The sequence below is a fragment of the Halorubrum sodomense genome, assembly GCF_900111935.1.
Classification (GTDB): Archaea; Halobacteriota; Halobacteria; order Halobacteriales; family Haloferacaceae; genus Halorubrum; species Halorubrum sodomense.
Map to the genome: position 1 here is coordinate 166564 of NZ_FOYN01000001.1, position 111495 is coordinate 278058.

General features: G+C 67.4%; 111 protein-coding genes, 3 tRNA genes and 2 pseudogenes (2 of these 116 cut by a window edge). 57 read left to right on the top strand and 59 right to left on the bottom strand.

Annotated elements, in window-relative coordinates; all coding sequences use genetic code 11:
• Window positions 1-143, top strand: the final stretch of a protein-coding gene (locus BM286_RS00825; RefSeq protein ID WP_092919500.1) for a ribonucleotide-diphosphate reductase subunit beta. Its footprint begins 886 nt before the window's first position; 143 of the gene's 1029 nt are visible here — the last part of the coding sequence; the start codon falls outside the window, past its left edge; its stop codon occupies window positions 141-143.
• 2 nt (window positions 144-145) lie between these two features.
• Window positions 146-1834, top strand: a complete 1689-nt coding sequence (locus BM286_RS00830) for a ribonucleoside-diphosphate reductase subunit alpha (protein WP_092919502.1) — start codon at window positions 146-148, stop codon at window positions 1832-1834.
• 219 nt (window positions 1835-2053) lie between these two features.
• On the opposite strand, the gene BM286_RS00835 is transcribed toward BM286_RS00830, so the two are convergent.
• Window positions 2054-3265, bottom strand: a complete 1212-nt coding sequence (locus BM286_RS00835) for an SPFH domain-containing protein (RefSeq protein ID WP_092919504.1) — start codon at window positions 3263-3265, stop codon at window positions 2054-2056.
• A 114-nt stretch (window positions 3266-3379) separates the two neighbouring features.
• Between BM286_RS00835 and BM286_RS00840 the strand changes: the two genes are divergently transcribed.
• The 3 genes from BM286_RS00840 to BM286_RS00850 all read left to right on the top strand — a co-directional run bounded on the left by BM286_RS00840 (window position 3380) and on the right by BM286_RS00850 (window position 6825).
• A complete protein-coding gene (locus BM286_RS00840) occupies window positions 3380-4681 on the top strand; it encodes an O-acetylhomoserine aminocarboxypropyltransferase/cysteine synthase family protein (RefSeq protein ID WP_092919506.1) in 1302 nt (433 codons plus the stop codon).
• Between the two features lie 253 nt (window positions 4682-4934).
• Window positions 4935-6407 carry an amidohydrolase family protein gene (locus tag BM286_RS00845; RefSeq protein ID WP_092919508.1) on the top strand — a complete coding sequence of 491 codons (1473 nt, stop codon included), beginning with the start codon at window positions 4935-4937 and terminating at the stop codon, window positions 6405-6407.
• Between the two features lie 142 nt (window positions 6408-6549).
• Window positions 6550-6825 carry a hypothetical protein gene (locus BM286_RS00850; protein ID WP_092919510.1) on the top strand — a complete coding sequence of 92 codons (276 nt, stop codon included), beginning with the start codon at window positions 6550-6552 and terminating at the stop codon, window positions 6823-6825.
• A 140-nt stretch (window positions 6826-6965) separates the two neighbouring features.
• Here the strand turns inward: BM286_RS00850 and BM286_RS00855 are convergent, their stop codons facing one another.
• Window positions 6966-8105 (bottom strand): aminopeptidase, encoded by a 1140-nt coding sequence (locus BM286_RS00855; RefSeq protein WP_092919512.1) that lies wholly within the window; start codon window positions 8103-8105, stop codon window positions 6966-6968.
• A gap of 142 nt (window positions 8106-8247) precedes the next feature.
• Between BM286_RS00855 and BM286_RS00860 the strand changes: the two genes are divergently transcribed.
• Together BM286_RS00860 and BM286_RS00865 are read left to right on the top strand one after the other, a co-directional pair.
• Window positions 8248-8589, top strand: a complete 342-nt coding sequence (locus BM286_RS00860) for an ArsR/SmtB family transcription factor (protein WP_174548973.1) — start codon at window positions 8248-8250, stop codon at window positions 8587-8589.
• 1 nt (window position 8590) lies between these two features.
• A complete protein-coding gene (locus BM286_RS00865) occupies window positions 8591-8908 on the top strand; it encodes a DUF7521 family protein (protein WP_092919516.1) in 318 nt (105 codons plus the stop codon).
• Window positions 8909-9041: 133 nt separating this feature from the next.
• On the opposite strand, the gene BM286_RS00870 is transcribed toward BM286_RS00865, so the two are convergent.
• From BM286_RS00870 to BM286_RS00905, 7 genes are all read right to left on the bottom strand, one after another.
• Window positions 9042-9950 carry a CPBP family intramembrane glutamic endopeptidase gene (locus tag BM286_RS00870; RefSeq protein WP_092919518.1) on the bottom strand — a complete coding sequence of 303 codons (909 nt, stop codon included), beginning with the start codon at window positions 9948-9950 and terminating at the stop codon, window positions 9042-9044.
• A gap of 181 nt (window positions 9951-10131) precedes the next feature.
• Window positions 10132-10608 (bottom strand): hypothetical protein, encoded by a 477-nt coding sequence (locus BM286_RS00880; RefSeq protein WP_092919522.1) that lies wholly within the window; start codon window positions 10606-10608, stop codon window positions 10132-10134.
• 58 nt (window positions 10609-10666) lie between these two features.
• A complete protein-coding gene (gene pepF / locus BM286_RS00885) occupies window positions 10667-12466 on the bottom strand; it encodes an oligoendopeptidase F (protein ID WP_092919524.1) in 1800 nt (599 codons plus the stop codon).
• 90 nt (window positions 12467-12556) lie between these two features.
• A complete protein-coding gene (gene rimI, locus BM286_RS00890; RefSeq protein ID WP_092919526.1) occupies window positions 12557-13063 on the bottom strand; it encodes a ribosomal protein S18-alanine N-acetyltransferase in 507 nt (168 codons plus the stop codon).
• Window positions 13064-13156: 93 nt separating this feature from the next.
• Window positions 13157-14860 carry a PAS domain-containing sensor histidine kinase gene (locus tag BM286_RS00895; protein WP_092919528.1) on the bottom strand — a complete coding sequence of 568 codons (1704 nt, stop codon included), beginning with the start codon at window positions 14858-14860 and terminating at the stop codon, window positions 13157-13159.
• A 210-nt stretch (window positions 14861-15070) separates the two neighbouring features.
• Window positions 15071-15823: a TrmB family transcriptional regulator gene (locus BM286_RS00900; protein WP_092919530.1), complete on the bottom strand. Its 753-nt coding sequence runs from the start codon at window positions 15821-15823 to the stop codon at window positions 15071-15073.
• Window positions 15823-19368, bottom strand: coding sequence for an MMPL family transporter (locus tag BM286_RS00905; RefSeq protein ID WP_092919532.1), 3546 nt, complete (start codon window positions 19366-19368; stop codon window positions 15823-15825). The genes BM286_RS00900 and BM286_RS00905 overlap by 1 nt, the downstream gene beginning before the upstream one ends.
• A 288-nt stretch (window positions 19369-19656) precedes the next feature.
• Between BM286_RS00905 and BM286_RS00910 the strand changes: the two genes are divergently transcribed.
• The 7 genes from BM286_RS00910 to BM286_RS00940 all read left to right on the top strand — a co-directional run bounded on the left by BM286_RS00910 (window position 19657) and on the right by BM286_RS00940 (window position 23998).
• Window positions 19657-19729: transfer RNA gene (locus BM286_RS00910), tRNA-Arg, on the top strand.
• Window positions 19730-19909: 180 nt separating this feature from the next.
• Window positions 19910-20152: a DUF7563 family protein gene (locus BM286_RS00915; protein ID WP_092920467.1), complete on the top strand. Its 243-nt coding sequence runs from the start codon at window positions 19910-19912 to the stop codon at window positions 20150-20152.
• A gap of 112 nt (window positions 20153-20264) precedes the next feature.
• Complete coding sequence (locus BM286_RS00920) at window positions 20265-20570, top strand: hypothetical protein (RefSeq protein ID WP_092919534.1); 306 nt, start codon at window positions 20265-20267, stop codon at window positions 20568-20570.
• The gene (locus tag BM286_RS00925) at window positions 20567-21043 is read left to right on the top strand and encodes a hypothetical protein (RefSeq protein WP_092919536.1); all 477 of its coding nucleotides are present in this window, start codon (window positions 20567-20569) and stop codon (window positions 21041-21043) included. The genes BM286_RS00920 and BM286_RS00925 overlap by 4 nt, the downstream gene beginning before the upstream one ends.
• Complete coding sequence (locus BM286_RS00930; RefSeq protein WP_092919538.1) at window positions 21040-21402, top strand: hypothetical protein; 363 nt, start codon at window positions 21040-21042, stop codon at window positions 21400-21402. The genes BM286_RS00925 and BM286_RS00930 overlap by 4 nt, the downstream gene beginning before the upstream one ends.
• The gene (locus tag BM286_RS00935) at window positions 21399-23012 is read left to right on the top strand and encodes a DUF7845 domain-containing protein (RefSeq protein WP_092919540.1); all 1614 of its coding nucleotides are present in this window, start codon (window positions 21399-21401) and stop codon (window positions 23010-23012) included. Before BM286_RS00930 ends, BM286_RS00935 begins: the two co-directional genes overlap by 4 nt.
• A 293-nt stretch (window positions 23013-23305) precedes the next feature.
• The gene (locus tag BM286_RS00940; RefSeq protein ID WP_092919542.1) at window positions 23306-23998 is read left to right on the top strand and encodes a DUF4145 domain-containing protein; all 693 of its coding nucleotides are present in this window, start codon (window positions 23306-23308) and stop codon (window positions 23996-23998) included.
• A 22-nt stretch (window positions 23999-24020) separates the two neighbouring features.
• Here BM286_RS00940 and BM286_RS00945 read toward each other — a convergent pair whose 3' ends face one another.
• The 9 genes from BM286_RS00945 to BM286_RS00985 all read right to left on the bottom strand — a co-directional run bounded on the left by BM286_RS00945 (window position 24021) and on the right by BM286_RS00985 (window position 30187).
• The gene (locus BM286_RS00945; protein ID WP_092919544.1) at window positions 24021-24416 is read right to left on the bottom strand and encodes a hypothetical protein; all 396 of its coding nucleotides are present in this window, start codon (window positions 24414-24416) and stop codon (window positions 24021-24023) included.
• A 189-nt stretch (window positions 24417-24605) separates the two neighbouring features.
• On the bottom strand, window positions 24606-25697 hold the full coding sequence (locus BM286_RS00950; protein WP_092919546.1) for a hypothetical protein: 1092 nt from the start codon (window positions 25695-25697) through the stop codon (window positions 24606-24608).
• The gene (locus BM286_RS00955) at window positions 25687-26457 is read right to left on the bottom strand and encodes a hypothetical protein (RefSeq protein WP_092919548.1); all 771 of its coding nucleotides are present in this window, start codon (window positions 26455-26457) and stop codon (window positions 25687-25689) included. The genes BM286_RS00950 and BM286_RS00955 overlap by 11 nt, the downstream gene beginning before the upstream one ends.
• On the bottom strand, window positions 26454-27023 hold the full coding sequence (locus BM286_RS00960) for a hypothetical protein (protein ID WP_245779313.1): 570 nt from the start codon (window positions 27021-27023) through the stop codon (window positions 26454-26456). The genes BM286_RS00955 and BM286_RS00960 overlap by 4 nt, the downstream gene beginning before the upstream one ends.
• A gap of 2 nt (window positions 27024-27025) precedes the next feature.
• Window positions 27026-27205 carry a hypothetical protein gene (locus tag BM286_RS00965; protein WP_092919550.1) on the bottom strand — a complete coding sequence of 60 codons (180 nt, stop codon included), beginning with the start codon at window positions 27203-27205 and terminating at the stop codon, window positions 27026-27028.
• Window positions 27205-28950 carry a hypothetical protein gene (locus BM286_RS00970; RefSeq protein WP_174548974.1) on the bottom strand — a complete coding sequence of 582 codons (1746 nt, stop codon included), beginning with the start codon at window positions 28948-28950 and terminating at the stop codon, window positions 27205-27207. The genes BM286_RS00965 and BM286_RS00970 overlap by 1 nt, the downstream gene beginning before the upstream one ends.
• A gap of 51 nt (window positions 28951-29001) precedes the next feature.
• Complete coding sequence (locus BM286_RS00975; protein WP_092919552.1) at window positions 29002-29517, bottom strand: hypothetical protein; 516 nt, start codon at window positions 29515-29517, stop codon at window positions 29002-29004.
• Window positions 29517-29780 (bottom strand): DUF378 domain-containing protein, encoded by a 264-nt coding sequence (locus BM286_RS00980; protein ID WP_092919554.1) that lies wholly within the window; start codon window positions 29778-29780, stop codon window positions 29517-29519. Before BM286_RS00980 ends, BM286_RS00975 begins: the two co-directional genes overlap by 1 nt.
• Window positions 29777-30187 carry a hypothetical protein gene (locus BM286_RS00985; RefSeq protein ID WP_167603285.1) on the bottom strand — a complete coding sequence of 137 codons (411 nt, stop codon included), beginning with the start codon at window positions 30185-30187 and terminating at the stop codon, window positions 29777-29779. The genes BM286_RS00980 and BM286_RS00985 overlap by 4 nt, the downstream gene beginning before the upstream one ends.
• 113 nt (window positions 30188-30300) lie before the next feature.
• Here BM286_RS00985 and BM286_RS00990 point away from each other — a divergent pair, with 113 nt between their 5' ends.
• Window positions 30301-30510, top strand: coding sequence for a hypothetical protein (locus BM286_RS00990; RefSeq protein WP_092562559.1), 210 nt, complete (start codon window positions 30301-30303; stop codon window positions 30508-30510).
• Between the two features lie 239 nt (window positions 30511-30749).
• Window positions 30750-31007: a DUF7386 family protein gene (locus BM286_RS00995; RefSeq protein ID WP_092919556.1), complete on the top strand. Its 258-nt coding sequence runs from the start codon at window positions 30750-30752 to the stop codon at window positions 31005-31007.
• A gap of 50 nt (window positions 31008-31057) precedes the next feature.
• Here the strand turns inward: BM286_RS00995 and BM286_RS15880 are convergent, their stop codons facing one another.
• A complete protein-coding gene (locus BM286_RS15880; protein ID WP_394327268.1) occupies window positions 31058-31360 on the bottom strand; it encodes a type IV pilin in 303 nt (100 codons plus the stop codon).
• Window positions 31361-31600: 240 nt separating this feature from the next.
• Between BM286_RS15880 and BM286_RS01005 the strand changes: the two genes are divergently transcribed.
• On the top strand, window positions 31601-32377 hold the full coding sequence (locus BM286_RS01005; protein WP_092919560.1) for a hypothetical protein: 777 nt from the start codon (window positions 31601-31603) through the stop codon (window positions 32375-32377).
• Here BM286_RS01005 and BM286_RS01010 read toward each other — a convergent pair whose 3' ends face one another.
• A complete protein-coding gene (locus tag BM286_RS01010; protein WP_092919562.1) occupies window positions 32378-32629 on the bottom strand; it encodes a helix-turn-helix domain-containing protein in 252 nt (83 codons plus the stop codon). It lies immediately after the preceding gene.
• A gap of 382 nt (window positions 32630-33011) precedes the next feature.
• Here BM286_RS01010 and BM286_RS15955 point away from each other — a divergent pair, with 382 nt between their 5' ends.
• From BM286_RS15955 to BM286_RS01030, 4 genes are all read left to right on the top strand, one after another.
• Window positions 33012-33272, top strand: coding sequence for a hypothetical protein (locus tag BM286_RS15955; protein ID WP_092919564.1), 261 nt, complete (start codon window positions 33012-33014; stop codon window positions 33270-33272).
• A gap of 99 nt (window positions 33273-33371) precedes the next feature.
• A complete protein-coding gene (locus BM286_RS01020) occupies window positions 33372-34415 on the top strand; it encodes a tyrosine-type recombinase/integrase (protein ID WP_092919566.1) in 1044 nt (347 codons plus the stop codon).
• 385 nt (window positions 34416-34800) lie between these two features.
• Complete coding sequence (locus BM286_RS01025) at window positions 34801-35823, top strand: hypothetical protein (RefSeq protein WP_092919568.1); 1023 nt, start codon at window positions 34801-34803, stop codon at window positions 35821-35823.
• 71 nt (window positions 35824-35894) lie between these two features.
• On the top strand, window positions 35895-36932 hold the full coding sequence (locus BM286_RS01030) for a restriction endonuclease (RefSeq protein ID WP_092919570.1): 1038 nt from the start codon (window positions 35895-35897) through the stop codon (window positions 36930-36932).
• A gap of 15 nt (window positions 36933-36947) precedes the next feature.
• Here the strand turns inward: BM286_RS01030 and BM286_RS01035 are convergent, their stop codons facing one another.
• Window positions 36948-37817 carry a DNA adenine methylase gene (locus tag BM286_RS01035; RefSeq protein WP_092919572.1) on the bottom strand — a complete coding sequence of 290 codons (870 nt, stop codon included), beginning with the start codon at window positions 37815-37817 and terminating at the stop codon, window positions 36948-36950.
• 97 nt (window positions 37818-37914) lie between these two features.
• The gene (locus BM286_RS01040) at window positions 37915-39183 is read right to left on the bottom strand and encodes a Cdc6/Cdc18 family protein (RefSeq protein ID WP_092919576.1); all 1269 of its coding nucleotides are present in this window, start codon (window positions 39181-39183) and stop codon (window positions 37915-37917) included.
• 366 nt (window positions 39184-39549) lie between these two features.
• Between BM286_RS01040 and BM286_RS01045 the strand changes: the two genes are divergently transcribed.
• Window positions 39550-40503 (top strand): DUF4268 domain-containing protein, encoded by a 954-nt coding sequence (locus tag BM286_RS01045; RefSeq protein WP_092919578.1) that lies wholly within the window; start codon window positions 39550-39552, stop codon window positions 40501-40503.
• 219 nt (window positions 40504-40722) lie between these two features.
• Here the strand turns inward: BM286_RS01045 and BM286_RS01050 are convergent, their stop codons facing one another.
• Window positions 40723-41580, bottom strand: a complete 858-nt coding sequence (locus tag BM286_RS01050; protein ID WP_092919580.1) for a hypothetical protein — start codon at window positions 41578-41580, stop codon at window positions 40723-40725.
• 497 nt (window positions 41581-42077) lie between these two features.
• On the bottom strand, window positions 42078-42908 hold the full coding sequence (locus BM286_RS01055; protein WP_092919582.1) for an IS5 family transposase: 831 nt from the start codon (window positions 42906-42908) through the stop codon (window positions 42078-42080).
• A gap of 375 nt (window positions 42909-43283) precedes the next feature.
• Here BM286_RS01055 and BM286_RS01060 point away from each other — a divergent pair, with 375 nt between their 5' ends.
• Together BM286_RS01060 and BM286_RS01065 are read left to right on the top strand one after the other, a co-directional pair.
• Window positions 43284-43541, top strand: coding sequence for a hypothetical protein (locus BM286_RS01060; RefSeq protein ID WP_245779314.1), 258 nt, complete (start codon window positions 43284-43286; stop codon window positions 43539-43541).
• Window positions 43542-43731: 190 nt separating this feature from the next.
• A complete protein-coding gene (locus BM286_RS01065) occupies window positions 43732-43989 on the top strand; it encodes a DUF7386 family protein (protein ID WP_092919584.1) in 258 nt (85 codons plus the stop codon).
• Between the two features lie 16 nt (window positions 43990-44005).
• Here the strand turns inward: BM286_RS01065 and BM286_RS01070 are convergent, their stop codons facing one another.
• A complete protein-coding gene (locus tag BM286_RS01070; protein ID WP_092919586.1) occupies window positions 44006-44422 on the bottom strand; it encodes a type IV pilin in 417 nt (138 codons plus the stop codon).
• A 941-nt stretch (window positions 44423-45363) separates the two neighbouring features.
• Here BM286_RS01070 and BM286_RS01075 point away from each other — a divergent pair.
• Entirely contained in the window at window positions 45364-46485 is a 1122-nt protein-coding gene (locus BM286_RS01075; protein WP_092919589.1) for an FAD-dependent oxidoreductase, read from the top strand.
• A gap of 423 nt (window positions 46486-46908) precedes the next feature.
• Here BM286_RS01075 and BM286_RS15960 read toward each other — a convergent pair.
• Window positions 46909-47274 (bottom strand): annotated as a pseudogene (locus BM286_RS15960) (type II toxin-antitoxin system death-on-curing family toxin); the annotation flags it as partial.
• Window positions 47275-47557: 283 nt separating this feature from the next.
• On the opposite strand from BM286_RS15960, the gene BM286_RS01085 reads away from it, so the two are divergent.
• Window positions 47558-48379 carry an SWIM zinc finger family protein gene (locus BM286_RS01085; protein WP_092919591.1) on the top strand — a complete coding sequence of 274 codons (822 nt, stop codon included), beginning with the start codon at window positions 47558-47560 and terminating at the stop codon, window positions 48377-48379.
• A gap of 395 nt (window positions 48380-48774) precedes the next feature.
• Here BM286_RS01085 and BM286_RS01095 read toward each other — a convergent pair whose 3' ends face one another.
• Complete coding sequence (locus tag BM286_RS01095; protein ID WP_092919593.1) at window positions 48775-49665, bottom strand: DMT family transporter; 891 nt, start codon at window positions 49663-49665, stop codon at window positions 48775-48777.
• A 241-nt stretch (window positions 49666-49906) separates the two neighbouring features.
• Between BM286_RS01095 and BM286_RS01100 the strand changes: the two genes are divergently transcribed.
• The 3 genes from BM286_RS01100 to BM286_RS01110 all read left to right on the top strand — a co-directional run bounded on the left by BM286_RS01100 (window position 49907) and on the right by BM286_RS01110 (window position 51834).
• Window positions 49907-50530, top strand: a complete 624-nt coding sequence (locus BM286_RS01100) for a hypothetical protein (RefSeq protein WP_092919595.1) — start codon at window positions 49907-49909, stop codon at window positions 50528-50530.
• A 140-nt stretch (window positions 50531-50670) separates the two neighbouring features.
• A complete protein-coding gene (locus BM286_RS01105; protein WP_092920469.1) occupies window positions 50671-51282 on the top strand; it encodes a peptide-methionine (S)-S-oxide reductase MsrA in 612 nt (203 codons plus the stop codon).
• An 81-nt stretch (window positions 51283-51363) separates the two neighbouring features.
• Window positions 51364-51834 carry an FKBP-type peptidyl-prolyl cis-trans isomerase gene (locus tag BM286_RS01110; RefSeq protein WP_092919597.1) on the top strand — a complete coding sequence of 157 codons (471 nt, stop codon included), beginning with the start codon at window positions 51364-51366 and terminating at the stop codon, window positions 51832-51834.
• A 33-nt stretch (window positions 51835-51867) separates the two neighbouring features.
• On the opposite strand, the gene BM286_RS01115 is transcribed toward BM286_RS01110, so the two are convergent.
• Window positions 51868-52245: a YccF domain-containing protein gene (locus BM286_RS01115; protein ID WP_092919599.1), complete on the bottom strand. Its 378-nt coding sequence runs from the start codon at window positions 52243-52245 to the stop codon at window positions 51868-51870.
• A gap of 198 nt (window positions 52246-52443) precedes the next feature.
• Here BM286_RS01115 and BM286_RS01120 point away from each other — a divergent pair, with 198 nt between their 5' ends.
• A complete protein-coding gene (locus BM286_RS01120; RefSeq protein ID WP_092919601.1) occupies window positions 52444-53121 on the top strand; it encodes an MBL fold metallo-hydrolase in 678 nt (225 codons plus the stop codon).
• Between the two features lie 85 nt (window positions 53122-53206).
• Complete coding sequence (locus tag BM286_RS01125; protein WP_092919603.1) at window positions 53207-54211, top strand: Gfo/Idh/MocA family protein; 1005 nt, start codon at window positions 53207-53209, stop codon at window positions 54209-54211.
• A 63-nt stretch (window positions 54212-54274) separates the two neighbouring features.
• On the opposite strand, the gene kdgK1 is transcribed toward BM286_RS01125, so the two are convergent.
• The 3 genes from kdgK1 to dgoD all read right to left on the bottom strand — a co-directional run bounded on the left by kdgK1 (window position 54275) and on the right by dgoD (window position 57559).
• Window positions 54275-55231, bottom strand: coding sequence for a bifunctional 2-dehydro-3-deoxygluconokinase/2-dehydro-3-deoxygalactonokinase (gene kdgK1 / locus BM286_RS01130; RefSeq protein WP_092920470.1), 957 nt, complete (start codon window positions 55229-55231; stop codon window positions 54275-54277).
• A 233-nt stretch (window positions 55232-55464) separates the two neighbouring features.
• Complete coding sequence (locus tag BM286_RS01135) at window positions 55465-56316, bottom strand: SDR family NAD(P)-dependent oxidoreductase (protein WP_092919605.1); 852 nt, start codon at window positions 56314-56316, stop codon at window positions 55465-55467.
• Between the two features lie 91 nt (window positions 56317-56407).
• A complete protein-coding gene (gene dgoD, locus BM286_RS01140) occupies window positions 56408-57559 on the bottom strand; it encodes a galactonate dehydratase (protein ID WP_092919607.1) in 1152 nt (383 codons plus the stop codon).
• A 207-nt stretch (window positions 57560-57766) separates the two neighbouring features.
• Between dgoD and BM286_RS01145 the strand changes: the two genes are divergently transcribed.
• Window positions 57767-58405 (top strand): bifunctional 4-hydroxy-2-oxoglutarate aldolase/2-dehydro-3-deoxy-phosphogluconate aldolase, encoded by a 639-nt coding sequence (locus BM286_RS01145; RefSeq protein WP_092919609.1) that lies wholly within the window; start codon window positions 57767-57769, stop codon window positions 58403-58405.
• 79 nt (window positions 58406-58484) lie between these two features.
• On the opposite strand, the gene BM286_RS15385 is transcribed toward BM286_RS01145, so the two are convergent.
• The 3 genes from BM286_RS15385 to pheS form a co-directional block, all read right to left on the bottom strand.
• Window positions 58485-58640 (bottom strand): hypothetical protein, encoded by a 156-nt coding sequence (locus tag BM286_RS15385; protein ID WP_158293701.1) that lies wholly within the window; start codon window positions 58638-58640, stop codon window positions 58485-58487.
• Between the two features lie 125 nt (window positions 58641-58765).
• Window positions 58766-60547 (bottom strand): phenylalanine--tRNA ligase subunit beta, encoded by a 1782-nt coding sequence (gene pheT, locus BM286_RS01150; RefSeq protein WP_092919611.1) that lies wholly within the window; start codon window positions 60545-60547, stop codon window positions 58766-58768.
• Window positions 60547-62082 carry a phenylalanine--tRNA ligase subunit alpha gene (gene pheS, locus BM286_RS01155; RefSeq protein ID WP_092919613.1) on the bottom strand — a complete coding sequence of 512 codons (1536 nt, stop codon included), beginning with the start codon at window positions 62080-62082 and terminating at the stop codon, window positions 60547-60549. Before pheS ends, pheT begins: the two co-directional genes overlap by 1 nt.
• Before the next feature lie 123 nt (window positions 62083-62205).
• Here pheS and BM286_RS01160 point away from each other — a divergent pair, with 123 nt between their 5' ends.
• Window positions 62206-62511, top strand: a complete 306-nt coding sequence (locus BM286_RS01160; RefSeq protein WP_092919615.1) for a HalOD1 output domain-containing protein — start codon at window positions 62206-62208, stop codon at window positions 62509-62511.
• A 37-nt stretch (window positions 62512-62548) separates the two neighbouring features.
• Here BM286_RS01160 and BM286_RS01165 read toward each other — a convergent pair whose 3' ends face one another.
• From BM286_RS01165 to BM286_RS01200, 8 genes are all read right to left on the bottom strand, one after another.
• Complete coding sequence (locus BM286_RS01165; protein ID WP_092919617.1) at window positions 62549-63250, bottom strand: peptidase; 702 nt, start codon at window positions 63248-63250, stop codon at window positions 62549-62551.
• Between the two features lie 115 nt (window positions 63251-63365).
• The gene (locus BM286_RS01170) at window positions 63366-64016 is read right to left on the bottom strand and encodes a MinD/ParA family ATP-binding protein (RefSeq protein WP_092919619.1); all 651 of its coding nucleotides are present in this window, start codon (window positions 64014-64016) and stop codon (window positions 63366-63368) included.
• Window positions 64013-64858, bottom strand: a complete 846-nt coding sequence (locus BM286_RS01175; protein WP_092919621.1) for a DUF7857 domain-containing protein — start codon at window positions 64856-64858, stop codon at window positions 64013-64015. The genes BM286_RS01170 and BM286_RS01175 overlap by 4 nt, the downstream gene beginning before the upstream one ends.
• A 60-nt stretch (window positions 64859-64918) precedes the next feature.
• Window positions 64919-65740: a DUF7856 family protein gene (locus tag BM286_RS01180; RefSeq protein ID WP_245779316.1), complete on the bottom strand. Its 822-nt coding sequence runs from the start codon at window positions 65738-65740 to the stop codon at window positions 64919-64921.
• Entirely contained in the window at window positions 65737-66075 is a 339-nt protein-coding gene (locus BM286_RS01185) for a DUF7855 family protein (protein WP_092919623.1), read from the bottom strand. The genes BM286_RS01180 and BM286_RS01185 overlap by 4 nt, the downstream gene beginning before the upstream one ends.
• A gap of 106 nt (window positions 66076-66181) precedes the next feature.
• Entirely contained in the window at window positions 66182-66526 is a 345-nt protein-coding gene (locus BM286_RS01190; protein WP_092919625.1) for a DUF7854 family protein, read from the bottom strand.
• Window positions 66527-72001, bottom strand: a complete 5475-nt coding sequence (locus tag BM286_RS01195) for an LAGLIDADG family homing endonuclease (RefSeq protein ID WP_092919627.1) — start codon at window positions 71999-72001, stop codon at window positions 66527-66529. It abuts the gene before it with no gap.
• Between the two features lie 148 nt (window positions 72002-72149).
• Window positions 72150-72512 (bottom strand): TRAM domain-containing protein, encoded by a 363-nt coding sequence (locus tag BM286_RS01200; RefSeq protein ID WP_092919629.1) that lies wholly within the window; start codon window positions 72510-72512, stop codon window positions 72150-72152.
• 233 nt (window positions 72513-72745) lie between these two features.
• On the opposite strand from BM286_RS01200, the gene BM286_RS01205 reads away from it, so the two are divergent.
• A complete protein-coding gene (locus BM286_RS01205; RefSeq protein ID WP_092919631.1) occupies window positions 72746-75088 on the top strand; it encodes a DEAD/DEAH box helicase in 2343 nt (780 codons plus the stop codon).
• Window positions 75089-75560: 472 nt separating this feature from the next.
• Entirely contained in the window at window positions 75561-76343 is a 783-nt protein-coding gene (locus BM286_RS01210) for an endonuclease NucS domain-containing protein (protein WP_092919633.1), read from the top strand.
• Between the two features lie 18 nt (window positions 76344-76361).
• Here the strand turns inward: BM286_RS01210 and BM286_RS01215 are convergent, their stop codons facing one another.
• The 3 genes from BM286_RS01215 to BM286_RS01225 form a co-directional block, all read right to left on the bottom strand.
• Window positions 76362-77348 carry a tyrosine--tRNA ligase gene (locus BM286_RS01215; protein ID WP_092919635.1) on the bottom strand — a complete coding sequence of 329 codons (987 nt, stop codon included), beginning with the start codon at window positions 77346-77348 and terminating at the stop codon, window positions 76362-76364.
• 76 nt (window positions 77349-77424) lie between these two features.
• Window positions 77425-79482: a DUF460 domain-containing protein gene (locus tag BM286_RS01220; protein WP_092919637.1), complete on the bottom strand. Its 2058-nt coding sequence runs from the start codon at window positions 79480-79482 to the stop codon at window positions 77425-77427.
• 76 nt (window positions 79483-79558) lie between these two features.
• A complete protein-coding gene (locus BM286_RS01225; protein ID WP_092919639.1) occupies window positions 79559-80740 on the bottom strand; it encodes a CBS domain-containing protein in 1182 nt (393 codons plus the stop codon).
• Window positions 80741-80823: 83 nt separating this feature from the next.
• On the opposite strand from BM286_RS01225, the gene BM286_RS01230 reads away from it, so the two are divergent.
• Complete coding sequence (locus BM286_RS01230; RefSeq protein ID WP_092919641.1) at window positions 80824-81204, top strand: cupin domain-containing protein; 381 nt, start codon at window positions 80824-80826, stop codon at window positions 81202-81204.
• Between the two features lie 40 nt (window positions 81205-81244).
• Here BM286_RS01230 and BM286_RS01235 read toward each other — a convergent pair whose 3' ends face one another.
• Window positions 81245-82048 carry a M14 family metallopeptidase gene (locus BM286_RS01235; RefSeq protein ID WP_092919643.1) on the bottom strand — a complete coding sequence of 268 codons (804 nt, stop codon included), beginning with the start codon at window positions 82046-82048 and terminating at the stop codon, window positions 81245-81247.
• 52 nt (window positions 82049-82100) lie between these two features.
• On the bottom strand, window positions 82101-82667 hold the full coding sequence (locus BM286_RS01240) for a DUF309 domain-containing protein (protein ID WP_092919645.1): 567 nt from the start codon (window positions 82665-82667) through the stop codon (window positions 82101-82103).
• Between the two features lie 137 nt (window positions 82668-82804).
• Here BM286_RS01240 and BM286_RS01245 point away from each other — a divergent pair, with 137 nt between their 5' ends.
• The 7 genes from BM286_RS01245 (at window position 82805) to BM286_RS15885 (ending at window position 88447) form a co-directional block, all read left to right on the top strand.
• A complete protein-coding gene (locus tag BM286_RS01245) occupies window positions 82805-83686 on the top strand; it encodes an EamA family transporter (protein WP_092919647.1) in 882 nt (293 codons plus the stop codon).
• A 115-nt stretch (window positions 83687-83801) separates the two neighbouring features.
• Window positions 83802-84854 (top strand): sensor histidine kinase, encoded by a 1053-nt coding sequence (locus BM286_RS01250; RefSeq protein WP_092919649.1) that lies wholly within the window; start codon window positions 83802-83804, stop codon window positions 84852-84854.
• Window positions 84855-84884: 30 nt separating this feature from the next.
• Window positions 84885-84968: transfer RNA gene (locus tag BM286_RS01255), tRNA-Leu, on the top strand.
• Between the two features lie 178 nt (window positions 84969-85146).
• Window positions 85147-86802: a CTP synthase gene (locus tag BM286_RS01260; protein ID WP_092919651.1), complete on the top strand. Its 1656-nt coding sequence runs from the start codon at window positions 85147-85149 to the stop codon at window positions 86800-86802.
• The gene (gene guaA, locus BM286_RS01265) at window positions 86803-87720 is read left to right on the top strand and encodes a glutamine-hydrolyzing GMP synthase (protein ID WP_092919653.1); all 918 of its coding nucleotides are present in this window, start codon (window positions 86803-86805) and stop codon (window positions 87718-87720) included. It begins immediately after the preceding gene.
• A complete protein-coding gene (locus tag BM286_RS01270; RefSeq protein ID WP_092919655.1) occupies window positions 87720-88085 on the top strand; it encodes a DUF7126 family protein in 366 nt (121 codons plus the stop codon). Before guaA ends, BM286_RS01270 begins: the two co-directional genes overlap by 1 nt.
• A complete protein-coding gene (locus BM286_RS15885) occupies window positions 88082-88447 on the top strand; it encodes a glutaredoxin family protein (protein ID WP_092919657.1) in 366 nt (121 codons plus the stop codon). The genes BM286_RS01270 and BM286_RS15885 overlap by 4 nt, the downstream gene beginning before the upstream one ends.
• A 42-nt stretch (window positions 88448-88489) precedes the next feature.
• Here BM286_RS15885 and BM286_RS01280 read toward each other — a convergent pair.
• Window positions 88490-88663 (bottom strand): annotated as a pseudogene (locus BM286_RS01280) (YegP family protein); the annotation flags it as partial.
• 114 nt (window positions 88664-88777) lie between these two features.
• On the opposite strand from BM286_RS01280, the gene BM286_RS01285 reads away from it, so the two are divergent.
• From BM286_RS01285 to BM286_RS01300, 4 genes are all read left to right on the top strand, one after another.
• Complete coding sequence (locus BM286_RS01285) at window positions 88778-89965, top strand: metal-dependent hydrolase family protein (protein WP_174548975.1); 1188 nt, start codon at window positions 88778-88780, stop codon at window positions 89963-89965.
• A gap of 550 nt (window positions 89966-90515) precedes the next feature.
• On the top strand, window positions 90516-92696 hold the full coding sequence (gene ligA / locus BM286_RS01290; protein ID WP_092919659.1) for an NAD-dependent DNA ligase LigA: 2181 nt from the start codon (window positions 90516-90518) through the stop codon (window positions 92694-92696).
• Window positions 92697-92766: 70 nt separating this feature from the next.
• Window positions 92767-93810 carry an ABC transporter ATP-binding protein gene (locus BM286_RS01295; RefSeq protein ID WP_092919661.1) on the top strand — a complete coding sequence of 348 codons (1044 nt, stop codon included), beginning with the start codon at window positions 92767-92769 and terminating at the stop codon, window positions 93808-93810.
• On the top strand, window positions 93807-94622 hold the full coding sequence (locus tag BM286_RS01300; RefSeq protein ID WP_092919662.1) for an ABC transporter permease: 816 nt from the start codon (window positions 93807-93809) through the stop codon (window positions 94620-94622). The genes BM286_RS01295 and BM286_RS01300 overlap by 4 nt, the downstream gene beginning before the upstream one ends.
• 408 nt (window positions 94623-95030) lie before the next feature.
• On the opposite strand, the gene BM286_RS01305 is transcribed toward BM286_RS01300, so the two are convergent.
• Window positions 95031-95104 (bottom strand) — tRNA-Val (locus tag BM286_RS01305).
• Between the two features lie 61 nt (window positions 95105-95165).
• Here BM286_RS01305 and BM286_RS01310 point away from each other — a divergent pair.
• From BM286_RS01310 to BM286_RS01320, 3 genes are all read left to right on the top strand, one after another.
• Window positions 95166-95645, top strand: coding sequence for a DUF192 domain-containing protein (locus tag BM286_RS01310; RefSeq protein ID WP_092919664.1), 480 nt, complete (start codon window positions 95166-95168; stop codon window positions 95643-95645).
• A gap of 71 nt (window positions 95646-95716) precedes the next feature.
• Window positions 95717-96133 carry an SHOCT domain-containing protein gene (locus BM286_RS01315; RefSeq protein WP_092919666.1) on the top strand — a complete coding sequence of 139 codons (417 nt, stop codon included), beginning with the start codon at window positions 95717-95719 and terminating at the stop codon, window positions 96131-96133.
• Between the two features lie 31 nt (window positions 96134-96164).
• Entirely contained in the window at window positions 96165-96845 is a 681-nt protein-coding gene (locus tag BM286_RS01320; RefSeq protein ID WP_092919668.1) for a DUF4013 domain-containing protein, read from the top strand.
• Between the two features lie 50 nt (window positions 96846-96895).
• Here the strand turns inward: BM286_RS01320 and BM286_RS01325 are convergent, their stop codons facing one another.
• From BM286_RS01325 to BM286_RS01340, 4 genes are all read right to left on the bottom strand, one after another.
• On the bottom strand, window positions 96896-98041 hold the full coding sequence (locus tag BM286_RS01325; protein WP_092919670.1) for an ABC transporter ATP-binding protein: 1146 nt from the start codon (window positions 98039-98041) through the stop codon (window positions 96896-96898).
• A gap of 96 nt (window positions 98042-98137) precedes the next feature.
• Complete coding sequence (locus BM286_RS01330) at window positions 98138-99082, bottom strand: carbohydrate ABC transporter permease (RefSeq protein WP_092919672.1); 945 nt, start codon at window positions 99080-99082, stop codon at window positions 98138-98140.
• Window positions 99079-100119 carry a carbohydrate ABC transporter permease gene (locus BM286_RS01335; RefSeq protein WP_092919674.1) on the bottom strand — a complete coding sequence of 347 codons (1041 nt, stop codon included), beginning with the start codon at window positions 100117-100119 and terminating at the stop codon, window positions 99079-99081. Before BM286_RS01335 ends, BM286_RS01330 begins: the two co-directional genes overlap by 4 nt.
• Window positions 100120-100150: 31 nt before the next feature.
• Complete coding sequence (locus BM286_RS01340) at window positions 100151-101308, bottom strand: ABC transporter substrate-binding protein (protein ID WP_174548991.1); 1158 nt, start codon at window positions 101306-101308, stop codon at window positions 100151-100153.
• Window positions 101309-101777: 469 nt separating this feature from the next.
• Here BM286_RS01340 and BM286_RS01345 point away from each other — a divergent pair, with 469 nt between their 5' ends.
• The 4 genes from BM286_RS01345 to BM286_RS01360 all read left to right on the top strand — a co-directional run bounded on the left by BM286_RS01345 (window position 101778) and on the right by BM286_RS01360 (window position 105525).
• Window positions 101778-102827, top strand: a complete 1050-nt coding sequence (locus BM286_RS01345; RefSeq protein ID WP_092919679.1) for an AAA family ATPase — start codon at window positions 101778-101780, stop codon at window positions 102825-102827.
• Window positions 102824-103465 (top strand): protein sorting system archaetidylserine decarboxylase, encoded by a 642-nt coding sequence (locus BM286_RS01350; protein WP_092919681.1) that lies wholly within the window; start codon window positions 102824-102826, stop codon window positions 103463-103465. The genes BM286_RS01345 and BM286_RS01350 overlap by 4 nt, the downstream gene beginning before the upstream one ends.
• A 105-nt stretch (window positions 103466-103570) precedes the next feature.
• Window positions 103571-104221, top strand: a complete 651-nt coding sequence (locus BM286_RS01355; protein ID WP_092919683.1) for an HVO_2922 family protein — start codon at window positions 103571-103573, stop codon at window positions 104219-104221.
• A gap of 74 nt (window positions 104222-104295) precedes the next feature.
• Window positions 104296-105525 carry a DNA primase gene (locus BM286_RS01360; RefSeq protein WP_092919685.1) on the top strand — a complete coding sequence of 410 codons (1230 nt, stop codon included), beginning with the start codon at window positions 104296-104298 and terminating at the stop codon, window positions 105523-105525.
• A gap of 54 nt (window positions 105526-105579) precedes the next feature.
• Here the strand turns inward: BM286_RS01360 and BM286_RS01365 are convergent, their stop codons facing one another.
• The 5 genes from BM286_RS01365 to BM286_RS01385 all read right to left on the bottom strand — a co-directional run bounded on the left by BM286_RS01365 (window position 105580) and on the right by BM286_RS01385 (window position 108223).
• Window positions 105580-105795 carry a DUF7472 family protein gene (locus tag BM286_RS01365; RefSeq protein ID WP_092919687.1) on the bottom strand — a complete coding sequence of 72 codons (216 nt, stop codon included), beginning with the start codon at window positions 105793-105795 and terminating at the stop codon, window positions 105580-105582.
• A gap of 60 nt (window positions 105796-105855) precedes the next feature.
• Complete coding sequence (locus BM286_RS01370; protein ID WP_092919689.1) at window positions 105856-106047, bottom strand: hypothetical protein; 192 nt, start codon at window positions 106045-106047, stop codon at window positions 105856-105858.
• Between the two features lie 127 nt (window positions 106048-106174).
• The gene (gene rpl12p / locus BM286_RS01375; protein ID WP_092919691.1) at window positions 106175-106525 is read right to left on the bottom strand and encodes a 50S ribosomal protein P1; all 351 of its coding nucleotides are present in this window, start codon (window positions 106523-106525) and stop codon (window positions 106175-106177) included.
• A 16-nt stretch (window positions 106526-106541) separates the two neighbouring features.
• A complete protein-coding gene (locus tag BM286_RS01380; protein WP_092919693.1) occupies window positions 106542-107588 on the bottom strand; it encodes a 50S ribosomal protein L10 in 1047 nt (348 codons plus the stop codon).
• A complete protein-coding gene (locus BM286_RS01385) occupies window positions 107585-108223 on the bottom strand; it encodes a 50S ribosomal protein L1 (RefSeq protein ID WP_092919695.1) in 639 nt (212 codons plus the stop codon). Before BM286_RS01385 ends, BM286_RS01380 begins: the two co-directional genes overlap by 4 nt.
• A 283-nt stretch (window positions 108224-108506) precedes the next feature.
• On the opposite strand from BM286_RS01385, the gene BM286_RS01390 reads away from it, so the two are divergent.
• Both BM286_RS01390 and BM286_RS01395 read left to right on the top strand, forming a co-directional pair.
• Entirely contained in the window at window positions 108507-110051 is a 1545-nt protein-coding gene (locus tag BM286_RS01390; protein ID WP_092919697.1) for an acyl-CoA carboxylase subunit beta, read from the top strand.
• The gene (locus BM286_RS01395) at window positions 110051-110392 is read left to right on the top strand and encodes a hypothetical protein (protein WP_241988364.1); all 342 of its coding nucleotides are present in this window, start codon (window positions 110051-110053) and stop codon (window positions 110390-110392) included. The genes BM286_RS01390 and BM286_RS01395 overlap by 1 nt, the downstream gene beginning before the upstream one ends.
• Window positions 110393-110619: 227 nt before the next feature.
• On the opposite strand, the gene BM286_RS01400 is transcribed toward BM286_RS01395, so the two are convergent.
• On the bottom strand, window positions 110620-110889 hold the full coding sequence (locus BM286_RS01400; protein ID WP_092919699.1) for a hypothetical protein: 270 nt from the start codon (window positions 110887-110889) through the stop codon (window positions 110620-110622).
• Between the two features lie 86 nt (window positions 110890-110975).
• On the opposite strand from BM286_RS01400, the gene BM286_RS01405 reads away from it, so the two are divergent.
• Window positions 110976-111495 carry the 5' end (the start) of an ATP-binding protein gene (locus BM286_RS01405; RefSeq protein WP_092919701.1) on the top strand. It continues 1391 nt past the right edge of the window, so only the first 520 of its 1911 coding nucleotides appear in the window; it begins with the start codon at window positions 110976-110978; the stop codon falls past the right edge of the window.

Consider the following 111495-nt stretch of genomic DNA (forward strand, 5'->3'; position numbering starts at 1 on the left):
TCGAGACGGACGACGACCTGCTCGAAGAGACGCGCTGGTTCGACGAGGACATCATGATGACGAAGGATAACGACTTCTTCAGCAAGCGGTCGACCACGTACAACAAACACACGCAGAGCGTTACCGCGGAGGACATGTTCTAACGATGGCACAAACAGCACTCGACGGCGTTGCGGAACAGCATAATGAACCGTTTTACTGGCTGAACGAGGACAGCAGGGAGTTCCTCAGAGAGGGATACCTGATCGAGGGTGTCGAAGCGGAAGAGCGAGTCAGACAGATAGCGGAGCGCGCCGAAGAGATCCTCGGCGAAGAGGGCTTCGCGGACAGGTTCTACGAGTACATGAGCCGCGGCTTCTACAGTCTCGCCAGCCCGGTGTGGGCCAACTTCGGACTGGACAGAGGCCTCCCTATCAGCTGTTTCGGCAGCTACATGGAGGACAACATCGAGAGTATCCTCTACACCCAAGCCGAGGTGGGTGAGATGACCAAGCAGGGCGGCGGCACGAGCGGGTACTTCGGCGAGCTGCGGCCGCGGGGCAGTCAGATAACGAACAACGGCAAGAGCAACGGGAGTTACAGCTTCACGGAGCTGTTCGACACGATCATTAACGTCATTAGTCAGGGCGAAACCCGGCGCGGGCAGTTCGCCGGCTACATCGACGTCGAACACGACGACCTGGAGGAGTGGCTCAACATCAAAACCGAGGGGGACCCGGTACAGGACATCTACTACGGCGTCATCGTCGGCGACGACTGGTTTCAGGCGATGATCGACGGCGACGAGGAGAAGCGGGAGACCTGGGCGGACATCATCGAGACCCGGATCAACGTCGGCGTTCCGTACATCATCTTCCGGGGGAACATGAACGAGGGGAAGCCGCAGGTGTACAAGAACAAGGACTACCAGATAAACGCGTCCAACCTCTGTACCGAGATCGCGCTGCCGGCCACCGCGGACGAGAGCTTCGTCTGCTGTCTCTCGAGCATGAACGCGCTCCACTACGACGAGTGGAAGGACACCGACGCGGTGGAGACGCTGACCCGGTTCCTCGACGCGGTGATGGAGGAGTTCATCCAGCGCACGGAGGGAGTCCGGTTCATGGAGCGGGCCGTGCGGTTCGCGAAGCGGCACAGAGCGATCGGGATCGGCGTCCTCGGGTGGCACAGCTACCTCCAGAGCGAGATGATCCCCTTCGACAGCATGGAGGCGATGGAGAAGAACGAGGAGATATTCCGGACGATCAGAGAACGGAGCTACGAGGCGAGCGAAGCGCTTGCCGACGAGTTCGGAGAGCCGGAGGTTCTCGAAGGGTACGGTAGGCGGAACACGACGACGATGAGCGTGGCCCCGACGAAATCGAGCAGCGTCATTCTGGGTCAGGTCAGCCCGAGCATCGAGCCGCTGAAATCGAACTACTTCGTGCGAGACGGTGCGAAGCTGAAGTCGACGCAGAAGAACAGATTCCTTCAAGCGATACTGGCCGAGCGGGGCAAGGACACCCGCGAGGTCTGGGACAGCATCGCGAATAAAGACGGGAGCGTCCAGCATCTCGACTGTCTGACGGACAGAGAGAAAGAGGTGTTCAAGACCTTCGCCGAGATACCGCAGATGGCGATAATCAACCAGGCGGCACAGAGGCAGAAACACATCGACCAATCACAGAGCGTGAACGTCTCGATCGACCCGAGCGAAGTGAGCGTCAAGGAGATCAATCAGCTCTACATAGAGGCTTGGAAGAAAGGGGTCAAGAGCCTCTACTATCAGCACAGTGTGAACGCCGCGCAGAAGTTCAGCCGAGACATTCTCGAGTGTCGGGCCTGTGAGAGCTGATCGCTACTCGTAATCGGTTCGCATACCGTCCCGGTCTCCGTCTTCGACTCCAGGTCGACATCCCGATCCGCCTCGTGGTCGACATCTTTGGATCCGGAAACGTCGGCAACTCGGGCGATGTCGGCGGCGCGGCCGCCGTCGGGCCGCTCTGAGTCGTCGATCCCGACCGCTGGCGGTTGTAGCCTCGTCGCGTTCGGGTGGTCGCCGCGCGACGAGCGCTCAGTCGCTCGGCCGCTCCGTCTCCGTCTCGAGGTCGATGTCGGCCTCGTCGACCTCGAACTCCTCTACCTCGGCGTCCGGGACCTCCTCCCCGTCCCGGCTCGTCGAGAGGTTCCCGTCGGAGTAGCTGTCGAGCTCCTCCAACGCGGACTCGATGTCCTCCAAGCCGAGCAGCTTCTCCGTCTCCTCGTCGAACTCCAGACTCTCTAACCCCTCCATCTGCTGGACGTCGGAGCCGGAGAGCGCCTTGCCGTAGCGGCCGACGAGGCTGGTGAGCTCCTGCGGGAGGACGAAGGTGGTGGACTCGCCTTTCCCGATCTCTTCGAGGGTCTCCATGCCGCGCTCGATGATGGCGCGCTCGCCCATCGACTCGGCGGAGCGCGCGCGCAGCACGGTCGAGATCGCGTCCCCCTGCGCTTCGAGGATCTGGCTCTGCTTCTCGCCCTGCGCGCGGATGATGTTCGACTGCTTGTCACCCTCCGCCTGCTCGACCGCGGAGCGGCGTTCCCCCTGCGCTTCGAGGATCATCGCGCGGCGGCGGCGCTCGGCGCCGGTCTGCTGCTCCATCGCGCGCTGGACCTCCTGGGAGGGGCTCACCTCGCGGACCTCGACGGCCTCGACGCGGATCCCCCACTCGTCGGTGGGCTCGTCTAACTCCTCGTTGATCCGGTCGTTGATGAGCTCCCGCTGCGAGAGCGTGTCGTCGAGCTCCATGTCACCGATGACGGCGCGGAGGGTGGTCTGCGCGAGGTTCGAGACGGCGTTCTTGTAGTTGTCGACCTCGAGGAACGCCTTCTTGGCGTCCATCACCTTGATGTAGACGACCGCGTCGGCGGTCACGGGCGAGTTGTCCCGCGTGATCGCCGACTGGCTCGGCACGTCGATCGTCTGCGTCCGCATGTCGAACGCGTACGTCCGCGAGACGAACGGCGGGATGACGTGGACGCCCGGCTCGAGCAGTTCCCGGTACTCGCCGAAGACGGTGAGGGCCTCCTTGTCGTAGGCGTCGACGATCTCGACGGCGCTGACGACCGTGACGACCGCCAGAAGCACCGCGAGCGCCGCGACGCCGAAGACGAGGCTCTGCCCCAGGAGGGCGACGCCGACGAGGAGGGCGACGCCGAGCGCGAGGTACTGCCAGACCCCGTCCGGGATCTCCGCCAGCAGATCCTCCATCTCGGCGGACTCGCCGCGCGGACCTTGTGTTCCCATACCCGAAGTTGCGGCCCGACGCTGTTAACGGTTGGCACGAGACCGTCTCCGAGATACCGGAAACGCCGGCACGGGCCGGCCGGCTTTAACTGCGCAGCGCCGGAAGGTCGGTCCATGCCATCCGACGAGGACGACGACCGCCAGTTCGACACCCGAAGCGTCCACGCCGGCTCCGACCCGGACCCGACGACCGGGGCCCGCGCGACGCCCATCTACCAGACGACCGCCTACCAGTTCGACGACGCCGACCACGCCGCGGATCTCTTCGCCTTAGAGGAGGCCGGAAACGTCTACTCCCGGCTGATGAACCCGACCAACGCCGCCCTCGAAGAGCGGATCGCCTCGCTGGAGGGCGGCGTCGGCGCGGTCGCGACCGCCTCGGGCATGGCCGCGCTCGACCTGACGACGTTCCTGCTCGCTTCCGCTGGGGACAACGTCGTCACCTCGTCGGCGCTGTACGGCGGCACCTACACCTACCTCACCCACTCCGTCGAGCGCCGCGGCGTCTCCACGCGCTTCGTCGACCCGCTCGACTACGAGGGGTACGCCGAGGCGATCGACGAGGACACCGCCTACGTCCACCTCGAAACGATCGGGAACCCCGCCCTCGTCACGCCCGACATCCAGCGGATCGCCGATATCGCCCACGACCGCGGGGTCCCGCTGTTCGTCGACAACACGTTCGCGACGCCGTACCTCTGCCGGCCGCTCGAACACGGCGCGGACCTCGTCTGGGAGTCGACGACGAAGTGGCTGACGGGCAACGGCACCACGGTCGGCGGGGTCGTCGTCGACGGCGGCTCGTTCCCGTGGGCCGACCACGCCGAGAAGTACCCGGAGATCGCGCAGGACAACCCCGCGTACCACGGGATCAACTTCGCCGAACGGTTCGGCGACGCCGCCTTCACCTTCGCGGCGGTCACCCGCGGGCTGCGCGACCTGGGCGACCAGCAGTCGCCGTTCGACGCGTGGAACACGCTCCAGCAGACGGAGTCGCTCCCGCTACGCATGGACCGGCACTGCGAGAACGCCGGGGTCGTCGCGGAGTACCTCGACGACCACGACGATATCGCGTGGGTGAACTACCCCGGCCTGGAGAGCCACGAGACCCACGAGGAGGCGAGCGAGTACCTCGACGGTGGGTACGGCGGGATGCTCACCTTCGGGCTGGAGGCCGGCTACGAGGCCGCGCGGGCGACCGTCGAGGAGGCGGACCTCGCCTCCCTAGTCGCGAACGTCGGTGACTCGAAGACGCTCGTCATCCACCCGGCGTCGACCACGCACCAGCAGCTGACGGACGAGGAGAAGGAGGCCGCGGGCGTCACCGACGACATGGTGCGCCTGTCGGTCGGCATCGAGGACCCCGCCGACATCGTCGCCGACCTGGAGGCTGCCATCGAGGCGGCGACGGCGTAAGCGCGGTCCGCCCGCCTCCGACGGTTGGTTCCGTTGAAATTCTCGGGGACTGACACACCCTGTGCGAGATACAGGGGATCTAGTCAGCAGGTGAAAGGCCTTCTTTTCTCTATCCACGTCTTGAATCAGCCGGTGAAATGCGCCTGCGAACTGAACGAGGTGAGGAGGGGCTATCGAACTAAGGCGAGAGACGCGGGTTGTCTACCCACCACTTTCCCAGCTTTGAATACAGAATGATTAGGAGAATGATTAGATGCCCTCTGACATAGTCATCCACGATGCGTACGTTCTCACGGTTAATGATTCGAACCAACTCTACGAACGCGGGACGCTCCGCATCGACGATGGGCGCATCACGGACGTTCGAACAACCGAGAACGAGGACGCTATCGCTGACGCTGACCACGTGATCGACGGTGACGGGATGGTAGCGATGCCGGGTCTGGTCAACACTCATACGCATCTCGAACTGACGCCGTTGATCGGCGCGTTCAGCGACCTTGGTTTGCTGGAGATGATGGGTGGGATGACCGCCATCTACGGCCATATCGCGGACGGTGAGTACGATTACCTCACCGAGGCTGGATACAAACTTGCCGCACTCAATTTCCTCAACGGTGGCGTCACTACCGTCAATTCGATGGACGTGCGACCGAGCTACGGGGCTGAGACGTTCGGTGACGCCGGACTCCGTGGATTCTTCGGGGTGGCGGTCTCGGATCTGTTCTGGGACGTCCCGACTGACGAACAGTTTGAGCGGGCCCGTGCGTTCATCGACGAGCACCACAATACGTACGATGGGCGTATCCGAGCGACGATCTGCCCGCACGACGACTGGTCGTGTACCCGCGACGTATGGGAGCGGACGGCCACCCTTACCACCGAGTACCCCGATCTTCCGGTTCACACGCACTTGCTGGAGTTAGAGGAGAGCAATACGATGGCGCGGTCGAACGGTGCGTCGGACTCGCTAGATCTCCTTGATGAAGTCGGATTGCTCAACGAGCAGTTAGTGGCTGCCCATTTCCGCCTCGCTGACGACGACGACATCCAGCGAACCGCCAATGCGAACGCGTCTGTCGCACACTGCCCGTCAGTCTTCGCGTACTGGAACCCGGACGGGGACATACAGTGGACACCCGTGCCGGAACTCCGCGACGCAGGCGTCGATGTCGGGATCGGCATTGACGACCACTACTGGCACGACTCCTACAGCATGTTCGGTGAAGCACGGCAGGCACGGCTGGCGGCGAACCTCAAACGTTCTACTGGACAGTATAACTCGATGGAACTCGTTCGGATGCTCACCATCGAGGGAGCACGTACGCTCGGTATCGGCGACGAAATCGGGAGTCTTGAACCCGAGAAGCGAGCTGACGTCATTCTACTGAACGTGGAGAAACCGAAATTCACGCCGCTCACGAACATCCCCGCACACATCGTGAACAACGCGGCACCTGCTGACGTAGAGGCGGTTATCGTGGACGGTGAGATCGTAATGCAGGACAACGTCGTCAAAACGATGGATGCTGACGGTGTACGTGAGGCCGTTGAAACTGCGGTTGAACGTTTCGACGCAGAGACAGACTGGGACCTCGGACTCGGCGGAAGCACTCCGCCAAGCGAACTGGAGATCACTCGTGACCTCCCGAAGCGAGGTCCAGCACAACTACTCGGCCGCCTTGCGTTTCAATCCGTCAAAGACCAGTTCCCGTTCTCAATCTAACCACCGTACTGAGGACATCATAGAACGGTTGGTGTACCTGTATTGCCCCGCCGCGGTAATCGCTCAACACAGACTCTGTACTGACCACTGTCCGCGGAACGGCACCGCCACTGTTTTCAGACGCCCGTTGGATACTCGATCGATGCCCTCCAACAAAGCGACAGCCGCGGCCCCGATAGCAACTGGCGTCCTTCTCGCCGGGACGGCTACACGAGGAGTCGCACAGCACGGACTGGAACTCTGGACGACGCTGGCGCTCGCCGGTGGCCTCTCCGCGGTTGCTGTCGGCCTCGGCGTTCTGACCGGTCGTGGGTTCGACTCCGACGACCGCGACGGACACCACGACCGGACGACAGTCGCGCTCGTCGGCCTCGCACTGACGAGTCTCGCCGTCGGGGCGGGGATTGCGCTGGCGTAGGCGACGCCAACCGACCCGCGTTACGTCCGATACGCGCTCACCGTCTACATTCAGCACGCCTCCAAGAGCATATCACGAGTTGAGAATTCCAACGGAGCCGACAGTCTCCCCTTCTCCCACCGAGTTATCGTCCTCCCGACTTACTCCTCGAACCCCTCCTCCCACCGGAACGTCCCGTTCCGCTGGACGACCTCGCTGTCGACCTCCATCCGGGAACGCTCGCTCACGTCGGAGATCATGTCGACGTGGACCGCGCTGTCGTTGCCGGACTCCCCGTCGGGCAGGCAGGCGTCGTAGGCGCGGCCGACCGCGAGGTGGACGGTGTCGCCCATTTTCTCGTCGAAGAGTATCGAGTCGGTGAATCGGTCGATACCGCGGTTCATCCCGATCCCCAGCTCCCCCAGCCGCCGGGCGCCCTCGTCGGTGTCGAGGATCTCCGCGAGCGCGTCCTCGCCGGCCTCCGCCGAGAAGTCGACGACCTCGCCGCCCTCGAAGACGAGGTGGACGTTCCGAACGCGGGTCGCGTCGATGGTCATCGGCACGTCGAAGAACGCCTCGCCCTCGGTGTCGTACGGCGCGGTGAACACCTCGCCCGAGGGGAGGTTGTGGGAGTCGTACGCGACGGAGGCCGCGGAGTTCACCGCGGTGCGGTCCGCGATCGACATCGCCACGTCGGTGTCGGGCGCGCCGTCGCGCTCGGTGACGATCCGGACCTCCTCGCCCGCGTCGAGGATCTCCTTCATCTGCGCCATCTCCTCCGCGAGCGACTCCCAGTCGCGGAGGACCGCGTCGTAGACGAACTCCTGATACTCCTCGTAGGCCATCCCCGCCTGCTGGGCGAGGGAGCGGGTCGGGTGGACCGTCGACACCCAGTCGGTGTCCATCCGCGCCTCGCGGACGCCCTTGCGGGCCTTCGCGTACGCCTGCCGCGTGGAGCGGTCGACGTCCGCGGTCGCGGTGGTGTTGCGCCCGCCCCCGATCCGGAGGTAAGCGTCGGCCGCCTCGAACAGCGCGCGCTCGACCGCGGGGTCCGCGTCGAAGTCGTCGGCCTCGACGTCGCCCTCCGTTCCGGCCTCGACGCCCTTCAGGTAGGCGCGGGAGACCTCGCTCGACCCGTACAGGGTCGTGACGTTCGCCCCGCGCTCGCCGAGCGCCTCGGCGACCGCGACGCCCAGCTCGTGGGCGTCCTCCGCGACGCTGACGACGACGTCGTCGCCGGCCTCCACCCGCGCGCTCCAGTCGACGAGCACTTCGGCGTGCTCGCGTACGCGTTCGTCCATGAGTACTCGTGTCTCGGGGGAGCCGTAAATCGGTGCCGACGCGGGACGAGCGGGCGGCTCACTCGTCGTTCGCTTCCAGCGCCGACCGAACGAGGGCTGGGCCGTAACGCATAATGCCAGACCGGCAGACGTGGGACACACCGTGTCCGACGTGCGAGACCCCGAAGCGCTCGCAGACCTCCTCGGCGACGAGTGCGCGCGGACGATCCTGATCGAGGCCAAAAAGGAGCCCCGCTCGGCGGCCGAGCTCAGCGACCGCGCCGGCGTCTCGGAGCCGACGGTGTATCGCCGGCTGGACCGACTCAGCGAGTACGGCCTGGTCGCCGGCGACATCCAGCCCGTGACGGACGGGAAAAACTACAAGCTGTACCGCACGCGGCTGGAGGGGATCGAACTCGACCTCCGCGAGGACGGCTTCGAGATCACGGTGTCGCGCCGCGATCGGATGGCCGACCGCTTCGCCCGGTTCGTGGAGGGGAGCTGAGATGGCCGACCCCGCCACCGGCGCGGTCGACATCGAGACGGTCCGCCTCCTCCGGCGGGCGAGCGAGGCGCTGATCGTCGTTCTCGGGCTGGCCATCAGCTACGTCGCCTACCGGGCGTACCGACGGCACCGGAGCCGTCCGATGCTGTTCGTCGCGGCCGGATTCGTGCTCACGCTGTTCGTTCCCGGCGTGCTGGCCGGGGTCCTGTTCTTCCTGCTCGACGTCCCCGCCCCGGTCGTCAACGGCGTCAACCAGATCAGCGAGATCGCCGGGCTCGGGCTGATCCTCTACGGGCTGTGGACGCCGCGCCGGGAGTGATCGACGGGGCCCCTCGCGCACGCCGGCCGTCGGATCGGACGCGACTCGACCCCCGGGCCGGCCCTGCCCCGGACGGGATCCGTCCCCGTCTCGGTCGCGAGCCGAACGCCGGCGCGGGAGCGGTCCCGGGGAACTACTCCGGAGAGTCCGTTCCCACCGAGACGCTTCGGTCGGGTTCGGACGCGGCTCGGTCAGCCGAGGCGACGGCCGACCCGCCGCGGGCGACCGCGCCGCCGCGAGCCAGGGTTTCGGCCCCGTACCGGGCGACGATCAGCCCGGCGACGACGGCGAAGACGCCGGTCAGCACCGCCGCGTACGGAATCGGCAGCGCGTCGACGCCGCCGACGGCCTGACCGGGAATGTTCACCGCGGCGTTGAGCGTCCCGTGGAGGAGCATCGCTCCGGGGACGCAGCCGTCGGAGGCGTTGTAGTACCACGTGAGTACGACGGAGAAACAGCAGACGCTCGCGGCGTACAGCACCGGCGACAGCCGGTACACCCCGAAGGCGAACATCGGCGCGTGCCAGACCGCCCAGATCGCGCCGACGACGAGCGCGGCGGTGAGCGCGCTGTACCGCCGCTGGAGCCGGGGGAGCGCGAACCCGCGCCAGCCGAGCTCCTCGTTGCCGCCGGTGAAAAGCGTCGCGAGGATCAGGTTCACCCCGAACAGCGGCGCCAGCCGCGCGATCGAGGCGGCGTCCGGAACGTCAGCGAGCGCGAACACGACGGCGGCCACCCCGACGGTCGCGACCGCCGGGACCGCGAGGGCCAGCCCGTACCAGCGCAGCTTCCGGCGCCAGTCGAGCGTCGCCGTCAGCCACGACCGGACGGATTCCCCGCGGAGCCGCGTCACGATCGCTCCGGCGGCTGCGGGCCCGAACGCCCCGAGAGCGCCCCCGACGAGTCCGAGACCGGACCGGGGCGCGACGACCGAGTACGTCCCGACCCACGCCGTCCAGGAGAGCCCGATCGCGAACGCGGCGAACGCGGCGACCGGCCGGGCGTCGACGATACGTGCGAGCTGCGAGCGGTGTGTCTGCATCACGCTCGACCGATCGGACGGGAGACATATCGATGGTACCGTCCGGTTTCAGTCGCTGAAGCCACCGGTCGACCCGACCGACTCGACCACTTCAGGTCGAAGAGCGTCGCGACCTCGTCGAGGTAGCCGTCGTCGACGGCGACGGCGTCGATCGGGCGGTCGCGTCTTCCGGCCGCGGTCGTCACCCGGTGTCTCGGTGGACGGCCGCGAAGAGCCCGACCGCGAGCAGTCCGACGCCGACGAGCCCGCTTCCGAGCCTCGCCAGCCCGGCCGCCGGGGTCCGGTCCAAGCGCTCTCGCGAGTACTCTCCGAGGACCCTGTACGACTCCCCGTCGACGCGCAGGTCGTCGAGGCCGGCGAGCCGGTCCGCGCAGTTCGCGTCGCCGAGGACCCACTCACCGGAGGTCGAGGCGCGTTCGAACAGGAGGTCGATCGATCCGGGCGCGACCCGATACCCGCGGATCGAGACGGTGCGGCCGTCCGCGAGCGCGACCGCGGCGTCGGCGCACCGCGCGGGGAGGTCGCTGGCGTTCACGGCCGAGTGCTGGTCGAGCCCCGCGCCCGCCCGAAACGTCGCCTCCCAGCCGACGACGCTCACGTCCGCGATCAGGACGAGCAGGAGGAGGGCGCCCGGGACGGCGAGGAGCCTGCGGTCCATCGCGCCGGGCGGATAGCCCCGAGCGAACTATATGCTTTGTGTGGGCCGGGCGGCGCCGTTACTCTAGGTCGAGCAGCGCCGCGATCTCGTCGAGGTAGTCGTCGTAGATCCCGACGGCGGACTCGATCGGGTCGGGCGAGGCCATGTCGATGCCGGCGAGTTCGACCACGTCGAGCGGGTATTCCGAGCCGCCCGCCTTCAGCATCTCGCGGTAGTCGGCGGCGGCGTCTTCCCCCTCGTCGAGGATCCGCTCGACGATGGCGGCCGCGGCGGAGATGCCGGTCGCGTACTGGTAGACGTAGAAGTCATAATAGAAATGAGGAATACGCTGCCACTCGCGCTCGATGCCGCCCGTCAGCTCGACGGGCGCGTAGTAGTCGCCCTTCAGGTCGCCGTACATCTCGTCGAACGCGTCGGGGGTGAGCGCGTCACCCGCCTCCACGCGCTCGTGGATCTCCTGTTCGAACGTCGCGAACATCGTCTGGCGGAAGAGGGTGGAGCGGAAGCGTTCGAGGTACTCGTCGAGCACGTGGGTGCGGAGCTCGTCGTCCTCGACGGTGTCGAGCAGGTGGTGGGTGAGCAGCGTCTCGTTGACGGTGGAGGCGATCTCCGCGACGAAGATCTCGTAGCTGGCGTCGTGCCACGGCTGGGCGTCGCCCGCCAGCTCCGAGTGCATCGAGTGGCCGAGCTCGTGGGCCAGCGTGTACATCGAGGCGATGTCGTCCTGGTAGTTCATCATGATGTACGGCTGGGTGTCGTACGTGCCGGAGGAGAACGCGCCCGAGCGCTTCCCGCGGTTCTCGTACACGTCGACCCACCGCGAGTCGAGCCCCTCGGCCAGCCGCTCCTGGTAGGCGTCGCCCAGCGGCGCGACCGCCTCGATCACCCACTCGCGGGCCTGCTCGTACTCCACGTCGGGCCCCTGGTCGCCCGTCAGCGACATGTAGAGGTCGTGACTCCGGAGCTGGTCGACGCCGAGCGCCGCCTCCTTCAGCTCGGCGTGCCGGTGGAGCACGTCGAGGTTGTCGTCGACCGACTCGACGAGCGTGTCGTACACCTCGACGGGGACGTTCGAGTCGTCGAGGGCGGCGGCGCGCGCGGAGTCGTAGTCGCGGATCTCGGCGCTCGTGACGTGCTCGCGGACGGCCTTCTCCAGCGACGTGCCGACCGTGTTGCGCACGTCCGCCCACTCGTCGTAGAACGTTTCGTGGACGCGCTCGCGGAACTCGCGGTCCGGGTTCGTCTGGAGCTTCGTGAAGTTCGCCTGCGTGATCTCCACGTCCTCGCCGTCGGGGTCCTCGACGACGCCGTAGGTCATGTCGGCGTTCGTCAGCATCGAGTAGATCTCGCTCGGCGCGTCGGTGACCTCCGAGAGGTCCGCCAGCACCTCCTCGACCTCGCTCGACCGCGTGTGCGGCTTCTTCCGGAGGACGTCGTCGAGATAGTGCTCGTACTCGGCGAGGGCCGGCTCGTCGTCGACGAGGGCCGCGACGTCGGACTCCGTGAGCGACTGGATCTCCGGTTCGAGGTAGGATATCGCGCTCGACGCCTCGGAGCCCAGCGACGACGCCTTCGCGGACATCGCCTGGTACTCCTGGTTTCGCGTGTCCTCCGCGCTGCGCAGGCGAGCGTAGGTCATCACCTGCCGGAGCTCGCGGAAGATCTCCTCGCGCAGTTCGAGCAGTTCGAGGAGCGTGGCGGCGCCCTCGACCGCGCGCCCCTCGTAGGCGGCCAGCTCGTCGATCCGGTCGGATACCTCCTCGTAGGCCGACTCCCACGCCTCGTCGTCGGCGTAGATGCCGTCGAGGTCCCACTTGTACTCGGCGTCGATCTCGGACCGCTCGGGAACCGAACTCATACCCTTCGGGTCGGCCTCCCCCACACTAAGCCTTGGCAAACCCCGCGCGGCGGGCCGATATGCGTGAGAACGGGCGCCACTCGCGGCGTGTCAACGTGGCTCATCGCTTCCGTGGCCGCCCCCGTCCTCCCCCTCGGCCCAGGCCGCGAGGTCGACGACGAGCACGAGCGCGTCCTCGCCGTCGCGGTAGTAGCCGCCCACCCGCCGGATCGGCTCGAACCCCTCGTCGGCGTACAGCGACCGGGCGGGGTCGTTCCCCTCGCGCACTTCCAGCCGAGCGACCGCCACGCCGGTCGCACGGAGCCGGACCAGCGCCGACCGGAGGAGGGTCCGACCGATCCCCTCGCCGCGGGCGTCGGGGTGGACGGCCAGGTCCTTGATATGGCCGATGTCGTGCCCGTGGTTCGGCGTCCGGTCGCCGATCACGAACCCCACGACTGCTCCCGCCCGCTCCGCCACGAGGAACGCCGGCTCGTCCAGCAGCCGCTCGAAGGCGTCGCGCGGCCACGGGTCCGAGAAGCAGGCCCGCTCGATCCGGACCACCGCGAGGAGGTCGGCGGGGTCGGCCCCTCGGACCGTCACGTCGGCGGCGCTCACGGGTCGGCTTGCGGCCCGCGGGGAATAAACGCGCCGGGTCGACGGGGGTGACAGCGGCGACGGGAGCCGCGGCGGCGACGCGCCGCCCCCCCCTCACGCGTCGATCCAGGGCTCCTCCGGGTCGGCGTCCGCCGGATCGGGGGCGCACACCTCGAAACACGCGCCGTCCGGGAGTCGGAGCCGCCGTCCGTCGGGGAGATTCACGGGGCCGTCCGCGGGCGCTCGAAGTTCGACGGTCCACCCGTGCGACTCGACGACCTCGCGGACGATGTCGAGGCCGTATCCCGTCCCGTCGGCTCGGGTGGTAAAGCCGGAGTCGAACACCGACTCCCGGTCGTCGGGGTCGATCCCGATCCCGTCGTCGGCGACGAGGAACCCCCTCTCGGTCGCCGTCACGAGGACGGTGAGCGCGTCGTCTGCCCCGTCGCTCTCGTCGCCGTTGCGGGTTTCGCCGCCGCCGACTCCCTCGTCCGTCGACGCGCCCGGCTTCGCGTGTTCGGTCGCGTTACGGAACAGGTTCTCGAGGGCTTGTCGCGTTCGGCCACGGTCCCCGTACATCCGCGCGTCCCGAGCCACGACCAACTGCGCGTCCCCGTCGTCCCCGGCGGCGGTCTCCCAGGCGTCTCGGGCGACGCTCGCGAGCGCGAACTCCGCGGGCTCGTCCATCCCGGTCCCCTGTCGCGCGAGGGTGAGCAGCTCCGAGACGAGCCGGTCGATCCGGTCGACGGCGCGCTCGCCGCGTTCGAGGGGACCCGTCTCGCCGCGCAGCCGCGCCATCTCCATCGAGCCGCGGATCACGGACAGCGGGTTCCGCAGGTCGTGTGAGACGATGCTCGCGAAGCGATCGAGCCGCTCGTTGCGGTCGGTGAGCCGCCGCTCGCGCGCCTTCCGCGCGCTGACGTCCCGGGAGTTGACCAGCAGCTCGCCGACGGGGCTGTCGGCCGGCAGCGAGCGGGTCCGCGACTCCAGCCAGACCCAGCCGCCGTCGGCGGTGCGGTAGCGGTACTCCAGCGTCGGCGCCGCGTCGGGCTCGTTGAGCGCTCGGTAGAACCGCTCGGTCACGCGCTCCCGGTCGTCCGGGTGGACGTAGCCGAGCGGTGAGCGCCCGACCGTCGACCCCTGCTCGTAGCCGAGCACCTCCGCGACGGAGGGGCTCTCGTAGACGACCACGCCGTCGCCGTCGACGACGGTGACGAGATCGCTACCGTACTCCAGGAAGGCGCGGTAGCGCTCCGGGAAGGTGCGGTCGACGTCGACGCGCCGGACCGTGACGATCCGCCCGCCGAACTCCGGGGCGAGCTCCTCGTCGACGACCGACTCGACCCACGCGTACCCCCCGCTCGCGCGACGGATCCGGTGGGTGACCGTTCGGCTCGTGGCGACCGCCGACAGCGCGTCGGCCACCGGCTCTCGGTCGCTCGGATGGACGCGGTCGAGGAGGTCGCTCCCGACGAGCGCGTCGCGCTCGACGCCGACGACGTCCGGGGCGGACGGCCCGGCGAACAGCACCTCGCCGTCCACGGCGACGGCGAGGAGGAAGCGGTCGGCCTCGGGAGGACGCGGCTCGCCCTTCGCGGGCGTCGCGTCGAGGGGTCCCGACGCCGGCTCGGTTTCGGCCGAGGAACCCGGGGATCGACCGAGGTCGGCGCGATGCTCCGAACGGACCGATCGGTCCCCGGTATCGACGGGCGCGTCGACCGCGGCTCGATCGTCGGCTTCGGGGGCACCGGTATCGGCGGCGCCGCCCTCGTCGGCGCCGCGGACCGGCGTCGACGTGTCGGATGGACGGAGGGTCACGGTCGGCTCTGTCGACCGTACGGACGCCAGGGGATAAAACCGTCCCCGGACGGAATCAACAGCGATAATTCGCGGTCAAGCGATCGCCGTATCCGGGGTCGGGCGCGGCTGTCACGTTCTCTCGGCTTCTCACATCTCGTGAGACCGTCCCTTCGTGAGACCGTCCCCTCGTGAGACACTCCCCTCGTGAGACACTCCCCTCGCGGGAGATCACTCCGAGACGAACGCCTGCCGGATCACCGCCGCCAGCACGCGTGCGAAGCCGGTCCCCTCGCTCCAGAACGCCGACTCGTCGGCGACGGTCGGCATCTCCTCGGTCGGCTGTACGCTCAACAGCACCGTGTCGCCGTCGACCAGCAGCACGCGTCCGACGCTGAGCTCCGGCGCCGCGTCCTCCACGTCGACGGCCGAGAGCCCGGCCTCGACGGCGGCCTCGCGCACGGCCGCGTCGGCGCTGGCGACGGTCACGCCGACGCCATCGTTCGCGGCCCCGACGAGCGCGTCGGCCACGTCGCCGTTCAAAAGCGCCGGGACGCTGGTCGCGAACAGCACCTGCCGCTCGGCGTCCGCGACCAGCGAGGTGATCCGGGCGGCCACGTTCTCTCGGCCCTCCGTGGTCCAGATTGCCTCGCGGTCGTCGGAGGGGGCGTGTTGTCCTCGGACGGTCTCGAGGTGATCGAAGGCCTCGTCGGTGGTCGACCGCAGCCGGTCGTACAGCAGGTCGCGGGCCTCGTCGACCGGGACCGCGCGGTAGCGCGTGGGCGATCCGTCCTGTACGTCGATCAGCCCCAGCTCCTCCAGTTCGTCGGTCGCGCCGTACACCTGCGATCGCGGCACCTCCGTCACCTGTGCGACCTCGCCCGCGCTGGCGACGCCGATCTTCTGGAGGCCGACGAACGTCCGGGCCGCGTACGCCGACAGCCCGAGTTCCGTCAACGCGTCCGCCGCGTCGGCGTCGTTCATCACTCTCTCCCGCGGGTCCAGGCCTGGTTGATCCGGCTGAGTTGCGCCTCGGTGAGCTCCCCGCGCTCGAAGCCGTCGTAGGCGTCCGCGAGGTCCGCCGCCGACACCGAGCCCGAAGCGGTGACGCGCTCGAACACGTCGGAGACGACCGCCACCTCGTACTCGCCGTCGGTCTTGGAGGGCTCGCCGTCGACGGAGACCGCACCGTCGAACGCGATCGTCTCGCCGTCCGCGACGTTTCCGGGCACCGTCGTCGTGTACCGGAGCGTCGGGTTCTCCCCCTCGAGCGCGACCGAGAGCACGCCGTCGGCCTCGACGTGTCGAACCGGTTCCGGGGTCGCGGACTCGACGGTGGGGGTCCCGTCCACGCGCTCGTACACGACCGCACGGCCGTCGACGCCCTCGGTCTCGATAGTCACCGTGACCGTACCGTCCGGGCCGACGACCGAGCGATCGAAGCGGCGTTCGGCGCGGGGGCCGACGACCGCGCCCTCTGGCGCACTGCGTGGCGCGCCGTCGACCGTACCGCCGGGCGCGCTGTCGGATGCGCCAGCCGGACCCTCGTCGCCGCCGTCCTCACCGTCGGTCGGCTCGGGGAACACGCCGTCCGGACCGACGAACCGCGTCCAGACCGCGAGCAGCGACGGCAACACCAACACGCTCGCGAGGAACGCGTAGACGATCGTCAGCCCCGTGATCTGGCCGAACTGCTGGAGCGGCGGCAGGATCGCGAACACCAGCACGCCGAAGCCGCCGACCGTCGTGGCGGCCGACCCCAGCAGCGCGCCGCCGGTGCCGGTGACCGCTCGCTCCATCGCGGTCCATATCTCGCCAGTGCGCTCCAGCTCCTGGTTGTACCGCTCGGAGAGGTGGATGCTGTAGGCCACCCCCAGCCCGACGGTGAGGCTGGTGATCATCCCCGTGATCACGTTGAACGGGATGTCGAGCAGATACATCGTCCCGAGGATCCACGTCACGCTGAACCCGACCGGGAGCAGCGTCACCGCACCCAGGCTCGCGCTCCCCTCGGTGATCCGGTAGGCGATCATCAGGAAGACGAACGTCGCGACGAGCGTGATGACCAGGCTCTCGACGACGGTCTCGAGCAGCTGGTCTTGGACGATCGTGTTCAGGACCGCACCGCCGGTCGCGGTGGCCCGCAGCCCTTCGCCGTCGACCTCGTCGGCCACGTCGCGCATCGCCTCGGTCACCGCGTCGCCGCTCGCCCCGCCCTGTACGGAGATGGTGATCTGCGCCGCGGTGTACTCGCCGTCGTCGCGGTCGATGACCTCCGAGGCGCCGTCGGGCGCCACCTCGAACAGCTCGTCGTACAGCGCCTCGAGGTTACGGTCGGGGACGCCGTCGTCGTTCGCGTCCGCGGCGGCGAACCGCTCGGCGAAGGCGTCGTTCCGCTCGGCGACCGACTCCATCACCGATAGCGGGCTCCGAATCCGCGGTTCCCCGTTCGAGAGCGTCTGTGTCACGTTCTCCTTATCGACGGCGGTCGCCTCGGCGGCGGCGATCCGCCGGAGCACGTCGTCGTCGGTGAGATCACCCCCGTCGGGGCGTATCAGGATCTGCGCCTGCGAGTCCTGTCGCAGGAAGTTGTCGTTGACGTACTCGAGGTTGGCCTTCGCGGTGTAGTCCCCGGGCGCGAACGGCTCGGGGAGTTCCTTCATCCAGTCGGCGGGGTCCTCCGCGATGAAGTCCGACTGCTCGAAGGAGGTGTCGACCTGCGTCGCGCCGTAGCCACCGGCCACGCTGAGCACCAGCGCGAACACGATCACGAGGTAGGGACCCTTCCGTGCGGCGATCGCGCCGACGGAGAGCACCGACGAGAACGCGCCGCCGCCGGTGCCGAACGCTCGCTTTCGCCGATCGATCCCGCGGGATTCGAGCAGGTCGTCGACTTCGACCTTCATCGCCGGGATCAGCAGGCCGAACACCAGCAGCGCCGCGGTGATCCCCGCGGAGCTGACGATCCCGAACTCCCTGATCGGCGGCACGGGGCTGGTGAGGTTCGAGAGGAATCCGATCACGGTGGTCGCCGTGACGTAGAGCAGCGCGATCCCGACGCCGACGAGCGCGGTCCGCATCGAGCCACGCGGCCCGTCCCCGCCGCCGTTGGCGCGCTCCTCGCGGTGGCGCATGAAGATGTGTATCGCGTAGTCGATGCTCAGCCCGATCAACAGCACCGGGACGGCGATGAAGATCTGGTTGAACGCGATGTCCGTCCAGCCCATGAAGCCGAACGTCCACGCGAGTACGGCACCGATGCCGAACAGCCCCAGCAGGATGTCGAGCACGTCGCGGTAGGCGACCGCGAGCGCGATCAGCACGAACAGGACCGCCAGCGGCCCGACGATCAGCAGGCTGTCCGTCATCGAACTGGTGATCTCGTGGCTGATGACCCCCGCGCCGAACACGAGGTACTCGCCGCCGCCGGCCCGTTCTCCCAGCGTCTGCATCGCCAGCTGGGCGTCGATCACGTCCTCGCCGGCGGCGCCGGTGGCCGCGGCGCCCTCGCCCTCCATCGTCACGATCAGCATCGTCGCGTTGGCCTCGGTCGTGCCGGGGTCGTAGCTGGTCGGCATCAGGGCGAACGGTCCGAGTCCGTCGCCGCCGTTCCCGCCGGCGTCCTCGCCCAGCACGGTTCGTACGGTGTCGTGGATAGCCGACTCGTTCATCGAGCGGAGCTGCTCCCGTTGCTCCTCGATGGTCGCGTTCGAGGCGTTCTCGTACTGCCGGCGTTCGGTCGCGAGTTCGTCGTCGAGCTCCCGGAGGCGGTCCACGTCCTCTCGAAGCGCCGCCGAACGGTCCCGCAAGGCGGCGTACTGATCCTCGAGCACGCCTCGCGTGCCGAGCCGGTAAGCCTCCCGCGTCTCGGCCTCGGTGGACGCGTTCCGGAGCCGCTCGGCGGCGCGCTCGAACGTCGCGGCGTCCTCCTCGTCGAGTTCGACGCTCGTGTTCGCACGCACGCCGGCGAATTCGGCCCCGACGCTCGCGTCGGGGTTCCCTCGGAGCGTCGTCAGCGCGTCACGGAGCAGCCCCGCGGTCCGGCTCAGCGTCTCGTTGCGTTCCCGGATCGCCGCCCGCTCCTCGCTGACGCTCTCGTTGAGCGCCCGCAGTTCGGCGGCGGTCCGCTGGACGTCTTCGCCCTCCTCGGCTGTGATCGCCGCGGTCGCGACGACGTTCGCGATGCTCGTGGTGGACCCGTTTCCGGACAGCGTCGCGTTGACGGTCTCGTTTTCCCGGAGCGTCTGCTGGTACTCCAGCATCCCCACGAGCGACGCCTCGTCGAACACGTCCTCGTCGCGCTGTATCACCTGCGCGGTCGTGGTGTTTTCCTCGCCGGTCGAGAAGTTCTCCTGGATGTACTCGAGCGCATCGCTCTCCGGCGAGTCGGTCTGGAACTGGTCGAGCGAAGAGGTCTGCTCGACCATCACCGCCCCGCTTCCGATGGCGACGGTCAGCACCAACATCACCGCGATCACCACGCGGCTGTGGTCCATCACGGCGTCGACGACGGTGTCGACTCCCCTCATCCGTACCTCTGTTCGTCCGCCACACGGTGGCCAGTCATCTGTCTGTACTTTCGTACTAACAGCTGCGGGATAACCGTTCCGTCTCCGTCGACCGATCGTTCAACGTCGGGATCGCAGCCAGTCGGGAGCGCTTCCGCCGGCGGGGCGTTCAGACCCGTCGCTGTGAGTCTAGTCCGTCCCGACGATCCGGCCCCGGACGATGCCTTCGAGCGGCGGACCGACTCGCACTCTCCTGCTGAGAATCCGAGTCAGAAGCGTTAAACGCTCGCCGCGGATACCCGGTCGTGAGGGCGCGTAGCTCAGCGGACAGAGCACTTGGTTCCGGACCAAGATGCCGCGGGTTCAAATCCCGTCGCGCCCGCTTACTCACGAACCGTTTCACGACTAATGCTAATTCTAGCGTAGCGACTCGCTACGCCTCGGAATTGGCCGAATCGGTTCCCTCTAAACCCGGTCCTGAAATCGGGTTGAATACGGCACCGATCGCGACCCCTTCGCGTCGGGTGATCGACCCGACCAACTTCGGGGTGATCTCCGCATGATGGACCTCCGGGTTGAGCCGGACGAGTCCGGGGTCTGTCTGGAGTGCGGGTCGCACCTCCCGCCGCGGTTCGGTCGGGTTCACGGCGACGACGACGATCGCGCTCACCGGTGCCCCGAGTGCGACTCGTGGGTGCGGATCTGCGAGGGGAGCGCGGCCGGGAAAGACGTCGACACGCCGGACCCGCAGACGAGTCCCGCCCGCAACGCCGGCGAGCCGTGGGACGGAGGGCTGTCGGGATGAGTCCGTTCGTCCGCGCGAGCCGGTTGTACGACCCGGAACAGGGGCCGCGGTCGCACGTCCTCGACGCTGCCCGGCTCCGCTGGGAACGCGACGCTGAACGGGGGCGGTCGGTGTGAGTAGCGACCGGAGCGGCGAGGTCGCCGCGATCTTCACGTCTCACGGCGTTCTCGACGCGGCGACGACGATCCTCGCAGCCCGATCCGTCGGTCCCGACGCCGAGGCGAACCCGATCGTCCGCGAGTTGCTCGCGATGGGCGAGCTGCCAGCAGCGGTCGCGATGCTCACCGTCGTCGGCTTGTGTTGCGGTGCGTGGCCGGTCGCCGCCGACGCCTTGGAGGCGCCCGAGTGGGTCGGGCTCGGGATCGCGACGATCGGCGCCGCCGTCGCCGCGGTGAACTTGGTGGTGGTGTTCGCGTGAGCCGCGCGAGCGGTCCCGTCTCGTCGAAGCGAGCGGGAGAGAACGCCGAGGCTGCGGTCCTCGAAGCGGTCGACGGGCTGGCGTACGTCCCCGACACCGAGACCGAACACGTCGACGCTCGTGCCGAGACGCTCGTCGTTCCGTCTCGGTCGCTCCCGTTCGTCGGGATCTGCCTGCTTGAAGCCGGCTCGCTCGTCGAGATCAAGAGCGCGATCCCGCGGCTCGCGAGCGGCCGCCGCGGTCGGTTCTACCTCCGGCGCGAGCAGCACGAGCTGCTCCGCGACGCCGGCGGGAGCTACCTCTTCGCGGTGTGTGAGCCGCGACCCGGCCGCGACCCGGTCGCGATGAAGGTCGTGCCCGCGACCGTTGCCGACGACGCGATCACCGCGTGGCGCTCCGGCGGAGACGATCGGCCCGAGTGTTCGCAGGTCGCGTGGTCGCGAATCTTCCACCCGAGTGAGGTGGAGCCGTGAGTACCGCCGCCTACGGGCTCCGGCGCCCTGCCGCCCGCTGGGAAGGGAACGAGAAGTACGCGGCGTGTCCGCGGTGTCAGGAGGAGGTGACCGAGACGCTCGGAGCGCCGGCGATCGCGACGCTCCGGCTCGCGAACCAGAACCCGACGCGCGTCGACGGCGACGCGATCAACGCACGCGGGTACACCTGCGAGGCGTGCCGGTACGTCCTCGCGATCGCGCCCGAGGCCGCGATCGTCGACGTCGACGACCCGGCCGACGAGTCCGACCGGGCGCCGTGGATCCGGCTCGGTGCGGTGTTCGTCGACGGCTCGAAGCGTCCGATCGTGGTTCCGCGTCGCGAGGTGAGCTCGCGATGAAAGCTGTCGAGACGGCCCCGCACGAGTACATGGCGAACTACGTGTACTCCGGGCTTGGGGCGTGGTTCGGCGCCGCGCGGCTCGTCGACGCGACCGGGAGCCGGCGCGGGAGCTTCACGCTCGACGGCGAGAAGTGGCGGGTGACCCTCTCCTACCAAGAGTCCGGGCTCGCGCCGCCGGACGGCGGCGAGACGCCGGACGGGACGCGCGTCGACTTCGACACGCTCCGGGAGTTCCGGCTGAACGCAGTCGCCGACAACGAGGTCGGCGAGCGGAAGGTGAAGGCCTTGATACAGCCGCGGTGGCGCGGGCTCGAATCCGAAGAGGGGCAGTCGGTCGCGCGGCCGATGTGGGATCTCGGCGACGCGGTGAACGTCCGGGTAAACGCGTCGAACGTCGAATTCGACGCGGTCGAATCGGTTATCAAGCGCGCCGCGGGCGCGGTGACGCTCGACCCGATGTACTTCGAGAGCCGCAACGACGAGTACAGTGTCGTGATCGACGCGGCGCGGTACGTCCGGCTCGACCGGGACGTGTCCGGCGCGATCCACTCCCGGGAGGGACCGCTCGCGCGGATGGGCCACCTGCTCGAAAGTGACCGCTCGGGGTATCGGAAGGTCGTTCAGGACGACACCGAGCGGGCGGGATACTACCACACGGTGACGCTTGGGCCGAAGCGGATACGCGAGGCGTTTCCGGACCACCGGATCCCGAAAGAGTTCAAGCACTACTACGCGCGAAACGCCGAGTCGCTCCCCGACGATCACCCGCTCGCGCACCCGAAGGTCGAAGCGTCCTATCAGTCGAGCCGGTGGGATGAAACTCTTCGACCGGTCGACCACGACGAGATCTCCGACGAGCTCGAAGAGGCGATCCTCGCGACGCTGAACGAGGCGGGACTCCCCACGCAGCCGCTCGACGACGGGCCCGGCAGCGGCCGCACGTTCGTCGAGGACGCGTACTTTGAAGCGGAGACGGTCGACCGGTCGCGCGTGCTCCCGCTGAACCTCGAACGCGTCGAGAGCGACCAGCGGAACGTGGTCGTCCGCCAGCTCGCCGACGGACTCTCACCGGTCGAGTGGGACTCGCTGAAGACGCTCGTCGCGGACGGCGGCGACGTCTCGCCGGCGGAGATCGCGGAGGACCACGACTGGCATCCTGACAGCGTCCGCCGGGGACTCCGTCGGATCGAGGACATGGTTGTTCGCGAGCAGGGCTCGGTGGCGTTGCGGTCGCACCACGTCGCGGAGCAGGTCGTCGAGGCGCTCGACGCGGCGCGTGAGGGCGTGCGGAACGCGATGAGTACCGCGGCGAACGCGGTCCAAAACGCGGAGCGCGAGTCGCTCGACGAGCGGACAGACGAACTGATCGCGTTCTGCCAAGCGAACGGGATCCACATCGACGAGCGGGAGGCGCACCTTCGGGTGCGGATGGGGAACCTCGCGGACGAGTCCTGGTCGGAGCTGGTGACGCGGCTCAAGCGGTACTGGGTCGGCGCGGGTCGCGATCCGGAGCGACTGAAAGAAGCGATCTCACACTACCGCGACGCGTCGGGACCGAAGATTCGGCCGGTTCGGAGTGCGTGGGGGAAGGGCCAGACGCTCCGGTAGCGTGGCCCTTCGTGAGTGGCAACACTACCCAGATCCTCTTTTTGCGGCCGATTTCGCGTCGATCGACCCTCTCGACCGGGAGGTTCGCGACGATCTCGACCGCAACACAAGCGCGGATCCAGACTCGACGAACTGCTCGTCGACGCTGAACCGACACCCGGGGGTCGGTTGGCGGTTAGGGGTGTGGCTAAGGCCACAGATTCTAAGGTACCCCACCGCTTCCGCGGATCCCCTTCACGCATCTTAGAACATTCGCATTGGATTAATAACCAGAGATATAGTTAGTGTCCTTTATGCCCGATATCACCACGCCCAATATCGAAACTAAGCCCCGTTCGTTTGAATGCCCACACTGCGGTGCGTACGCTCGTCAGTACAAGGGAGAAACATACTGGCTGAAAAAAGAAAAAGAGATCACGGACCAGTTTACTGAGGACAATGTAAATCGTTTGGCAAATACAAAGGACATGAATCACTTAAATAATTATAGTATATATCGGTGTGAATCTTGTGGAAAATACTCAATTTGGAAGCTGGGCGAACAATTACATCCTAAGGACACTACCGCACCAGATCCACATGATGATCTTCCAACAAATATTCATCGAGATTATAACGAGGCAGCAGCAGTCGTTGATGAGTCCCCACGCGCTGCTGCCGCTCTGCTGAGGCTGGCTATTGAAAAGTTGGTGGCTCATTTAGGAGCGGAGGGTGGTTCTCTCCATCAACAGATAGGGGACCTAGTAGAGAGAGGAGAGATTAGTTCGAATGTTCAAAAAGCTCTAGATTCAGTACGTGTAATCGGGAATGAGTCCGTTCATCCCGGAGTCATGGATATGGAAGACGATCGAGAGACAGTAACTGTACTATTCAAGTTGATTAATATTATCGTGGAAGAGACGATTGCTCGTGAAAAGATGATTGATGATATGTACAGCCACTTACCGGAAAATAAGAAGGAGGGGATTGACAGCCGAGATTCGTGATTTGAATTCTACCCACACACATCTAGTAAAATTGGATGGATGGTATCTGTGCTTCACGAGCATGACTCCGATAATGCGTCTCGCCGGGATTCGTCCAGTTCGTGATCTCTAAATCCCGTGCTCGGACCGTCCGCGACGACACGACGGTTATCTCTCTCCCTTCCGCTCGGTACCAGACGAGCGCATACCCGCCGTCAGCGTTCGCGAGCGTCTCATGCTGGTCCTCCCAGAACTTGAACGTCGGTCGGACGCCGTTCACCATCGAGCCCTTCACGTCCCACGGGCGGCCGTCCCCGTCGCTCGCGTCGAACTTGAGCCCGTCCACGACCGGATAGTCGAGTGTGAGCGGGTAGCGGTCCGTCGCCCACAGCTCGACGAGCTTCCCGTACCGACCGACGATCGCCGGGTCGTAGCTCACGGCGATCCTCGTTTGGGTTGCGGTTGGTCGCCGCGCCGATCGCCGTCGACGAACGAATTTCGATCGAATCCCGGCCGCGCGGCCCCCCGCGGATTCGGACCCCCCGCCGCGATCGCACGCGTATAAACAGAGGTATGCGCCGGGGCGGGCGGGTGAATGAACGGGCGGACCGCCGCCGAGTCTATCGATTCACGCGGCGGCATCGTTCAGTAACTCGCTGTGGTCGCCGTCCCTGTATTCAGCCATCCGGTCGGAGACCCACGCCGCCGAGTACCCGACGAGGTCGCCCGCTTCGGCGTACGTCATGCCGTGATTCTCGACCGCGCGGATCGCCTTGCTCACCGCTTCCTCACGCCGGACCGAGTCGGCGTCGACGCCCTCGCTCTCGTCGTCCTCGTCGACGAGCTCGATCGCGAACTCGCTCGGCTCGTGTTCCGGGTAGTCCGCGGCCGTGTCGGTTAGCCCCTTGTAGTCGCTCCCCTCCTCCCAGTCGTCCTTGCCGCCCTCGCTCTCCAAGAGGCGAGCGCGACCGGGGTCCGACCGCGAGGGCTTCTCGATCGCGAGCGACGCGACCCGGCGAATCGATTTCGCGGTTTTCGTGCGCGTGTGCCCGACGAGCAGCACGCTCCCGCGCTTCGGGTGCGGCCCGTGTTTGGACTCCTTCTTGCGGATGAAGAGCAGCGAGTCCGAGAACTGCTCGGCCGCCTTGTTGCCCGAGCCGAATCCCGAGAGTTCCTGGGCGATCTCGTCGAGGACCGCCAGCACCGGTCCCTCTATCTCCGCCATCGCTTCGAGCATCTCTCGGTCGGAGCGCACCACGCGGTCGAACCCGTCCCATGACGTGTTTCCGACGAGCGCGCCGCCGGTCCGGATCTTCCACGACATCGCCACGTCGAGCGTCGTCGCAGTCTTCCCCGAGCCGGGCGCCCCGAACACGAGCCCGATCGCGCCCTCGTGCGCGAGCTCGCCGGCGGCGTCGCGGTACAGGTCGCCGCCCTCGCGTTCCTGTCCGGTGAGCCCGGTCGCGCTCTTCATCTGCGAGACCGATCCGTGTCGCACCGCCTCGTCGATCGTCTCTGTCGCCGAGTTGGAGATAATCAGCCGGCCGATCCGCGTCTCTTCGATCGGCTCGTCGAGCAGACCGTCGTAGTAGTTGAGGACCGCGAGGGTCCGGCGGTCGTCGACGAGCCCGGCGTACCCGCGGACGTGTTCGCCGGGATCCTCGCCCCGGAGCGCGCTGGCGAGCTCGGCGGCCGCGTACGCACCGGTCTTATCGCTCATCGTCCACCTCCAGCGCCTCGGTCTCGTCGAGCAGCTCGAAGCCGATCGTGTCTCCGTGCCCGTTCCGCTCGGTGTCGATGTCGTCTCCCTTCATGCTCTGTGGTTTCAGATCGTCCGGTAGTTCCTCGTCGAGGACCGCCGAGACGGTCGCGCTGTCGTCGTCGAACGACGGCGTAAGCGTCGGGTCGAGGATCGCCTCCTGGTCCTTGAGCCGGCGCTTGTCGAGCGTCCGGGCGATCGACCGGAGCCGACGCTTGAGGCGCCGCGCCTCGCGGGCGTCCGGCTCGAACTCCTCGCGGAGCTCGGCGATCGCTTCCATCGCGTCGACGACCTGGACGTCGCCGGCGAGCTCGGAACCGGCGACCGACTCGCGCCAATTGGCGACCGCGACGTTGTCCTCGGGACGGTACTCGCGGACCTCGTACACGCGCTTCGCGACGGGCCACTCGAAGAGGCTCCCGGCGTGGACGTCCATGTCCTCGAATTGGTCCTCGGAGAGCTCCCAAATCGACCCGCCGGTGTCGTCGCTGGCGTCGAACCCGACGAGATAGATCCCCTCTTCCTCGGGGAGTAGGTCCGCGACGTACCCGCCGGCGACGTACCCGCCGATCGCGATCGCGACGGCCGCGGTCGCGACGACGCCGGCGCCGTCGACGTCCCACGGGTAGGGATACCGGCCGCTCTCGGCGCCGGCGATAAACAGCAACACAAGCCCGCCGGCGAGAATCGGGCGCTCGCGGGCTGCGGCGACCGGATTCATAGCACCCTCTCGACGGATTTCTCTTCATCCTCGCGGCGCTGCTTGACGACCCGATACGTCAGACCGCCGCCGCCGATCCCCGATAGGAGCACCAACAGCTGCGCGCGCTCGAAGCTAATCGGCGGCCGGTTCGGCGTCGTCTGCCCGGTCGAAACGTAGGCGAACCGGTTGTTCGCGATACTGCCGGGCGTGGTCATGGTGAGAGCCGCCTGCCCGGCGCGGAGCCGGACCGAGACAAACACCTCGGTCTGTCCCTCCGGGAGCCGATGCTGGTATATCCGACCGGAGCCGGCGCCCTCGCCGAACTGAACCGCCTCGGTGAGTGTGATACTCGTCGACTCGTCGGTCTCGAATAGGAGCCGGAACCCGCCACGGTCGCGGTCGTACTCCCACTCGACGAGACGAGTGTCGGCGTCGATCTGCTGCGCGTACGTCTCGGGCTCGCCGACGTCGACGGACGTGTTGGTCTCAAGACCGGGTCCATCGCCGTCCTGCGCGGCGGCGCCGCCGACCGCAACACAAGCTGCGAGGCTCACCGCAACACAAAAAATCAGGACACTGCGCATGGTTAGACCCCCGGAATGGCCGACCGGATCGTGCTCTCGACGAACCCCCACGCGAGTCCGATCGGGTCGTAACCGAGGGCCACCATGACGATCCCGATGAACACGGCCGCCGTGCCGAATTTGAGTAACGGCTCGACGACAAACGACAGGATCGACAGGTACGGCGCGAAGGGGTTGATCATCAGTTCTCCCCCTGTCCGAAGAGCGCGTACAGGACGCCGAGCGATCCGATTCCGGCCGTGATAAGTCCGACGTCGGGCGAACTCCCGCTGAAGAAGCCGGCGCCGGCGCCGCCGGTGCTCTGGGACTCCTCGAACTTTTCGATGAGTTCTTGATTTTGCTGTTCGAGTTGGTTCCACTCTTCTTGCGTTATGTAGTTCGAGTCGCTCTGTGGTTCGGTCGACTCGAACGACGCGCTTGACGTGTTCTCGCCGGTCTCCTGATTCACGATCGAATCGACAGTAAACGACCGTGAGAGGTTTAGCGTCTCGTACTGGGTTTCATCGTCTGCGGACTCGTAGCCGACAGACTCGACCTCGGTGATATTCGTCTCTAAGTCTCCGCTCGCGTCGTAGGAGTAGGTGCCGTCCCCGTTGTCGGTCCAGTCGGTCGCAGGGACCGAGACGGTCTCGCCGGCCGTCGTCGTCACGTTCAGGACCGTCCCCTCGTAGGGCTGCGCGGTGAGGGTGATGGTTCCGCCGTCGACGCCGGTCTCGTAGGCGTCCCATGTACCCGAGATTTGGCTCACGTCGGCCGTGAGATACACGTCTCCGGCGAAGGTGCTCGGATCGTAGGTCTCGCCTGATTCGATCGGTCCGTCCGACTCGTCGGTGAGACCGATTGTCCCCGAGAGCGTCGCGCCGGTTTCGGCGATCGTGACCGTGACCTCGCGTTCGGGGTCGATCGGGATGTTGAGTGCGGCGAGGTCAGCGATCGCGTTTGCCTTCGACTCTTCCGACGAAAGCATTGCCGCTCGCTCGCGCGGAGTAATCAGCTCGGAGATTTCAATCTCCCCTGATTGAACGTCTCCGTAGACGGACGAGACCCACGTTGAGATTCCATCGCGAGCGTTTTGAAACTCTGTGGTCATCTCGTCGTAGACTGTTTTCCACGATTCCTCGCTACTGCCGCACCTGAGCATCGGAATCTGGGGACCATCGACCCCGTCGACGTCCCAGATTAGAAGCAGGTCCGTGTTGTAATCGGGGAACATATCATTCCCCGTTGTAGAGGGGTTGAAAAGCGAAAGAACGACAGTATTAGAGAAATCCGTCTCGCGTTTGTAGAACAGTTCGATCTCCTTGACGTCCATTGTTGACCCGTCCGGCAGGGTTCGGGACGTGGAACTTACCGTTCCCGACCGGAAAGTGAACTCTCCATTCCCGTCGGGCTGCCCGTGAACTACGTCGGGGTAAGTAACGTCAGGGTGACCATCAACCGTGTTGAGGGTGTTTTTGACCTCGCTAATGCTTTCGTTCCACGACTTGAAGAGGTTAGAGACGATGGTCGTCTCGTAGCTGTCCACGGCCGCAGTCGCGGAATCAAGAACCTCCGACTCACTAGAGCCGGCATTCAATTCCTCGATCGCTGCGATCTTCGCTTCGGTGTAAGCGTTATTTTTCACCCCGTCAATGATGTTTTTATTATCCACGATGGTGCTCGCGTTCGTGGATTTGCGTGTTCTAGCGGTCTGGTAAACGTCTTGTTTGAGAGCAGAGGCGGTAAGTCCCTCTGCCGGTGCGTCACTCCCTAAGACGCCAGTATCTCGCAGCGCCCAGCCGAGGCCGATAGGTCCACCGATGACGGTACTCGCAGCGATTGTACCGAGGTCGGACCAATCAACGTCGAACGCCGACACGCTTCCAGCTGTGGAGCCGAGCGCGCCGACGCCGGCGGCGGCGCCGATACCGACTGCCGTCGTCCGCATCAGTCCCCGACGAGTGAGTCGGAGCGAATCCGGTTGTGTTGCGGTCATGAGTTAGTCCTCCCGCCCGATGAGCCACACGACGACCAACACCGCCGCCACGATGCCGATCGCGCCGGTGTCGCCACCGAGGCCAACTCCGGCACCGCCGGCGGACCCGATGGTCCCCCAGTTGACCGAGTCGATCAGGGACGTGTTCGCGCCGGTCGAGGCGACGACCCGGACCGAGTCGTAGGCCGCGCGGTCGGACTCGTTGAGAGTCACGTTCGCGGACTCGGTCGTGTTCTCGGCGACCGAGATCGTCGTCTCGTTGAGTACGGTGCTACTCCCGTCGCTCTCGTTGAGCCCGGTGAACGTCACGTTCACGTCGACCGGTCCGCTGCCGTTCATGTCGTCGACGCCGGTCACGTCGACGTACACCGATTCAGTCGTGTTCTCGACGGCGACCGTGTCGTTGGCGAGCTCGGTCGAATTGGTCTGCCCGGCGACCCCGCCGGCGCCGAACGCGAGACCGATCGCGGCGATCGCGACGATCGCGACGACGAGGGCCGCGCTTGTGTTGCGGTTCATTAGTCTCCCCCGTCACCGCGGAGCTGGTCGACGACGTCGGGGATGTCGTAGAATCCAGCGTGATCGGCGAGCGTGACGACGCCGGCGACGGCGACCGCGGCGTAGACACCAGTCGCGACGGTCGGCGACCCGACCGCGGTGCCGAGCTCGGCGACCGCGTTGTAGTCGAAGAACTCCAGCAGGCCCCAGTTGATGGAACCGATCGAGGTGAGGATCCAGATCACTCCCGCGATCGTGTCCTCGCCGTCCCAGATGGAGCTCACAGCAACCACCCCACGGTGAACTGTCCGGCGGTCACACCGACGACGTACAGGAGCCCCCACAGGTCGGAACTGGTGAAGAAGCTCCCCACGGTATCGGGGAGCACGATGAACCCGATTGGGAGCGCGAGCGCGGCGACAGCGGCCCCGAGGTACCAACCCTGGAGCCCGCGAATATCGTCGGAGAGGGTCGAGAACTCGGTGTTATCGTTCGTGACGACAACTCCGATGATCGATGCGTAGCCGAGGAGCCACGCGGTCGAGAAGTCGAACCCGGCGAGGCTGAATTGTGTCGCTCCGAACTCGACGTCGAAGAGTTGGAACGTAGCGATATCAACGACCATGAACGCCGAGGCGAGGCCAGCCACGATGAGGGCGGCGTCGACGGCGTCAAATTCCATTTTCGCCATGCGAGCGGCCGGGCCACGGTGACCCCCATATACTCCCGCATTCAGTACGGTCTATGCCCGTTCCGTGTCATTTTGAGGTACATTTAAGTGAACCACCGTGCCCGCGAGGGGCGATGGGATTCAAAAGTCTCGTCGACCGCGACGGCAGCGGAACCGTAACGATCGACAAACAGCACCTCGAACTCGACGGGTTAGTCGCCGAAGACGGCTCGATCAAGGAGGCCGACGCGCACACGCAGCGCGTCGGCGAGCGCGCGTACTTGGTGCGCTTCCCGGAGGACGGCGAAGTGCCGAGTCTGTTAGAGCTCGTGGGGCGCGCATGAAATCCGCCGGAAGGGGGTTCTCGACGCGACCCCGTGGGATTCGACGCAGATGTATTCACGATCCGCGATCTATGTACCTCGCTCGGGGCGATCGGCGCGTGAAGTACATAGAAATCGGTTGGGTTACAGGTGGTGGTCGTCGGGAACATGCTCGACTTGGTGGTGCTACTTCAACACGGACCGGTTCTGTTACTCCAGAGCGACGGGATCCTGACCCCCGTACATACAGCGTGGTATAAATGAGCCGTCGAACCAGCCTCAAGATCACCGAAGAACGCGAGCGCCAGCTCGAAAGAGCGAGCGAGATCGTCGCGAGTGGTCCCAACGATGACCCGCCCATGAGCGTGGTGTTTGACGCTGCGCTCGCACACCTGATTCAGTCAGAGCAGAACATCCAGGAGGCCCGCGACGAGATGAATCCAGCGACAATTCAGCAGTTCAACACCGAAGTGATTGGGTTGCGGTATCGAACGAGCGTTGAAAACCGCTGGCGGTGATAATATTCTATATTAAAAAAAGAAATCCGCCGGATTACAGATCAGTTTGGTTAGACTGATTCTACCGTACGGAGAAGAGATTCTTCTCCGTTCTCACCTACTGCGATTATTTGATACGGTGCGCTACCGCCGCCACTTGTGAGGTTAATACTATCTCCGACGTTGGTCATATTAGTACCAACTGTGCCGGCGGAATCAGTGACGTATACGTAGTCGGCTGTGCCCGTATTAACTAAAGTTACGGTATCACCGTCGACGGTGACGCCGGCTGTGGCCGACCCACCAATCTGATCGCCGAGCCCGAGCACGAACGTCCCGATGACGGCGGCCAGAATGACGGTGATTGCGACCATCAATATGACCCCGATTACGGGACTCACACCACGGTCGTCTTCGTTGAAGAGTTTACCTAGTTTCATGTTTGAACCCAGCAGGGTCCGAAGCGTGCGGTCCTGGAATAACTACGGTCCACATCTATCGGGTCGCTGGCTACTTCAAAATAAGCAAATCCTATATAAATACTTGGTGGCCTACCTCTCACTCGTGAAAATTAGTCCGGCACGTTCAAGCCGTAAGTGTCCATTACTCAAGATATGAGACCCACGGCCCAAGCCCTCGCTCGGACATACAGTGATCGGGGGTATCCAGACCCGTGGGAGAAAGTCCTCGACTACCGACGTGTCCAGGAATACGTGGCCGAACACCCGAACCACGGCCGCACGCGCGTTGGGAAGGCTCTCGATCTCCCCCCAGGCCGTGTGCGTGGATGGATTAGCGATGGTATGCCTGACTCCGTCCGGGGAATCCAAACTGCGATCGATCACGGATGGCTCGATCCCGACCCCGAAGGCAAGACTGCGGCCGCGCTCGTCGACCTCCTCGCGCACGTCCTCGCCGGTGGCAGCATCAAGTCTCGGACCTATGTTCCATCGGTGACTGTCGGTCGGCGGCTCGAAACGGATGAAATCCGAGAAGTCTTCGACCGAGTCGGCGTCAAGACTGTCGTCCGCCGGGCCAATGAGGATGGACGCGCAACGGAGGTATTACCCGAGTCTGATGGATCGGTCCTCGGTCGGTGTCTCGTTACAATGGGTGCCCCCGCGGGCGAAAAAGTGGATCTCGATGTCTTCCCGTCGGTCGCATGGGACGTACCGGAGTCAACGCAGGCGTCTTTTGCGCGGATCTATCTCGATCACCGAGCAACGGAGTTGGCAGGTAAACGAACGATGGTCATTCAGGAAGATCGACCGTCAGCGTATCTAAAAGGACTCCAAGAATTCCTAGCGGATGTCACTGGCGGCCCAGTGACCGTCGGCGACGGACAAGTGACAATCTCAGCGGACGCGGCCCGCAAGTTCTGTCCTGCGTAGTTATTCGAGCTCGTCAGCGTCAATCTCCCCCGAGAGATACTCGCGACCGCGATCCGTGATCCGATAGTACCCTGAGTCGACCGGCTCGACGAGGGAAGCGTCTTCGAGCTTACCGATTCGTCGAGAGACCCAGTTTCGGGTGTATTCGAGATTTTTCCCGATCACGGCAGGCGTCAAGATGAGGTCGGACTCAGCGAGGAGCTCGAGGATCCGATCGTCCGTCTGATTCATCCACTCGACCCGGGGGCGCATACCTCCGCCTCATACGGATTCATATAACAGATATCGATCCGCTTCGGCTCAAATAGCTTTTCGTATTGGATACTACACGATTTGATGGGTTAAAGTTAAGTCGACAGTGTTCTTCGGAGCGTCTAACGGAAGCGCTCTCGCGGACCCGTCGCTCCCGATGGGTCCTATCGTTCGCAAAAGCGGACCCCGCTGCTGGAGACAGCGGGTCCGCGTGGGCTTCCGTATCTGAGGTACGAAAGCCATGCCAGATCACTACGCGCCGGGGTTTGAAATCCCCGATCGACCGCGGTACCGCAACACAAGCACCCCACGCGACTACTTTCAGTTTCACTGCCCGCGTCAGGATCTTTTCTTTTTAACCCCGTCCCGTCGGTCGGAATCGATGCCTCCGAAAGAAGTCGTGCGGATTGAAGACCGGCAGGATAGGTGGCGGTTCGTGTGTCCCCGCGGCCACCGGTCGTGGGAACCAACGAATCACCATTTCTGGTGTCAGAAGTGCGCCGCGAGCGACGAGTCCGACGGTGTGTTCCGGACGCTTCGCGACCGCAAGACTGGCGCCGAGTTGACCCGCGATCGGGTTCGGCTGGTAACGCCAGTCGGTCCCTACGATCGCGATCTCGACGGTAAGGAGGGGTCCGCGTGAGCGACGAAAGCGGACACGCCCGCCGAGTCGCCGAGCAGCTCGCGATGTACGAGGATGAGGCCGACGAGGACGGCGAGACCGACAAACCGAAGGAGCCCGATGAGTGACGAGTTGGAACCGATCCCACCAGAGCGCGCGGTTGAGATGCACCTCGACCGGATGAAAGAGGATCGCGCCGAGTGGACCCGGACAACCCACCAGAGCGAGCTTCGGCCGTTCGTCGAGTGGTGTCGCGAGGAGGGTTCGGTCGACAATCTGAACGAACTCTCGGGTCGAGACCTGTACGAATACCGGATCTGGCGCCGGGAAGGAGGGTACAGCAACAGCAAGGTCGATGAGCTCGCGAAGAAGACGCTTCACTCGAACCTCTCGACGTTGCGGTCGTTCCTCAAGTTCTGCGGAGAGATCGAGGCGGTACCGTCGGACCTGTACGAGAAGGTGCCACTCGTGAAGCTCAGTCGCGAGGACGAGGTGAGCGACTCCTACCTTCGACCGGAGCGAGCAGCAGACATCGTCGAGTACCTCTCGCAGTACGAGTACGCGAGCCGCGACCACGTCGTCTGGGCGCTGATCTGGCACACCGGCGCGCGCCTCGGTGCGGTTCGGTCGCTCGACCTCCAGGATCTCGACTTGGAGGGCAACAAACCCTCAATCGAGTTCGCCCACCGCCCGGAGACCGGAACCCCGCTCAAGAACGACGCCGCAAGCGAGCGGGTCAACCGCATTAGCCGTCGAGTTGCCCAGATCCTACAGGACTACATTGACGGCCCGCGGACGGATTCCGTCGACGATCACGGCCGAAACCCGCTCGTCTCTACCGACGCGGGTCGGATTGCGGCCGGGACCATCCGGAAGGCGTTCTATCGCTGGACCCGCCCGTGTTTCATCGGGAAGGAGTGCCCGCACGACGAGGATCCCGAGTCGTGTAAGTTCGCGACGTTCCGGCACGTGAGCGGGTGTCCGTCCGCCCGGTCGCCCCACGACGCCCGCAAGGCGCGGGTGACGAAGTACCGTAACGACGGCGTCCCTCGGGGCGTCGTTTCGGACCAGCTCAACGCGAGCGAGGACGTTCTCGACAAGCACTACGACCGCGCTTCGGAGCGCGAGAAGGCAGACCGCCGCTGGCGGATTATACAACAATGAGTACCACACAAATTCAAGCCGATTGCTGCGGGATAACTACGGGACTCAAGTCCCGTCGCGCCCGTCATAGTTTCTGACGGGGCAAATTGACAGGACGGCGGCCGGGTGTATATAAGGCAAACCCCCAGTGACGGGTTTGAGTTCGTCACGCAGCGTGACGGGGGTCGTCGCCTTCGTGCGGTTCGTGAAATACACGTGACGGAGTCGGGGTAATGTCCTTGGGTGGTTGGTGGTTTCGTCGTGCGAGGCTAGTCTAGCTCGAGGTTTCACGATTAATCAGCCGCTCTCGTCGGGGGCCGGAATCACGACGCTCCTTCGCCCTCTCTTTCTTTGATTTGATATTTAATACTGAAAATATATCTGTCCGGTGTCTGATACTCAACTAATGTATCGGTTCACCCCGGACGAAATCGATCACGAGCGAGCCCACCACCAAGCGGTCATTCAGGGAGCCGACGACCTGGACGTGAAGCGGATCGGGAACCTCGGCGAGCTCGCGTTCGAGCAGTTCTGTCGCGAGTACCTCCCCGTCGAGATGTGGGAGTGGGAAAACGAGGAAGCAATCCGGCGGTGTAACTCCGAGAGCTTCTCTGGGCATGACTTCGAGGTTTTTGGCTACACGGTCGACGTGAAGTCATCGCGGGACGTCTCGGCCTTCCTTCCCGAGTCGCTCGTTGAACGAGATCCCGACGACGACATCGTGGTAATGGTCTGGCATCGGGACAACGAGGACAGTCTAATGCTACTCGGGTGGGAGCGACTCGAGACGCTGAAATCGAAGGTCGAAACGGAAAAGGCGTTCTCGGGCGAGTCCCCAGAAAAACTCGACCACCTCGCGGCCCGCCCGATGAACGAACTGATCGACCTCGGTCCTAACACCGCCCACATGAATCAGAAGCCGGAGAATCCGTTCTCACCAGGGGATCGGGTGGTGAAGGCTGGCGACTCGGAGGCGTCAGTGGGGATCGTCATCGAGGTACTGCCGCCGGAGCAGAACACCGGCGCGTTCGGACACGAAATGGACGGGGAAGCGGTGCGGGTCGCGTTCCCGAGTTCGCTCGACGAGGGACCAGGTGCGTGGCGGGACTACCACCCCGCGATCCTCGCGTCGTACTGTGACGACCAGGACGTCAAGCTCTGGACGTACAAACACGAGAACCTCGCATTCGCAGACAACCCGTATGTCCCAGGAGATCAGGTGGTCAAGACCAGCCACAGCGATCCGGACACGGCCGTCGTGGTGGAAGGCTCTGAGGAGCGTGGCGATGACAACGTGGCAGTCGCGTTCTTGGGTGATTTCGAGGAGAAGGACGTATCGCCGGGAGAGCTTTCGAAGCACTGTGAGGAGAGCGGGATCAAGTATTACACGTACGAGTATTCTGAACTGGATTTTACAACGCAAGACTGATCCAGCTGCTGTAACGTACTGGTTGCTCTGGCAGGAGGATTTTTGTTCAGCGGTGAAAACTTCGATCTTGAATGAAAGCATCGACGGCGAAAGAGGAACTGCTCGATAAAGGGTTACAGATCGACCACGAGCAGTTCGAGCAGCTCTGTAAAATGGTGATCGAGCGGGCAGAGCCAACTCGTGAACTCGAGCTAACACCGTTCCGTGGCGATGGTGGCATCGATATTCACGCGGTCATCGACCGAGAACTATTCCATGCCCGGCTCGGCGTACAAGCAAAACAGTATGCTACTGGAAACACCGTCGGCGCCCGCACCCTCCGTGGATTTAAAGGTGCACTCTCAGAGCAGCAGTATCATATCGGAACGGTGATCACAACGTCCTCGTTCACTTCTGGAGCCGAGACAAGCGCAGACCAAGATTTCATCCGACTGATCGACGGTGACCGGCTCACGGACATCATGATCGAGAGCAGTATCGGCGTCGTTACAGACGACGAATCATACGAACTCGATCCCACGTTCTGGAGTGCGTTCGAGAAACCGGAGCGCACCGATACTATTCCGTCACTAGAGGTGCCACAGGCAGACAATTTCAGCGTGATACGTACTGTTATCCAGGCGGTTGGATCGGGTTCGGATATTAAGCCCGAGATCGCAGAATACGTTCGAAGACAGAGGGATACAGACACGTTTAATCCGCGGCAAGCGGATTATTACGGTATCGCCGCGTGGCTCCTCCAGTTTCTCCACAAAGAACAGGAGGTCGAAATCGACAACCACACGATCCGTCGTTGGGGACTCACCCGACTCGGTGAGGAATACCTCACGTACCTCGATCGTGGCGATCGAGAATCCGCGGATAACCTCCTCACACAGCAGATCCATGACGTCGAGATCATCTCCCGTGTATACGCTCAACTAGAAGAAGACGGTACTCTCTCCCGACGTGATATTACGAATATCCTCGCTGCCGAAACGGATCTCTCGGATTCAACCACTCGTCGACGCGCCCGAACCGTTGGCGAGTGGCTCGTTTGCCTCCCTGAAATCACGACGAGTGGCCGGGGATCTGAGCAACAATACGTGCTGGACTCAACGCCACGTTGAGTGATTTCCGACGGCTCACTCTGTAAAGTCGGAGAGAGTCTTTCGTCGTTGCGCCTCTGCTGGAACGTTTGTAATGAGAACTTCTGAGACCTCCCCGCGACTACTGGCATCGCTATTTATAACACGAGTAGCATCCACGTATCTGATCGAGAACACGTCGTAGTCTTCGTATAACTCCGTGATTGGCGGCGAGTTAGAGAGGATCACGGAAACGTCCATTTCCGTGAGTTCGATCACGACATCGCGAAGTCGGCGTTGATCCTCTCGGTCGAATCCCTCTGCTTGGTACGAATTGAAATCCGCAGTTTTCGACACCGGTTCGTACGGCGGATCGAAATACACAAGATCGCCCCTAGAAGCCTCATCAACGACGTAGCTGAAATCCGTATTGAACACGGCCGTGTCCTGGAGGACACGCGATGCCTTTCGGATCCGCTGTTCTTGTACCCAATCTGGATCTGAATACCGCCCGAAAGAGACGTTAAATTCGCCGTCACTGTTCTCCCGATACAATCCGTTGAAACACGTCCGATTTAGATATAATAGTAAGCTTGCCTCTCGGACCCGCTCGTCTTGTGTCAGAGCCGACTGTGTGAGGAACTCATTGAACTCCGACCGAGCGTCGTAGTAGTATTCTTCAGTATGCTCGTGTGTCTTGTTCTCGGAAATGAGGGCGTCCGGTTGGTCTCGGACGATCTCATAAAACGTTGTTAACCGCGTATTTAGATCGTTTATCGTCCCGTCGTCAGGATCCTGCTGAAAAAAGACTGCGCCGCCCCCTACGAACGGTTCGTGATACGCCTCATATGAGATCGGAAACAGTGCCGTAATCTCTGAGAGAAGCTGGCGCTTCCCACCCGCCCATTTTAAAATCGGCTCCACCATTCAGTACAAATCTCCTCGGTATTAGCAAAAAACTGTCTCGTTAGAGTAACAGTCTGTCTAGTCACTAGATCTGTCTTGTTGAGGTGGTGTCTGAGGACTAGTTACCCGCAACACCACCCTGCTCTCGAAGAACCGTTGCGACATCCCCTAGACGCTCCGATTCCTTCGGGAGGTTCTCGAGCGCCGTATTAAGATCGACCGCCAGCGAATACTGATTCTCGTCGCCACGACCCCGTCCCTGCCGTTTGTTGAGCACGTTCGTATCAGCGAGATCGTTGAGCCGGTCACGGAACCGCCGGTTCGAGAGGACGTTCACATCGGCGTACTCACAGAAGGTCTTGTACTGAGTGTAGATCGGCGTCGTCGTCACAGGTGTGTCGCCCTGTATTCCGTGATACGTGACTGCCATGAGCGCGAGCATTCGCTGGTTCGGGAGCGTCTGAATCCCCGACTCAATGGCTTTCGTCTCCAGGAAGTCCCGTGCCTCGCGCACGTGCTCTTCTGTGACGGTCGTCTCGCCCCTATCGTCGGCAAACCGAGTCGCACGGAACAGCAGCCGGATCGCCTCCCGAGCGTCTCCCGTATCCTGTGCGCCTAGCGCCGCGGCAAGCGGGATCGTGTCGTCGCTCAGGATCTCGCTTCGGAGATGCTGGTAGTCCTCGACGTCGTCCTCGAAATACGTGTCCCGGAGGGCACCGACGGCACGCCGTGCGAGGATGTTGCGGAGCTGATCAGCGTCGTAGGGCTCGAAGCGAACCTCGTCTTCGCCGAGACTCGACCGGACGTCGGCGTCGAGGTTCTCGCGGAACTGGAGGTCGTTCGTAATCCCGATGAGCGAGAGACGGACGCCGTCCGGATTCGACCGCGGGAGTTCGTAGAGGATGTAGTCGTCGTCGCCGATGGCATCGATCTCGTCGAGGACAACGATGACCGTCCCGCCGACCTTCTCTAGGTTCTCGATCACCATATTGAGCAGAGTCTTCCGCTGGTGACCGCTTGGCAGCTCCTCACCGGGCCCGAATCGCTTCTCACGGAGTCGCTTGACGAGATGTGTGAGGACGTGGTAGGAGCCATCCATGCCCTTACAACGGATGTGAACGACGGTGAGGTCCATCTCGGAGTCGTCAGCGTACTCCTGGAGCTGGTCGGTCTTGAGGCGGATTCCGACGGTCTTCCCCTGCCCGGACTGCCCGTACACGATCAGGTTGAGCGGCGTTGAGCCCATCGTCGCTGGACGGAGGGCGGAGTGTATCTGATCGAGTTCCACCTCGCGCTCCGGCAGCGACTCGGGCTGATACGTCTGCTCGTTGGGGTTGAGGACGTCCATGTCCTCGAAGATCGTGTCCTCGTCGCCGAACGCCTTCATACGCTCCCGTTTTCAGGTGTCATACATAAAACCCCCGTGTCCTACATGTCTTCCTGTCTAGCAGACGGGATAGCGTCCTGAATACCGTCTGTGGTTCTCTTGCCGTTCTACTGTACTTTGGCTGGCAGACGGGGACAGAGGGGGGTGCGTCCAGCAAACTGCTGAGACGCTCAACTGTTGCTCCAGTGTCCCCATAACCAGCCACGATCCCAGAACCGCTCTGTACCCGATACGACACTCGTATTCATCGGCTCAGGACCGCGCAACCCTGGGAGGGGGGTGCGTCCGGCAACGGACCACAGCGAATGACGCTTCGAGAATAGTCGGCCCACAACGTTTTATCAAAACTCCCGGAGACGCACGTCTATGGGGCAAAACGTCTCGCGAATCCACGAGCACGACCTCCGCTCGGTGTGGGAGAACGAAGAGCGGGACTTCACGCAATGGTTGACAGAGAATATCGACCTGCTCGCGTCCGAGTTGGGGATAGAGATCGAGGACGCACGAGCCGAGGAAGCCGTCGGCGACTTCTCGGCCGACATCGTCGCACGAGAGATGAACACGGGCGAGACCGTCGTCATCGAGAATCAATACAACCGGACGGACCACGACCACTTGGGGAAGCTTCTGACGTACTCGTCGGGAAAGAACGCCGGGTTCACGATGTGGCTCGCCGAGGAGTTCCGGCCGGAGCACCGGAGCGTCCTCGAATGGTTGAATGAAACCGGGCCGAAGGGTGCGAAATTCTTCGCGATCAGACCCCGCGTCGTGAGTATCGAGGGATCCGAGGAGCGTGGGTTTGAGTTCGAAGTCGTCGTTGAGCCGAACGAATGGGAACGTGAGGTGAGTACCGAGTCTCTTTCCGACTCCGAGCACAGCTACCGTCAGTTCTTCGCCGAGATGGTTGAGGCGTACTCGCAGCGACGTCCGGCCTGGTACAAACTCAAACCTGGGCCTCGGAACTATCTGACGTTCAGTGCCGGTATCTCAGGTGTCCGATTCGGCTGGGTGTTCCACCAGGGGCCGGAGTTCTCCGTCGAGCTCTACATCTCCACGTCGGATAAGGAGCGCAACGAGGAGATATTCGAGGCGCTGAAACGCGACCGAACGGATATTGAGAGCAATTTAGGCGTCGAGTTGGAGTGGGAACGTCTACCTGAGAAACAAGCATCCCGGATCAAGCAGCCTGAAGATATTGATAGGACCATCACCGATCTCACCGCAGACCAGCGAAATCACTTGGTCGAATGGGGGGTGGATGCGATGGACGCATTCCAGGAGGAGTTCGAACCGCGTCTTTCCGCTCTCGGCTCCAACTGATCGCTGCTTCTACCGGTGTAACGAACTCGTTGCGTAGGTGGCTTCCACCCTTCCCGTCTTGTTGGACGCACCCCCCTCCCCCAGGTTCTATTTTAGATCACCGGCTCCGTTGAGATCTTCTGATGCTGAGAGGAACTGTCTGCTGAATACAGAGGTTAAGTCCAGCAACCTACGTAAATTGGATAGATTTGCGGAGCCTCCAGACACATAGCTACGATTTCAAAATATCTCGATACCGAGAAAGGCGGTGGCTTTCGAGAATGAACTCATGAAAGGACCGGCAAGCGCGACCAGCGACCGGATCACTTGCTCCCAGAGGATTGTAATTGGACTTGAAGGTGGTAACGACTGAATCAGGGCTTCGGCTTCCTGTGCTGGAATCCCCGACTCTGAGCCGGCATCCGCCTCACCGAGATACGCCAACATCGTGTCCATCTTCTTTTCTTGTAATGTTGCTTCGAAGCCGGCACTCTGGCCAGCAATCCAGCGAGCGAGCTTTACCAGCGGCAGGAGAAAGCCTGTCCCGAGCGCAAGTACGGCCAGCACCGACGCGACAAGTCGAACCGTGAGTTCGTCCCGGGCGTAGAGAACTAACCAGATACCGATTCCCGCTGTAGTCCCCCACAGGAAGAGTGCTTCCTGGAAGGATCGGAAGAACCACTCATGGTTGAGCTCCATCAAAGTCCGGAGCCCATCCTTCGTCGATTCGAGCTCGATGCCCTCTAGCAAGTGGCGAAACTCCCGCGTGTAATAGGCCGACCTGATAATGCCCGCAGTGACCAGCGTGATTGCTGGCGCCCAGAATATGACGCCGATGACGATCTGTAGGACGACACCTTCCTGTGGGGCGATTCGCAGCAGATACGGCGGGTCGATGTCAAGGGCGTCAGTGAGGATGCGGGCGAGGAATGGGTAGATAGCCATAATGACAGCCATGAGAAGGCCGAACCCGAGGGTTCCCTTCGGGAACCGCTGCTCAGGTGGGTCACTCTGCCACGGACTATTGGTGAGTTTCTCGAACTGGGTGGGAAAATGCTGATACTTCTTTTCCGTTCGGATGGTGGCTATTACTGCCATCAGTAAGAAGAAGGCCGACAGGAGAACAAATCCGATAGCGCCAGAATCAGCAAGGAGATTTGTCATTTTTGCTGATCACCTCGATGCCCTCATCGACTGTAAAACTACGTGGTGATACGTACAGTCACTGCTGAACTCAGCATTGCTTGGTTGATTTCGGTCTTCATAACTAATCCGAGCCCCGTACAAGATCCCCGCCCTGGAGTCAGCACGGCTCCGAGAACATATCACCAGATGAGGAGTCCAATAGAGCCTGATGTACTTATTTTACTGACCGCGTAAGGCCATCAAGCCGATCCCAAACGCTCCGGGAATCATAACAAGAATCACCACTCCAGCGACACACTTGGTATAGGGAAGAATATCCAGAACACCACACCCTCCAGTTACAATATTCCAGATTACAGCGGGACAACGGCCAACGAGAGGTCCTGCGGCCTCGTTACGCGCAGAGCTTACTCTTAACTGCTCTGTTGAATCCGAAGACGGCGTGGAGATCACTGTTTGAGAGCCTGTTCGAGGTTGTAGACTGTGGCGGTCAACACGAGTTCGCGGAACTCGCGGTACCACGCGCGAGGGTGGACAGCGGGGCCGAACCGACGCTTGATGGCCGAGAAGGCGGTCTCGGCCATCCAGCGCTGGCCGTATAACTCGCTGTCCAACCGTGCGTTGTGCGCGTGATCGTACGCAGCGAACAACCGATGACGCAGCAGGGGCCGGACGCCCTCCGATCGGAGGGCGTCCCGGAGAGATTGGTCGTCATAGCCTTTGTCGCCGGCGAGACTCTCGATTTCCTCGGTGTTACGAAGGGCGACTCGACGGCCAGTTTGTGTGTCGTGCGGCCAGTGTGCCGAGCAGTGAAGATCGAGAACGGCACACGAGTCCGCATCGACGAGTGCCGTCGTTTTGAGCGTGCGTATGTGACGATCCGAGCGGTGTTGGTAGTGTCTCGATGCCGTTTCGCGGTCGAAGAAGGTGGCATCGATGGCACCGTGCGAACCCGGATCGCAGATGTTCGCGGACTCACGAAGGAAGCCTCGCCACACGGACATGGGCACCCTCTCAAATGACCGGTACAGCGTTGAGGGTGCAGGAAATGCCGTTCGAGCGAGCTGTAACAGACCACGAACACGATCCATTTCACTCGCCCAATCCACGATCTCGCGGTACGTCGCATCCATGTGAACCCACAAAAAGTGGAGCGTCACATGCTCCCACCCGGGAAATCCGTTGCCAGTCGGATCACTCACCGCCGTTGGACTGGCGGCACAGCGCTTTTGAGCCAGCGACACGGCTTGCTTAACGAAGCGGAAGAGTGGTTTGGACACATTCGGCTCTTCCGCTTCGCTTCCACCTTCAGAGCGACGCTATTCCGCCGCCTTCTGCGGATTCAACAGAGCACAGCCGACCCATTTCGGGAAGGTCGAGGGGAATTAAATTCGCCTGCGTCTATCCGTCCGTTTCTGGACGGTATGGACAAAACGGTGAAGCCTCGGGGCTTGTCCCCGAGGTACTTCACCGTCGCGACTCGCTACGCATCGGAATTGACCGAATCCGTTTCCCCTGAACCCGGTCCTAAAATCGGGTTGAATACGGCGCCGATCGCGACCCCCTCGTGTCGCACGATCGACCCCACCAACTCCGGGGTGATCTCCGGATGATGGGCCTCCGGGTCGAGCCGGACGAGGCCCCCGCGAGGGTCGATGGGATTCAAAAGTCTCGTCGACCGGGACGGCAGCGGAACCGTGACGATCGACAAGCAGCACCTCGAACTCGACGGACTAGTCGCCGACGACGGCTCGATCAAGGAAGCCGACGCGAACACGCAGCGCGTCGGCGAGCGCGCGCCTGGTGCGCTTCCCCGAGGACGGCGAAGTGCCGACGCTGTTGGAACTCGTGGGGCGAGCGTGAAACCTCGTGGAAAGGGGGTTCTCGACGCGACCCCGTGGGATCCGACGTAGATGTATTCACGATCCGCGATCTACGTACTTCGCTCGGCCTGATCGGTGCGCGAGGTAGATAAAAATCGCTTGTGTTGTGGGTGGCGGCCACGGCGATTGTGGTCGATCCGTGGGTATCACTTCAACACGTGCCGGTTCAGTTACTCCAGAACGACGGGATTGCGACCCCGGTACACACGATGTGATATACATGAGCCGACGAACCAGTCTCAAGATCACCGACGAGCTCGAACGGCACCTCGAAAAGGCGAGCGAAATCGTGGCAAGCGCCCTCGACGATGATCCGCCGATGAGCGTCGTTATCGATGCTGCGCTCGCGCACCTGATTCAGTCGGAAGAGAATATCCGCGAGGCCCGCGAGGAATTAGATCCGGCGGTGATACAGCGGTTCAACACCGATGTACTTGGGCTGCGGTACAGGACAAGAATAGAAAGTCGCTGGAGATAATGGACGAATTACGCGATTAGCTGAAGTCCCACGTCTGCTCGAAGACCGCGTTTCCGCTCGGATCGTGGATTATTCGAACCTGAGCTTCGCCGCTGGACCAGTTTCCACTTTCGCTAACAATCTCTTTCCGCTCACCTGTCTCCCACGTATCGCTGGGAATGGAACTGTTGACTCTCTCTCCATCAACGGCAAGCACAAGATCGGCCGATTCCAGCGACTGACCGCCGGTTTTGGTTAGACTGATGCTATCCGAGGTGTTTGAGTCGATCGTAAACGTCGCCTGCGGCGCGGTGTCTCCTAACTGATCGCCGAGTCCGAGAACGAACGTCCCGATAACGGCCGCCAGGATGACGGTAATCGCGACCATGAGGATGACGCCGATGACGGGACTTACTGCCCTGTCGTCCGCGTTGGATTGGTTGCTTGGTTTCATAGTTTGAACCCAGCGGCCACCGACGAACGAGATCTCGGAGACCCGGGCGCCGTTATCGGCGCACGAGACAACTCTGCCCTCGTTCAGATCGGTTGCTGGTTACTTGTAAGGAAGCGGGACTGCCTTATGTACTTAATGGCATGAATATCAGCGGAGAAAATTGGACAGGTGGAATCAAATCCGTTGACGTAATTACAGTAGTCATGGAACCCACGGCTACATCTCTCTCCCGGACTTACAGCAATCGCGTGTATCCGGACCCGTGGGAGAAGGTCCTCGATTACCGTCGCGTCCGCGAGTACGCCGCCGAGAACCCGAACACCGGCCGGGTCCGGGTCGGTCGCCCCACGACGCCCGTAAGGCGCGGGTGACGAAGTATCGGAACGACGGCGTCCCTCGGGGCGTCGTTTCGGACCAGCCCAACGCGAGCGAGGACGTTCTCGACAAGCACTACGACCGCGCTTCGGAGCGCGAGAAGGCAGACCACCGATGGCGGATTATACAACACTGAGCGTCACGCAAATTCAAGCCGATTACAGCGGGATAATCACGGGACTCAACTCTCGTCGCGCCCGTATCGTTCTCCCCGACAGATAGAACGGAGCAGAATGGTTCTATGGCCCTCTGGAAACGCAGCACGCTAAGCGGTGAAGACACGCGATAGATCGGTTACGGTCACGTGTGCGTATTGACCCATGATTTCACGGAACACGTCGATCCAGAGTAGTATATCTCTCCCCTCTGTCTCACTTCGCCAACTTACTCTGCTCGTCGTTTACCTCTCGGTAGTGGCGCTAACCACCGCTCACTTCGGAATACAATCACTCGCACGTAATGAATAACTATCTCCACCGAGATCCGTCCGGTAATCGGAGCCGCGAACGAGTCATCGCTTTACCGCAGGGTATGACTGAAAACCACAATGCGGTCTAATTGGGTTGATGACACACCACCCGAACACTGACGTCCTGATTGTCGGCGGTGGCCTCGCCGGGCTGAGCCTGGCGGGATACCTCCAGCGCCAAGGCGTCGAACCAACGATTATCGAGCGAGTACCCGAGTGGCGAGACGCGGGATACGGAATCGGGCTGTGGGAGGACGGCCTCACGGTCCTCGACGAACTCGGGCTCCTCGATGCCGCCCGTGGCCGAGCCGCCGATCCCCGTGGATTTGCGGTTCGTGCGGGGGGTGGCGAACTCCTCGCACGCGCGTCGCTTCCCCCTGCGCAGATACTGCTCCTGGTCATCCATCGCGCTGACCTCCATGCCGTGCTCCGGGAGAACGTTCCGTCGGACTGGATTCGCATGGGGACAGCGCCCGAGGATATCACCGAGCACGCCGACGGTGTGACCGTCACCTTCGACGACGGGACGACTGACGAATTCGACTTCATCATCGGTGCTGATGGGGTTCATTCGGCTGTGCGCAGTCAGTGCTTTGACGACTGGAGGAAACGCGAGTCCGATACGTACGTGTGGTCGCTGTGGGCCGAACAGGACGCGGACGTGGGGCAGGATATGGTCAGTGTCTGGGGGCCGGGGAGTGAGGGGTTTGTCGCTCGGGTCGGCGACCGCGTCGGGTTCAACCTCGCCGCCCGCCTCGACAGTCCACCAGAACCCCCCGGCCGTGCGGCGCTACGGAGACAGGCCGAGGCCATCGGCTGGCAGTTGCCAGCGCTTCTCGACGGCACCGACGACGAGCCGTTTTTCGACCGCATCCGCGACGTGACGTGTGAGCACTGGCACACCGACCGCATTGCCTTGATCGGTGACGCCGCGCACGCAGTCCATCCGATTTCGGGGATGGGTGCGTCGCTCGCACTCCAAGACGCGCGTGTTCTCGCCCAGGAACTCGCTACGTCTCGCTCCGATCGGCCGTCCGACGCCTTCGCTAACTTCGAATCTCGGCGGCGGGCGGCTGTAACACGCGTTCAGCGTATGGCACGCGTTGAGGCCGCGATCACGTTCCTCGAATCGGACTCTCTCCGACGTCTCCGCAACAGCATCGTCAAACACACACCCCTGTTTGATATGTTCATCAAGCGGCAAGCACGAAACGACTAGGGTCCGGGAGCGGCTCCTCTGACTGGCGCCTCCCGCATCGTTTGAGCCTCGGCGCACCAAGACCCCTCGTCACCAGTTTTCAAGGTATTGCTGAAATCACAACAGCGTAGAACTGTGAACTCGTAACAGCGTCGGCTACTCGTCTTCGAGAGCGTCGTAGATGTCCCGGTTCGAATCCCGGTCGCCGGCTGCGACCCGTCGAACCAGTTCCCGCCGGATATCCTCCATCACCTCGTCGAGCGGAGACGCTGTTTCCGCCCCTCCCTCGGTGGTCATACCTGAACGGACGCTTCGAGCGCCGTTAATCGTCGGGTCCGAAGAATCGCCGGTCAACCGATCTAGCCCGTAGTTGACGAGTTCGTCTCGCCGTTCGTCGATCTCACCGGCCAGATCCAGCTCTCCGGTGCGGGATCGGAGATACTCGGTGGTTCCCTCCTCATCCATCGCCGCTTCGTCGGTTCCGAACGCCTTCAGAATCGCCCGCACTTCGTCGTCGTACTCGAACCGACACCCGTTGAGGAAGTAGAAGACGACCGTCGCGTTGAGCGCGGTTCGTTTGTTCGCATCGACCGAGGGGTGATTGGCGACGAGGAGCCGGAGGAGGTGATACGCCTTCTCGTGGATGGTGTCCGGTGCGGAACCGAAACTGCCCTCCTCGACGTAGTTCAACGCGAACTCGACGTCACCGGGGTTCCGAACACCGGGGGGAGTGTCGGGATACTCCGCGACGATGTCGTCGTGGATGGCGACGACATCCTCGACGGACGGGTACCACAACGAGTCGGTCATTCGCTCCAATCTCGATACTACACCGGTGTAGCTGTTGCTATGATGAGACGGGAGAGTGATGTCAGAAATCTCTTTTTTTTCAGGACGCCAATCTCGACCGTCTCACGCCTGAAAGGTCTCGTCGTTCGACGGTCGAACCAGCGCCCGTCGCGCCAGTCTCGTTCTAATCGAATGACTGCGACGGGGTAGTGGCTTCTTTCAGAGGGAGAGCGTTACGATTTTGAACGAAAGTGCGGCTCATGTGTCGACTTTTCAGGATCGCGGCGGAACACTGCTCACACCCATGGACCTGACGGAGGGGGCAGTTCGGGAGATCTGTACTGACGCGGTTTTCGAACGCGGGGAGAGGTACCTCGCTGAGGACCGTATCCTCGATATCCATCGCATTGACACTACTGTAACCGCCGTCGTGAGCGGCAGCCGTCAGTACGACGTGCGTGTCGACCTCGCGGTCAACGGCTTCGACCCGTGGTGCGACTGCCCGTATACCGGACCGGAGGCGTGTAAGCACGTCGTCGCCGTGTTGCTTCGATGCGCGGACGACTGCCCTCCGGACGAGGGCGATCGGCTCGACGCCGCACTCGAGGCTGCCGACGCCGACGACCTGCGGGGGTTCCTCCGGGACACACTGGCGACCGACGCTGCCGTCCGCGAACGCTTCTTCGCCCGCTTCGGTGAGTCACCGACGCGATCGGTCGAGGATCTGCGCGCTGCGATCGACCGAGAGTTCGAGGAGACGAACCCCGACTACTTCGTCGTCTTCGAGCCGATCGACTTCTCGGAGTGGTTCGATCTCGCGGGCGAGTATCGCGATCAGGGGCGATACGCGTCGGCGGCAGCGGTGTATCGCGCCCTCGTCGAATCGCTCGACGAGAATATGGAGCGCGTCGACGGGGCGTACGACCACTTCTCGCAGCGGTTCACGCGAGCACTTGACGGGTACGTCGACTGCGTGGCGGCCGGCGATCCCGACGCTGAGGAGGCCGCCGACGCCGTCGCGTTTCTCGAGGACCGGACGACATCCGGAACGCCGTTGCTCAGCGAGCACTTCGAGCGCGCAGCGACGGAGTTGGAGGACACGCTCGCTGAGCGGCGAGATCGGTAATCCTTCGCCATCCTGCTTTTTGCCGCGCTTCAGTCGTTCGCTCTCCGAGCGCGGCGATGACGTCGCCGATCGTGTAGAGACCGAAATCATCGCGCTCGGCGGCAGCCTCGCGGATGCTGTCCGTGAGTCCCCTCCGAGAGAACAGCGCGCATTGGACGGTCCGCGTGCCACCGCCCGACGGCTCCCACCGGAGTTCCTCGACGTGCGTCTCCAGCGAGGCCAACGCGCTGTGTTCGAGCGGCGACTCCCGATACATACACTCGCCGACGACGAGCGCGTCTTCGTCGGTGAGCCCGGTCGCGTTCTTCGGCTGTGAGACCGACCCGTGGCGCACCGCCTCGTCGATCGTCGCGTCGCGGAGCAGACCCCGCTGACGGGGGGTATTCCATGCGCCGCTACGTCCCACGGAGCACCCGCCACTTCGCGGCGACGAACCCCGCGAGGATGAACACGAAGCCGGCGACGGTCGCGGGGGTCACTTCCTGCCCGAGCACGAGCCAGCCTGCGAGCGCCGCGAACACTGGAATCACGTACTCGATGAAGCTCATCTCGATCGGCCCGAGGTCGTCCAGCAGCGTGAAGTACAGGAGGAAGCCGCCGGCGCCGGCGACCGCGGAGAGGTACGCGACGGCGGCGAGCGCGGACGGCGTCCACGTGGCGGTCGCGAACGACTGCCCGGGGAGCGCGATCACGGCGGCGTGGAGGACGACCGCGCCGACGGCCATCATCCAGGCCTGTGTCGAGAGGAACGGCATCGACGGCGATCGGCTGTGGGTAACGACCGCGGCGACGGCGAACGCGAGCGCGGAGGCGAGCACGAGCGCGACGCCGAGGACGCTGTCCGCGAGGTTCGTCGGGTCGGGATCGGCGATAACCACGACGCCGACGAACCCGAGCGCGACGCCGAGCGCGGTGGCGGCGGTGAACTCCTCGTCGGTCGAGACGAGCCGCGTGAGCGCCGGGGTCACCACGGGGACGAGGCCCAACAGCACCGCGGCGACCCCGCCCGTGACGTACCGCTGGCCGGCGAACAGGAACGCGTGATGGGCGCCGATGATGAGGGCCCCGCCGACGAGCACGTAGACGTAGTCGTCCCGCGTCCGGGGGCGGATGTCCACGCCGGCGACGAGCACGGCGGCGAACAGCAGCACGGCAGCGACGTCGAAGCGCACGGCGGCGAACGGGACCGCGGGGAGGTCCGCGAGGCCGACGTCCGTCGCCATGAACGCCGTCCCCCACACTGCGCACAGCAACAGAAAGCGGCCGGCCGTCCGGGAGCGACTCATTCACGCGGAGGTCGCCGCCGACGGCGAAAGACCCGTCGAACCGCGCCGGTTCTCCCAGCGCCGGCTGCGTGTAGCCGACGGCTTGAGATACGCTCTGACGGTCTCGGTTCTACTCTCAACGCGACCGAGAGCGGATTCTCCGGCCCTGTCCGTCGCCCCGACGCAAGCGCCGACTGCCAACTCGGGAACCCGAACTCCACTTGGGGCACAGACGTAAGCTTCTGGCCCGGCAATGGGTGGTATGGCTGATTCCGATACCGCCGCCGACGCGACGCCTGTCGAGACGACCGAGTGGGAGGGTGGATTCAGTTGGATCGCGTATCCCGACGAGGACGCGCGCCGCGCGAGCCACGCACTGACGACGGGCGCCGGCGTCTGGCTCGTCGACCCGGTCGACGTCGACGGACTCGACGCGCACCTCCGCGAGGCGGGAGACGTCGCCGGCGTCGTCGTCCTTCAGGACCGACACACGCGCGACGCCGCGGCGGTGGCGCGTCGACACGACGTCGCCGTGTCCGTGCCGGAGGGAATGTCGCTCACCCGCGAGAAGCTCGACGCGGACGCGGAACCGACCGGCTCGGCGCTCGCCGGGTCCGCGTACGAGGTTCACGAGCTCCGACTGGACGACGACTGGGAAGAGGCCGTCCTGTGGAACGACGACCGCTCGACGCTGCTCGTCCCCGAGACGCTCGGGACGCTCCCGGCGTTCCGGGACGACGGCGACGCGCTCGGGGTTCACCCCGCAGTCGAGGAGTCGCCACAGGGACTGGCGGAGTGGGATCCCGGCCACCTCCTCGTCGGCCACGGCACGAGCATCCACGAGGGCGCGACGGCGGCGCTCGCGGCCGCGCTCGGACTCGACTGACGGCGACCGGAAGGCGACCTCGTTCCGTCCAGAACCGAGACACGCTAACACACGACATATACGTCTGCGAGCCCGACTGCGCGTAGATGCGGGTCGATCCACGAACCGCCCTGCGACGGCTCTACAGGAAAGTAACCCCCATGGAACTCACAGGACAACAGATCAGAGAGTATGACCGACGTGCGATAGACAGCGACACCACTGAGACAGCAACATTTGGCCTCGGCTGCTTCTGGGGGCCGGACGCCCAGTTCGGCGCCGTCGACGGCGTGGTCCGCACCCGCGTGGGCTACGCCGGCGGGACCTCGCGCGACCCGACGTACCACTCGTTAGGGAACCACACCGAAGTGTTCCAAGTCGAGTTCGATCCCGACACGATCACCTACCGAGACCTGCTGACACGGGTCTTCGAATCCCACAACCCCAACCACCAGACCGGAAACACGCAGTACCAAAACGTCGTCCTCACGGCGACGGCGGCCCAGCAGGCGACCCTCGACGAGTTTCTCTCGTCACGAGGGCTCACTGCCGACGGGATCGGCACACGGATCGAGCAGCTCTCGCGGTTCTCCCCGGCCGAAGACTACCACCAGAAGTACAAGCTGCGGTCCGTCTCCTCGCTTATCGACGCGTTCGACGCGGCGGGATACGACGACGAGGCGTTGCGGGAGTCACCCATCGCCGCCAAGCTGAACGGCTATGCCGCTGGACACGACGTCGCGGTGGTCGAAGAGCTCCCGGCGTCCAGGTGACGCCGTCGGCCGTCGGTTCTCACGGCGCGACCGATGTCCGCAGATGACACAGGCTTTCCGTATGGCACTCCTTGTGTCCGTATGTCGATAACTACTGGCGATTCGGTGACGCTCGAGTACACCGGCAAACTGGACGATGGGACCGTGTTCGACACCTCCAAGCAGTCAGTCGCCGAGGAAGCGGGCCTCGCCGAGGCCCAGCCCGACCGCGAGTACACGCCGTTGACGGTCGAGGTCGGCGGCGGTCAGGTCATCGAGGGGATGGAGGAGGGACTCCTCGGGCTGGCGGCCGGCGAGACGGACACGCTGACGATCCCGCCGGAGAAGGCCTACGGACAGCCCAGCGACGAGAACGTCGAGGAGTTCGACACCGACGAGCTCCGGGAGATGCTCGGCGGCCAGCTGCCCGAGGAGGGCGCGTACCTCGAGGCCCAGGACGGCAGCCAGGGCGAGATCGTCCACGCGGACGAGGACGTGATTCGAGCGGACTTCAACCCGCCGCTCGCCGGTGAGACGCTGACGTTCGACGTCGAAATCGTCGAGGTCAACTGAGCCCGCCCCGTCCGCTTCGCCCGCCTGACGGGACTACCCGTGAAACCGGTACAGCGACGTGACGTACGGGAGCCGGTTGAGCATCCAGATCGCCACCGGCAGGCCCACGACCGTGACCGCGAGCGCCGACGCGACGTTCGCCCACAGCAGGCTCAGCCACCAACCGACGAGGACGAAGTAGATCCCACGCACGACGAGCGACCGCTGGCCTCGCGCCGAGTCCGGGTCCGAGAGCGACCGCGGCTCCGCGAGCGTGAGCACCGTCGGCACGAGGTTGATCAGCTTGACACCGACGGGAAGCAGCACGACCGTGACCGTGAGCAGCCACGCGACGTTGACGACGATCGGCGTCGCCCACCAGCCGACGAAGACGAACCACAGCGCGCGAACGAGCAGGGACCGTTGTGCCATTGCTCGGGATAGACGCTCAGCGGGGAAACCCGTGTCGCCGGTCGCCGTCGCCGCGAATCCCTCGACCAGGAGCGATACTGGACTTCGCGGCGACGGCCGCCCCGAATGCGTTTCTCCGGTAGCGTGTCCGGGGCGACCACCGCGAGGCACCCCGACCGACCCCGTCCGTTTCAAGACGCTCGCCGGCGTGTTGTTCGTATGGAACTGACGCCGGGCGTACACGGGCTCCCGTTACAGGTATCGATGGACGACCGCGAGGCGACGTTCAACGCGACCGCCGTCGAGACGCCGCAGGGACTCCTCCTGATCGACGCCGGCCTCCCCGACACCGCGGACGTCCTCGAGGCCGCGCTCGACGACGAGGGGTTGCGCCTCGACGACGCCTGGGGCGTCCTCGTCACGCATCAGGATCCGGACCACGCCGGCTGTCTGGCGGCCGTCGTCGACCGGACCGACGCCGTGGTCTTCGCGCACGAGACGGAAGTGCCGTACCTGGAAGGCGACAGGGAGCTCGTCAAATCCAGCGCGGAGCGACCGCTGTCGATCGACCCGACGACGGTCGACGTCCGCCTGACGGGGGGCGAAACGTTCGCGACCGCCGCGGGGCCGATGGAGGTGGTCGCGACGCCCGGCCACAGTCCGGGGCACGTGTCGGCGCACTTCCCCGACGCGGAGCTGCTCGTCAGCGCCGACGCGCTCAACGTCGTCGACGGCGCGCTCGTCGGGCCCCGGCCCGAGGTGACGCAGGACCTCGAGACCGCGTGGGAGAGCGTCGAGACGCTCGCCGATCTGGCCGTGACGCAGACGTTCTGCTTCCACGGCGGCCGCGTCGCCGCCGGGACGGACCGCATACGGGAGCTAGTAGCCGACCGGTAGCGGGCGGGCGAGGCGGTCGCGGTCATCGTCACCGTCGAGCCAGCCGACCCAAACCGACTTGCGTAGGGGGCGCGTCGCTCCGCCCATGCCCGCCTCACAGTCCGGACCCACGAGCCTCGAATTCGGCGTCCTCGGCACCGCGGGGATCGCCCGCAAAGCGGTGATCCCGGCGATCGCCGCGAGCGACCACGCGGTCGGCGCGGTGGCGTCGCGGGACGCCGACCGCGCGGAGCGGTTCGCGGCCGAGAACTCGATCCCCCGCAGCTACGGCTCCTACGAGGCCCTCCTCGACGACGACGCGCTCGACGCGGTGTACGTCCCGCTCCCCAACGGCCGCCACGCCGAGTGGACGAAACGCGCCGCGGACGCCGGGTTAGACGTGCTCTGTGAGAAGCCGCTCGCCGCCGACGCGGACGAGGCGCGTGACGTGGTCGACCACTGCGACCGACGTGGCGTCACGCTGATGGAGGCGTTCATGTACCGGTACCACCCCCGCACCGAGCGCGCCGTCGCGCTCGCGGCGACCGAGCTCGACGACGTCCGCACGGTGACGGCCACCTTCCGCTTCCCGCTGTACGACCGCCCGAACGACGTGCGACTCGACCCCGAACTCGCCGGCGGGTCGCTGATGGACGTCGGGTGTTACCCCGTCTCGCTGGCCCGGACGGTCCTCGGGACGCCGGACCGGGCGTACGCCCACGCCGGCGACACCCGGGACGCCGGGGTCGACACCGAACTCGCGGGCGTGTTAGCGTACGACGACGGTCGCTCGGCGCGGGTCGCGTCCGGCTTCGACACGCAACTGGTTCAGCGGTACCGCGTCGACGCGACGAACGGCTGGGTCGAGGTCGAGCGCGCGTTCGACGCCCCGACCGACGAGCCGGTGGAACTGGAGTACGAGATCGACGGGCGCCACGGCGTCGAGACGTTCCCGGCGGTCGACCAGTACCGGCTCCAAGTCGACCGCTTCGCCGAGCGCGTCGCCGACGGGACCGCCCCTCTGACCGATGGCGAGGAGGCGATCGCGAACATGGAGATCATCGACGCGCTCGCCGAGAGCGCCGCCGACGGCGCCCCCGTCGACCTCTAAGCGGGGGCGTCGGACCGCAGCCTCCGGGGTTCAGTCAGTCCGTCCCGAGCGCCGCCACCTCGCTCACCGGTCGATCCCGCCCTCGCCGTCGATGACGTCGCGGACCTCTTCCCGAGTCGTCACCGCGAGGTCGCCGTCGGTGGTGCGTTTCAGCGCCGCCGTCGCGGATCCCCACCGGAGGGACGCGGCGAGGTCCCCGCCGCGAAGCCGCTCCGCGACGAAGCCGGCGACGAACGCGTCCCCGGTGCCGATCGCGTCGAACGTCTCCGCCTCGTACACGTCCTGCTCGTACACCGAGCCGTCGTGGAGCGCGACCGCCCCCTCCAGCCCGCGGGTGACGACCACCGTGTCGAACCCGAACTCCGTGGCGAGCCCGTGTGCGATCTCGACGGCGTTGCCCTCGCGATCGAGCACCTCGCGGGCGTCGCGCCGCGGGACGAACAGGGTATCGACGCGCTCGAACAGGTCCTCGTATGCCGCCCGCGCCGTCTCCGGGTCCCAGAGCTTCGCCCGGTAGTTCAGGTCGAACGAGCGCGCGGTCCCCGCCTCGCCGGCGGTCTCCAACAGGGCGGCCGTCGTCTCCGCGGCGGCCGCCGAGAGGGCGGGCGTGATCCCCGTCGTGTGGAACCACTCCGCGTCTTCGACCGCCCCCGTCGGAAGCTCCTCGGCCTCGACGGTCGTGATCGCCGCGTCGGCGCGGTCGTAGATGACGTTCGTCCCACGCGGTTCGCCGCCGTGCTCGAGGTAGTACGTCCCCACTCGGCTCGTCTCCGCGTCCGCCCACGCGACGCCCGGCCGGACGCCGTGGCTCCGCAGTTCGGTCACGATCCGTCGGCCGAGCGGCGAGTCGGGGAGCTTCGAGAGCCAACGGGTGTCGGCGCCGAGCCGCGCGGCCCCGACCGCGACGTTGCTCTCCGCGCCGCCGGCCTGGACGGTCAATTCGCGGGTCGTCTCCAGCCGCTCGCCGCGCGGCGGCGACAGCCGCAGCATCGTCTCGCCGAACGTGACGAGGTCGGTCATCGACGCCACCCCCCGCCGCAGGTCTCGAACCGGTTCATATCGGATGCTACTCTCGCCCGAATATAAGAGGGGGTGATCGCCGTCGACCGTCGATCGGGGGATCCTCGCGTCCCCCGTGTCGCGGCACCAGCCCGCTCCGCTCCGTGTCGTGGCACCAGCCCGCTCCACCTCGTGTCGCGACGATCGCCCGCTCCGTGTCGCGACGATCGCCTGCTCCGTGTCGCGACGATCGCCTACTCCGCGTCCTCGCGCGCCCGGTAGTCCGGCAGCGTGTCGTCCTGCATCACCGCGCCGCGGCCGCCGTCGACGAGCAGCGCGGCCCCCGTGACGAAGGCGGCGTCCTCGCTCGCGAGGAAGGAGACGGCACCGGCGACGTCGGCGGGCGTGCCGATCCGGCCGGTCGGGTGGATCGATTCGACTTCTTCGAGGCGTCCCTCCGGCAGCTCGTCTCGCGTCCGCTCGACTTCGACCCAGCCGGGAACGACCGTGTTCACCCGGACGCGGGGACCGAAGTCTACCGCGAGCGACCGCGTCATGCCGTTGATACCCGCCTTGACGGCGTTATAGGGGAAATGCGCCGGCATCGTCGCGTACGCGTGGTTCGACGAGACGTTCACGATCGCCCCGCGGTCCATGTGTTCGAGGGCGGCCCGCGCGGCGAGCCAGTACGCGCGGAAGTCCGTCTCGACGACGAACGCCCAGTCGTCGAGCGTCGCCTCGTCGGCGGCCGTCTCCGTCTGGACGCCGGCGTTGTTCACGAGCACGTCGACCGAGCCGTACCGCTCGGCGGCCGCCGCCGCCAGCGCGGCCACGTCGTCCGGGTCGCGCATGTCGGCGCGGACGAACGTCGCGTCGCCCGTCGGTGCGCCGTCGGCAGCGTCACCGCCCGACTCCGCGATCCGGTCGACGACGGCCTCGCCGGCCGCCTCGGAGCGCCCGCTGACCACGACGTTCGCCCCCTCGGCGGCCAGCCGCTCCGCGATTCCGGCGCCGATCCCGCGCGTCGACCCCGTGACGATCGCCGTCTCGCCGGCGAACCGTCCGGGAACCGCGCCTTCGCCCGGTGACTCGCGTCGCCGGGTCATCGGTCCCTCTCGCGTCGCCGGGTCGTCGGTCCCTCTCGCGTCGCCGGGTCGTCGGTCCGCCCCGCTCGCCGCGATTCGGTCTCCATCGGGATCACCACTCCGCGACGGAGCCGTCGTCGTGGCGCCAGACGGGGTTGTGCCAGTCGACGTCTTTCTCGGCCTGCTCGCGCACGTGTTCCTCGTCGATCTCGATACCGAGCCCGTCGCCGCCCGGGACGTCGACGAAGCCGTCGCGGTACTCGAACACCGACGGGTCCGCGAGGTAGTCCAACACGTCGCTCGTCTCGTTGTAGTGGATGTCGAGCGACTGCTCCTGGATCAGCGCGTTCGGCGTGCAGGCGTCGACCTGGATGCAAGAGGCGAGCGCGATCGGGCCGAGCGGGCAGTGCGGCGCGACCGACACGTCGTACGCCTCGGCCATCGACGCGATCTTCTTCAGCTCGGAGATCCCGCCGGCGTGGGAGACGTCCGGCTGGATCAGGTCCACCGCGTCCGCCTCGAGTATCTCCTTGAAGTCCCACCGCGAGTACATCCGCTCGCCGGTCGCGATCGGGATCGTCGTCGACGCCCGGATCGCCGGCAGCGCGTCGTTGTTCTCGGGCAACACCGGTTCCTCGATGAACATCGGGTCGTACGGCTCCAGCGCCGCGGCGAGCCGGCGAACCATCGGCTTGGCCACCCGGCCGTGGAAGTCGACCCCGATGTCGACCTCGTCGCCGACCGCCTCCCGGACGGCCGCGATCCGGTCGGCCGAATCGGCCACCGCGGCCGGGGAGTCGATCGACTCTAGCTCCGCAGTCGCGTTCATCTTCAGCGCCGAGAAGCCGGCGTCGACCTTCTCGCGGGCGGCCTCGCCCACGTCCGCCGGCCGGTCCCCGCCGATCCACTGATAGACGCGGACCCGGTCGCGCGCCCGGCCGCCGAGCAGCTCGTGGACGGGCGCGCCGAACTGCTTCCCCTTGAGGTCCCACAGCGCCTGGTCGACGCCGGCGATGGCGCTCATCAGCACGGGGCCGCCGCGGTAGAAGCCGCCGCGGTACATCGCCTGCCAATGGTCTTCGATCCGCGTCGGGTCCTCGCCGAGGAGGTAGTCGTCGAGCAGCTCCTCGACGGCCGCGACGACCGTGTGGGAGCGTCCCTCGACGATCGGCTCTCCCCAGCCGACCCTCCCGTCGCTCGTCGTGAGCTTCAGAAACAGCCAGCGAGGCGGTACCTCGAACAGCTCGTAGTCGGTGATGTGCATGGTGAGTTCGGTAACTCCGAACCGGTCCGACCGTCGCGGGACTCGCGCGCCGTCGGTCGCCGCCGGCGTCCGACGCGGACCGGTCCGTCGCCACGGTCGTAGTTGCCCGTCCCTCCCTTAAATAGCGGGTGTGTGCGGCCGCGCCGCGGGCGTCGACGCGACCGCGACACGCCCCGATTTAAGCCCCCGCGGCGAGCAGGGGAACGCATGCGAACCGACCGACTCGACCGGATCACGGACGGCGGAGTGATCGCGATCCTCCGCGGCGTGGCGCGGGACGACGCCGTGGCGGTCGCGGACGCCGTCGTCGACGCCGGCGTGACGGCGCTCGAGGTAACGGCGGACACGCCGAACGCGACGGCGTCGATCGAGGCGATCGCCGACCGCGTCGACGACGCGCTGGTCGGCGCCGGGACCGTCCTGGACGCGGAGACCGCGCGCGCGGCGCAGCTCGCCGGCGCGGAGTTCCTCGTGACGCCGACCGCGAACCGCGACGTGATCCGGACGGCGAACCGCTACGGAACGCCGATCGCGGTCGGCGCGTACACGCCGACCGAGGCGCTCTCGGCCTTCGAGGCCGGCGCCGACCTCGTGAAGGTGTTCCCCGCGAAGACCGGCGGTCCGGACCACGTCGCGGCGATCGGCGGCCCGCTCCCGCAGGTCCCGCTCGTCCCCACCGGCGGCGTGGACGCGGACAACGCAGGCGACTACGTCGACGCGGGCGCGGTCGCGGTCGGCGTCGGCAGCGGGATCGTCGACGGCGAGGCGATCGCCGCCGACGACTTCGACGCGATCCGGGCGAACGCGCGCGCGGTCCTCGACGCCGTCTCCGCCGCGCGGGAGTGAGGGGGACGCTCGGGAGCGCTCGGCGACGCTCGCCCGGCTCGCGTCGCCCGTTCGAGCGTCGTCTCGGCCGGGTCGTCGCCTACCGCGCCGGCGAGCGGCTCTCGTCCGCGGCGTCGGGCGACGACGACCGCACCGCGTCCCAGCCCCGGAGACAGGCCTCACAGAGGTAGTACGCGAACCCGTCGACGTCTCGATGCGTGAGCGAGGCGTCGATACCGCATCTCTCACAGTTCATAGCCGCCCACTACGTCAAGACGGGTATATGTCTTCTGCTCGGAGTCAGACCTGTGATAATTCGTCACGGAACCGACGAAACGGAAGTTCCGGCGACCGCGCGGTCGACACGCCCCCGCGCGGCGCCTACCGCAGCGCGTCGAGGCCGAACTCGAAGGCCGCGACCGGCACCTCAAGGTCGTGTTCGACGAGCACCGCGGGGTGGAGCTCACCGATCACGCCGACGCGCTCGCCGTCGATCACGGCGGCGGCGGCGCGGCCCTCGATGAACGAGGGGTGTTCGGTCCGCGGGGTCTCCAGGTCGGCGTCGAAGTCGTTACAGAGCGCCTGGAGCCGCCCCTTCGCCGCCTCGTAGGAGGCGTCGCGCCGGGCGACCGCGCCGGCGACGTGGCGGAACTCGGCGACGTTCGTGTCCTCGGCGTCGTCGCGCTCGGCCACGAAGCCGACCTCCGCGACGTCCTGCGGGTAGGCGTTGTGGGTGTTCCGCTCCAACAGCATGACGAGCGAGGGGAGCGCCCACGTGCGCAGCTGGGTGTACTCCTCGCTGTACGGCTCGGTGATCTCGACGGGGTCGCCGCCGCCGAAGATGCCGGCGCTCGCGTTCGGCTCGCCCGCGTCGGCGACCGCGGCGCCGCCGGTCCCCGGCTCGATCCGCATCCGGTCGTAGTTCTCGGTCCCGCTCGTCATGTGGAAGTTCAGCAGGTCCTCGAAGCCGAGCCCCACGAGGCTCGTCCGGACCGCGTCCTCTAACCGCGAGCGCTCGTGGCGCCCGCCGACGGTGCCCACGTCGGGGTAGCGGGGCTCCAAGTTGTCGAAGCCGTACGCGCGCCCCACGTCGTCGACCAGGTCGAGCGGGTGGAGCACGTCGACGCGGTACGGCGGAATCTCCACCTCGTAGGACACATCCTCGTCGAGGGTGTAGGAGGCGTCGAGGCCGGCGCGCTCGAAGCAGTCGACGACCTCCTCCGGCTCGAACTCGACGCCGAGCAGCGTCTCGATCCGGTCGTGCGAGACGGTCTTCTCGTCGACGTCGAGGTCGGGACGGACCAGTTCGCGGCCGTACTCGCTCGGGTGCGTCGCGCCGTCGGCGTAGTTCACCTCGACCGACTCGATCGTCGCCCCGCGGGCCGACAGCGCGTAACAGATGATGTTGCACATCCGGTCTATCGTCCACTGGTCGGTGCCGGTGAGCTCGACGAACAGCTCGCGCGAGCCGGTCGTCACCTCGGTGCGCTTCCCGTTGATCACCGGCGGGAACGAGAACAGCCCGAGCTCGTCGTAGATCGCGGGATACCGGTCGAGATCCGTCACGAGGTCCGCGTAGGTCGTCCCCGTGTCGTGTTCCGCCAAGACCTCGTTCGGGGTCAGCTCGTCGTTCGCGTCGAGCGGGACGAACGTATCCCCGTCGGGGTCGACCCCGCGGTAGGTGATCGACGGCTCCGCGCCCTCCTGGAGCGGCGCGCCCTTCACCATCGCGAGGTCGTGGATCCCGATCGCGCCCTTCGCGCGGCCGCGGCCCATCGTCGCGTGGAGCTTCTCCTGGAGCTGGATCAGAGACTCCAGCGCCGCCTCGTCCATATCGAGGCCGCGGACCACGGCGCCGGTGACGTACGGGCGCTCGTCCGGAACCGACTCGTCGACCTCGATGGTCCACTCGGGGTCGTTCGTGTTCGGGACGTAGACGCCGCGGGCGTCGCCGTAGTGGTACCGAAGCGAGCGGGCGACCCCCTCGACGGAGAGCCGGTCGAGTCGGTCGGGCGCGAACTCGAACTGGAACATCCCGTCGTCGGTCTCTCCCTCGAACTCCAAGCCGAGCCCGAACAGGTCGGTTTTGAGTTCATCGTCGTCCTTCTCCTCGTGGCCGGTGAGCTCGCGGAGCTCGTCGGGGTCGACGTCGACGACGGGCATCAGTAGCTCACCTCCGCGTTCCGCAGGAAGTCGATGTCGGCTAAGGTTCCGTGGAGGTCGCGGATGTCCTCCGCGCCGGTGGTGAGCATCGCCAGCCGTTCGAGGGCGAGCCCCCACGCCATCACGTCGCAGTCGACGCCGAGCGGGCCGGTGACCTCCTCGCGGAAGACGCCCGAGTTCCCGATCTCGATCTCCTCGCCCGTCTCCGGGTGTTCACCGAACAGCTCGAAGGAGGGCTCGGTGTAGGGGTTGTAGTGGGGCTTGAACCGGATGTCCGTAATTCCGAACTGCCGGTAGAACTCCTCGAAGGTGCCCATCAGGTCGCGCACCGAGAGGTCCTCGGCCATCACCCACCCCTCGATCTGGAAGAACTCTAGGAGGTGCGTCGGGTCGAGGGTGTCGTTGCGGTACACCTTCTCGACCGAGAAGTAGCGCTGCGGCGGCTCCAGTTCGGCGCCCGCGACCCCGGAGAGGTACCGCATCGACAGCGACGTGGTGTGGCCGCGAAGCGCGACCTCCCGCGCGAAGTCCTGCGACCACGGCGAGTGGTAGCCGTCGCCGTCCTCGCCCCACCCGTCGCGGTGGGCCGACTCGACGCGGTCGATCAGCTCCTCGGGGATCTCCTCCATCGGGTCCACGTCGAGCGCGAACCGGTCCCAGTGGGTCCGCGCCGGATGGTCCTGGGGCATGAACAGGCAGTCGTTGATCCAGAAGTCGGCGTCGGCGTGGGGGCCCTCCATCTCCGAAAATCCCATCCCGACCAGCACGTCCTTCACGCGGTCGGCGGTCCGGCGGAGCACGTGTTTCCGGCCGCCGCGGGCCGTCTCGGCCTCGGCCTCGACGTTGTACTCGGCGAACTCGGCGTCGCGCCACTCGCCGCTGGCGAGGAGTTCCGGCGTGAGCGCGCCCACCGTCTCGGTCGCCTCGACGCCGGTCATCAGCGCGTCGACGCCGTCGTCGGTGAGCGTCACCGTCCGGGTGACCGACTCCGCGACCGCGAGCAGTCCGCGCGAGTCGAGCCGGTCGATCACCGCGCCGTCGACGTCGAGGTCGCTCGCGTCGAGCGCCGCCCCCTCGCGGTCGGCCTCCGCGAGCGCCGCGAGCGCCCTCGCCTCCGGGTCGGCGTCGAGGTCGGCGTCGGGGTCGACCGAGAGCTCGCCGCCGTCGACGCTCCCGAACCCCTTGCGCGCGAAGTTCGCGAGCGCGATGTCGACCTCGGGCCCGTCCAGGTCGGCCCCGCCGATGACCGCGCCCATCGAGGCCGGTTCGGCGTCGGCGCCCGCGTCGAGGCCGGCTCGGTAGAGCCGGGTCTCTGGGAGTCCCTCGTCGACGTAGGTCCGCCCCTCGTCGGTGAGTTTGAGGCTCTCGTCGGTCACCGAGGCGACCTCGACGAGCCCGTCGTCGGCCAGGTCGAAGGCCGCGCCCGCGACCGTCTCCGGCTTCAGGTCGGTCGCCGCGGCTATCTCCGCCACCGTTCGGTCGTCCGTCGCGCTCGCGGCCTCGAGGACCGCGAGCTGTCGTTCCGGGAGTCGCATTCGAGTTGTCTCTACACGCGTGCGGCTGGTTGGTAACGGTTCCGGGACCGAGACGCGCCGCCCGTAATCATTTTTGATAAATTAACCGATCGGTTTATGACTCGTACTCGTGTGAGAACGACTATGAGTAGCGTAACGGCCGGCTCGGACGGATCCGGTTCGGTTCCAGAGACGGCGCGCGTCCGTCACGGCGGCAGCGGCCCCAGTCCCAGCCTCGCCGTCGTCGAGGCGATCGCGGAACTCGTCGGCGTCGCCCCCGCCGACTTACGCGAAGAGGGCGTGGTGCTGTACGACTACGTCGACCCCGACGCGCTGAACGCGCTCGTCACCGACCGCTCCGACGCCGACGTCGACGTCTCGCTCATCGTCGCGGGCTACGAGGTCCGCGTCGGTCCCGACTCCGCCGTCGCTCGGCGGTCGGGGAACTGAGTCGACGCCGGCGACTCGACACGACCCGATCCCCCTGCTACCCTTCGTCCGACGCCCGTTCGCGGAGCCGCGCGATCCGGTCACCGAGCGGCGGTTGAACCTCGAACCACGTCGACCAGTCGCCGGTTTCCGGCTCGACTCCGCGGCGCTCCGCGACGCGCTCGAACGCGTCCGCGACGCGCTCGGCCCCGACCGCGTCGGCGGCGCGGGCGTCCGCCGCGTACTGGACCCGGCGGCCGGCCCAGAAGGAGACGACACCCACGGCGACGACGGCGGCGAACCCAGACTCGAACGGGACGAGCGCCGTGACGACCGCCGCCAGCGCCGCCAGCACGCCCCCCACGGCGACGGCGCGGAACTCGGCGTAGTACGTCGCGGCCCGGCCGGCCTCCGCCGCGAACAGCCCGATCGCGACGTCCTCATCGAGGTCCGTTAGCACGTCTTCGGTCAGAAACAGCACCCGTCGACGAGGCGGGCCTCGAATCCCGACCTCCGCCGGACCGGTGGCCGCCGATCCGCTCCCGTCGCTCGCCTCGCCGTCGCCGGACCCCCCGACCGACTCGATCGCGATCCGGTCGACGTCGAGCCCGCCCGGCTCCGCCAGCGCCGCGATCTGCGCGCGCTCCGCGTCCGTCGGCTCCCGAAGGTCCCGAAAGCGGTCGGCGGCGTACAGCGGACCCACCGCGACCGCGAGCGCGGCGAGGACGGCGACGACGAGAACGAACGCGACCCTGATCATCGCTCTCGACGACGGCTCGGCCCGGCTAAAAGGACGCGGTGTCGCGACGCCTCCCGGCAACCCCGACGCCGAGCGAACTCGCCTTCGGTCGACGCCCCGCGCGCCCGTTCGCGGCTCACTCCGGAACGCGTCGCGCCAGCGCCCGGACCGCCGCCGCGGCCTCGCTGTCGGGCGCGGCGGCCGCGATCGGCCGTTCCGCCTCGACGGACCGAGCGACCCGGGGATCTGCCGGCACCACCTCGACCGGGGCGCCGAGCGCGTCGCCGATCGGCTCGACGGGCGGCGGCTCGGTCACTCGGTTGACCGCGCAACCGACCAGCCCCGCGTCGAGCTCGCGCGCGAGCTCCCGGGTCCGGATCGCGTCGGCCAGCGCGAACGCCCGCGGCGAGACGACGAGGAGGCAGGCGTCCGCGACCGCGAGCGGGACGCCCGCGTCGGCGCGGCGCCCCGCGGGACAGTCGAGGACGACGGTGCCGAACTCGCGTTCGACCGCCGCGACCGCTTCGCTCAGCCGCACCAGGTCGGCCGCCCGCGCGCCGGCAAGCGTCCGCCCGCACGGAACGATGTCGACCGGTCCGGGCCGGACCGTCTCGATCGGGTCCGCCGCGCCGGCGAGCACGTCGTGGAGGTCCGGGCCCCGTCCCCCCGGGAGGTCGGCCATCCCGAGGTCCGCGTCGACGACGACGCCGTCGAGTTCGGCGGCGACGTTGTACGCGAGCGTCGTCTTCCCCACGCCGCCCTTTCCGCCCGCCACGGCGAGGATCACGCCAGCGCCTCCAGCGCTTCCGTCGGCACGTCGCTCTCTTCGGCCCGTTCCGCCAGCGCCGCGGCGCGGTCCCGGACCGCCTTCAGGCGTTCGGCGTCGGCCGCGACGCGTTCGTCGAGCCGTCCGAGCGCGTCGAGACCGCCGCCCTCCTCGACGACGTCGGTCGCCGTCGCGAGATCCGCGTCCGTCAGCCGTTCCGCCCGCTCGACCCGCGCCTCGACGGCCGCGAACCACGCGTCGAGCTCGCCGGGACCCGCCGCGCTCGGCCCCGGTTCGTCGGCCGCCGGTCGACCGAGACCGTTCCCGTCCGCCGACCCGTTCCCCTCGGCGTCTCCGTCGGCCTCGCTTCCGTCTCGATCGGTTTCGGCCGCGTCGTCCTCGGCCTCGTTCCCGTCTCGCTCCGTCGCTTCCACGTCGCGATCGATCCCCTCGCCGTCGCGGTTCCGCTCGCTCTCCGAGCCGGCCGCCGCGCGCCGCGGTGGGCGGTGATCGTCGAGGTCGCGCACCGCCGCCCGCGCGACGTCGTCTCCGGCTTCGATCGCCCCGGAACCGTCGTCGTCGACCGGTCTCACAGGCTCGACGCTCGCGAGCTCGACCGGCGGCTCGACCGGCTCAGCGAGCGCGGCGAAGCCGAACGCCGCCCGTTCGCCCGGGTCGATCACCGCGGTCACGCCCGCGGCGTCCCACCCCGCCTCGGCGACGCCGCCTCGCCGCGGCGGGAGCGCCGGGGCGTCGAGCCGGCTCTCGATCCGGACCCGCCGCGGGACTGCGCCGTCGTTTCGCACCCGGCATCCGACGAGCGAGGCGTCTCCCTCCCGGTCGACGGACCAGTCGAGTTCCATGGGTCGGCTGCCGCGGAATCGCATATAAGAGTCGGGGCGGACCGCCGCATTCGACGGGGTTCAGCGCCCGCCCGCGTCGCCGGATCTCTCCCCCTCGCCGGCGGTGTCCCCCACGCGAACGTCGGCCGTCCGAAGCAGCGACCGCGCGCTCCGGTCCGCCGACTCGACCGCTCGGGCCGCGTCGCCGCGCAGTTCGACGGCGCCGTCGAGCGCCGCGATCCTGACCGCGGCGAGCGACGCCGCGATCCGGCTCCCGTCGTACCCGTTCGGGCCCTGTCCGGCCGCGCTCGGGTCGCCGCGCGGGACGACCGCGAGGGCCCGCCGAAACGCCGGATACACCGCCTCGACGAGTTCGTTCCGCGCGTCGCACAGCCGGTTCCGGAGGCGGTCGCGGAGCCGCAGTCGCCGCCGACGCTGGTCGCGGGCGCGGGCTGCCTCGCCCCTCGCTCGTTCGAGCGCCTGTTCGGCGGCGATCGCTTCGGTCTGTGCGGCCGAAAGCTCCGCGGCCGCCGCCTCCAGGTCGTCGAGCGTCTCGTCCGCCTCGGCGTCGACCGCGCGACGCGCTCGCGCGTCGCCGCGCAGCGTCGCGACGCGTTCCTTCAGTCGATCGGTCTCGCCGGTCGTCTCCGCGACCCGTCGCCGCGCCGCGGTCAGATCGACCGGGTCGATCTCGATCGCCGCGAGCTCTCCTTCGATCTCGTCGATCTCGTCCGCGACCGACGCGGTCATCCCTCGCGAACGCGCGGTCGCGGCGAGCTGACGCCGGATCCCCGCGTCGGTGGGCAACCGTCCGAGGACCTCGACCGGTTCCGGCCGACCCGCGACGGGGTCGTCAGCGCCGTCTCCGTTCGAACCGACCGGTGCCGGATCGGTTTCGGTCACAGCTCTCGTTCGCGCATGGTATCGGGATCCGGGTGATCCGTTCCCGCGGCGAAGGCGGCGTACGGCGTCGCCTTCGCGGACCGGTCCGCGTAGGCCGCGGCGGCTTCCCGGACCGGCTCGTCGACGGCGACGAACTCGTTGAACGGTTCGGTGCGTTCTATCTGAACGGCTCCGCCGTGCGACTCCCGCAGCCGCAGCGCGAGGAACGCGGCGTACACCGTCTCGTCGAGCATGGCGGCCCGCCCGAACCGCCGGGCGACGACCGACTCGTGGCGGCGACACAGGTTCCGGAGGCCGGTTCGAGCGGCCGCCGAATACGTCACGACCAACAACACGCCCGGCGCTGGTCGGTTACGGAATTTAGCCGTTCCGGACCGGAACGTTTCAGCCGCCTTCAGCGACCGCGACGAAACCGTTCCGGCCTGGTTCCGAGATCCGCAGTCAGAACCGCTCCACGTCGAACGCCGGCCTCTCACTGCGGCCCGGATCACCGTCCTCCTCCGGATCACCGTCCTCCTCTCGGTCACCATCGTGCGTCTCGCCGTCGACGTCGCTCGCCGCGAGGACGCGTTCGCGGGCGGCCGGCTCGGAGGGCGCGACGACCACGGTGCCGTCGACGGGGTCGTCGCCGACGGCGCGGTACACGTCGTCGTCGCCGTCGAACTCGGTGGCGTACGTCCGGAGCACCGCCGCGACGCGCCGCTCCGTGGCCGCGAGGTCGGCCTCGCCGTTCTCGAACTCGCGGAGCGCGTCCTCGACGTTCCGTATCGCGGAGATGCGGTCCATCTACGTCGTCCTGAGGTGGCCCTGCTGGGGCTCGTACACCTCGCCTTTCGTCCGGAGCTTCTCGATCTCGCCCTCGGCTTTCCCCCGGTCCATTCCGATCTCGCCGGCGCGGTCGAGCACCTCGTCGACCGGCGCGCCCTCCTGGTACTCCTCCTCGATGTCGGCAATGAGGCCCTTGATGTTCTTGATCCGGTCGCGCTGGCTCTTCGAGGTCCCAGTCTCGACCACGTCGGCGTCGAACTGGCCCGTCTCCGGGTCGACGCCGATGTCCTTGAGACACGACTCGACGATGTCGGTCGCGCGGTCGGCGTCCTCGCGCTCGACGGTGTCCGAGAGGCGGACCCGCGCGCTGGCCTCCGAGAGCCGCACCATCGCCTCCAGCTTCCGCGCGGTGACCGGCACCGGCGCGTCCTCGTCTGCGCCCTTCGAGCGCAGGTCGACGTAGAACTCCTCGATCAGCTCCTTCGCCTCCTCCGTCATCGTCGGGTAACAGGAGCGCTTCGCGTGGGCGATGTACTTGCGTAACAGCTCCGAGTCGATCTCGGGCGCGACCTCCTCGGTCACCTCCGCCACCTGCTCCGAGGTGAACTCCGAGCTCGCCAGCTCCTCGCGCTGGGTGTTGAGCTCGCCCGCGTAGTTCGTCTTGATGATGTGTTTCGCCAGCCGGGAGTCGTGCTCCGGGTCCGGACTGTCCGTCACCGTGAAGATGAGGTCGAACCGCGAGATGAGCGCCGGTTCGAGGTCGATCTGCTCGCCGATCGGCTCGTACTGGTCGAACCGGCCGTACTTGGGGTTCGCGGCACCGAGCAGGGAACACCGCGCCTTCAGCGTCGCGTTGATCCCTGCCTTCGAGACGGAGATCTTCTGCTGTTCGAGCCCCTCGTGCATCGCGGAGCGGTCGGAGGAGTTGTGCACGACGAGCCCGTTCGCGACGAAGTTGTGCGTCTCCTCGACCGTGAGATCGTACACCCGCGGTCGCTCTCCGTCCTCGATCCGCGTCAGTATCGACCGCAGCTCCGCTTCGACGGCGTCGACCTCCTCCGCGACGGCCTCGCGCACATCGTCGAGTCGGTCCGTTTCGACGGCGCCGGACAGCCAGCGCGACACGGTCGCCTGCGTCACGTCCAGTCTCGACGCCACGTCCGCCTGACTGATCTCATACGCGTCGAGCGCCGCCGACAGCTCCGCTCGCGTCTCGCCGACCGGACCGCGGTCGAGCAGTTCGCGAGCGCGGTCTTCCGCCGTGTCGACCGGGCCGTCGATGACGCCGGCGAGACGCTGCCGGAGTACCTTGCCGCGGTGTTCGACCGATTCCGGCGGGATCGTCTCGACCGACTCGACGCGGCGCCACTTCACGTCGCCGCGAACGAACTCGCGGAGGTCGTCGAATTCGACGTTCGCGACCTCGCCGACGACCTCTCGGAGTCGCGCGGTCACCGTCCGACGGATCTCGTCGCCCTCGCCCCACTCGCGGGAAATCTGTTGCTGGGACAGCGTCGTTCCCTCGGCCAACTCGGACTGCGAGACGTGGTATCGGCGCCGTAGCTCCGAGAGCGTCTCCCACGTCGGCGTCTCGTCGAGCGCGTCGCGGTCGGCGGCGGCCGTCTCCAGTCTGTTCTCGAACGCCGCGAGCACTTGGCGGGCGCGGTGGAGCGAGACGTTCGCGGCCCCGGTCTCGAAGTCGTGATACGTGACCGCGTCGAGCCCGCACTCGCTTTGGTAGAGCCGGAGGGAGTCGCGACACCGCGCGAGCACGTCGTCGACCTCCGGGACCACGTCGAGGATCGTTCGGTCGCCGTCCGCGGCGTCGACGACGCGGTCGAGCGCCGCCGCCTTCCGCGTGGCCGTGAATCCGACGTACCGCCGGAACGCCGCGAGCGAGTCGGCGTCGGTCACCGTGAGGTAGTACACGTCGCGGCCGCCGTCTCGTTCGCGGTGCTGGAGCTGGCTCGACACGCCGAACCCTAAGAGCAGGCTCCGCGTGCCCTCCAGCAGGTCCCGGCTCGCCGACGCTATCCGGACGTTGCCCGCCGACTCGTCGACGTGCCCCTCGATGTCGGCGAGCGCGCGGACGAACGCGGCCTTCGCTGCGCGGCTCCCGGCCGATACGGGAGTCGGGAAGCACTTCTCGTCGTACCGACCGAGGTTCATCCCCGCGTCGAGGACGGCGTCGGCGTGTTCCTTCCCCGTGACGCGAACCGTCTCGACGCCGTCGTCACGCTTCTCGCTCGGCGGTCGAACCGGCTCCGCGTCGAACGCCGCCCGCGCCGCGCGCTCGAAGTCGTCTAAGAGTTCGTCGTCCGCGTTGGTGAACCGGACGCCGTAGACGCCCTCGTCGCGGTCGTAGAAGACGTTGCCGTCGCCCGAGAGGTATCCGAGGACGCTCGCCATCGCGGCGTCAACGCCGTCAGCGTCGACGGATCCATCGTCGAGCGGTTCGACGCTCCCGACGCCGCCCGCCATTGCTGCCGCTCCGGCGCCGTCGGCGGCCTTCGTCGGAATCTCTCGGGGCACGTACACCCAGTCGCCGTCGTCGAGCGCGGCCGCCTCGCGCTCGACCCGCTCGCCGTCGTCGAGGACGAAGAACGGGTGGTCGGCGGTCGCGGTCAATGACTCGCCGGTCTCGGTCGTCACCCGGGTCAGCTCCGACGGCGCGTCGTACTCGTGGACCGCGGAGACGGACCGCTCGACGAGGTTCCCGTCCTCGTCCATCGACCAGACGTCGAGGTCGACGTCGCGCACGCGGCGCCCGTTCGAGAGCTCCTCGACGTCGCCGTCCTCGGCCGCCTCACGCGCCAGCTCGTCGATGCGCTCGACGCGGCCGTCTGCCAGCGAGACCAGCGCGTCGCCGGTGACGCAGTCCATCTTGTCCAGCTCGTCGACCGCCGCGATCCCCTTGTCTGCGAGGACGAGCGCGCCGGCTTCGAGCGACCACTGCTGGCCGTCGCCGAAGTCGTCGCGGACGGCCGCCGCCGTGAGCCCGGCCGCGCTCGAACCCTTCCCGGAGGTGTACACCGAGCGGGGCGCGATGTTTTCTACATACGAAATCATCTGTGAGTTGTGTGAGACGATCCCGTTCGAGACGTAGTTGTGAGTCCCCTCGACTTCGAGATCGTACACCCACTCGTCATCTGGTTCGACTCGCTCGATGGACTCAATCTGATCCCAGCGAATATCGCTCTCAGCGAGTTGACCGAGCGCGGCAACGTCGCGTGCGGTGGATCCGCCATCTGTTTTGGCGAAAGCGTCGGTGTCGCTGTCGATGGGGGACCCACACGCGTCCTCGAATGCGTCGACAATTCGTCTGAGGGCGTCCCGACTCGGATTCCGGTTTCCGGCCTCGTAGTGTCGGTACGTGCTCCGTGGTACACCGCACTCGTACTGTGTCAGTCCCAGCGACTCACGCAGTCGACGAAGCGTCGGACCGACGTTTGGGATCACGTCCACGTTCGTGTTCCGATCCGTTTCGAGATGCTCCGCCGCTGCGGACTGTTTTCGTTCGGTAACGAACCCGATTTCAGTGACGTAGCGGTCGAACTGTGCGCCGCTGATACGGAGCCGGTAGCTTCCGTTGTGCCGCTCGTGTAACTGGGATGTAATCCCGTGTTGAAGCAGGAGCGACCGGAGTCCTTCGAGAAGCTCCTCGCTCACCGACGCGACGCTTATTTCGCGTTGCGACGCAGAAACGTGACCTTCTCCCTCGATGAATCCCTCGATGAAAGCGGCGGTGATTTTGTCGGATGCACCTACAATCCTCGGTGGGATCCGCTTCTCAGCGGAGCTTTTTAGTAGCGCTTCGTCGATTTCGTTGAGGAAACTGACGAACTCACCGGCGGAACACAGCAACTCCCGCGCGCTTTTGTCATCGTGCGGCTTCCTGGTGGTCGTTTCGAGGTTGAGATCGTGGAGCGTGTTCCGCGCGTCTTCGAGGACCTCCTCGTCGTTGTTCGTGATCGAAACGAATCCCGAGTGGTCGTTGCGTTTCTCGACGTACCCCTCAGCAACAATGTATCCGACGAGCCGGGAGAGCGCTGGGGTCCACCGTTCGGGAGCGTCGAGACGAACGGCATTGTGCGACTGTGCCCTGCGGAAATCGACGTCGAGCGTGTCGTCGGCGTCCACGTCGAGTCGGGTGAGCGCCGCCACGAATTCGCCCGTTTCCAGTTCCTCGGCACGGATCGGAGCGAACTGCCCGTCCCGCTGGATGAACAGCGGGTGGGAAGGCGTCACGTCGAGTTCACGGCCCGACGCCGTTTCGATCCGATACATCTCCGCTGGCGCCTCCCTCTTCCAGACTTTCGTCGCGCGGGACGCCCCGACAGCGCCGTCCTCCTGAAGCGCAGGAACCTCGAAGTCGACGCTGTCCCAGACGCCGTCGTCGACCGGCTTCGGATCGTCGAGATTCCGCTCTACCAGATCGCGTATCGGAACCTTTCGTCCATCGTTGAGGATGACATCTGTGTCCCCATCGAGACACTTACCCGTGCCAGGGTCGCCAATAAGCAGCATGTGGAGGTCGCCCCGGATCCGCGACCCGTCCGGGAGGTGTTTGGTGACGCCGGAGAACAGCTGGAGGATCATCGCGAGCTTCTCCTCCTCGTAGCCGTAGATGGCGGGCGCGATGGAGCCGACCATCGCCTCGTAGATGTCGTCGCGCTCGGAGAGCTCGATGATGTCGCGTTTGTCCGCCTCCGTGATGTCCATGTCCTCGAACTCCTCGTCCTCGATGCCGATGGAGACGCCGTCCATGTACAGGTCGAAGATGGCGGACTTTTCGTTGCCCTGCTCGACCTGCTCGATGTGGAGGACGCCGACGCAGGTGACGTGGTCGCCGGGGCTCACCTCGCCGGTGATGTCGTCGACGATGTCGACGTCGAGCGACTGGGGGGTCTCGCCGCCCCGGAGCCCCTCGGGCGACTCCTGGATGCGGAGCTTCTGGGAGTCGACGAACTCGGACTGGTCGAAGTTGACGCGGAAGGGGCCCTGGCGCTCGCAGCCCTGACACTCGTGGGGCTCCTGGAAGCCGCCGTCGCTCTGGGGGATGTACGTCATCGTGCCGCAGCGCTGGCACTCGAAGGCGGCCTCGGTCACCTTCGGGCGGACGTCGGTGGCCTTCCGGACGATGCCCTGGATGGAGACGAGCTTCCCGATGTGGTCGTCGTGGACGCGGATCCCGCGGATGTCGACGTTCTCGGGAAGGTCCTCGATGCGGACGTGCGCGCGGCCGAGGCTGACGTCGGCCGGGAGATCGTAGAGCCGCAGCGCCTCCTCGGCGTACTCGCGCATCTGCTCCGGCTTGTTCAGGAAATCCTCGGCGAGGTCGCGGTCGAACTGAAAGAGGTCGTCGTAGGAGACGTACAGCGAGCGCTGCTCGTTGGGATACCGCTGTGCGAGCTGTCCGATCTCCTCGCGGTAGTAGTTGCGATAGAACTGGATGAACCGCTCCGTGAGGTCCTGGGTGCCGGCCTGAGCCATTGCGACATCACTTCGTCGGCATCACGTATGAACCTCCGGTTCGGAGCGGACGTGGTCGGCCGCCCGGCGGCGACGGCGGACCGACCGTCGGCCCGGCGACCGGATCGCCGGCGGACGGTCCCTCGGTCCGACGGTACCCCCGTCCCGGCTACGCGTGCCCGACGAACGTCGCGTCGGCGGAGGTGCGGCCCTCGTTGAACGAGAGCACCTTCGCGCGGATCACGTCGCCCGGTTCGAGTCCGCCCGGAATGTCCTCGGTGAAGACGACGAACCCCTCGACCTTGCCGACGGCGACCTCCTCGCCCGAGTGGTGGTCGGTGAGCTCGGTGACGCCGAACTCGTACGTCTCGCCGATCTCGACCGGCGGGTCGCGCTCCTGTGCTGCGTCGTGCGCGCGCTTGGACTCGCGTGCGTCGGCCGACGGCCTGCGGAGCCGACGGGCGAGCACGAACAGCGCGATCAGCGCCACCGCGACGGCGAGGCCGACGACGAGCGGCGAGGTGGGAATCATACTCGCTCGGTCGACCGCGGCCAGCTAAACGGTGTGGGTCCGCGGCGGCGCCTCGATGCTCGACGGGCTCCGCGAAGGCCGGCGAGGGGGAGCCGACGCGCCGCCGCGGCTCCCGAGCGCGACTCGCTCGCGTCGCGTCCGCATGAGAAACGCCTTTGCCCTCGAAGCCCCCCTCTCGATCCGATGCGACACAGCCGCGGTTCCCGACGACTCGCGCACGGGTGTGGTGTGCCGTGAAGGTCGCGGACGCGGTGCCGGAGTTCGCCGACGCCTTCGGGTTCGACGAGTTCAACCGGATGCAACGGGAGGCGCTCCCGGGAATCTTGGAGACCGACCACAACGTGGTCGCGTCGGCGCCGACCGCCTCCGGGAAGACGGCGCTCGCCGAGCTCGCCATCTGTCGGACCCTCGCGGCGGACGGCACCGCGCTGTTCATCGCGCCGCTGCGCGCGCTCACCAACGAGAAGGAGAGCGAGTGGGAACGGTTCGAAGAGCTGGGCTACTCCGTCTACGTCGTCTCCGGCGAGCGGGACCTGAACCCGCGCCGCGCCGAGCGCGCGGACGTGCTGGTGACGACCCCCGAGAAGGCCGACAGCGCGACGCGGAAACACGACTCCGCGCGCTATTCATTTATCACCGACGTGGACTGCGTCGTCATCGACGAGGTCCACCTGCTCGACTCCGAGAAGCGCGGCGCGGTGCTCGAGGTGACCGTCTCGCGGCTCCGCCGGCTTCAGGACCCCCGCGTCGTCGCGCTCTCGGCGACGATGCCGAACATCGACGACGTCGCGGAGTGGCTCGACGCGCCCGCGGAGACGACGTACGCGTTCGGTGACGAGTACCGCCCGGTCGACCTCGAAACGGGCGTGAAGACGTACTCGCACGGCTCGAACGCGTTCGCCGACAAGTACCGCCGGCTCTACCGCGCGCTCGACCTGGCCGAGCCGCACGTCCGCGAGGACGGGCAGGCCCTGGTGTTCGTCTCCTCGCGACAGGACACGGTCCAGGCCGCCAAGAAGGCGCGCGACGAGATCACCGAGCGCGACATCCCGATCGACTCGCGGGACGACTACGACTTCCACAACGAGGCGACGGAGCTGACCAACGACACGCTCCGGCAGTCCGTCACCGACGGCGTCGGCTTCCACCACGCCGGCCTCGGGAAGGACGACCGCGACCGCGTCGAGGAGTGGTTCAAGCAGGGGAAGATCAAGTTCCTCTTCTCGACGTCGACGCTCGCGTGGGGGGTGAACCTCCCCGCGCGCTGCGTCGTCATCCGCGACACGAAGTACCACGACCCGCTGGAGGGCGAGACCGACATCTCGCCGCTGGACGTGCTCCAGATGCTCGGCCGCGCCGGGCGCCCGGAGTACGACGACGTGGGGTACGGCTGGGTGGTCTGCGACCGCGCCGACGCGGACAAGTACCGGAAGCTGCTCCGGGAGGGCAAGGAGATCGAGTCGCGGCTCGCCGCGGACCTCGAGTCGCACCTCAACGCCGAGATCGCGATGGGCACCATCCGCGGACTCGAGGACGTGATGGCGTGGCTGGAGACCACCTTTTACTACGTCCGCGCGGAGTCGGAGCCGGACGCGTACGACTTCCCGACGCTCCGCGACCGCGTGCGCGACACGCTCGAATCCCTCGTCGACGACGGGTTCGTCGCGGCCGACGACGACCTCGCCATCGAGCCGACCGCCCTCGGGCGCCTCGCCTCGAAGTACTACCTCCGCTTGGACACCGCCCGCCGCTTCCGGCGCCTCGCCGACCGCGAGACGCTGACGGTCGACGCCGTGTTGGAGACCGTCGCGTCGGCCGGCGAGTTCGACTCCGTCTCGGCGCGGTCGGCCGAGTCGGACGCCGTCGACCGGATCCTCGAGGGTCGCGACACCGACCTCGAAGAGGGCCATCGCAAGGTGTTCGCCATCCTGCTCGCCGGGATGGCCGACTCGGTCCCCTCGGACCTCCGGTCGGACGCGTGGGTGATCCGGCAGAACGCGCTCCGACTGCTCGCCGCGCTCGCGGAGTTCCTCGACCGGTTCGCCGGCCCGCGCGCCGCCAACCTCGCCCGCCGCGTCGAGGCGCGCGTCGAACACGGCGTCTCCCGCGAGGCGGTCGCGCTCACGGCGATCGAGGGGGTCGGCTCCGGCCGCGCCGAGCGCCTCGCGGACGCCGGTCTCACCTCCCCGGCCGACGTGGTCGACGCCGGCGCGAAGGACCTCGAAAACGCCGGGATGAGCGCGTCCGTCGCGGAGCGCATCGTCGACGCCGCGCGCGACTGTCCCCGGATCGACGTCGACTGGGGCGACTTCCCCGAGGCGATCGCCGTCGGCGAAAACGAGCTGTGCGAGGTCGCCGTGACCGCCGTCTCCGGGAGCGCCCGTGCGGGGATCCGGGTCACGGTCAACGAGGTGGAGATGACCGCGACGACGACGTACCTCGACGGCGAGGCGACGGTCCCGGTCGGCGTGTTCGGCACCCCCGACGCCGACGAGCTGGAGTTCACCGTCGAGGTCGTCTTCCCGGACCTGCCGCTGCTGCCGGTCACCGCGACGCGGACGGTTCGGGTGAAGTAGGGTCGTCGTGGAGCTGTGGCGCGTGCCGACGAGCGGCCGCAGGCCGCGAGTCGCACGCGCGAGGGAGTCGGTCGGCGCTTTTAAGCGCCGACCGACGAGGCTGGGGAGGCGTGAGGCTGCGGTGCTGTTCGGTGTGGGGCGGGACTCAAAGGGGCAGCCGCGAGGGCGCCGTAGGCGACGCAAGGACCGCAGGGAGCGAGCGACCGAGGACCGCAGCGAGCGTACGGCGCCCTCGCGGCTGGGGCTTCGGAGGTAGTCCCCGTCGGTCCGCAGTCGACAATTTATAAGCGAGCGGCTGGGGCTTTGGACGTGTTCGCCGCCGATCCGACAGCGATTATTTATAAATAGCCGACCGGGGCGTTCGAGCGATTCGCCACCTCGCCCCGCCGTCAGTATTCACCGCCACCCGCCACGTATCCCACATAAATCCCCGCTACGAGCGCTTTTCACCCATACCGCGGCCACCCGCCCCATGCCGCAACGACTCCGCGTACTGGCCGGCGACTGCGAGGTAACCGACCGCGGCGATCGCACCCGCACCCATCGCGGGCGCGTCGTCGTCCTGATCAAACCCGACGACACGACGCTCGTCCACGACGCCGACGGCTACCAGCCCGTCGCGTGGCTCACCCGGCCGGAGAGCGTCGTCGTCGAGGGCGACGGCGACGGGTTCACGGTCACCGCCCGCGACGGCTCCCGCCGACTCCGGATCGTCGCGGAGGAGGCGACCGCGAGCCGCGCGCTCCCGGTCACCGAGGCGGGCGTTCCGGTCGGGACCTGCCCCGAGGACGGCGGGCCGCTCGTTCGCTCGCGGGGCGACGTGGTGTGCCTCGACTGCGAGGAACGCTGGGGGCTCCCGGCCGGCGCGAGCGTCACGGACGCGACCTGCGACGACTGCGGGCACCCGAAGATCCGGGTCGAGCGCGGCGAGCCGTTTCACCTCTGTCTCGACCCCGCCTGCGACCCGATGGAGGACGCCGTCAGCGACCGGTTCGACGGAGTTTGGGACTGCCCCGACTGCGATGGCGACCTCCGCGTCCGATTCGCGCCCGGCCGCGTCTACCTCGCCTGCGAGAACGACCCCGACTGCGAGACCACCTTCTCGTTCCCCGCCGGCGTCGTCGTCGACGAGTGCGACTGCGGGCTCCCCGTCTTCGAGACGGCGGCCGGGCTGGGTTGTCTGGACGGGAGCTGCGAAATCGGGGGACACACGGCGAGCGGTGGGAAAGCGGCGGGGAGTCCGAACGACGGCTGAACGGTCGGCTCTCTCGACCTACTCCGCGAGCTGCTGACGCCCCGGTGCGATGAGCCGGTCGAGGTACTCCGCGAGCGCGCCCTTCGCGTCCGCGGGATGGAGCTCTCCCGACTCCAGGTCGGCCGCCAAGTCGTCGTAGGTGTCGTACTCCAAGTCGCCGCCGTACTCCTCGGGGCGCTCGACGGTCACCGCGTCGAAGCGCGGGAACACGTGGTACTCGAACACCTGGAGGACGGGGTTGTCGCGCTCGACGCCGTCGTCGGTCGGCTCGGGGTCGGCCGTCGGCGGGCAGTAGGCGTCGTTCACCTTCGACTCGATGTCCTCGCGGGAGTCCTCCATCGAGATGGTGACCCCCTCGCTGGAGGACATCTTCCCGCGGCCGGTGCCGAGGTCGGCGATCAGCGGCGTGTGGAGGCTCGTCGGCGGTTCGCGGTCGATGCTCGGGAGCACGTCGCGCGCGAGCATGTGGACCTTCCGCTGCTCCATCCCGCCGACCGCGAGGTCGACGCCGAGGTACGGGATGTCGAGCGCCTGCATCAGTGGGTAGACGGCCTGCGACACCTTCACGGAGTCGCCGGAGGTGATCTCGGCCATCGCGCGCTCGGCGCGAGCGAGCGTCGTCTCTAGCTCCAAGGCGTGGAGATCGAGGGTGTAGTCGTCGTCCAGCTGGAAGTCGGAGCCGAGGACGAACTGGGTGTTCGACTCGTCGAGGCCGTAGGCGATGAACTGGTCGCGCATCCGCTCGGCGGTGTGGCGGATCTCCTCGAACGACCCCTTGTCGTTGAGGTAGGCGTGGACGTCGGCCAGCAGCACGGTCACCTCAAACCCCGCCTCCTGGAGGTCGATCAGCTTGTTCGCGGTGAGCATGTGACCGATGTGGAGCACGCCCGAGGGCTCGTAGCCGACGTACGCCCGCTTGCCCTCGGGGTCGTCGGCCAGCGCCTCGATCTCCGCTTCGGTGACCACCTCGGCCGCGTTCCGGGTGATCAGCTCGTGAGCGTCCATACCTCCGAGTGTGCGTTCCCGGACATATGACTTCTGGATGCGTGCGATCGCGTCCCGAACGAGGCGGCGGTGCGCCTCAGCCGCTCTCCTCGGTCTCGGGCAGCGTCCGCCCCGCGCGGTGTTCGGAGATGATCCGGTCGATCCGCTCGGCCTTCTCGTCGCGCCGGCGCTCCTTTGCCTCCTCCTCCCAGTCGTCGACGGCGGCGGCGAGGGCCTCCTCGCTCGCGACCGCCAGCTCGTCCACCTCGCGGACCGGCACCGCGTCCGCGGACACCACCGGAATCTCCCGCTCGAACAGCACCGCGTCCGCCACGTCTGAGAGGTTCCCCTCGCCGCGGATCACGGCCCGCGGCTCCGTCTCCGCGAGCCGCTCCGCGGTCCGGCGCCCGGCCCCGGACGCGTCTCGGAGGTACACCACGTCGCCGGCGACGAGCCCGTACGCCTCGTCGGCGGCGTCGAGCGCGTCGAGCGTGAACTGCTCGACGACCTTCACGCTCACGAGCCCCCGACCCTCCGCGACGTCGCCGAAGTTCGAGTGGTCGAGCCGCCACAGCTCCTTTAACGTCTCCACCTTGCGTTCGAGCTCCTCGACGCGCTCTCGGGCCTCGTCGCGCTCGCGCTCCAGCCGGTCCGTCTCGCGTTCGAGCCGCGAGACCGCCCGCCGCGAGCGCGCCTCGATCCGCTCTTCTCGTTTCGCCTCCTCTAACTCCGATTCCAGCTCCGAGACCCGATCGTCGCGCTCGTCGAGGTCGTCTTCGAGCGATTCGGCGTGCGACTCCAGCCGATCGACGCGCTCGCGGAGCCGCCGGATCGTCTCCTCCTCCTCGGTGCGCTCGGGCTCCGTGGGGTCGGCCTCGTCCGCGTCCCCGTCCGCGTCGCCGTCCCCGCCGTCGTCCTCGCTCAGGTCCTCGATGACGGCCTCCACCGAGGAGTCGCCCGCGACGACGCCGGCGATCACCGCCCCGCGGTCGAGCCGGGGCGGCGTCTTCGCCGCGATCCGCTCGAACTGGTCCTCGTGGTCGTCGTAGGCGTACAGCGCGGCCGCGAGCGCGTCGCGCTCGTGGTCGTTGTCGTAGCTCGCCTCCCGGGTCCGGTGGAGCTTCTCGTCGACCGGGAGGTCGGTCGTGGGCCGCCAGCCGGCGGCGTCGAACGAGCGTCGGAACTTCTCGACGGTCTCCGGCATCGGCTCGACGTCGGCGGCGACGATGATCGGGCGCCCCTGCTCGACGATCCACTCCGTCACCTCCGCCGTGTCGCTGGTCCGCGAGGAGTAGAGCGCGTGGACGGTGCCGTCGAGGCCGACGACCGCGGCCGCGGTGGTCGTGCCGGGGTCGATCCCGACGATGACGCGGTCGCGCCGCTTCACGAGAGGTTCGTACTCGATCCCGTCGCGGCGCTCGCGCTCCACCTCGACGCGCACGTCGCCGGCCCGCGAGCCCGAGACGGGGATGTCCTCGGGGCGGGCCTCGACCGTGAACGTCGCGTTCGCGTAGCCGCCGTACTTCTCGGTCACGTCGCGCTCGAACGAGAGGTTCGCCTCCTTCAGCTTCGACTGGACCTGCCGCGTCCGCTTCCGGACGTTGCCGTGGATCCGTCGGGTGTACCGGTCCTGGCTCCACCCGCCCTTGCCGGTCGATCGCCCGCGCGACACCTTCACCGTCGTCTCGTCGGTGAAGGCGGTCACCTCGTGGCCGACGTTGGCCGCCGCGAGCCGCGCGGCCGCCTCCGCCTCCTTCATCGGCTTCTTGCCGTACGGGATCCCGTGCCGGGAGGCGACCCGCGAGAGCGGCTCCGGGCGCTCCGCGCCGGTCACCTGGACGAGCCGGGTGCCGTCCGGGAGCGACCGGAGGAAGTTGACGAGCTCCCCCTTGTCGGCCGCCAGCTCGTAGGCGTTGTCCGTGGCGACGTAGAGGGGCTCCCGGTCGTCGATCAGTCGGCAGAGCTTCCGGAAGGAGACCACGTCGCGAGTGACCCGAGCCATCGGGCCGTCGGCGTCCGGGGCGTCCGGGTCGTCGTCGTCGACGGGGTCGAGGATAACGAGGGCGTAGGAGGGGCTGTCGCCGCGGACGTCGCCGCTGTGGACGTCGACGCCGAACACCGGCCGGTCGCGGGCGCGGATGGTCCGGGTTGTCACGCCCCGAGGTAGGTCGTTGCCGCGTATATACCCCACGCCGGGACGGACGGCCCGCCGGCGGCGGACGCGCGCGGTTTCAGAGGATTCCGGGGTCCTCGTCGGCCCGCCGCCGACCGCTGATGACGCCCGGCGTGCCGCCCGTCTGGATGATGTTGAACGCGGTCATCAGGTCCGTCCGGGAGATGAGGCCGACGAGCTCGCCGTCGGCGTCGATCACGGGGAGGCGCCCGACGCCGTTCTGTTGCATCGCCTGGAGCGCGCTCAGGGCGTCGGCGTCGGGGTCGACCCCGACGACGTCCGTCGCCATCACGTCGTCGACGCGGTAGGCGTCGCGCTCGACCTCCTTGACCGACCGCGCGTCCTCCAGCGTCACCATCCCGACGAGGTCGTCGCCGTCGAGGACCGGATAGCCCGTGTGGCGCTCCTCGAACATCCGACTCATCAGGTCGGCGACGGAGGTGTCCTCAGTCACGGTGTGGAGGTCCTCGCGTGGCGTCATCACGTCGGTGACGGTGACGCCCTCGAAGGCGGCCTTCAGCGTCGTCTGTTGGGCCTCGCCGGAGGCGGCGACGTAGACGAAGAAGGCCAAGACGATGAGCAGTAGCTGGAAGGTGAACAGGCCGACGATCCCCATCAGGAACGCGAACACCTTCCCCACGGAGGCGGCCCGCTGGGTCGCCTGCGCGTGCGGCTGGTTCCGCGCGAGGAGCGCCCGGAGAACCCGGCCGCCGTCCATCGGGAACGCGGGGAGCATGTTGAAGACGGCGAGGACGACGTTCAGCAGCGCGAGGTAGCCGAAGACGAAGCGGACGGCGTCGGAGCCGCCCGCCCCGACGAGGACGACCCCGTAGCAGGCGACCCCGACCGCGACGCTGACGAGCGGGCCGGCGATCGCGATCCAGAACTCGTGTCTCCAGTCCTCGGGGAACTCGGCGAAGCTGGCGAGTCCACCGAGCAGCCACAGCGTGATCGACTCGATCTCGTAGCCGTAGCGCATCGCGACCAGCGAGTGGCCGAACTCGTGGAGCAACACGCCGACGAACAGCCCCACCGCGGCCGACAGCCCGAGGATCCACGGCGTGTTGCCGGCCGCGACCGCGCCGGCGTCGATCCCGAGCCCGGCGGTCTCGTTCATCACCTCGGCGATGGTGCCGACCTGTCCGCCGATGAGGTACGCGAAGAGGGGTAAGACGAGCAGAAAGGTCCAGTTGAGCCGGATCGGGATGCCGAACGCGCTGCCGACCTTGATTCCACGCATGTCCCCGGATTCGGACGGTGACCGGTTAAGTCACCGGGTTCGGTCGGTGATCGGTTAAATAGGCGGCCCTCCTCATGACGCCTATGAGCGACACAGACCACGCCGGTCCGGTCGTGAAGCGCGGCGAAGACGTCTCGTACGAACCCGTCGACGCCGCCGAGGGGCTCTCGAAGGGCGTCCTCGTCGACGAGTCGGACGGCGCGCCGACCTTCGCGATGCGGCGGTTCGAGCTCGCGCCCGGCGCCGCCGTCCCGCGACACACCAACGCGGTCGAACACGAGCAGTACGTCCTCGCCGGCGAGTACGTCGTCGGCATCGGCGACGAGGAGCACGCCGTCTCGGCCGGCGACGCCCTCCTCATCCCCGCGGGCGTCGAACACTGGTACCGAAACGCGGGCGACGAGGCCGGCGCGTTCATCTGCGCGGTGCCGAACGGCGACGACGCGATCGAACTCGTCGAGTAGCGACTCCGGCGTCCCGACCGCGCTCGACGTGGCGCGCCGGCTACTCTAGCGTCCCGACCCGGTCGGCGACGTAGCCGAACTGGTCGCGGTAGCCGTTCGGCGACAGCAGCACGGGGTAGAAGGGCTCGTCGGCGAGCAGGGGTTCGCCGTCGGCGGCCGCGAACCGTTCGCCGGACTCGACGCGCTCGAAGTTGCGCGCGAACACCTCGTACGCCTCCGCGTCGGGCTTCGGGATCCGCTCGCGGAGCCGGAACACCGAGACGTCCTCGCGGCCGCCGGCGTCCACCACGTCGTCGGCCCCTGGCGCGGAGATGGCGCCGGTCGCGGCGAGGAACGCGCGGGCCAGCCAGTAGGCGTTGTCGGCGGCGGTCTCGGAGCCCTGGAGTCCGGCCTCCACTTCGAGCGTGTGCGGGTGTTCGATGAGCCGGCCCTCCGTGAACGCGTCGGTCTGGATCACGGCGTCGACCGGGAGGTGGGGCGCGACCGCGCGCGTCACCTCGTCCATCGAGTCGATGACGGCGAACGGCTCCGCGTACGACTGCGTCGAGTGGATCGCGAGGGTCGTACACCCCGCCAGCGCGTCGATCAGGTCGGCCGCGAGCCGCACCTCGTGGGCCGCCGCGTCGCGGTTGCCCGGGAACACCCGATTCAGGTCGGCGTCGAGGTAGCGCTCGCCGGCCGCGAGGGCCTCCTCGTTGGCGACGATCAGCCGCACCGGGCGCTCGGGGGCGAGGTCGGCGCCGAGCAGGCGCTCGACGGCGCGGGCGCCGCAGGGCTCGTCGCCGTGGATCGCGCCGACCACGGCGACCTCGGGCTCCCCGTCGCCCAGGTCGTGAATCTCCATACGACTCACAGGCCCGCGGCGGATAAGTGGCGTTCGGTCGGCGGCGACCCCCTCAGCCCCCCTCGTCCACCCGCTCCGCGTACTCGTAGTCGGCCGGGTAGGCGGGCGGCCGCGCGTCGTCGAGCGTGATCCGCCAGCCGTCGACCGCGCTCGGGTCGTCGAGCGCGGCCCGGAGCGTCTCCCGGACGTCGTCGACGTCGACGCCGTAGAAGTCGCCCGGGACGCCGTCGAGGTACCGGAGGGCCGTCTCGAACAGCGACCGCATCCCGTCGTCGTTCTCGAAGTCGGCGCGCTTGTACGCCCCGGCGGCGACCTGGACCATCCCGTGGAGGAAGGCGCTCTCGACCGTCCCGCTGCCGTAGTTGTACCACTCGCTTTCGAAGCAGTCGTGGCTCTCGTGGTAGGCGCCGTCGTTGAACAGCCGGACTCCGTGCTCGGTCGCGCGCCGCAGCGTCGCGTGCTCCCAGTACCCGCCGACCACCTGCGCGTCGGGCGGGCCGCCCGCCGACCCGTCCTCATCGCCCGCCGCGGACGAGTCCGGGGCGTCGCCGCCAGCGTGCCACCCGGTCGGGTCCCCGAGCGGCGGGGCGACGCCCGGGTCGCGGGTGTGGTCGTCCATGTGCGCGGCGTTCGCGCGGGAGCGACCTAACCGTTTCGCGGCGGGGGCCGCCCGCTCGCCTCGCGCCGGCGACCGGCCGACCGGGTCCGGAGACGGATCGAACCCTTCTTTCCCCCGGTCGCGCTCGGGGCGAACGAATGGACGCCGGACTCCTCGCCGCGCTCGGCGCCGCCGTCGTCTGGGGCGTGTACCTCTTCGTCCTGAAGCGCGCCTTCTCCGGGTACTCCCCCGCCGCGCTGACGGTGGCGATCAACGCCGCGGCGCTCGGCTGGTTCCTCGCCGCGACCGGCCTCACCGTCGGCTTCGGCGACGCCGCGGCCGGCCTGGCCGGGCTCCTCGACCCCCGGCGGTTCGCCGTCGTCGCCGTCACGACCCTCGGGACGGCCGCGGCGTTCGTCCTCTTCCTGCGCGCCATCGACGAGGGTGCCGTGTCGTACGTCGCGCCGATCAACAAGGTCGTCCCGATGTTCGTCCTCCCGCTGGAGGTCGGACTGCTCGGACAGGTGTTGGCGCCGGTCCAAGTCGCGGGCGTCGTCGTCACCACGCTCGCGGTGTACGTCGCGAACTACGAGCCGGGCGGCTTCTTCGCGCCGTTCGCGCGGGCCGCCCGCTCGCGGCCGGCGCAGCTGGCGCTCGCGAGCGCGGCCTGCTACGCGGTCGCCGACGTGGGCAAGCGGGTGGCGCTCCAGGAGCTCGCGATCCCCGGCACGCTGTGGGTGCCCCTGCTGCTCGTCGGCGTCGCGGTCGTGCTGCTCCCCGCGGCGCTCCGGAGCTCCTTCGAGGCGACCCGCCGGGACGCCCCGAAGTTCCTCGCGGCCGGCGCGCTCGTCGCGCTGGGCGAGCACCTGACGACGGTCGCGTTCGCGGCGCTGCCCGCGAGCGTCGCCTCCCCGGTGATCAACACGCAGGCGATCGTCGCGGTCGTCCTCGGCGGCGTGCTGCTCGGCGAGCGACACTTCCGGCTCCGGCTCGCCGCGGCCGTCCTCGCGGTCGTCGGCGTCGCGATGATCGCGGGGTAAGGCGGTCGCGGGGAGTCGCGACCGGGCGACCCGCGCGGGCAGAGGGGTACTCGCCTCGACCGCTACGCCTGCCGCCACCCGAGAGACACTTGACCGTCCGGCCCGTACCGATCGTATGAACTCCTCGCCGGAGTCGAGCCCGATCGACCACGCCGAGTCGATCGTGAACGCCCTCGGCGACGGCGCGTACGTCCTCGACGCCGACCGGAACCGCGTGTTCGTCAACGACCGCCTCCGCGAGGTGACCGGGTTCGACCAGGCCGTCCTCCACGCGAAACACCCGGAGCGGCTCGTCGAGAAGGGGTACTGGAGCGCCGAGACGGGCGACCGCTACCGGGCGGCGGCCGACCGCGTCCTCGACGGCGAGGCCGACGACGAGCGCGTCCAGCTCACGACGACGCTCGCGGACGGCCGTGAGATCACCACCGAGACGCGGCTGACCCCAATCGAGCGGGACGGATCCGTCGTCGGCGCGGTCGGGGTCATCCGCGACGTCACCGACCGGGTCCAACGCGAGCGCGAGCTGAAACGGCTCAACGAGCGGCTCGAACGCCTCGCCGGCTTCCTCTCGCACGACCTCCGGAACCCCCTGTCGGTCGCCCGCGGCTACGTCGACCTCGCGCGCGAGACCGGCGACACCGAGCGGTTGGCCGCCGCCGAGGGCGCGTTCGGCCGGATCGAGTCGATGATCGACGAGGCGCTGGTGATGGCCCGCGACCCGGACGAGGTGGAAACCGCGGACGCCGCGGTCGACCTCGCGGAGCTCGCGGCGGACTGCCTGGAGTCGGGCGACCCCGGCGACCAGCCGGCCGACGCCGACCTCGTCGTCGACGACCCCGGACCGGTGGCCGGCGACCCGACGCTGCTCCGACGCGCCGTCGGGAACCTCATCGGCAACGCCTTCGAGCACGGCGACGACGACGTCACGGTCCGGGTCGGGATCGACGACCGCGGGGTGTACGTGGCCGACGACGGTCCGGGGCTGCCGGCCGACGAGCGGGATCGCGCGGCACTGACCGACTTCGGCGTCTCGCCCGGGGGCGGCACCGGGATCGGCCTCGCCATCGTCGAGCGCGTCGCGGCCGCGCACGGCTGGACGCTCGACGTCGACGAGTCCGCGTCGGGCGGGTTCCGCGCGACGCTGGTCGGCGCGGAACCGACGAAATAAAGGGGGGCCCGAGCCAACGCCAGTCCGCGTGCGAGGGTAGCCAAGCCCGGAAACGGCGGCGGATTCAAGCTCCGCTCCTGTAGAGGTCCGTGGGTTCAAATCCCTCCCCTCGCATGAGCGCGCCCACAGCGCGTACATGCGGAAGACGCTCTCGGAGCGCTCTTCCCTCGCGAAAATTCACTCGAACGCGACCAGCGACGGCTATTCGTCTCAGTCGTCGCGAAACGACACGAACGTCCATCCGAAACGGAGGGTCCGAAACGGTTTTGCCCCGGCCTGCCGGACGGTCGATATGCCAGCAGATCCCGACACGGGGTACGACCCCTCGCTGGGTCGGAAGTTCGTGTTCGTCACGGGCGGGGTGATGTCCGGGCTGGGCAAGGGCATCACCGCCGCCAGCACCGGGCGCCTCCTCGCCAACGCGGGCTTCGACGTCACCGCCGTGAAGGTGGACCCGTACCTCAACGTCGACGCCGGGACGATGAACCCGTACGAGCACGGCGAGGTGTACGTCCTCAAGGACGGCGGCGAGGTCGACCTCGACTTGGGCAACTACGAGCGCTTCCTCGGCACCGACATGACGTTCGACCACAACGTCACCACGGGGAAGACGTACCAGCACGTCATCGAGCGCGAGCGCGCCGGCGACTACCTCGGCAAGACCGTCCAGATCATCCCGCACGTCACCGACGACATCAAGCGCCGGATCCGGGAGGCAGCCGAGGGCTCGGACGTCTGTCTCGTCGAGATCGGCGGGACCGTCGGCGACATCGAGTCGATGCCGTTCCTCGAGGCCCTCCGCCAGTTCGCCCACGAGGAGGACGACGAGGACATCCTCTTCACGCACGTCACCCTGGTCCCCTACTCGAAGAACGGCGAGCAGAAGACGAAGCCGACCCAGCACTCCGTGAAGGAGCTGCGTTCGATCGGGCTCCAACCGGACGTCCTCGTCGGACGGTCCGAGGACCGGTTGGAGCCGGAGACGAGAGAGAAGATCGCCCTGTTCTGCGACGTGCCCACCGAGGCCGTCTTCTCGAATCCCGACGTGGAGGACATCTACCACGTCCCGCTGATGGTCGAAGACGAGGGGTTAGACGAGTACGTGATGGAGCGCCTCGACCTCGTCGACGAGGCGCTCCCGGAGGGCGAGCGCTCGACGGAGTGGCGCGATCTGGTCACGCGCGACCGCGAGGAGGAGATCGACGTGGCGCTCGTCGGCAAGTACGCCCTCGAAGACGCGTACATGTCGATCCACGAGGCGCTGAAACACGCCGGCATCCAGACCGGCACGGAGGTGAACGTGCTGTGGGTCGACGCCGACGAGACGCGGGCGGAACACGAGCAGCGGCTCGCGGAGGCCGACGCCGTCGTCGTCCCCGGCGGCTTCGGCTCCCGCGGGATGGACGGGAAGATCGAGGCGGTCCGCTACGCCCGGGAGAACGACGTGCCGTTCCTCGGGCTCTGCTTGGGCTTCCAGATGGCGGTCGTCGAGCACGCGCGCAACGTCCTCGGGCTGACCGGCGCCCACTCCGCGGAGATCGACCCCGACACGTCCCACCCCGTCATCGACCTGCTCCCCGACCAGTACGAGACGGAAGACATGGGAGGGACGATGCGGCTCGGCGCCCACGAGACCGCCATCGAACCCGACACGCTCGCGGCCGAGGTGTACGGCGCCGACGCCTGCACCGAGCGCCACCGCCACCGCTACGAGGTGAACCCCGAGTACATCGACGCCTTAGAGGCGGACGGCCTCGTCTTCTCCGGGCGCGCCGACAACCGGATGGAGATCCTCGAACGCCCGGACCACCCGTTCTTTTTCGGGACGCAGGCGCACCCCGAGTTCCGGTCGCGGCCGGACCGCGCGAGCCCGCCGTTCGTCGCCCTCGTCGAGGCGGCGCTGGGATCGACGGACACAACCGAGCGGAACGCGGACGTGAGGCTATAGATGGTCGAGACGGACGAGTTCATCGCGGAGGCGAAAGCGGAGATCCGGGAGGCGATCGGCGACGCGAACGCCGTGATCGCCCTCTCGGGCGGGGTCGACTCCTCGGTCGCGGCGACGCTCGCGTACGAGGCGGTCGGCGACCAGCTCACCCCCGTCTACGTCGACACGGGGCTGATGCGGAAGGGGGAGACCGACGAGATCCGCGACACGTTCGACTTCATGGAGTCGCTGCGGGTGATCGAAGCCCAGGACCGGTTCTTCGACCGCCTCGAAGGCGTCACGGACCCCGAAGAGAAGCGCCACGTCATCGGCGAGGGGTTCATCGACGAGTTCGAGACCGTCGCGCGCGACGTCGACGCCGACTACCTCGTTCAGGGGACGATCTACCCCGACCGCATCGAGTCGGAGGGGAACATCAAGTCGCACCACAACGTCGGCGGCCTCCCCGAGGTCGTCGACTTCGAGGGGATCGTCGAGCCCGTGCGAGACCTCTACAAGGACGAGGTGCGCGAGGTCGCCCGCGCGCTCGGCCTCGAGGAGATCATCTCCGAGCGCATGCCGTTCCCCGGCCCCGGGCTCGCCGTCCGGATCGTCGGCGAGGTGACGCCCGAGAAGGCCGCGGTCGCCCGCGAGGCGACACACGTCGTCGAGGCGGAGCTCGAGGAGTACGACCCGTGGCAGGCGTTCGCCGCGGTCCTCGGCAAGGCGACGGGCGTCAAGGGCGACAACCGCGTCCACGGCTGGGTGGTCGCGGTGCGTTCCGTCGAGAGCCGCGACGGGATGACCGCCCGCGCGCAGGAGCTCGACTGGAGCACGCTCCAGCGGATCCAGAGCCGGATCACCGGCGAGAACGAGGACGTGGCGCGGGTCGTCTACGACGTGACCCACAAACCGCCCGCGACGATCGAGTACGAGTGATGGCGGACCGGCTACTCGCGGTCGTCGCCGGCCCGGACGAGCGCGGCCTCGGCGAGGAACTGGCGGCGCTGGGCGTCGAGGTCGCTCGCGTCGACGGGCTCGTCACGGCGGCGAAACTCGAGGACGCGGGGATCGGCGGCGCCGGTCTGTTCGTCCTCACCGACGTGGAGGAGGCGACCGGGATCCCGATCGCCAAGGAGCTGAACTCCGACGTTCGGATCGTGACGTACGCGACCCGATCGCTGCCGGAGTTCGTCGCGACCGTCGCGGACCTCGCGGTCGACCCCGCGCTGCTGGACGCCGCGACGGTCGCCGAGGAACTGACCGGCGACGCGGAACCGAACGACGCCGAGACCGAGCCGTGACCGGGGACGATTCGACCGCCGACGCGGACGCGGCCGAGGACGACCCGGCCGACGACGCGGACGCGGCCGAGGACGACCTCACCGCCGACGGCGGGGAAGACGCCCCCGCGACGGTCCCTCTCACCCTCTACACCCGCGAGGACTGCTCGCTGTGCGTCGTCGCCCGCGAGACGATCGAGTCGGTCGCGGCCGACCTCGACGGCGTGCGGGTCGCCCTCGACGTGGTCGACGTGGACACCGACCCCGAGCTCGCCGACGAGTACGGCGAGCGCGTCCCGTACGTCCTCGTCGACGGGAACCCGGCGTTCAAGTACGAGATCGAGGAGCGCGACCTGCGGCTGAAGCTCTTAGCGGCGACCTGAGTCCGAAAAAGCGCGCCGCGGACGGGAGTTCGGCGGCGCGGACTACTGCTCGACCGTCTCCGCGCCGGGCGCGTTCGCCTTCACGCGGGTCACGGCCTCGACGGCGTTCGACCGGGAGGCGTACCCCTCGCCGGAGTCGGCGAGGACGTTGCCGTTGCGGTGGCGGAGCCGCCAGCGCCACTCCGCGGCGGCGTCGCGGTACACCTCGAACGCCGCGGGATCGATCCGGAGGTATTTCATACAGTCGTGGCGGACGTCGCGGTCCCCGCCGTCCGCCGCCCGACTACCGCGACCCGAGCGTTTACCACGCGGACGCTCCCTCATAGTCGTATGTACGTACTGCGAGGCGGTCGCGTGGCGGACGCCGCGGGGACCCGCGAGGCCGACGTGGCGGTCGCGGACGGCGAGGTCGTCGCGGTCGGCGAGCCGGGGGCGGTCGACGACGCGCTGGCGGCCCTCGGCGACGATGGGGAGCCGACCGAGGTCGACGCCGACGGGCAGGTCGTCGCCCCCGGGCTGATCGACGCGCACGTCCACGTGATGATGGACGGACGGCCGGACGTCTCGACCGCGGTATCCGACAGCGACTACACCGCGAGCTATCGGGCCGCGAGCAACCTCGAATCGGCCGTCTCGGCCGGCGTCACGACCATCCGCGACCTCGGGAGCCGGGGGACGCTCGCGCTCGACGCGGGCGAGGCGGTCGCCGCCGGCGACATCGACGGCCCGCGAGTGCTCGCCTGCGGCCGCAACGTGATCATGACCGGCGGCCACGGCAACTGGTTCGGCCGCGAGGCCGACGGCCCCGCGGAGGTGCGGAAGGCGGCGCGCGAGCAGCTGAAGGCGGGCGCGGACGTGCTCAAGTGTATGGCCACCGGCGGCGTCCTCACCGAGGGCGCGGTGACGGGCGCCCCCGAGCTCAATCCCGAGGAGCTGGCCGCGTTCACCGACGCGGCCGCCCCGACCGACACGCCCACCGCGGCTCACGCCCACGGCGAGGAAGGAATCAAGAACGCCGTCGAGGCCGGTATCTCCAGCGTCGAACACGGGACGTTCATGGACCGCGAGGCCGCCGAGATGATGGCCGAGCGCGGCACCTACTGGGTGCCGACCGCAAGCGCGCTCCGCGGCATCGTCGACAACGGCGTCGAGGCCGGCATCCCCGAGGACGCCGTCGCGAAGGCCGAGGACGCCGCGGACCGCTTCGACGACGCGTGGGACCACGCGCTGGAGGCCGGCGTCCCGATCGCGATGGGCACCGACGCGGGCACCCCGTTCAACTTCTTCGAGGAGATCCCCGGGGAGATGGCGCACATGGTCGAGTACGGGCTCTCGCCGGAGCGGGCGCTGGAGGCCGCCACCGTCAACGCCGCCGACCTGCTCGGACTCGACGACGTGGGGCGCGTCGAGGAGGGGTACGCGGCGGATCTGGTCCTTCTCGACGCCGACCCGAACGAAGACGTCGAGGCGTGGCGGGAGCCCGACGCGGTGTTCGCGCGCGGCGAGCGCCTCGAATAGGCTAATCCGACCCATCGCGGCTCCTATAAGCAGCCGAGTGGCTTCGCAGTCAGCTGTCTGTAACCGAACGACGATTCTGCGGTGAACGTCCCCAGGGCCTCGGCCGTTCGGTTCCGAATCGTTGTCACCGAACTGACGGCGGATACCGCCAAAGCCCCGGTCGCGAGGCCGACGCACGCTCGCTGCGCTCCTTGTCACTCACTTCGTTCGTTCCCGCGGTGCTTACGTCGCCTGCGTTGGCCTCGCGACTGCCCCTTTGGGTCCCACCCGACCGCGACCGCACAGCGCCTCACGCCTCCCCAGCCTCGCGGTTCGCGCTCTGCGAGCGCTCACCGCGTCCCTCGGGGACGGTCGCCGGACTACGTCCGGCTGCCAGAGGGACCTTCGGTCCCTCGCTGTTCGCGGCCGCCGGTGGCGGCCGCTCACCGGCGCGCCGACCGAACTACGCGTTCAGTTATAAACCATCTCGCCGCGGCCGCCGATCTGCGCACCCGACCGCGAAGCGGGTCGAACGGTCGCTTTTAACCCGAGCCGACGCAAGGGTCGGTCGATGACGAGCGCGCAATCCGGGTCGTCGGCCCGGCACGCGGACCCGGACGAGAACCCGTACATCGAGGACCCGCCGACCGACTTCGACCCGGTCGACGACCTCGCAGAGACCGAGGCCGCCGAGCAGGCCGAACTGCTCCGGGCGGCCGTCCGCGAGCACGACCACCGGTACTACGTCGAGGCCGATCCCCTCATCTCCGACGAGGCGTACGACCGGCTGTTCGCCCGGCTTCGGGACCTCGAAGACGCGTTCGACCTGCCGACCGAGAACTCCCCGACGCGGCAGGTCGGCGGCGAGCCCGTCGACGCGCTGGAGACGGTCGAACACGTCGCGCCGATGCGCTCGATCGACAACGACACCGACGCCGCGGCGGTCCGCGAGTTCGACGAGCGCGTCCGCGAGGGGCTGGCCGACGCGGCCCGGTCCGGCGACCTCCCCGGGTTCGACCCCGACGACCTCGCGTACGTCTGCGAGCCGAAGTTCGACGGCCTCTCGATCGAGGTGATATACGAGGACGGCGCGTACGTCCGCGCGGCCACCCGCGGCGACGGCCGCGAGGGCGACGACGTCACCGAGCAGGTCCGGACGATCGGCTCGGTGCCCGGCCGCCTGCGCGGCGACGACCACCCCGAGCGCCTCGCCGTTCGCGGGGAGGCTTACATGCCCAGAGACGCCTTCGAGGCGTACAACGACGAGCTGATCGAGCGGGGCGAGGAGCCGTTCGCGAACCCGCGCAACGCCGCGGCCGGCACGCTCCGCCAACTGGACCCGTCGGTCGTCGCCGAGCGCCCCCTCGACGTCTTCTTCTTCGACGTGCTCGCGTGGGAGGCCGGCGACGGGGGCCCGGAGCGCCCCCCGCGCCACCGCGACGCGCTCGACGCGTTCGAGTCGCTCGGGCTCCGCCGGAACGACCGGGTGAAGACCGTCGACGACGTCGAGGCCGCGATCGAGTACCGCGACGAGATACTGACCGCCCGCGACGACCTGAACTACGCGGTCGACGGCGTCGTGATCAAGGTCGACGCCCTCGCGCACCGCGAGGCGCTCGGCGCCACGTCGCGCGCCCCGCGCTGGGCGTTCGCCCACAAGTTCCCCCCGCGGACCGCGACGACGACCGTCGAGGGGGTCACGGTCCAGGTCGGCCGCACCGGGCGGCTCACGCCCGTCGCGGAGCTCGATCCCGTCGACGTCGGCGGCGTCACCGTCTCGCGGGCGACGCTCCACAACCCCGCCGAGATCGAGGCGCTCGGCGTCAACGTCGGTGACCGCGTCCGGATCTACCGCGCGGGCGACGTGATCCCGTACGTCCCGGAGGTCGTCGAGAAGCGCAGCGAGGGAGCCTACCAGTTCCCCGACGCCTGTCCCGTCTGCGGCGCCGAGATCGAGCGCGACGGCCCGCTCGCGTTCTGTACCGGGGGGCTCGGCTGTTCCGCGCAGTTAGAGCGCGCGGTCGAACACTGGGCGCGCCGCGACGCGCTCGACGTCGAGGGGCTCGGCCCGGAGCGGGTCGAACAGCTCCGCGAGGCCGGCCTCGTCGAGTCGCTGCCGGACCTGTACGACCTGACCGTCGACGACCTCGCCGCGCTGGATGGGTGGGGCGAGACGAGCGCCGAGAACCTGGTCGCGGAGCTCGACGCGACCCGGAACCCGTCGCTCGACGACTTCCTCGCCGGGCTGGGGATCCCCGACGTGGGCGCGACGACCGCCCGGGCGCTCGCCGCGCACTTCGGGACGCTCGACGCCCTCCTCGACGCCGACGAGGCGGCCCTCCGCGAGGTCGACGACGTGGGCCCCGAGGTGGCGGAATCGATCCGGACGTTCCTCGACACCGAGGAGAATCGCGCCGCCATCGAGGGGCTCCGCGAGCGCGGCGTCGACCCCGAGCCGTTCGAGACCGACGCGCCCGACGGACCGACCGACGCGCTCGACGGCCTCACCTTCGTGTTCACCGGATCGCTGTCGGTGACCCGCGGCGACGCGCAGGCCCACGTCGAGGCGCACGGCGCGAACGCCACGTCGAGCGTCTCCGGGAACACCGACTACCTCGTCGCCGGCGAGGACCCAGGGCGATCGAAGCGCGACGACGCGGCCGCCGAGGACGTGCCGGTCGTCGACGAGGACGGGCTCGCCGACCTGCTCGCGGAGCGCGGCGTGGCGTGGCCGCCGGAGGGGGGCGAGTAGCGCCGCGACGCGCGGGCGACGCTCGCTCCGACCCGCAATCCTTTATCAGGTGACGCCGGAACCGAGTGGTATGACCGCTATCGAACTGCGGGGCGTGACCAAGGAGTTCGCCGACGTCACGGCCGTTCGCGACCTCGATCTCACCGTCGAAGACGGCGAGGTGTACGGGTTCCTCGGCCCGAACGGTGCGGGCAAGTCGACGACGATCGACGTGCTCCTCGATCTCGTCCGCCCGACCGCCGGGGCGGTCCGCGTCCTCGGCGCCGACGTCGCGACCGACGGGGTCGATATCCGACGGCGGACCGGCGTGCTACCTGACGGCTTCTCGGTGTACGACCGGCTCTCCGGGCGGAAACACGTCGAGTTCGCCGTCGAGTCGAAAGCGGCCGACGACGACCCGGACGCCCTGCTCGACCGCGTCGGCCTCGCCGGCGCCGCGGACCGCGCCGCCGGCGAGTACTCGAAGGGGATGCGCCAGCGACTCGCGCTGGCGATGGCGCTCGTCGGCGACCCCGACCTGCTGATCCTCGACGAGCCCTCCTCCGGCCTCGACCCGGCCGGCGCCAAGGAGATGCGCGAGATCGTCCGCGCGGAGGCCGACCGCGGCGCCACCGTCTTCTTCTCCTCGCACATCCTCGAACAGGTCGACGCCGTCTGCGACCGCGTCGGCATCCTCCGCGACGGCGAACTCGTCGCCGAGGACTCCGTTGAAGGCCTCCGCGAGGCCGTCGGCGGCGAGGAGACCTTAGAGGTCGCGGCCGCGGGTGCCGACGACGACGCGGTGGCGGCGGTCCGCGCGCTCGCCGGCGTCTCCGGCGTCTCCCGCGACGGCGACGAACTGGTGGTGAACTGCGCGAGCGACGCCAAGACCGACGTCATCGCCGCCCTGGAGGACGCCGGCGTCGCGGTCGACGACTTCCACACCCGCGAGGCCTCGCTCGAGGACCTCTTCCTGGCGTACACGGAGGGGGACGCGGCGGAGCGCGACGCCGACGCCGCCGATTCCGATTCTGCCTCGACGGAACCCGATCCGGCGCACGACGAGCCGGACGCGGCCGACGACGCCGGTCCGCCGCACGATGATTCGGACGCGACCGAGGGGGTGGACCGATGAGCCTCACGGCCGTCGCTCGGAAGGACTTCCAGGAGACGGTCCGGTCGCGCGGGATGCTCGTCCTCGTGGCGCTGTTCTCGCTGCTCGTCTCGGCGTTCGCGTTCGCCGTACGGCCCACGGGCGGGAGCGAGCAATTCGCGACCGAACTGCTGTTGAGCGTCTTCATCGGCCCCTTCCTCGTCACGACGCTCGTCCCGCTCGTCGGGGTCGTCGTCGGCTACGACGCTGTCAGCGGCGAGCGCGAGTCCGGATCGCTGAAGCTGCTCTTATCGCTCCCGCACTCGCGGGCCGACGTGGTCCTGGGGAAGGTCGCCGGCCGCGGCGCGGCGCTCGCGCTCGCGGTGTTCGCCGGGTTCCTGCTGCCCGCGCTGGTGTTGATCGTCGCCCCGGTCGTGTTCAACGCCGGCGCGTTCCTCGGCTACACCGTATTCGCGGCCGCGCTCGGCGTCGCGTTCGTCGCCATCGCTGTCGGCTGTTCGGCCGCGTCCGCGATCCAGCGCCGGGCGCTCATCGGGGCCGTCGCGATATACGTCCTCTTCGTCCTGCTGTGGGGCGCTATCACCGGCCGGCTGGTCGGGGCCGCCGGTCCCGTCGTCGACGCACTTCCGCTGTCGGCGGCGCAGCTCCGGGTGTTCCTCCGGGTCTCGAACCCGACGACCGCGGTCGAGGTGCTGTCGACCGCGTTCCTCGGCGAGCAGCTGTTCAGCGGTAACTCCGCGAACCAGCAGCTCTCGGCCGCTGCGATGTTAGTGTTCTGGACGCTCGCGCCGCCGCTCGCCGGGCTGCTGAAGTTCGACGCGGACGACCTGTAACGGACCGCCTCACGGGGTTGCTCGCGACGGCGAAGTGGGCTCGGGCGGGTTCGAACCTCACTCACTCCGCTCGCTTCGCTCGCTTCGTTCCCTGCTTCGAACCCGCCTCAAACATTCACAGCGGCGCCGCTCACGAGTTGTTCGCGGCGCCGACAGTGGGCTCGGGCGGGTTCGAACCGAAATCGGACGTGCTCGCTCCTTCGTCGCTGCGCGCGACCGATAGGGTTCGACCGCCCTCGCAGACATTTCTGTGACTCACTTCGTTCGTCCCAGAAATGGGCTCGGGCGGGTTCGAACCGAAGAAAGACGGTCGTCTCGCTTCGCTCGACGCTGCGTCTTTCAGGGTTCGAACCGCGCCCTCAGACAGTCACGACGGCGCCGCTCACGATGTGTTCGCGGCGCCGATAGTGGGCTCGGGCGGGTTCGAACCGCCGATCTCAGCCTTGTAAAGGCCGCGTCATAACCAGCTAGACCACGAGCCCTCACCCGTTTGAACCCGCCGAGAGCGGAAAACGATTTCCTTCCGCGACGCGAACCCCGACCGTGAACCGCCGCCTCGTCGGTGTCGCGGCCGCGCTCGCGCTGATCGCCGTCGCCGGACTCGGCGCCGCCGCCGCGAACCCGACCCTCCTGATCACCGGCTACGACACCGCCACGGTCGAGGCCGTCGACGGCGAGACGGGCGAGACGCTCGCGACCGTCGAGGCCCGGGTCGCGGACGGGTTCGTGAAACGGTACGTCGGCCTCTCCGCGACCGACGATCTCGACGCTGGCGAAGGGATGTTGTTCGTCCACGCCGACGCCGCGGAGCGCGCCTACGTGATGCGCGACATGGCGTTCCCGCTCGACATCGTCTTCGCCGATGCCAACGGGACCGTCACGACGATCCATGAGGCGGCGCCGGAGTCGCGGCCGCTCACTCGCTACGAGGGCACCGGCCGGTACGTCCTCGAAGTCCCGCGCGGATGGAGCGAGCGCCACGGCGTCGAGCCGGGCGACAGGCTGGTGATCGACCGGTCGTGAGCCCGACCGCCGCGGGCCGCCGCCGGCCCGCCGACGAAACCGCTTTCCCGCTCGCAGTCGTCGCCACGACCATGACCGGACTTCCCCGCCGGATCGCGTGGAACCTCCGCCACCGCTGGCGGCGGGTGTTCGCGCTCTGCGTCGTCGGCGCCGGCGTCGCCGCCCCCCTCCTCACCGGCCTCTGGTGGCTCCTCCCGCTCGTGTGGTTCTTCGGCCTCTTCATCGTGCTACCCGTCCTCCACACGCTGACGAAGCCACTTCCGGACGACGGGACGGACGGCTCCCGAGCGGCATCCGACGACCCCGCGCTCGACGCCCTCCGAGAGCGCTACGCGCGCGGCGATATCGACGAACGCGAGTTCGAGCGTAAGCTCGACCGCCTCCTGGAGACCGAGGACGCCGAGACGGTGACCGATCCGCCCGACGGCGACGTTACAGACCGCGTCCGCAAGGGGATTCGAACCGAGATGGAGCGGCTCCGCGAATGACCGCTCGACGGCTTCCGTCGGGGGGCGACTGATGTTCGTCGAGGCCCTCCGGTACCCGTTCGCGGACCGAACGCGGCTCGACGGCACTGCGAAGTGTCTCGCGGCGCTGCTGCTCGGCGGCGCGCTGCTCCGGACGGCGGCGGGGCTCTGGCCCGACTGGGCGCTGCTGGTCCCGCTCCTGCTCGCCGTCGGTCCCCTCGTCGCGTTCCTCGGACTCGTCGGCGGCGTGCTCGCGGGAGAGGGGTTCCGACCGGTCGCGACGGCCGCGACGGCTCGGCTCGGCGGGCGCCTGCTCGGCGTCGGCGCCGTCTACCTCTCTCCGGCGGCTGTCACCGTCGCCGCCGTCAGCTACATCGTCGCGCGGGGGACGGTCCCGAGCGCGCTGAGCGGCGTGACGATCGCGACGCTCGCGACCGTCGCGCTGCTCGTCACGGTCGTCTGCGCGTACCTCTTCCCCTCCGCGGCCGCGGTGAGCGTGCGGAACGGGCTTCGTGCCGGCCTCGATCGGGACGCGATCCGCGGGACGGCCTCGAGTTCGTACTTCCTCGCGTGGGTCGGCGCGACCGTCCTCGTCGTCGTCGCGTGGACCGCGCTGGCGGCGACGGCCGAGCGGAGCGTCGCCGCGCTCCTCGTCCTCGCGTGGACCGCGTACGCCCACGTCGCCGCCGCGGCGCTGCTCGCCGAGGGCGTCGGTCGGACGAAGTACTGGTGAGCGCCGGAGCGAGCGCGAGCATCGAAACGGCGGCGACGACCCGCGCCGAGTCAGAGGTCGATCTGCGCGGCCGCGTCCTCCATCGACCGGTTGTGGAGCGCTTCTCCCGTGGCGCGGTCGAAGACGTGGATCGCGTCCTCCGGGACCCGCGCGGTCACCGTGTCGCCCTCGCTAACGCGGTTGAACCCGTCGATGGTCGCGACGAGCGTCGCCGCGGTCTCCGGGTCCGCGTCGGGATCGAAGTGGAGGTACACCGTGTTCTCGTCGCCCATCGGCTCGACGACGTCGACGGTCGTCTCGAACGCGTGCTCGCCTCCCTCGTCGACGAGCTCGACCGCCTCGGGGCGGATCCCGAGCCTGAGGTCGGTCACGCCGCCGAGGTCCGACTGAACCGACTCGTCGATCGAATACTCGAATACCTCGCCGACGAGCCGATCTCCCTCGAGCGTCACGTCGAAGAAGTTCATCGACGGCTCGCCGAGGAAGCTCGCGACGAACTGGTTTGTCGGCTCGTGGTAACACTCCAGCGGCGTCGCGACCTGCTGGAGCTCGCCGCCGTCGAGGATGGCGATCCGATCGCCCATCGTCATCGCCTCGGTCTGGTCGTGGGTGACGTACACGGTCGTCACGCCGAGGTCGTTCTGGAGCCGCTGGAGCTCGGTACGCATCTCCGCGCGGAGCTTCGCGTCGAGGTTGCTGAGCGGCTCGTCCATCAGGAACACCTCGGGGTCGCGCACGATGGCGCGGCCGAGGGCGACGCGCTGCTGTTGGCCGCCCGAGAGGTCGCTCGGCTTCCGGTCGAGTAGGTTCGAAATGCCGAGCATCTCGCCGGTCTCCGAGACCATCCGGTTGATCTCGTCGTCGGGGAGGTCCGTCGACTCCTCGAGTCCGAACGACATGTTCTGCCGGACGCTCATATGCGGGTAGAGCGCGTACGACTGAAACACCATCGCGATGTCTCTGTCCTGCGATTTCACGTCGTTGACGACGCGGTTATCGATGCTGAGCGTGCCGGACGTGATCGTCTCGAGGCCGGCGACCATCCGGAGCGTGGTAGACTTCCCGCAGCCGGACGGGCCGACGACGACGAGGAACTCGCCGTCGTCGATCGACAGCGACACGTCGTCGACCGCGACGATCTCCTCGTCGCCGTCCTGGAACGTCTTCGTTATCGAGTCGAGTTCAAGCGTTGCCATATCTTTGTGTTGTGGTCGGTGTCGAGTGGTCGGTCGCGCGCCGCGTCGCGTCTGCTCCCCAGTGGTCGCCGTCGCCGGACGAGGGGCGCGTCCGGCTCACGCCGCCACCCCCTCGGCGAACTCCTCGCCGAAGAAGATGTACACCGCCAGCGTCGGCAGCGCCGCGAAGAACGCCCCGGCCATCCGGAGCGCGAAGTCCTGCCCCTCAAGCGAGGTCCCGAGCCCGGCGAGGATCAACACGACGGGCGCGGCCGGGCTCGACTCCGTCGAGACGAGCACCAGCGTGAAGAGGAGGTCGTTCCAGATCTGGGTGAACTGATAGATCAGGACGACGGCGAACATCGGTCCCGACAGCGGGAGGACGATCCGCCGGTACACCCGACGGAGCGTCGCCCCGTCCAGGCGGGCCGACTCGATCATCTCGTCGCTCATCGTCTTGTAGTACGTCCGGAACAGGAGCGTACAGATCGGGATCCCGTAGGCGACGTGGGTGATCACCAGTTCGATGATGCCGGCGTAGTCGTCCGGGACGCCGAGCGCCCAGACGAACGACAGCGTCTGGGTGAGCTGGACCCACTGCGACCAGAACTGGGTCAGCGGCACCAGCACGGCCTGATACGGGATGAAGATCCCGGCGATGATGAGCATGAGCACCACCGCCTTGTACGACTGCTTCCACGTCGGGATCGTCAGCCCGTACGCGGTGACGCTCCCGACGAACGCCGAGATCACCGTCGCGGGCACGGCGTACAGCAGGCTGTTCCCCATGCCGCGCAACAGGGCGTCGATCGCCGCCTGCCACTTCTCGAAGGTGAGCCCGGACGCCCCCGGCGGAGCGAACGGCGCCGTCTCGATGATCGCGGTGCCGGTCTTGAACGACGTCACCAGCCCGGACTCGATGGGAACGAGGTAGAACGCCGCCGCGAAGATCAGGACGACGTACAGCCCGGCGTCTTCGACCGTCGTCTGGTCGAGGGTCCGCCGCAGTCGCGCTGTCGTCGTCATCGTACCCCCGTCGGTTCTGGGTTCCGTGTCGCTCATAGGTTGTTCCTCCGGTATTCGTACACGAGATAGGGGCCGATGACGCTGAGCGCCATCCCGAACAGGACGATGGCGATCGCCGACCCGTACGCCCAGTTGAGGTTCGCGTACGCCTCACGCACCATCTTCGTCGCGAGGATGTCGGCGCCGTTCGGCGGCCGGTACCCCCCGACAAGCGAGTAGAGGAAGTCGAAGGCCTTCATCCCGAACACCATCAGCACGACGGCGGCGCTGATCGTCGCGCCCTTCAGCTGGGGAATGATCACGCGCCAGTACATCTTCAGGGCCGACGCGCCGTCGACCTTGGCCGCCTCGTAGTGTTCTGTCGGAATCGCGCGGAGCCCGGCGAGGTACACGACCATCGCGTACCCCGAGAACTGCCACATCAACGCGAAGATGATCGCGTAGAGGACGATGTCCTGGTTGCCGAGCCAGCTTATCGGGCCGAGTCCGAACGTCCCGATGAGGTTGTTGGCGATCCCGTTGTTGTAGTTGTAGATCCACAGCCAGAACTGGGCCGTCACCACGAACGAGAGGCTCATCGGGAGGAGGTAGATCGTCCGGAACGTGTTCTCGAACCGGATCCCCCTGTCTATCAGGATCGCCAACACGAGACCGACGATGAGCGTCCCCGCGGTGAACGCGATCAGCAGGATGAGCGTGTTGACCGCGGCGTCGATGAACCCGGAGTCCGCGAGCGCCCGGGTGTACATCTCGAAGTCGAGATCCGAGTAGTCCGGCGCGTTCTCGAAGCGCTGGTAGTCGGTCAGCGAGATCAGCAGGTTCCAGATGACCGCACCGTAGACGAACAGCCCCATCAGCAGGAACGGCGGGAGCCAGAAGACGGACGACTCCATGAAGTCGCTTCCGAAGCGCCGATCCAGGCTCGCCTTGAGACGGGTCGTCACGTCACGGTCCGGCTCCGCCGGCGGTTCGGCCGCGGGGCCGTCGGTCACGACGCCGCCGTCGGCGCGGACCCCGCCGTCGTCTGGGTTAGCCTCGTCGTCCCCCGAGGAGGGCCTGATCGTCCGGTACAATCGACGATAAAAATCCAGCATCGCGTGGATTTCAGTTCGACACCGCGTCCAGGAAGCCCGTCGTCGCCGCGTCGACGTTGTACGGGCCGGTGAACTCCGAGGAGATGACCTCGTTGAGCGCGGTCATCGTCTCGGAGGGGACGCCCAGCCCGTGCTGGAGGTTCGGCGGTCGGTACTCCGCGTTCGCGAAGTCCTCGGCCGTCTCCTGGAGGTACGGACCGAACTCCTCCATGCTCACGTCGGTCCGGGTCGGGATCGACCCCTTGTACTGGTTGAACGCGATCTGGGCCTCCGGGCTGCCGACGAACGCCTCCCAGGTCTTCGAGGCCTCGGGCGTCGGGTTGTTCGCCGGGTAGAGGAACGAGTCGAAGTGGAGCGTGTACATGCCCTCCGTGCCGGGGAACGTCTTGAAGCCCCAGTCGTCCTCGTAGGCGAAGTCCTCGGCGTTCCGGAACGCGCCCGCCGCCCAGTTGCCCTGGTGGATGAAGGCGGCGTTGCCGTTGATGATGTTCTGGTTCGACTCGGTCAGCCCGATCGAGGACGCGTCCTCGCTGATGTGGTTCTCCAGCATCTCCGCGGTCCGCTCGAACGCGGCGCGAACGGCGCTCTCGGAGCCCTCGCCGTTGAGGAAGTCCATGTACGGCTGGTAACCGTTCTCACCGAGCATCACGGCACCCCACAGCTGGGTCGTCGTCCAGGTGCCGGACATCCCGTGCGTCATGGGAACCGCGTCCGTCTCGCTAGCGACCGTCTCGAACGCGTCGATGAGCGCCGAGGGGCTGTTCAGCGAGTCGACGTCGATCCCGGCGTCCTCGACGACGGAGACGTTGTAGAACAGGCAGTTCAGTCGGTGGGAGCCGAGCGGCACGGCGCGGTAGCTGCCGTTCTGCTGGTGGAGGTCGATGGCCTCGTCGACCATCACCTCCTCGAAGTTGTTCTGCTCCCAGACGTCGTCGACGCTACCGAGGACTCCCTCGTAGCGGAGGAGGTTCGGGCCGGGCCAGTTGGCGAACGACCCCGGCGGGTCGTCGCTCTGGAGCCGGTTCGCGACCACGGCGTCGAGGTTCTGGTTACCGCCGCCGCCGATGGGGTTCATTTCGAGGCCCGTGTCGGGGTGGGCCTCGTTGAACGCCTCCTCGAGCGCCTCGGCCGCCGCCGCCCCGTCGCCGCCGGTCCAGCCGTGAAGCACTTCGACCGGGTTACCGGAACCGCCGCCGCCGTTACTGCCGTTACCGCCGCCGCCACCGCCGCCGGAACAGCCGGCGATCCCCACGGTCGCGAGGCTCCCGGCGCCGGCCACGTAGTGGCGACGGGTGAGTCTGTTCTCCGAATCGGCTCCGTTGTCACGTGACATGTACTCACCGGTTTGGCTGGCCAGTACTTAACGATTGATGTTCATTTACTCAAAATACTATTAAAAACTCAAGAAGCGTTTCCCCGGCCTAGACGGACTCTCCGCTCGTATGAATCCGTTAAAATCCGTTTCGGTCGGTGCTCGGCGGCTCCTTTCTAAACGATTGGCACGGGGACGATCGTAACGAAATAACCGACCGGCGGTTCCGGTTCGGGTGCGCTCCCGGCTCCGCGACCGGGACGAACGGCACCGTTTCGGCGCGCGACCGACCGATTCTTGAGCGCGCGGCCCCGATCCGACGGTAATGCAGGGACCGCTGTGGATAGACACGCACGCGCCCGATCTCGACGAGATCCGGCAAGACGAGGCCCGCGATCGCCTGCGCCGGGCCGTCGACGAGCCGATGAACCTCATCGTTCAGGGGCCGCCGGGGGTCGGGAAGACGGCGGCGGCGCGAGCGCTCGCGGACGCGTCGCACGCCGACCCGGACGCCGACCTGATCGAGATCAACGTCGCCGACTTCTTCGGGCGGACAAAAAAGGAGATCCGGACCGACCCCCGCTTCGAGGGCTTCCTCGAAGGGCGAAGCGGCATGGCGAAACGCGACATGATAAACCGCGTGCTGAAGGAGTCGGCGTCGTACGCCCCGATGTCCGGCGAGTACAAGACGGTCCTGTTGGACAACGCGGAGGCGATCCGCGAGGACTTCCAGCAGGCGCTGCGCCGCGTGATGGAGAAGCACCACCGCACCACCCAGTTCGTTATCGCGACCCGCCAGCCGTCGAAGCTCATCGCTCCGATCCGCTCGCGCTGTTTCCCGGTCCGCGTCCGCTCGCCGACGACCGACGAGACGATCGACGTCTTAGAGACGATCTGCGACCGGGAGGGCGTCGACTACGACGGCGACGGGCTGGAGTTCGTCGCCAGCGCGGCCGGCGGCGACCTCCGCGAGGCGATCCTCTCCGCGCAGGCGACCGCGGTCGAGGGCGACAAAATAACCATGTCGACCGCCTACGAGGCGCTCGGCGAGGTCGGTGACGACGACGCGCTCCGCGAGGCGCTCGCCGACGCCCGCAGCGGCGACCTGAAGGACGCGCGCTCCACGCTCGACGACCTCCTCGACGAGGGGTACGACGGCCAGGAGCTGCTCCGAGAGGCGCTCCGCGTCGCCCGCGCCGGCTCCGACTACGGCGGCGACGACGTGGCCCGGCTCCACGCGCTCGCGGGCGAGGCCGACCTCGACCTGTCGGACGGGCTCGACGAAACGACCCACCTCGTCCACCTGCTCGCGGCGTGGGCGGCGGGACGGACCCGGCTCTCGCCCGCCCTGCGCGACGCGGAGGTAGCGCCGTGAGCCGGACCCCGCCGCTCTCGCGGCTCCTCCCGTTCCCGGTGGTCGACGCCGCGTGGGACCTGGCGCTCGTCCCGGCGCTCGCGGGCGCGGTGGCGCTGCCCGTCCTCCCGCCCGTCGGCGTCGCGCTCGTCGCGCTCGCGTTCGGGATCCTCTGGTTCCACCGCGACCCGGAACGCGATCCCCCGACGGGCGGGGAGACGGTCCTCTCCCCGGCCGACGGCACCGTCTCCGTGGTACGCGGGGAAGGTTCTCGGCTCCGCGTCGGCGTGTTCATGAACGTCACCGACGTCCACGTCAACCGCGCGCCGCTCGCGGGCGAAGTCCGCGAGGTCCGCCACCGCCCCGGCGCGAACCGCCCGGCGTTCGATAAGGAGTCCGACCGCAACGAGCAGGTCGCGATCGACTGCGGCGAGTACGAACTGCTCGTCATCGCGGGCTGGTTCGCCCGCCGGATCCACCCCTCGGTCGAGGCGGGCGACCGCGTCGAGCGCGGCGACCGAGTCGGTCACGTCTCGTTCGGCTCCCGCGCCGACGTGGTGTTGCCCGCGGACGTGACCCGCGACGACCTGCTGGTCGCCGAGGGCGACAGCGTCCGCGCGGGCGAGACGATCATCGCGGAGCGGCCGCGGGACGACTGACAGTCGTCGCGGGACGGCAACGCGATGACTCATGACCGCACCGCCGCGCGGGTCGATTCGGTTCGGGCACACGCTTTTGTTTCGCGATTGTGATGCTTCTGGCGCATGCCAGAAGAGACCATCCACGAGTCGAACCGGTCGCGGACCCGGCAGGGACTGGCCACGTACCTCCGGCGGATCGCCCGAGCCCTGAGGCGCGGCGAGCCGGTGCCGGTCGACGAGGCCGGCTCGGTGACGGTCGACGCGGCCCCGACCGGCGACGTCGAGATCGAACTCGAGCGCGAGGACGGAACGGTTCACTTCGAGATCGAGATGGAGTGGCCCGACGAGGCGGCCGCCGTCGACGAGGACGCGGCCGCGAGCAAGGCCACCTTCGAGCTGTACGCCGACAGCGCCGACCAGTTCCGGTGGCGGCTCCGGCACGACAACGGCAACATCATCGCCGACGGCGGCGAGGGGTACGCCGACAAGCGCGACGCGAAGTCGGGGATCGCGAGCGTCCAGCGGAACGCGCCCGGCGCGCACGTCGTCGACGTCTCGCGCGACGAGGAGGCGCCCGACGAGGGGGGTAGCGACGCGACCTTCGAGCTGTTCCGCGACAACGCCGACCGGTACCGCTGGCGGCTCCGCCACGACAACGGCAACGTCATCGCCGACGGGGGACAGGGGTACGCGTCCAAGCAGAAGGCGAAACAGGGGCTCGAGAGAGTCAAGTCGAACGCCCCCGGCGCGGCCGTCGAGGAGTCGGTCGAGTAGTTCCCCTCTCGCGGCGACCCGGGCGATCGCGGACCGCACCGCTTATTCGCCGGCCCTCACTACCTCGGGGCGATATGGACGCGCTCGACGCCAAGTACCCGTTCTTCGCGAGCGCCCGCGAGGCCGTCGCGGCGGCCGCGGTGTCGCTGCCCGAGCTCGTCGCGGCCGACGCGCCGGCGGTCGAGCGCGCCCGCGAGCGCGTCGAGCGCGCCCTGCTCGAGGGAACCGTCGCTTCCGAGAGCGGCGCGTTTCCGGGCGAGTCGGCGTACGACACGCAGGCGGAGCTGCTCTCGTACCCCATCGCGCGGATCCTCGTCTCGCTGCTCGACTCCGACCCCGCCATCGAGAAGTACGCCGCCGCGGAGGCGGCGACCGCGATGGAGCGGGTCCGCCGCGATCTCGAGACCGACGACGAGCTGCGGTCGGTGTCGTCCGCGACGGTCGCGCTGGACGACCTGCTCGCCGAGTTCGAGCTCGCGGACGCCGTGCGCCCCGACCTGACGTCTCCGGCCGGAGCCGGCCGCGGCGCCGCGGGAAGCGGGGGCAGAGCCGCGGGAGGCGGCGCCGGAGCCGCGGGTAACACCGGCCGCGATCCGGCCCACTACCGGATCGACGTCGGTCCCTACCTCCGCCTCACCTCGCCCGAGTGGGGGGACTCGTGGCGGCTCGTCAACCGCGCGCTGGCCGACGGCGCGGTTCGCGTCTCGCGCGAGGAACTGCTCGCGGCGCTGGAAGCGGCGGTGGCGGAGCGAGTCGCCGAGGGGCTCCCCTTCGAACTGGCGGCCGACGAGGGGATCGGCGAGGCCCTGGAGTCGCGCGTCGCGGACCTCCGCCGGCTGCTCTCCGAGCGGACGTACACGGAGCCGCCGGACGTCGTCGCGCCGGCGCTGTTCCCGCCGTGTATGACCAATCTGATCGAGAAGGCCGAGCGCGACGTCGAGCTCTCCGCGGCCGAGTCGTTCGCGCTGATGGCGTTCCTCGTCGGTATCGGCATGACGCCCGACGAGGTCGTCGCGTTCTGTACCGACACGAGCCTCGACGCCGAGGGGATCCGGTACCAGACCGAGTACCTGACCGACGAGCGGGGCACCCAGTACCCGCCGCCGACCTGCGAGACGCTCGCGAACTACGGGATCTGCCACAACGAGGACGACCACATGCAGGTCGCGGCCGACCCCCTTTCGTACTACGAGAAACGGGTGGCCGCGGCCGACGAGGTGACCGACTGGCGGGCCGGGCGGGAGACGGAGGCGACCGATGAGGCGGAGGCGACCGATGAGGCGGACGAGACGAGCGAGGCGTGACCTCGACGCGTCGGACGCGAACGACGGCGAGAGAAGGGAAACCGCTCGGAGGGCTTACGACTCGTCTTTCGCGCGCATCAGGTACGTGCCGACGCCGGCCATCAGCAGGACGAACCCGGCCAGTAGCGCGACGAGCGCGATCGCTCCCGACGCCGGGAGCACGGTCGATCCGCCGAAGGTGACCCCGATCGCGACCAGCCCGACGATGAACACCGCGGCCGCCGCCAGCGAGACCGTGATCTGCCGACGGAACTCCGCGTCGATTTCCATGTCTGCGGCTTTCCGTCGCCGCTAAAAAAGGACTTCGATGGGCGGTCCGCCCGTCGCCGCTCAGTTCGCCAGGTGCGTGATGTCCCGCCGCAGGCTGTACCCCTGCGGAACGCCGACGATCCCCAGGCAGTCGTCGCACAGCACCCGCTCGTAGTCGCGGTTGGTCTCCTTCTCCAGCAGCGAGACGTCCGCGAGCGGATACACCGACTCGCACCGATCGCACTCCGCCTTGTCGCCGTCGACGATCTTCATCGGCTCTCCGTTTCCGAGATCCGTATATAAAATCGCGGACGGCGTTATCACTCCGGATAGCGGAGTCGATAAAAATCGACGGTCGGGAGTCGGTCGACGCGGTCGGGGTCTCGGGGGTCGTCCGGCGTTAGCCGAAGAGCTCGCCGAGGCCCTCGCCGCCGTCGCCCTCGTCTTCCTCGTCGCCGTCGTCCGCCTCGTCGGCGGCGTCGGCCTCGTCGGCCTCGTCGTCGTCGTCCGACTCGTCTGCGGACGCGTCGGCGTCGGCGGAGCCGCCCGACGCGGCGCCGGCGGCGGCGGGGGCCGCGGCGGCCGTCTCGACGGCCTCCTCGATGTCGACGTCCTCCAGCGCGGCGACGAGCGCCTTGACGCGGGACTCCTCGACGTCGACGCCGGCGGCTTCCAGCACGCCGGTGACGTTGTCTTCGTTGATCTCTTCGCCAGTCTCGTTCAGGATGAGCGCAGCGTAAACGTATTCCATTGGTGTGTACCTCGTGTTATCCGAACATCGCGCCGAGTCCTTCGCCGCCGTCGTCGCCGTCGTCATCGTCGTCGGCGTCGCCGTCGGCCGCCTCGGCGTCTTCCGTTGCTTCGTCCGCCTGTTCCTCCTCGTCGTCGGCGTCGTCGGCCGCCGGCTCCGTCGCCGGCGCGGCCTCGACGCCCTGGAGCTCCTCGGGGAGCGCCTCCTCGTCGTCGATCTGCGACGCGAGCGCGCGCAGCTGGGCGTCGGCCTTGCCGATCAGGTCGGGCACGACGTCCGGGCTCTCGATCTCCGCGAACAGGCCGACGGACTTCGCCTGGCCGGACGCCTTCGCGAGGAGGGCGCCGGCGGTGGCGGCCGTCGGGTACGCGGCGTTGACGGAGAGGTTGCGCGCGGCGGCCGCGGCGGACCGGATGTCCCCGCGGTACTCGTCGACGTCGATTTCGAGCTCGTCGGGCTCGAACAGGACGCCCTCGGAGTAGACGGCCCGCAGGTCTAAGCCGACCTCCTTGGGCTCGATCCCGAGCTCGACGAGGACGTTCGCGAGGTCGTCGTCGACGACCTCGCCCTCCTCCAGCACGGTCGAGTCCTCGGTGACCTTGATCGAGCCGTCCTGAATGCGGGCGGCCGCGCCCACGGTCTGGAGCTCGCCGACGAACGGTCCCGGGTCGACGCCGGTGTCGCCCTCGGGGATCACGATGTCGTTGGGGGCCACCTCGCCCGCGTTGATCGGGGCGGGGGTCTTCGAGGCTTCGAGCTGCTTGAAGAGGCCGAACGGGTTGTCGTTGGTGCCGACGAGCGCCACCTGGCCGCTGACGTACTCCGTCAGCTGCTCGACGCCGTCGTCGACCTCCTCGAGCGCCCGGTTCGTGAGCGTGTTGCGGCTCATGCGGACGGCCGCCGAGCCGTGGAGCTCCCGGCGCATGGCCTGGAGCTGTCGGCTCGGGATGCCGGCCACGCCGACGATCCCGACGGACTGGTAGGAGTCGATGAACTCGACGAGTTCGGCGACCTCCTCGCGTTTCCACTCGGGGATCGTCTCGGTCTTGCGGACCGAGCTCATACGGGCACCTCCTTCGCGGGACCCATCGTGGTCTTCACGTAGATCCCGTCGATGTTGAGCGGGCCCTTCTCGAGATCTGCTTCGAGTCGCCGGATGATGACGTCGATGTTGTCCGAGATCGCGTCGGCGCCCATGTCCTCGGCGCCGACGCGGGTGTGGAACGTGCGCCGGTCGCGCGACCGGAGCTGCACCGTGTTCTTCATCCGGTTGACGGTCTCGACGACGTCGTCGTCCGGCTGTAGTGGGGTAGGCATCTTCCCGCGCGGACCGAGGACGGTACCGAGGTACCGACCGATGTCCTGCATCAGGTTGGCCTCCGCGACGAAGAAGTCGGTGTCGTCGGCCAGGTCCTTTGCGCGGTCGTCGTCGTCTCCTAACTCTTCGAGGTCGTCGCTGTCGAGTACTTCGTCAGCGACCTCCTCTGCGCGGACGGCGGTCTCGCCCTCCGCGAAGACGACGATCTGTGTCTCCTGCCCCGTTCCAGCCGGCAGCACGACGGACTCGTCGATACGGTTCGACGGATCGTTGAGGTCGAGGTCTCGCAGGTTGATCGCGATGTCCACGGTCTCGCGGAAGTTCCGCTCGGGCGCATCGTCGAGTGCGAGGGTTACGGCCTCTTGTATTGTGTCTGCCATTTTCACCTCCGTAGTACGCAGGTCGCTCCTACGGGTCAGTGAAACAGGCGAAGCCTGTCTCAACGGAGAGTGGTTCATCGGAGGGTTAAAACCGTCGAAGCGCCGGGCAGCGTGTGAAACGCCGACAGGGCCGCTCCGCGGCCGCCCTCGATTCCCTCGTTTCGCCGTCGCCTCCGCGGCTCGGATTCGACGGACGTCGAACGACGAAACGTCGGATAGGGGAACCCTTTTGACGGCGCTTGCCGACCCACGAGGTAATGACGCAGGGTGGTCCGCCGTGACGATGGACGACCGTATCGAGGACCTCCGGGAACGCCGCGAGCGGGCGGCGAAGGGCGGGGGCGAAGACCGGATCCAGTCGCAACACGACAAGGGGAAGATGACCGCCCGCGAGCGGATCGACTACTTCCTCGACGACGGCACCTTCCACGAGTTCGACCGGTTCCGGACCCACCGCAACCACACGTTCGGGATGGAGGAGAAGCAGATTCCGGGCGACGGCGTGGTGACGGGCTACGGGGAGGTGAACGGCCGGAAGACGTTCGTGTTCGCGCACGACTTCACCGTCTTCGGCGGGTCGCTCGGCGAGGTGTTCGCCGAGAAGGTGTGTAAGGTGATGGACAAGGCGATGGACGTGGGCGCGCCCGTCGTCGGCCTCAACGACTCCGCGGGCGCCCGGATCCAGGAGGGCGTCGCCTCGCTCGGCGGCTTCGCGGAGATCTTCCGGCGCAACACGGAGGCCTCCGGCGTGATCCCCCAGATCTCCGCGATCATGGGGCCGTGCGCCGGCGGCGCGGTGTACTCGCCCGCCATCACGGACTTCACCTTCATGGTGAAAGACACCTCGCACATGTTCATCACCGGGCCGGACGTCATCGAGACGGTCACCGGCGAGGAGGTGAGCTTCGAGGAGCTGGGCGGCGCGGTCACCCACTCGTCGACCTCCGGCGTCGCGCACTTCGCGGAGGAGAGCGAGGAGGACGCGCTCGACGACATCGCGCGGCTGCTCTCGTACCTCCCGGCGAACAACGTGGAGGACCCGCCGCGCGTCGAGCCGTGGGACGACCCCGAGCGCGCGGACGACGAGCTGGCCGAGATCGTCCCCGACGCGCCCCGGAAGCCGTACGACATGAAGGACGTGATCGGCAGCGTCACCGACGAGGGGTCCTTCTTCGAGGTGCACGAGAACTTCGCGAAGAACATCGTCGTCGGCTTCGCCCGCCTCGACGGCCACTCCATCGGCGTCGTCGCGAACAACCCCCGCGTGAACGCCGGCACGCTCGACATCGAGGCGAGCCAGAAGGGCGCGCGGTTCGTCCGCTTCTGCGACGCGTTCAACGTCCCCATCCTCACCTTCGAGGACGTGCCCGGCTTCATGCCCGGCACGGACCAGGAACACAACGGGATCATCCGCCACGGCGCGAAGCTGCTGTACGCCTTCTCGGAGGCGACGGTACCTCTCCTGACCGTCATCACCCGGAAGGCGTACGGCGGGGCCTACTGCGTGATGTCCTCGAAACACATCGGCGGCGACGTCAACTACGCGTGGCCCACCTCGGAGATCGCGGTGATGGGGCCGAAGGGCGCGGTCAACGTGCTCTACCGCGAGGAGCTGTCCGAGGCCGACGACCCCGACGCGCGCCGGCAGGAGCTCATCGACGAGTACCGCGAGGAGTTCGCGAACCCCTACACCGCCGCCGACCGCGGCTTCGTCGACGACGTCATCGAGCCGACCGAGACGCGCGCGCGCCTCGTCAAGGACCTGAAGATGCTGAAGGGGAAGAGCACGGACCAGCCTGCGAAGAAACACGGCAACATCCCGATCTGATGGCGGTCGACGACGAGCCGATCGGTGAGGGACCGACCGACTCGGCGGCGGCCGACGACGCGACGACCGCCGAGCCGGCGCCCCCGATCGCCCGCCTGTCCATCCCCGACGACGCCGGCGACGACGAGGCGGCCGCCATCGCCGCCGCGGTCGCGGCGCACCTCCGAGACGGCGAGCTCGCCGCCGCCGCTGCCGCCGCGAGCGACGCGGACGACGGCCGCGACGAGGACCGCTGGGGACTCGCCGCCCGGATCGATCGGCTCCACCGCCGCCGGGCGCGCGTCCCAGCCGACGCGCCGACCGACCCCTGGACCGCGGCCGGCCGGAGCGACCGGTTCTGAGCGGTCGGTCACGTCGCCTTTGCGGCCCCGGTCGGGAGGGCCGTCGCTGGTCGGGTAGCGGACGCGTCGAACGGAGTTCCCGGACGGGGGAGCGCCCGGCCGCGTACATTCCCCCGACGGCGCGGCGTCGAACCGTCGCGCCGTCGACCCGACCCTGATTCGGGGCGCGGTAGCAGGTACGTCTGCTGACATATATATCTGTGGTAACGGCTCTCGCGATCGGTCGCTCAGCGCGTCTCCTCGTCGCCGGCTCCTCCGGTATCGGCGGTCGCGTCGCCCGCGGTCGCGTCGCCCGACGTCGCTTCGTCGTCGAGGCTCGTCGGTACGCCTCGCCCGTCGAAGAGTCGATCGAGGGCGATCGGGACGACGGTCACGAAGGCGAGGAGCGCGGCGACCCGGATCGGCAGCGATGCGTCGGTGACGGCCGTGAGTCCGAGGTAGACGGCGGCGCCGACCAGGACCGACGGCAGCATGTACGGGTTTCCCGCGTCGAGCATACCTCACTGTGGCGCCCGGGACCCTCTTAACCGTCCCGGCCCGGACCGACAGAGTTTGGTAGCAGTTCGTGGAAGAACCGACAGGAATGTTCGATAAGGTTCTCGTGGCGAACCGCGGCGAGATCGCGGTCCGGGTGATGCGCGCCTGTGAGGAGCTCGGCGTCGACACCGTCGCCGTCTACAGCGACGCCGACAAGCACGGCGGCCACGTCCGGTACGCGGACGAGGCGTACAACGTCGGTCCCGCCCGCGCGGCCGACTCGTACCTCGACGGCGAGGCGGTCGTCGAGGCGGCGCGGTCGGCCGGCGCCGACGCGATCCACCCCGGGTACGGCTTCCTCGCGGAGAACGCCGACTTCGCGGCCCGCGTCGAGGCCGCCGACGGGATCACGTGGGTCGGGCCCGCCAGCGACGCGATGGAGCGGCTCGGCGAGAAGACGCACGCGCGCCGCGTGATGGACGACGCCGACGTGCCGATCGTTCCCGGGACGACGGAGCCGGTCACCGACGTCGAGGCCGTCACGGAGTTCGGCGACGAGCACGGCTACCCGGTCGCGATCAAGGCCGAGGGGGGCGGCGGCGGTCGCGGGATGAAGGTCGTCGAGA

What these genes read in the sequence shown, in the direction of transcription:
- BM286_RS00830 (WP_092919502.1), top strand. Translation starts at nt 146, where the DNA reads ATGGCACAAACAGCACTCGACGGCGTTGCGGAACAGCATAATGAACCG.
- BM286_RS00835 (WP_092919504.1), bottom strand. Translation starts at nt 3,265, where the DNA reads ATGGGAACACAAGGTCCGCGCGGCGAGTCCGCCGAGATGGAGGATCTG.
- BM286_RS00840 (WP_092919506.1), top strand. Translation starts at nt 3,380, where the DNA reads ATGCCATCCGACGAGGACGACGACCGCCAGTTCGACACCCGAAGCGTC.
- BM286_RS00845 (WP_092919508.1), top strand. Translation starts at nt 4,935, where the DNA reads ATGCCCTCTGACATAGTCATCCACGATGCGTACGTTCTCACGGTTAAT.
- BM286_RS00850 (WP_092919510.1), top strand. Translation starts at nt 6,550, where the DNA reads ATGCCCTCCAACAAAGCGACAGCCGCGGCCCCGATAGCAACTGGCGTC.
- BM286_RS00855 (WP_092919512.1), bottom strand. Translation starts at nt 8,105, where the DNA reads ATGGACGAACGCGTACGCGAGCACGCCGAAGTGCTCGTCGACTGGAGC.
- BM286_RS00865 (WP_092919516.1), top strand. Translation starts at nt 8,591, where the DNA reads ATGGCCGACCCCGCCACCGGCGCGGTCGACATCGAGACGGTCCGCCTC.
- BM286_RS00870 (WP_092919518.1), bottom strand. Translation starts at nt 9,950, where the DNA reads ATGCAGACACACCGCTCGCAGCTCGCACGTATCGTCGACGCCCGGCCG.
- BM286_RS00880 (WP_092919522.1), bottom strand. Translation starts at nt 10,608, where the DNA reads ATGGACCGCAGGCTCCTCGCCGTCCCGGGCGCCCTCCTCCTGCTCGTC.
- pepF (WP_092919524.1), bottom strand. Translation starts at nt 12,466, where the DNA reads ATGAGTTCGGTTCCCGAGCGGTCCGAGATCGACGCCGAGTACAAGTGG.
- BM286_RS00900 (WP_092919530.1), bottom strand. Translation starts at nt 15,823, where the DNA reads ATGAACGACGCCGACGCGGCGGACGCGTTGACGGAACTCGGGCTGTCG.
- BM286_RS00905 (WP_092919532.1), bottom strand. Translation starts at nt 19,368, where the DNA reads ATGAGGGGAGTCGACACCGTCGTCGACGCCGTGATGGACCACAGCCGC.
- BM286_RS00915 (WP_092920467.1), top strand. Translation starts at nt 19,910, where the DNA reads ATGGACCTCCGGGTTGAGCCGGACGAGTCCGGGGTCTGTCTGGAGTGC.
- BM286_RS00935 (WP_092919540.1), top strand. Translation starts at nt 21,399, where the DNA reads ATGAAAGCTGTCGAGACGGCCCCGCACGAGTACATGGCGAACTACGTG.
- BM286_RS00940 (WP_092919542.1), top strand. Translation starts at nt 23,306, where the DNA reads ATGCCCGATATCACCACGCCCAATATCGAAACTAAGCCCCGTTCGTTT.
- BM286_RS00950 (WP_092919546.1), bottom strand. Translation starts at nt 25,697, where the DNA reads ATGAGCGATAAGACCGGTGCGTACGCGGCCGCCGAGCTCGCCAGCGCG.
- BM286_RS00955 (WP_092919548.1), bottom strand. Translation starts at nt 26,457, where the DNA reads ATGAATCCGGTCGCCGCAGCCCGCGAGCGCCCGATTCTCGCCGGCGGG.
- BM286_RS00960 (WP_245779313.1), bottom strand. Translation starts at nt 27,023, where the DNA reads ATGCGCAGTGTCCTGATTTTTTGTGTTGCGGTGAGCCTCGCAGCTTGT.
- BM286_RS00965 (WP_092919550.1), bottom strand. Translation starts at nt 27,205, where the DNA reads ATGATCAACCCCTTCGCGCCGTACCTGTCGATCCTGTCGTTTGTCGTC.
- BM286_RS00970 (WP_174548974.1), bottom strand. Translation starts at nt 28,950, where the DNA reads ATGCGGACGACGGCAGTCGGTATCGGCGCCGCCGCCGGCGTCGGCGCG.
- BM286_RS00975 (WP_092919552.1), bottom strand. Translation starts at nt 29,517, where the DNA reads ATGAACCGCAACACAAGCGCGGCCCTCGTCGTCGCGATCGTCGCGATC.
- BM286_RS00985 (WP_167603285.1), bottom strand. Translation starts at nt 30,187, where the DNA reads ATGGCGAAAATGGAATTTGACGCCGTCGACGCCGCCCTCATCGTGGCT.
- BM286_RS00990 (WP_092562559.1), top strand. Translation starts at nt 30,301, where the DNA reads ATGGGATTCAAAAGTCTCGTCGACCGCGACGGCAGCGGAACCGTAACG.
- BM286_RS00995 (WP_092919556.1), top strand. Translation starts at nt 30,750, where the DNA reads ATGAGCCGTCGAACCAGCCTCAAGATCACCGAAGAACGCGAGCGCCAG.
- BM286_RS15880 (WP_394327268.1), bottom strand. Translation starts at nt 31,360, where the DNA reads ATGGTCGCAATCACCGTCATTCTGGCCGCCGTCATCGGGACGTTCGTG.
- BM286_RS01005 (WP_092919560.1), top strand. Translation starts at nt 31,601, where the DNA reads ATGAGACCCACGGCCCAAGCCCTCGCTCGGACATACAGTGATCGGGGG.
- BM286_RS01010 (WP_092919562.1), bottom strand. Translation starts at nt 32,629, where the DNA reads ATGCGCCCCCGGGTCGAGTGGATGAATCAGACGGACGATCGGATCCTC.
- BM286_RS15955 (WP_092919564.1), top strand. Translation starts at nt 33,012, where the DNA reads ATGCCTCCGAAAGAAGTCGTGCGGATTGAAGACCGGCAGGATAGGTGG.
- BM286_RS01020 (WP_092919566.1), top strand. Translation starts at nt 33,372, where the DNA reads ATGAGTGACGAGTTGGAACCGATCCCACCAGAGCGCGCGGTTGAGATG.
- BM286_RS01025 (WP_092919568.1), top strand. Translation starts at nt 34,801, where the DNA reads ATGTATCGGTTCACCCCGGACGAAATCGATCACGAGCGAGCCCACCAC.
- BM286_RS01030 (WP_092919570.1), top strand. Translation starts at nt 35,895, where the DNA reads ATGAAAGCATCGACGGCGAAAGAGGAACTGCTCGATAAAGGGTTACAG.
- BM286_RS01035 (WP_092919572.1), bottom strand. Translation starts at nt 37,817, where the DNA reads ATGGTGGAGCCGATTTTAAAATGGGCGGGTGGGAAGCGCCAGCTTCTC.
- BM286_RS01040 (WP_092919576.1), bottom strand. Translation starts at nt 39,183, where the DNA reads ATGAAGGCGTTCGGCGACGAGGACACGATCTTCGAGGACATGGACGTC.
- BM286_RS01045 (WP_092919578.1), top strand. Translation starts at nt 39,550, where the DNA reads ATGGGGCAAAACGTCTCGCGAATCCACGAGCACGACCTCCGCTCGGTG.
- BM286_RS01050 (WP_092919580.1), bottom strand. Translation starts at nt 41,580, where the DNA reads ATGGCAGTAATAGCCACCATCCGAACGGAAAAGAAGTATCAGCATTTT.
- BM286_RS01060 (WP_245779314.1), top strand. Translation starts at nt 43,284, where the DNA reads ATGGGATTCAAAAGTCTCGTCGACCGGGACGGCAGCGGAACCGTGACG.
- BM286_RS01065 (WP_092919584.1), top strand. Translation starts at nt 43,732, where the DNA reads ATGAGCCGACGAACCAGTCTCAAGATCACCGACGAGCTCGAACGGCAC.
- BM286_RS01070 (WP_092919586.1), bottom strand. Translation starts at nt 44,422, where the DNA reads ATGAAACCAAGCAACCAATCCAACGCGGACGACAGGGCAGTAAGTCCC.
- BM286_RS01075 (WP_092919589.1), top strand. Translation starts at nt 45,364, where the DNA reads ATGACACACCACCCGAACACTGACGTCCTGATTGTCGGCGGTGGCCTC.
- BM286_RS01085 (WP_092919591.1), top strand. Translation starts at nt 47,558, where the DNA reads ATGGACCTGACGGAGGGGGCAGTTCGGGAGATCTGTACTGACGCGGTT.
- BM286_RS01095 (WP_092919593.1), bottom strand. Translation starts at nt 49,665, where the DNA reads ATGAGTCGCTCCCGGACGGCCGGCCGCTTTCTGTTGCTGTGCGCAGTG.
- BM286_RS01100 (WP_092919595.1), top strand. Translation starts at nt 49,907, where the DNA reads ATGGCTGATTCCGATACCGCCGCCGACGCGACGCCTGTCGAGACGACC.
- BM286_RS01105 (WP_092920469.1), top strand. Translation starts at nt 50,671, where the DNA reads ATGGAACTCACAGGACAACAGATCAGAGAGTATGACCGACGTGCGATA.
- BM286_RS01110 (WP_092919597.1), top strand. Translation starts at nt 51,364, where the DNA reads ATGTCGATAACTACTGGCGATTCGGTGACGCTCGAGTACACCGGCAAA.
- BM286_RS01115 (WP_092919599.1), bottom strand. Translation starts at nt 52,245, where the DNA reads ATGGCACAACGGTCCCTGCTCGTTCGCGCGCTGTGGTTCGTCTTCGTC.
- BM286_RS01120 (WP_092919601.1), top strand. Translation starts at nt 52,444, where the DNA reads ATGGAACTGACGCCGGGCGTACACGGGCTCCCGTTACAGGTATCGATG.
- BM286_RS01125 (WP_092919603.1), top strand. Translation starts at nt 53,207, where the DNA reads ATGCCCGCCTCACAGTCCGGACCCACGAGCCTCGAATTCGGCGTCCTC.
- kdgK1 (WP_092920470.1), bottom strand. Translation starts at nt 55,231, where the DNA reads ATGACCGACCTCGTCACGTTCGGCGAGACGATGCTGCGGCTGTCGCCG.
- BM286_RS01135 (WP_092919605.1), bottom strand. Translation starts at nt 56,316, where the DNA reads ATGACCCGGCGACGCGAGTCACCGGGCGAAGGCGCGGTTCCCGGACGG.
- dgoD (WP_092919607.1), bottom strand. Translation starts at nt 57,559, where the DNA reads ATGCACATCACCGACTACGAGCTGTTCGAGGTACCGCCTCGCTGGCTG.
- BM286_RS01145 (WP_092919609.1), top strand. Translation starts at nt 57,767, where the DNA reads ATGCGAACCGACCGACTCGACCGGATCACGGACGGCGGAGTGATCGCG.
- BM286_RS15385 (WP_158293701.1), bottom strand. Translation starts at nt 58,640, where the DNA reads ATGAACTGTGAGAGATGCGGTATCGACGCCTCGCTCACGCATCGAGAC.
- pheT (WP_092919611.1), bottom strand. Translation starts at nt 60,547, where the DNA reads ATGCCCGTCGTCGACGTCGACCCCGACGAGCTCCGCGAGCTCACCGGC.
- pheS (WP_092919613.1), bottom strand. Translation starts at nt 62,082, where the DNA reads ATGCGACTCCCGGAACGACAGCTCGCGGTCCTCGAGGCCGCGAGCGCG.
- BM286_RS01160 (WP_092919615.1), top strand. Translation starts at nt 62,206, where the DNA reads ATGAGTAGCGTAACGGCCGGCTCGGACGGATCCGGTTCGGTTCCAGAG.
- BM286_RS01165 (WP_092919617.1), bottom strand. Translation starts at nt 63,250, where the DNA reads ATGATCAGGGTCGCGTTCGTTCTCGTCGTCGCCGTCCTCGCCGCGCTC.
- BM286_RS01175 (WP_092919621.1), bottom strand. Translation starts at nt 64,858, where the DNA reads ATGGAACTCGACTGGTCCGTCGACCGGGAGGGAGACGCCTCGCTCGTC.
- BM286_RS01190 (WP_092919625.1), bottom strand. Translation starts at nt 66,526, where the DNA reads ATGGACCGCATCTCCGCGATACGGAACGTCGAGGACGCGCTCCGCGAG.
- BM286_RS01195 (WP_092919627.1), bottom strand. Translation starts at nt 72,001, where the DNA reads ATGGCTCAGGCCGGCACCCAGGACCTCACGGAGCGGTTCATCCAGTTC.
- BM286_RS01200 (WP_092919629.1), bottom strand. Translation starts at nt 72,512, where the DNA reads ATGATTCCCACCTCGCCGCTCGTCGTCGGCCTCGCCGTCGCGGTGGCG.
- BM286_RS01210 (WP_092919633.1), top strand. Translation starts at nt 75,561, where the DNA reads ATGCCGCAACGACTCCGCGTACTGGCCGGCGACTGCGAGGTAACCGAC.
- BM286_RS01215 (WP_092919635.1), bottom strand. Translation starts at nt 77,348, where the DNA reads ATGGACGCTCACGAGCTGATCACCCGGAACGCGGCCGAGGTGGTCACC.
- BM286_RS01225 (WP_092919639.1), bottom strand. Translation starts at nt 80,740, where the DNA reads ATGCGTGGAATCAAGGTCGGCAGCGCGTTCGGCATCCCGATCCGGCTC.
- BM286_RS01230 (WP_092919641.1), top strand. Translation starts at nt 80,824, where the DNA reads ATGAGCGACACAGACCACGCCGGTCCGGTCGTGAAGCGCGGCGAAGAC.
- BM286_RS01235 (WP_092919643.1), bottom strand. Translation starts at nt 82,048, where the DNA reads ATGGAGATTCACGACCTGGGCGACGGGGAGCCCGAGGTCGCCGTGGTC.
- BM286_RS01240 (WP_092919645.1), bottom strand. Translation starts at nt 82,667, where the DNA reads ATGGACGACCACACCCGCGACCCGGGCGTCGCCCCGCCGCTCGGGGAC.
- BM286_RS01245 (WP_092919647.1), top strand. Translation starts at nt 82,805, where the DNA reads ATGGACGCCGGACTCCTCGCCGCGCTCGGCGCCGCCGTCGTCTGGGGC.
- BM286_RS01250 (WP_092919649.1), top strand. Translation starts at nt 83,802, where the DNA reads ATGAACTCCTCGCCGGAGTCGAGCCCGATCGACCACGCCGAGTCGATC.
- BM286_RS01260 (WP_092919651.1), top strand. Translation starts at nt 85,147, where the DNA reads ATGCCAGCAGATCCCGACACGGGGTACGACCCCTCGCTGGGTCGGAAG.
- guaA (WP_092919653.1), top strand. Translation starts at nt 86,803, where the DNA reads ATGGTCGAGACGGACGAGTTCATCGCGGAGGCGAAAGCGGAGATCCGG.
- BM286_RS01270 (WP_092919655.1), top strand. Translation starts at nt 87,720, where the DNA reads ATGGCGGACCGGCTACTCGCGGTCGTCGCCGGCCCGGACGAGCGCGGC.
- BM286_RS01285 (WP_174548975.1), top strand. Translation starts at nt 88,778, where the DNA reads ATGTACGTACTGCGAGGCGGTCGCGTGGCGGACGCCGCGGGGACCCGC.
- ligA (WP_092919659.1), top strand. Translation starts at nt 90,516, where the DNA reads ATGACGAGCGCGCAATCCGGGTCGTCGGCCCGGCACGCGGACCCGGAC.
- BM286_RS01295 (WP_092919661.1), top strand. Translation starts at nt 92,767, where the DNA reads ATGACCGCTATCGAACTGCGGGGCGTGACCAAGGAGTTCGCCGACGTC.
- BM286_RS01300 (WP_092919662.1), top strand. Translation starts at nt 93,807, where the DNA reads ATGAGCCTCACGGCCGTCGCTCGGAAGGACTTCCAGGAGACGGTCCGG.
- BM286_RS01315 (WP_092919666.1), top strand. Translation starts at nt 95,717, where the DNA reads ATGACCGGACTTCCCCGCCGGATCGCGTGGAACCTCCGCCACCGCTGG.
- BM286_RS01320 (WP_092919668.1), top strand. Translation starts at nt 96,165, where the DNA reads ATGTTCGTCGAGGCCCTCCGGTACCCGTTCGCGGACCGAACGCGGCTC.
- BM286_RS01325 (WP_092919670.1), bottom strand. Translation starts at nt 98,041, where the DNA reads ATGGCAACGCTTGAACTCGACTCGATAACGAAGACGTTCCAGGACGGC.
- BM286_RS01330 (WP_092919672.1), bottom strand. Translation starts at nt 99,082, where the DNA reads ATGAGCGACACGGAACCCAGAACCGACGGGGGTACGATGACGACGACA.
- BM286_RS01345 (WP_092919679.1), top strand. Translation starts at nt 101,778, where the DNA reads ATGCAGGGACCGCTGTGGATAGACACGCACGCGCCCGATCTCGACGAG.
- BM286_RS01355 (WP_092919683.1), top strand. Translation starts at nt 103,571, where the DNA reads ATGCCAGAAGAGACCATCCACGAGTCGAACCGGTCGCGGACCCGGCAG.
- BM286_RS01360 (WP_092919685.1), top strand. Translation starts at nt 104,296, where the DNA reads ATGGACGCGCTCGACGCCAAGTACCCGTTCTTCGCGAGCGCCCGCGAG.
- BM286_RS01365 (WP_092919687.1), bottom strand. Translation starts at nt 105,795, where the DNA reads ATGGAAATCGACGCGGAGTTCCGTCGGCAGATCACGGTCTCGCTGGCG.
- BM286_RS01370 (WP_092919689.1), bottom strand. Translation starts at nt 106,047, where the DNA reads ATGAAGATCGTCGACGGCGACAAGGCGGAGTGCGATCGGTGCGAGTCG.
- rpl12p (WP_092919691.1), bottom strand. Translation starts at nt 106,525, where the DNA reads ATGGAATACGTTTACGCTGCGCTCATCCTGAACGAGACTGGCGAAGAG.
- BM286_RS01380 (WP_092919693.1), bottom strand. Translation starts at nt 107,588, where the DNA reads ATGAGCTCGGTCCGCAAGACCGAGACGATCCCCGAGTGGAAACGCGAG.
- BM286_RS01385 (WP_092919695.1), bottom strand. Translation starts at nt 108,223, where the DNA reads ATGGCAGACACAATACAAGAGGCCGTAACCCTCGCACTCGACGATGCG.
- BM286_RS01390 (WP_092919697.1), top strand. Translation starts at nt 108,507, where the DNA reads ATGGACGACCGTATCGAGGACCTCCGGGAACGCCGCGAGCGGGCGGCG.
- BM286_RS01395 (WP_241988364.1), top strand. Translation starts at nt 110,051, where the DNA reads ATGGCGGTCGACGACGAGCCGATCGGTGAGGGACCGACCGACTCGGCG.
- BM286_RS01400 (WP_092919699.1), bottom strand. Translation starts at nt 110,889, where the DNA reads ATGCTCGACGCGGGAAACCCGTACATGCTGCCGTCGGTCCTGGTCGGC.